The 113,886-nt window shown below is 70.2% G+C and carries 103 protein-coding genes, 2 tRNA genes and 4 pseudogenes (1 of these 109 running past the window's edge); 47 read left to right on the top strand and 62 right to left on the bottom strand.

All coding sequences use genetic code 11. The features are described from left to right. The 3 genes in view from OG344_RS20305 to OG344_RS20295 are tightly spaced (at most 23 nt apart) and all read right to left on the bottom strand, a layout consistent with a single transcriptional unit that may run on beyond the window. A protein-coding gene (locus tag OG344_RS20305; protein ID WP_405084429.1) for a SulP family inorganic anion transporter crosses the window boundary here: on the bottom strand, positions 1-459 show its 5' portion. It extends 1,236 nt beyond the left edge of the window; only the first 459 of its 1,695 coding nucleotides appear in the window; its start codon is at positions 457-459; the stop codon falls past the left edge of the window. Positions 460-482: 23 nt separating this feature from the next. Beyond that, positions 483-812 (bottom strand): metalloregulator ArsR/SmtB family transcription factor, encoded by a 330-nt coding sequence (locus OG344_RS20300; protein ID WP_327044885.1) that lies wholly within the window; start codon positions 810-812, stop codon positions 483-485. Beyond that, positions 812-1,024 carry a DUF3073 family protein gene (locus tag OG344_RS20295; RefSeq protein ID WP_405084428.1) on the bottom strand — a complete coding sequence of 71 codons (213 nt, stop codon included), beginning with the start codon at positions 1,022-1,024 and terminating at the stop codon, positions 812-814. The genes OG344_RS20300 and OG344_RS20295 overlap by 1 nt, the downstream gene beginning before the upstream one ends. A gap of 221 nt (positions 1,025-1,245) precedes the next feature. On the opposite strand from OG344_RS20295, the gene OG344_RS20290 reads away from it, so the two are divergent. Then, a complete protein-coding gene (locus OG344_RS20290) occupies positions 1,246-2,424 on the top strand; it encodes a M20 family metallopeptidase (protein WP_405084427.1) in 1,179 nt (392 codons plus the stop codon). Positions 2,425-2,517: 93 nt separating this feature from the next. On the opposite strand, the gene OG344_RS20285 is transcribed toward OG344_RS20290, so the two are convergent. From OG344_RS20285 to OG344_RS20270, 4 genes are all read right to left on the bottom strand, one after another. Further along, positions 2,518-2,934 (bottom strand): TIGR02611 family protein, encoded by a 417-nt coding sequence (locus tag OG344_RS20285; protein ID WP_327044883.1) that lies wholly within the window; start codon positions 2,932-2,934, stop codon positions 2,518-2,520. Positions 2,935-2,997: 63 nt separating this feature from the next. After that, positions 2,998-4,176 (bottom strand): acetate/propionate family kinase, encoded by a 1,179-nt coding sequence (locus OG344_RS20280; RefSeq protein ID WP_405084426.1) that lies wholly within the window; start codon positions 4,174-4,176, stop codon positions 2,998-3,000. Further along, positions 4,173-6,242 carry a phosphate acetyltransferase gene (gene pta, locus OG344_RS20275; RefSeq protein WP_405084425.1) on the bottom strand — a complete coding sequence of 690 codons (2,070 nt, stop codon included), beginning with the start codon at positions 6,240-6,242 and terminating at the stop codon, positions 4,173-4,175. The genes OG344_RS20280 and pta overlap by 4 nt, the downstream gene beginning before the upstream one ends. Before the next feature lie 215 nt (positions 6,243-6,457). Continuing rightward, complete coding sequence (locus OG344_RS20270; protein WP_405084424.1) at positions 6,458-9,232, bottom strand: cellulose binding domain-containing protein; 2,775 nt, start codon at positions 9,230-9,232, stop codon at positions 6,458-6,460. Between the two features lie 211 nt (positions 9,233-9,443). On the opposite strand from OG344_RS20270, the pseudogene OG344_RS20265 reads away from it, so the two are divergent. After that, positions 9,444-9,731 (top strand): annotated as a pseudogene (locus tag OG344_RS20265) (patatin-like phospholipase family protein); the annotation flags it as partial. Positions 9,732-9,788: 57 nt separating this feature from the next. Here the strand turns inward: OG344_RS20265 and OG344_RS20260 are convergent. Next, positions 9,789-9,986, bottom strand: a complete 198-nt coding sequence (locus tag OG344_RS20260) for a DUF2795 domain-containing protein (RefSeq protein WP_405084423.1) — start codon at positions 9,984-9,986, stop codon at positions 9,789-9,791. 187 nt (positions 9,987-10,173) lie between these two features. Here OG344_RS20260 and OG344_RS20255 point away from each other — a divergent pair, with 187 nt between their 5' ends. Together OG344_RS20255 and OG344_RS20250 are read left to right on the top strand one after the other, a co-directional pair. Beyond that, entirely contained in the window at positions 10,174-11,847 is a 1,674-nt protein-coding gene (locus tag OG344_RS20255) for a sodium:solute symporter family protein (protein ID WP_405084422.1), read from the top strand. A gap of 9 nt (positions 11,848-11,856) precedes the next feature. After that, positions 11,857-12,108, top strand: coding sequence for a hypothetical protein (locus OG344_RS20250; RefSeq protein ID WP_327044877.1), 252 nt, complete (start codon positions 11,857-11,859; stop codon positions 12,106-12,108). Positions 12,109-12,179: 71 nt separating this feature from the next. On the opposite strand, the gene OG344_RS20245 is transcribed toward OG344_RS20250, so the two are convergent. Further along, positions 12,180-13,295, bottom strand: a complete 1,116-nt coding sequence (locus OG344_RS20245; protein WP_405084421.1) for a substrate-binding domain-containing protein — start codon at positions 13,293-13,295, stop codon at positions 12,180-12,182. 222 nt (positions 13,296-13,517) lie between these two features. On the opposite strand from OG344_RS20245, the gene OG344_RS20240 reads away from it, so the two are divergent. Further along, positions 13,518-13,594: transfer RNA gene (locus OG344_RS20240), tRNA-Ile, on the top strand. Between the two features lie 14 nt (positions 13,595-13,608). On the opposite strand, the gene OG344_RS20235 is transcribed toward OG344_RS20240, so the two are convergent. Both OG344_RS20235 and OG344_RS20230 read right to left on the bottom strand, forming a co-directional pair. Continuing rightward, the gene (locus OG344_RS20235) at positions 13,609-14,007 is read right to left on the bottom strand and encodes a hypothetical protein (protein ID WP_405084420.1); all 399 of its coding nucleotides are present in this window, start codon (positions 14,005-14,007) and stop codon (positions 13,609-13,611) included. A gap of 5 nt (positions 14,008-14,012) precedes the next feature. Continuing rightward, complete coding sequence (locus tag OG344_RS20230) at positions 14,013-14,540, bottom strand: GNAT family N-acetyltransferase (RefSeq protein WP_405084419.1); 528 nt, start codon at positions 14,538-14,540, stop codon at positions 14,013-14,015. A 244-nt stretch (positions 14,541-14,784) separates the two neighbouring features. Here OG344_RS20230 and OG344_RS20225 point away from each other — a divergent pair, with 244 nt between their 5' ends. From OG344_RS20225 to aspS, 4 genes are all read left to right on the top strand, one after another. Continuing rightward, positions 14,785-16,320, top strand: a complete 1,536-nt coding sequence (locus tag OG344_RS20225) for an ATP-binding protein (protein WP_405084418.1) — start codon at positions 14,785-14,787, stop codon at positions 16,318-16,320. 137 nt (positions 16,321-16,457) lie between these two features. Further along, on the top strand, positions 16,458-16,706 hold the full coding sequence (locus OG344_RS20220; protein WP_405084417.1) for a hypothetical protein: 249 nt from the start codon (positions 16,458-16,460) through the stop codon (positions 16,704-16,706). After that, complete coding sequence (locus tag OG344_RS20215; protein WP_405084416.1) at positions 16,703-17,104, top strand: DNA-binding protein; 402 nt, start codon at positions 16,703-16,705, stop codon at positions 17,102-17,104. Before OG344_RS20220 ends, OG344_RS20215 begins: the two co-directional genes overlap by 4 nt. 649 nt (positions 17,105-17,753) lie before the next feature. After that, on the top strand, positions 17,754-19,052 hold the full coding sequence (gene aspS, locus OG344_RS20210; protein WP_405084415.1) for an aspartate--tRNA(Asn) ligase: 1,299 nt from the start codon (positions 17,754-17,756) through the stop codon (positions 19,050-19,052). A 172-nt stretch (positions 19,053-19,224) separates the two neighbouring features. Here aspS and OG344_RS20205 read toward each other — a convergent pair whose 3' ends face one another. Together OG344_RS20205 and OG344_RS20200 are read right to left on the bottom strand one after the other, a co-directional pair. Continuing rightward, positions 19,225-20,952, bottom strand: coding sequence for a cellulose binding domain-containing protein (locus OG344_RS20205; protein ID WP_405084414.1), 1,728 nt, complete (start codon positions 20,950-20,952; stop codon positions 19,225-19,227). A gap of 446 nt (positions 20,953-21,398) precedes the next feature. Further along, entirely contained in the window at positions 21,399-22,139 is a 741-nt protein-coding gene (locus OG344_RS20200; RefSeq protein WP_405084413.1) for a trypsin-like serine protease, read from the bottom strand. A gap of 630 nt (positions 22,140-22,769) precedes the next feature. Here OG344_RS20200 and OG344_RS20195 point away from each other — a divergent pair. Continuing rightward, positions 22,770-23,297 (top strand): hypothetical protein, encoded by a 528-nt coding sequence (locus OG344_RS20195; protein ID WP_405084412.1) that lies wholly within the window; start codon positions 22,770-22,772, stop codon positions 23,295-23,297. A 131-nt stretch (positions 23,298-23,428) separates the two neighbouring features. Here OG344_RS20195 and OG344_RS20190 read toward each other — a convergent pair whose 3' ends face one another. Continuing rightward, a complete protein-coding gene (locus tag OG344_RS20190; RefSeq protein WP_405084411.1) occupies positions 23,429-24,316 on the bottom strand; it encodes a hypothetical protein in 888 nt (295 codons plus the stop codon). A gap of 264 nt (positions 24,317-24,580) precedes the next feature. Between OG344_RS20190 and OG344_RS20185 the strand changes: the two genes are divergently transcribed. Both OG344_RS20185 and OG344_RS20180 read left to right on the top strand, forming a co-directional pair. Beyond that, positions 24,581-25,828, top strand: a complete 1,248-nt coding sequence (locus OG344_RS20185; RefSeq protein ID WP_405084410.1) for a hypothetical protein — start codon at positions 24,581-24,583, stop codon at positions 25,826-25,828. Positions 25,829-25,967: 139 nt separating this feature from the next. Beyond that, positions 25,968-26,681, top strand: coding sequence for an NAD(P)H-dependent oxidoreductase (locus tag OG344_RS20180; protein WP_327044864.1), 714 nt, complete (start codon positions 25,968-25,970; stop codon positions 26,679-26,681). A 411-nt stretch (positions 26,682-27,092) separates the two neighbouring features. On the opposite strand, the gene OG344_RS20175 is transcribed toward OG344_RS20180, so the two are convergent. The 10 genes from OG344_RS20175 to OG344_RS20130 form a co-directional block, all read right to left on the bottom strand. Next, complete coding sequence (locus tag OG344_RS20175) at positions 27,093-28,364, bottom strand: FAD-dependent monooxygenase (RefSeq protein WP_405084409.1); 1,272 nt, start codon at positions 28,362-28,364, stop codon at positions 27,093-27,095. A gap of 155 nt (positions 28,365-28,519) precedes the next feature. Beyond that, positions 28,520-28,846, bottom strand: a complete 327-nt coding sequence (locus tag OG344_RS20170) for an antibiotic biosynthesis monooxygenase (RefSeq protein WP_327044862.1) — start codon at positions 28,844-28,846, stop codon at positions 28,520-28,522. A gap of 204 nt (positions 28,847-29,050) precedes the next feature. After that, positions 29,051-30,721 carry a flavin-containing monooxygenase gene (locus tag OG344_RS20165; protein WP_405084408.1) on the bottom strand — a complete coding sequence of 557 codons (1,671 nt, stop codon included), beginning with the start codon at positions 30,719-30,721 and terminating at the stop codon, positions 29,051-29,053. Positions 30,722-30,762: 41 nt separating this feature from the next. Beyond that, the gene (phzG, locus tag OG344_RS20160; RefSeq protein WP_405084407.1) at positions 30,763-31,398 is read right to left on the bottom strand and encodes a phenazine biosynthesis FMN-dependent oxidase PhzG; all 636 of its coding nucleotides are present in this window, start codon (positions 31,396-31,398) and stop codon (positions 30,763-30,765) included. A 139-nt stretch (positions 31,399-31,537) separates the two neighbouring features. Next, positions 31,538-32,407: a PhzF family phenazine biosynthesis protein gene (locus OG344_RS20155; protein WP_405084406.1), complete on the bottom strand. Its 870-nt coding sequence runs from the start codon at positions 32,405-32,407 to the stop codon at positions 31,538-31,540. Further along, a complete protein-coding gene (locus OG344_RS20150) occupies positions 32,404-34,305 on the bottom strand; it encodes an anthranilate synthase family protein (RefSeq protein ID WP_405084405.1) in 1,902 nt (633 codons plus the stop codon). The genes OG344_RS20155 and OG344_RS20150 overlap by 4 nt, the downstream gene beginning before the upstream one ends. After that, positions 34,302-34,925 carry an isochorismatase family protein gene (locus tag OG344_RS20145; protein ID WP_405084404.1) on the bottom strand — a complete coding sequence of 208 codons (624 nt, stop codon included), beginning with the start codon at positions 34,923-34,925 and terminating at the stop codon, positions 34,302-34,304. The genes OG344_RS20150 and OG344_RS20145 overlap by 4 nt, the downstream gene beginning before the upstream one ends. Before the next feature lie 26 nt (positions 34,926-34,951). Continuing rightward, positions 34,952-36,112, bottom strand: a complete 1,161-nt coding sequence (locus tag OG344_RS20140; RefSeq protein ID WP_405084403.1) for a 3-deoxy-7-phosphoheptulonate synthase — start codon at positions 36,110-36,112, stop codon at positions 34,952-34,954. Between the two features lie 146 nt (positions 36,113-36,258). After that, positions 36,259-36,747 (bottom strand): PhzA/PhzB family protein, encoded by a 489-nt coding sequence (locus tag OG344_RS20135; protein ID WP_327044855.1) that lies wholly within the window; start codon positions 36,745-36,747, stop codon positions 36,259-36,261. Between the two features lie 82 nt (positions 36,748-36,829). Then, complete coding sequence (locus OG344_RS20130; protein ID WP_405084402.1) at positions 36,830-37,933, bottom strand: winged helix-turn-helix transcriptional regulator; 1,104 nt, start codon at positions 37,931-37,933, stop codon at positions 36,830-36,832. Between the two features lie 606 nt (positions 37,934-38,539). Here OG344_RS20130 and OG344_RS20125 point away from each other — a divergent pair. Then, complete coding sequence (locus tag OG344_RS20125; RefSeq protein ID WP_405084401.1) at positions 38,540-39,484, top strand: sigma-70 family RNA polymerase sigma factor; 945 nt, start codon at positions 38,540-38,542, stop codon at positions 39,482-39,484. A 25-nt stretch (positions 39,485-39,509) separates the two neighbouring features. Then, complete coding sequence (locus tag OG344_RS20120) at positions 39,510-39,905, top strand: VOC family protein (RefSeq protein ID WP_405084400.1); 396 nt, start codon at positions 39,510-39,512, stop codon at positions 39,903-39,905. A 168-nt stretch (positions 39,906-40,073) separates the two neighbouring features. Here OG344_RS20120 and OG344_RS20115 read toward each other — a convergent pair whose 3' ends face one another. After that, a complete protein-coding gene (locus OG344_RS20115) occupies positions 40,074-40,601 on the bottom strand; it encodes a sigma factor-like helix-turn-helix DNA-binding protein (protein WP_405084399.1) in 528 nt (175 codons plus the stop codon). Between the two features lie 455 nt (positions 40,602-41,056). On the opposite strand from OG344_RS20115, the gene OG344_RS20110 reads away from it, so the two are divergent. Then, positions 41,057-41,602 (top strand): hypothetical protein, encoded by a 546-nt coding sequence (locus tag OG344_RS20110; protein ID WP_405084398.1) that lies wholly within the window; start codon positions 41,057-41,059, stop codon positions 41,600-41,602. Between the two features lie 82 nt (positions 41,603-41,684). On the opposite strand, the gene OG344_RS20105 is transcribed toward OG344_RS20110, so the two are convergent. Together OG344_RS20105 and sigJ (OG344_RS20100) are read right to left on the bottom strand one after the other, a co-directional pair. Further along, the gene (locus OG344_RS20105) at positions 41,685-43,352 is read right to left on the bottom strand and encodes a cytochrome bc complex cytochrome b subunit (protein ID WP_405084397.1); all 1,668 of its coding nucleotides are present in this window, start codon (positions 43,350-43,352) and stop codon (positions 41,685-41,687) included. Continuing rightward, on the bottom strand, positions 43,345-44,403 hold the full coding sequence (gene sigJ / locus OG344_RS20100) for an RNA polymerase sigma factor SigJ (protein ID WP_405084396.1): 1,059 nt from the start codon (positions 44,401-44,403) through the stop codon (positions 43,345-43,347). The genes OG344_RS20105 and sigJ (OG344_RS20100) overlap by 8 nt, the downstream gene beginning before the upstream one ends. A 195-nt stretch (positions 44,404-44,598) precedes the next feature. On the opposite strand from sigJ (OG344_RS20100), the gene OG344_RS20095 reads away from it, so the two are divergent. The 4 genes from OG344_RS20095 to galK all read left to right on the top strand — a co-directional run bounded on the left by OG344_RS20095 (position 44,599) and on the right by galK (position 49,024). Next, the gene (locus tag OG344_RS20095; protein ID WP_405084395.1) at positions 44,599-45,564 is read left to right on the top strand and encodes a helix-turn-helix domain-containing protein; all 966 of its coding nucleotides are present in this window, start codon (positions 44,599-44,601) and stop codon (positions 45,562-45,564) included. After that, positions 45,561-45,974 (top strand): VOC family protein, encoded by a 414-nt coding sequence (locus OG344_RS20090; protein WP_405084394.1) that lies wholly within the window; start codon positions 45,561-45,563, stop codon positions 45,972-45,974. The genes OG344_RS20095 and OG344_RS20090 overlap by 4 nt, the downstream gene beginning before the upstream one ends. Before the next feature lie 147 nt (positions 45,975-46,121). Continuing rightward, positions 46,122-47,783, top strand: a complete 1,662-nt coding sequence (locus OG344_RS20085; protein ID WP_405084393.1) for a catalase — start codon at positions 46,122-46,124, stop codon at positions 47,781-47,783. Positions 47,784-47,902: 119 nt separating this feature from the next. Beyond that, positions 47,903-49,024, top strand: coding sequence for a galactokinase (galK, locus tag OG344_RS20080; RefSeq protein WP_405084392.1), 1,122 nt, complete (start codon positions 47,903-47,905; stop codon positions 49,022-49,024). 14 nt (positions 49,025-49,038) lie between these two features. Here galK and OG344_RS20075 read toward each other — a convergent pair whose 3' ends face one another. The 3 genes from OG344_RS20075 to OG344_RS20065 all read right to left on the bottom strand — a co-directional run bounded on the left by OG344_RS20075 (position 49,039) and on the right by OG344_RS20065 (position 54,657). Next, complete coding sequence (locus tag OG344_RS20075) at positions 49,039-50,595, bottom strand: protein kinase domain-containing protein (RefSeq protein ID WP_405084391.1); 1,557 nt, start codon at positions 50,593-50,595, stop codon at positions 49,039-49,041. A 67-nt stretch (positions 50,596-50,662) separates the two neighbouring features. Further along, complete coding sequence (locus OG344_RS20070) at positions 50,663-51,370, bottom strand: M48 family metallopeptidase (protein WP_405084390.1); 708 nt, start codon at positions 51,368-51,370, stop codon at positions 50,663-50,665. Positions 51,371-51,399: 29 nt separating this feature from the next. Next, positions 51,400-54,657 (bottom strand): type I restriction endonuclease subunit R, encoded by a 3,258-nt coding sequence (locus OG344_RS20065; RefSeq protein ID WP_405084389.1) that lies wholly within the window; start codon positions 54,655-54,657, stop codon positions 51,400-51,402. Positions 54,658-55,230: 573 nt separating this feature from the next. On the opposite strand from OG344_RS20065, the gene OG344_RS20060 reads away from it, so the two are divergent. Together OG344_RS20060 and OG344_RS20055 are read left to right on the top strand one after the other, a co-directional pair. Continuing rightward, positions 55,231-59,907 (top strand): Ig-like domain-containing protein, encoded by a 4,677-nt coding sequence (locus OG344_RS20060; RefSeq protein WP_405084388.1) that lies wholly within the window; start codon positions 55,231-55,233, stop codon positions 59,905-59,907. Between the two features lie 82 nt (positions 59,908-59,989). Further along, entirely contained in the window at positions 59,990-60,646 is a 657-nt protein-coding gene (locus OG344_RS20055) for a hypothetical protein (RefSeq protein WP_405084387.1), read from the top strand. 5 nt (positions 60,647-60,651) lie between these two features. Here OG344_RS20055 and OG344_RS20050 read toward each other — a convergent pair whose 3' ends face one another. The 3 genes from OG344_RS20050 to OG344_RS20040 form a co-directional block, all read right to left on the bottom strand. Beyond that, positions 60,652-61,317 (bottom strand): ISAs1 family transposase, encoded by a 666-nt coding sequence (locus OG344_RS20050; protein ID WP_405084386.1) that lies wholly within the window; start codon positions 61,315-61,317, stop codon positions 60,652-60,654. Then, the gene (locus OG344_RS20045) at positions 61,242-61,730 is read right to left on the bottom strand and encodes a transposase family protein (RefSeq protein ID WP_405084385.1); all 489 of its coding nucleotides are present in this window, start codon (positions 61,728-61,730) and stop codon (positions 61,242-61,244) included. The genes OG344_RS20050 and OG344_RS20045 overlap by 76 nt, the downstream gene beginning before the upstream one ends. A gap of 119 nt (positions 61,731-61,849) precedes the next feature. Next, positions 61,850-62,290, bottom strand: coding sequence for a hypothetical protein (locus OG344_RS20040; protein WP_405084384.1), 441 nt, complete (start codon positions 62,288-62,290; stop codon positions 61,850-61,852). Between OG344_RS20040 and OG344_RS20035 the strand changes: the two genes are divergently transcribed. Continuing rightward, positions 62,271-62,885, top strand: coding sequence for a dihydrofolate reductase family protein (locus tag OG344_RS20035; protein WP_405084383.1), 615 nt, complete (start codon positions 62,271-62,273; stop codon positions 62,883-62,885). The two genes, OG344_RS20040 and OG344_RS20035, sit on opposite strands and share 20 nt — an antisense overlap. Here the strand turns inward: OG344_RS20035 and OG344_RS20030 are convergent. From OG344_RS20030 to OG344_RS20015, 4 genes and pseudogenes are all read right to left on the bottom strand, one after another. Next, positions 62,857-63,459 carry a hypothetical protein gene (locus OG344_RS20030; protein ID WP_405089225.1) on the bottom strand — a complete coding sequence of 201 codons (603 nt, stop codon included), beginning with the start codon at positions 63,457-63,459 and terminating at the stop codon, positions 62,857-62,859. The two genes, OG344_RS20035 and OG344_RS20030, sit on opposite strands and share 29 nt — an antisense overlap. Positions 63,460-63,465: 6 nt before the next feature. Next, a pseudogene (locus OG344_RS20025) lies at positions 63,466-63,537 on the bottom strand (hypothetical protein); the annotation flags it as partial. A gap of 74 nt (positions 63,538-63,611) precedes the next feature. Further along, a pseudogene (locus OG344_RS20020) lies at positions 63,612-63,842 on the bottom strand (protein-L-isoaspartate(D-aspartate) O-methyltransferase); the annotation flags it as partial. Positions 63,843-64,072: 230 nt separating this feature from the next. Further along, entirely contained in the window at positions 64,073-64,798 is a 726-nt protein-coding gene (locus tag OG344_RS20015) for an SDR family oxidoreductase (RefSeq protein WP_405084382.1), read from the bottom strand. An 82-nt stretch (positions 64,799-64,880) separates the two neighbouring features. Here OG344_RS20015 and OG344_RS20010 point away from each other — a divergent pair, with 82 nt between their 5' ends. Continuing rightward, the gene (locus tag OG344_RS20010; RefSeq protein WP_405084381.1) at positions 64,881-65,759 is read left to right on the top strand and encodes a LysR family transcriptional regulator; all 879 of its coding nucleotides are present in this window, start codon (positions 64,881-64,883) and stop codon (positions 65,757-65,759) included. Between the two features lie 184 nt (positions 65,760-65,943). On the opposite strand, the gene OG344_RS20005 is transcribed toward OG344_RS20010, so the two are convergent. Together OG344_RS20005 and OG344_RS20000 are read right to left on the bottom strand one after the other, a co-directional pair. Next, positions 65,944-66,258, bottom strand: coding sequence for a hypothetical protein (locus OG344_RS20005; protein WP_405084380.1), 315 nt, complete (start codon positions 66,256-66,258; stop codon positions 65,944-65,946). After that, on the bottom strand, positions 66,255-66,455 hold the full coding sequence (locus tag OG344_RS20000; protein ID WP_405084379.1) for a hypothetical protein: 201 nt from the start codon (positions 66,453-66,455) through the stop codon (positions 66,255-66,257). The genes OG344_RS20005 and OG344_RS20000 overlap by 4 nt, the downstream gene beginning before the upstream one ends. A gap of 201 nt (positions 66,456-66,656) precedes the next feature. On the opposite strand from OG344_RS20000, the gene OG344_RS19995 reads away from it, so the two are divergent. After that, positions 66,657-67,436, top strand: a complete 780-nt coding sequence (locus tag OG344_RS19995) for a GntR family transcriptional regulator (RefSeq protein ID WP_405084378.1) — start codon at positions 66,657-66,659, stop codon at positions 67,434-67,436. A 629-nt stretch (positions 67,437-68,065) separates the two neighbouring features. After that, positions 68,066-69,286: a hypothetical protein gene (locus OG344_RS19990; RefSeq protein ID WP_405084377.1), complete on the top strand. Its 1,221-nt coding sequence runs from the start codon at positions 68,066-68,068 to the stop codon at positions 69,284-69,286. A 10-nt stretch (positions 69,287-69,296) separates the two neighbouring features. Here the strand turns inward: OG344_RS19990 and OG344_RS19985 are convergent, their stop codons facing one another. Together OG344_RS19985 and OG344_RS19980 are read right to left on the bottom strand one after the other, a co-directional pair. After that, positions 69,297-70,448, bottom strand: coding sequence for a restriction endonuclease subunit S (locus tag OG344_RS19985; RefSeq protein WP_405084376.1), 1,152 nt, complete (start codon positions 70,446-70,448; stop codon positions 69,297-69,299). Further along, positions 70,438-72,882 carry an N-6 DNA methylase gene (locus tag OG344_RS19980; RefSeq protein WP_405084375.1) on the bottom strand — a complete coding sequence of 815 codons (2,445 nt, stop codon included), beginning with the start codon at positions 72,880-72,882 and terminating at the stop codon, positions 70,438-70,440. Before OG344_RS19980 ends, OG344_RS19985 begins: the two co-directional genes overlap by 11 nt. Before the next feature lie 494 nt (positions 72,883-73,376). On the opposite strand from OG344_RS19980, the gene OG344_RS19975 reads away from it, so the two are divergent. The 6 genes from OG344_RS19975 to OG344_RS19950 all read left to right on the top strand — a co-directional run bounded on the left by OG344_RS19975 (position 73,377) and on the right by OG344_RS19950 (position 77,371). Beyond that, entirely contained in the window at positions 73,377-73,649 is a 273-nt protein-coding gene (locus tag OG344_RS19975; protein WP_405084374.1) for a putative ATP-grasp-modified RiPP, read from the top strand. A gap of 5 nt (positions 73,650-73,654) precedes the next feature. After that, positions 73,655-73,816 carry a hypothetical protein gene (locus OG344_RS19970; RefSeq protein WP_405084373.1) on the top strand — a complete coding sequence of 54 codons (162 nt, stop codon included), beginning with the start codon at positions 73,655-73,657 and terminating at the stop codon, positions 73,814-73,816. A 14-nt stretch (positions 73,817-73,830) separates the two neighbouring features. Continuing rightward, a complete protein-coding gene (locus OG344_RS19965; protein ID WP_405084372.1) occupies positions 73,831-74,493 on the top strand; it encodes a hypothetical protein in 663 nt (220 codons plus the stop codon). Next, positions 74,471-75,670 carry an ATP-grasp peptide maturase system methyltransferase gene (gene tgmC / locus OG344_RS19960; RefSeq protein ID WP_405084371.1) on the top strand — a complete coding sequence of 400 codons (1,200 nt, stop codon included), beginning with the start codon at positions 74,471-74,473 and terminating at the stop codon, positions 75,668-75,670. The genes OG344_RS19965 and tgmC overlap by 23 nt, the downstream gene beginning before the upstream one ends. Positions 75,671-75,767: 97 nt before the next feature. Further along, on the top strand, positions 75,768-77,024 hold the full coding sequence (locus OG344_RS19955; RefSeq protein WP_405084370.1) for a vWA domain-containing protein: 1,257 nt from the start codon (positions 75,768-75,770) through the stop codon (positions 77,022-77,024). A gap of 167 nt (positions 77,025-77,191) precedes the next feature. Beyond that, complete coding sequence (locus tag OG344_RS19950) at positions 77,192-77,371, top strand: hypothetical protein (protein WP_405084369.1); 180 nt, start codon at positions 77,192-77,194, stop codon at positions 77,369-77,371. 69 nt (positions 77,372-77,440) lie between these two features. Here OG344_RS19950 and OG344_RS19945 read toward each other — a convergent pair whose 3' ends face one another. Further along, a complete protein-coding gene (locus tag OG344_RS19945; RefSeq protein WP_405084368.1) occupies positions 77,441-78,064 on the bottom strand; it encodes a TetR/AcrR family transcriptional regulator in 624 nt (207 codons plus the stop codon). Positions 78,065-78,126: 62 nt separating this feature from the next. Between OG344_RS19945 and OG344_RS19940 the strand changes: the two genes are divergently transcribed. Then, on the top strand, positions 78,127-78,540 hold the full coding sequence (locus OG344_RS19940) for a VOC family protein (protein ID WP_405084367.1): 414 nt from the start codon (positions 78,127-78,129) through the stop codon (positions 78,538-78,540). Continuing rightward, positions 78,537-78,992: a cupin domain-containing protein gene (locus OG344_RS19935; RefSeq protein ID WP_405084366.1), complete on the top strand. Its 456-nt coding sequence runs from the start codon at positions 78,537-78,539 to the stop codon at positions 78,990-78,992. Before OG344_RS19940 ends, OG344_RS19935 begins: the two co-directional genes overlap by 4 nt. 61 nt (positions 78,993-79,053) lie before the next feature. Here the strand turns inward: OG344_RS19935 and OG344_RS19930 are convergent. Beyond that, a tRNA-Asn gene (locus OG344_RS19930) sits at positions 79,054-79,126 on the bottom strand. Positions 79,127-79,381: 255 nt separating this feature from the next. On the opposite strand from OG344_RS19930, the gene OG344_RS19925 reads away from it, so the two are divergent. Then, on the top strand, positions 79,382-79,687 hold the full coding sequence (locus tag OG344_RS19925) for a YtxH domain-containing protein (RefSeq protein WP_405084365.1): 306 nt from the start codon (positions 79,382-79,384) through the stop codon (positions 79,685-79,687). Positions 79,688-79,882: 195 nt separating this feature from the next. On the opposite strand, the gene OG344_RS19920 is transcribed toward OG344_RS19925, so the two are convergent. From OG344_RS19920 to dnaG, 3 genes are all read right to left on the bottom strand, one after another. After that, complete coding sequence (locus tag OG344_RS19920) at positions 79,883-80,386, bottom strand: hypothetical protein (protein WP_405084364.1); 504 nt, start codon at positions 80,384-80,386, stop codon at positions 79,883-79,885. A 240-nt stretch (positions 80,387-80,626) separates the two neighbouring features. Then, the gene (gene rpoD / locus OG344_RS19915; RefSeq protein ID WP_327049550.1) at positions 80,627-81,766 is read right to left on the bottom strand and encodes an RNA polymerase sigma factor RpoD; all 1,140 of its coding nucleotides are present in this window, start codon (positions 81,764-81,766) and stop codon (positions 80,627-80,629) included. A gap of 145 nt (positions 81,767-81,911) precedes the next feature. Beyond that, positions 81,912-83,942: a DNA primase gene (gene dnaG, locus OG344_RS19910; RefSeq protein WP_405084363.1), complete on the bottom strand. Its 2,031-nt coding sequence runs from the start codon at positions 83,940-83,942 to the stop codon at positions 81,912-81,914. Positions 83,943-84,026: 84 nt separating this feature from the next. On the opposite strand from dnaG, the gene OG344_RS19905 reads away from it, so the two are divergent. Next, complete coding sequence (locus OG344_RS19905) at positions 84,027-84,875, top strand: M23 family metallopeptidase (RefSeq protein ID WP_405084362.1); 849 nt, start codon at positions 84,027-84,029, stop codon at positions 84,873-84,875. Positions 84,876-84,952: 77 nt separating this feature from the next. Here OG344_RS19905 and OG344_RS19900 read toward each other — a convergent pair whose 3' ends face one another. Continuing rightward, positions 84,953-86,251 (bottom strand): deoxyguanosinetriphosphate triphosphohydrolase, encoded by a 1,299-nt coding sequence (locus OG344_RS19900; protein WP_405084361.1) that lies wholly within the window; start codon positions 86,249-86,251, stop codon positions 84,953-84,955. Between the two features lie 190 nt (positions 86,252-86,441). Further along, a complete protein-coding gene (gene ppdK / locus OG344_RS19895; protein ID WP_405084360.1) occupies positions 86,442-89,123 on the bottom strand; it encodes a pyruvate, phosphate dikinase in 2,682 nt (893 codons plus the stop codon). A gap of 439 nt (positions 89,124-89,562) precedes the next feature. On the opposite strand from ppdK, the gene OG344_RS19890 reads away from it, so the two are divergent. After that, complete coding sequence (locus OG344_RS19890) at positions 89,563-91,023, top strand: alpha/beta hydrolase (protein WP_405084359.1); 1,461 nt, start codon at positions 89,563-89,565, stop codon at positions 91,021-91,023. Positions 91,024-91,104: 81 nt separating this feature from the next. On the opposite strand, the gene OG344_RS19885 is transcribed toward OG344_RS19890, so the two are convergent. Together OG344_RS19885 and OG344_RS19880 are read right to left on the bottom strand one after the other, a co-directional pair. Further along, positions 91,105-92,490 (bottom strand): glycine--tRNA ligase, encoded by a 1,386-nt coding sequence (locus tag OG344_RS19885; RefSeq protein WP_405084358.1) that lies wholly within the window; start codon positions 92,488-92,490, stop codon positions 91,105-91,107. A 269-nt stretch (positions 92,491-92,759) separates the two neighbouring features. Further along, positions 92,760-93,104 carry an antibiotic biosynthesis monooxygenase family protein gene (locus tag OG344_RS19880; RefSeq protein WP_405084357.1) on the bottom strand — a complete coding sequence of 115 codons (345 nt, stop codon included), beginning with the start codon at positions 93,102-93,104 and terminating at the stop codon, positions 92,760-92,762. 122 nt (positions 93,105-93,226) lie between these two features. On the opposite strand from OG344_RS19880, the gene OG344_RS19875 reads away from it, so the two are divergent. From OG344_RS19875 to OG344_RS19865, 3 genes are all read left to right on the top strand, one after another. Beyond that, positions 93,227-93,679, top strand: coding sequence for a DUF6703 family protein (locus OG344_RS19875; protein WP_405084356.1), 453 nt, complete (start codon positions 93,227-93,229; stop codon positions 93,677-93,679). 128 nt (positions 93,680-93,807) lie between these two features. After that, positions 93,808-94,245, top strand: coding sequence for a Fur family transcriptional regulator (locus tag OG344_RS19870; protein WP_327044797.1), 438 nt, complete (start codon positions 93,808-93,810; stop codon positions 94,243-94,245). Positions 94,246-94,320: 75 nt separating this feature from the next. After that, entirely contained in the window at positions 94,321-94,875 is a 555-nt protein-coding gene (locus OG344_RS19865) for a CGNR zinc finger domain-containing protein (RefSeq protein ID WP_405084355.1), read from the top strand. 69 nt (positions 94,876-94,944) lie between these two features. Here OG344_RS19865 and OG344_RS19860 read toward each other — a convergent pair whose 3' ends face one another. Further along, complete coding sequence (locus tag OG344_RS19860; RefSeq protein ID WP_327044795.1) at positions 94,945-95,739, bottom strand: isoprenyl transferase; 795 nt, start codon at positions 95,737-95,739, stop codon at positions 94,945-94,947. Positions 95,740-95,910: 171 nt separating this feature from the next. Then, positions 95,911-96,633, bottom strand: a pseudogene (gene recO, locus OG344_RS19855) (DNA repair protein RecO); the annotation flags it as partial. Between the two features lie 275 nt (positions 96,634-96,908). Here recO and OG344_RS19850 point away from each other — a divergent pair. After that, positions 96,909-98,504 (top strand): CDP-alcohol phosphatidyltransferase family protein, encoded by a 1,596-nt coding sequence (locus tag OG344_RS19850; RefSeq protein ID WP_405084354.1) that lies wholly within the window; start codon positions 96,909-96,911, stop codon positions 98,502-98,504. Then, positions 98,501-99,211, top strand: a complete 711-nt coding sequence (locus tag OG344_RS19845; protein WP_405084353.1) for a DUF5941 domain-containing protein — start codon at positions 98,501-98,503, stop codon at positions 99,209-99,211. The genes OG344_RS19850 and OG344_RS19845 overlap by 4 nt, the downstream gene beginning before the upstream one ends. Positions 99,212-99,239: 28 nt before the next feature. Here OG344_RS19845 and OG344_RS19840 read toward each other — a convergent pair whose 3' ends face one another. Next, positions 99,240-99,731 carry an ATP-binding protein gene (locus OG344_RS19840; protein WP_405084352.1) on the bottom strand — a complete coding sequence of 164 codons (492 nt, stop codon included), beginning with the start codon at positions 99,729-99,731 and terminating at the stop codon, positions 99,240-99,242. Positions 99,732-99,990: 259 nt separating this feature from the next. Between OG344_RS19840 and OG344_RS19835 the strand changes: the two genes are divergently transcribed. Further along, positions 99,991-100,890 carry a helix-turn-helix transcriptional regulator gene (locus OG344_RS19835; RefSeq protein WP_327044791.1) on the top strand — a complete coding sequence of 300 codons (900 nt, stop codon included), beginning with the start codon at positions 99,991-99,993 and terminating at the stop codon, positions 100,888-100,890. 31 nt (positions 100,891-100,921) lie between these two features. Here the strand turns inward: OG344_RS19835 and OG344_RS19830 are convergent, their stop codons facing one another. The 3 genes from OG344_RS19830 to OG344_RS19820 all read right to left on the bottom strand — a co-directional run bounded on the left by OG344_RS19830 (position 100,922) and on the right by OG344_RS19820 (position 103,393). After that, positions 100,922-101,854: a LysR family transcriptional regulator gene (locus tag OG344_RS19830; protein ID WP_405084351.1), complete on the bottom strand. Its 933-nt coding sequence runs from the start codon at positions 101,852-101,854 to the stop codon at positions 100,922-100,924. 70 nt (positions 101,855-101,924) lie between these two features. Further along, the gene (locus OG344_RS19825; RefSeq protein ID WP_405084350.1) at positions 101,925-102,653 is read right to left on the bottom strand and encodes an ABC transporter permease; all 729 of its coding nucleotides are present in this window, start codon (positions 102,651-102,653) and stop codon (positions 101,925-101,927) included. Next, positions 102,650-103,393, bottom strand: a complete 744-nt coding sequence (locus OG344_RS19820) for an ABC transporter ATP-binding protein (RefSeq protein WP_405084349.1) — start codon at positions 103,391-103,393, stop codon at positions 102,650-102,652. The genes OG344_RS19825 and OG344_RS19820 overlap by 4 nt, the downstream gene beginning before the upstream one ends. A gap of 64 nt (positions 103,394-103,457) precedes the next feature. Here OG344_RS19820 and OG344_RS19815 point away from each other — a divergent pair, with 64 nt between their 5' ends. From OG344_RS19815 to rocD, 4 genes are all read left to right on the top strand, one after another. Then, positions 103,458-104,129: a TetR/AcrR family transcriptional regulator gene (locus tag OG344_RS19815; RefSeq protein ID WP_405084348.1), complete on the top strand. Its 672-nt coding sequence runs from the start codon at positions 103,458-103,460 to the stop codon at positions 104,127-104,129. Between the two features lie 59 nt (positions 104,130-104,188). Further along, the gene (locus tag OG344_RS19810; protein WP_405084347.1) at positions 104,189-104,638 is read left to right on the top strand and encodes an Lrp/AsnC family transcriptional regulator; all 450 of its coding nucleotides are present in this window, start codon (positions 104,189-104,191) and stop codon (positions 104,636-104,638) included. Between the two features lie 106 nt (positions 104,639-104,744). Beyond that, positions 104,745-105,614 carry a dimethylargininase gene (ddaH, locus tag OG344_RS19805; protein WP_405084346.1) on the top strand — a complete coding sequence of 290 codons (870 nt, stop codon included), beginning with the start codon at positions 104,745-104,747 and terminating at the stop codon, positions 105,612-105,614. Further along, the gene (rocD, locus tag OG344_RS19800) at positions 105,611-106,816 is read left to right on the top strand and encodes an ornithine--oxo-acid transaminase (RefSeq protein ID WP_405084345.1); all 1,206 of its coding nucleotides are present in this window, start codon (positions 105,611-105,613) and stop codon (positions 106,814-106,816) included. Before ddaH ends, rocD begins: the two co-directional genes overlap by 4 nt. On the opposite strand, the gene OG344_RS19795 is transcribed toward rocD, so the two are convergent. Genes OG344_RS19795 through OG344_RS19780 form a run of 4 tightly spaced genes read right to left on the bottom strand, consistent with a single transcriptional unit; the run spans position 106,785 to position 110,641 of the window. Next, the gene (locus OG344_RS19795; protein ID WP_405084344.1) at positions 106,785-108,371 is read right to left on the bottom strand and encodes an alkaline phosphatase D family protein; all 1,587 of its coding nucleotides are present in this window, start codon (positions 108,369-108,371) and stop codon (positions 106,785-106,787) included. The two genes, rocD and OG344_RS19795, sit on opposite strands and share 32 nt — an antisense overlap. Before the next feature lie 10 nt (positions 108,372-108,381). Continuing rightward, on the bottom strand, positions 108,382-109,302 hold the full coding sequence (locus tag OG344_RS19790; protein WP_405084343.1) for a Gfo/Idh/MocA family protein: 921 nt from the start codon (positions 109,300-109,302) through the stop codon (positions 108,382-108,384). A gap of 33 nt (positions 109,303-109,335) precedes the next feature. Further along, on the bottom strand, positions 109,336-110,265 hold the full coding sequence (locus OG344_RS19785; protein WP_405084342.1) for an NAD-dependent epimerase/dehydratase family protein: 930 nt from the start codon (positions 110,263-110,265) through the stop codon (positions 109,336-109,338). 31 nt (positions 110,266-110,296) lie between these two features. Then, a complete protein-coding gene (locus OG344_RS19780) occupies positions 110,297-110,641 on the bottom strand; it encodes a YrdB family protein (protein WP_405084341.1) in 345 nt (114 codons plus the stop codon). A 107-nt stretch (positions 110,642-110,748) separates the two neighbouring features. On the opposite strand from OG344_RS19780, the gene OG344_RS19775 reads away from it, so the two are divergent. Continuing rightward, positions 110,749-111,447, top strand: a complete 699-nt coding sequence (locus tag OG344_RS19775; RefSeq protein WP_405084340.1) for a TetR/AcrR family transcriptional regulator — start codon at positions 110,749-110,751, stop codon at positions 111,445-111,447. A gap of 58 nt (positions 111,448-111,505) precedes the next feature. Here the strand turns inward: OG344_RS19775 and OG344_RS19770 are convergent, their stop codons facing one another. Both OG344_RS19770 and sigJ (OG344_RS19765) read right to left on the bottom strand, forming a co-directional pair. Further along, positions 111,506-112,276, bottom strand: a complete 771-nt coding sequence (locus OG344_RS19770; protein WP_405084339.1) for a hypothetical protein — start codon at positions 112,274-112,276, stop codon at positions 111,506-111,508. A 506-nt stretch (positions 112,277-112,782) separates the two neighbouring features. Continuing rightward, complete coding sequence (gene sigJ, locus OG344_RS19765) at positions 112,783-113,751, bottom strand: RNA polymerase sigma factor SigJ (RefSeq protein WP_405084338.1); 969 nt, start codon at positions 113,749-113,751, stop codon at positions 112,783-112,785. Positions 113,752-113,886: the final 135 nt, after the last annotated feature.

The following is a 113,886-nucleotide window of genomic DNA, read 5'->3' as shown; positions in this document are numbered from 1 at the left end:
CTCGCCGTCTCCGGCTGTCACGCCGAGCGCGGCGGGCACCTGCTGCAGCGCGATGACCACCGCGATCCCGGCGGTGAAGCCCTCGATGACCGAGGTCGGCAGGAACTGGGCGAACCGTCCCGCCCGCAGCGCGGCCAGGGCCAGGAGAACCAGCCCGGCCATCAGGCCGACCATCAGCACTCCGCCGGAGCCGTAGGAGTGCACGATGGGGACGAGGACGACGGTCATGGCGCCGGTCGGGCCGGACACCTGCAGGTTGCTGCCGCCGAACACGGCCGCGAGCGCTCCGGCGACGATGGCGGTCACCAAGCCGGCTTGGGCGCCGAGCCCGGAGGAGACGCCGAACGCCAGCGCCAGCGGCAGGGCCACCACCGCGACGATCAGCCCGGCCACCAGGTCCCGGCCCGGTGAGCGGCGTGCGGCGGTCCAGTCCGACCGTCCGGGCAGCAGATCCGCCAACCCGCGCGATACTTCCCGGAGGCTCACGTCGTCTGTTCCAGCTCGGCGAGGAGCTCGTACTGGCCGGCCAGCACCTCCGTGAGGATGCGACGCGCCGCGCGCATCATCTCCGACACGTCCGCCCCGGCCAGCTCGTAGACGACGGTCGTCCCGTCCCGTCGTGCGGTGACCAGCCCCGCGCGGCGCAGCACCGCCAGCTGCTGCGACAGATTCGGCGCCTCCACCTCGATCGCGGCCAGCAGCTCCCGGACCTGCTTGGGCCCCTCACACAGCAGTTCCAGCACCCGGATGCGCAGTGGATGGCCGAGCGTCTTGAACAGCTCGGCCTTGGCCTGGTAAAGCGGGACCGGCATCACTCGGCCCCGCCCTCGACAGGAGGCCCGTCCGCCGGTTCGGGTGTGACGACGGCCTCCGTGCGTGCGGCAGGCGTCGCGTCGACGCCCAGCTCCCGCCGCAGGGACTCCAGGTCACCACCACCGCTGTATTTCAAAGCGCGAGCGACCTTCACCTGCTTGGCCTTGGCCCGGCCACGCCCCACAGCCATCGCCTCCTCATCCGCGGACATCGTTGCCATTATAGGCAATTAAGAAACTCTGCAACCATGAGGACGGCCAGATGTACCCGCACTGCCGCGACGGCGGGCCGGCCCGGCGCCGGCCTCTATCTCTGAGCTCCGCCCATCCTCCCGGGACGCTCCGCCGGACCTGTCGGAGAGGACGAATCCGGAGTAAGCGGCCACTAGTGTGAGATGAGCGACATCGACCCTTCTCGCGCGACGGGCGGCCCATGACCCTTCAGGATGACCTCGTCGAGCTTCGCCGCGCCCTGCACCGGGAGCCCGAGATCGGGCTCGACCTGCCCCGGACCCAGGAGAAGGTGCTCGCGGCGCTCGACGGCCTTCCGCTGGAGATCACGACCGGCGAGCGGCTCACGTCGGTGACCGCCGTGCTGCGGGGTGCCCGGCCGGGGCCGGCCGTGCTGCTGCGCGCCGACATGGACGCGCTGCCGGTGCACGAGAGGACGGACCTGCCGTACCGCTCGCGCGTCGACGGCCGCATGCACGCCTGCGGCCACGACCTGCACACGGCGATGCTCGTGGGGGCGGCCCGCCTGCTCTCCGGCCGTCGCTCCGACGTCGAAGGGGACGTGGTGCTCATGTTCCAGCCCGGCGAGGAGGGCCAGGAGGGCGCCAAGCTCATGATCGAGGAGGGGGTGCTCGACGCGGCGGGCGACCGGCCCGTCGCGGCGTACGGCATGCACGTCTTCTCCACCACGATCCCCCGCGGCCTGTTCCTGACCAAGGGCGGGCCCGTGCTCGCCGCGGCCGACACGCTGACCGTGACCGTGCGCGGCAGGGGCGGGCACGGCTCCGCCCCGCACCGCGCCCTCGACCCGATCCCCGCGGCCTGTGAGATCGTGACCGCCCTGCAGACCCACGTGACCCGGACGTACGACGTGTTCGATCCGGTCGTGGTGACGGTGGGGAGCTTCCACGCCGGCACGACCGACAACGTGATCCCGGACGAGGCGCGGCTCGAGGTCACGGTGCGGACGTTCTCGGCCGCCACGCGGGACCGGGTCAGGGAGGGCCTCGTACGGCTGGCCCGCGGCATCGGCGAGGCGCACGGCCTCACCGTCGACTGCGCCTTCGGCATCGGCTATCCGGTCACGGTCAACGACGACGCCGAGGCCGAGTTCGCCGCGCGGACGGTGCGGGAGGCGCTCGGCGAGGACCGGTACTTCCCGCTTCCCACCCCCGCGACCGGCTCGGAGGACTTCTCGTACGTGCTGGAGCAGGTGCCGGGGGCCTTCCTCGTGGTCGGCGCCTGCCCGCCCGGACGCGACCCCGCCACCGCCCCGTCGAACCACTCGGCGGAGGCGGAGTTCGACGACGCCATCCTGGGCGACGGCGCCGCGCTGCTGGCCGAACTGGCGATCCGGCGGCTGGCCCGCCCCGCCGCCTGAGAAGCCGCCCGGCCCCCGCCCGCGAGGGGTCGGGCAGCGGTCGGGCAGCGGTCGGGCACGGGTCGGGCGGCCACGGCGCACGCCCGGCGAAGATCAGCTCAGCAGCTCGCGGGCCTTCTGGATCAGGTCGACGCCCAGAGTCAGCCGTATCGACACCCAGACGATGACGGCCGCGCAGGCGAACGTCAGCGCGGCCGCCACGATGCGGACGAACCAGTTCTGCCGCGTGAGCCAGTCCGTCGCCCGCCTGACCCAGTGCTTGGCGAACTCCAGCACCCGGCTCGCCCAGGCGAACTCGGTGGCCAGCACGGCGAGGCCGGTGAAGACCACCAGCCAGCCCGGCCCCGGGAACGGCACCATGATCAGCCCGCCGACGACGAGGGCGGTCCCGATCACCCCGATGACGATCCGCAGCGTCAGCCGGCCCGCCGGAGTGGCGCGCACCCGGTCCAGCAGCCCCCGCCGCTCCGCCTCTTCCCCACCTGTCCGACTGTTCTCAGCCGTAGACACACGGCTCACCCCCATCCCCCTGCCCACGATAGTCAGCCGGGGCCGCGGCCACGGTCACCGACGTCATCCCTCTTCGAGGCAGGCGGCGGTCTGCTCGGCGATCTCCAGTTCCTCGTTCGTCGGCACCACCAGCACCGTCACCTCGGCGCCCTCGGGGGAGACCACCCTGGCCTCCGCCGACTCGGCGGCGTTGCGGGCGGGATCGACCTCGATGCCGAGCCGGGTGAGACCGGTCGTCGCCAGCGCGCGGACCCGCGCGCTGTTCTCCCCCACACCGCCGGTGAACACGATCGCGTCGACGTGGCCGAGCGCCGCGTAGTAGGCGCCGACGTAGGCGCGCACGCGGTAGCCGTACACGTCCAGCGCGAGCCGGGCGTCCTCGTCGCCGGCGTCGGCCAGCCGCCAGACCTCCCGCATGTCGTTGGCGCCGCACATGCCGAGCAGGCCGCTCTCCTTGTTCAGCGCCGTGTCGACGTCGGCGAGCCCCATCCCGGCGACCCGGGCGAGGTAGGCGGGCAGCGCCGGGTCGACGTCCCCGGAGCGGGTGCCCATCACCAGGCCGGCGAGGGGGGTGATGCCCATCGACGTGTCCACGCTCCGCCCGCCCCGCACGGCCGTCGCGCTCGCGCCGTTGCCGAGGTGCAGCACGATCGAGTTCACCTCGCCGTACGGCCGGCCGAGCAGCGCCGCCGCCCGGCGCGAGACGTACGCCGTGGACGTGCCGTGGAAGCCGTAACGGCGCACGCCGAGCTTGCGGGTCCACTCGCGGGGGACGGCGTAGGTGTGGGCGTGCGGCGGGATCGTCCCGTGGAAGGCCGTGTCGAACACGGCGACGTGCGGCAGCCCGGGGAAGGCCCGCCGGGCGACCCGGATGCCCTCCAGGTTGGCCGGGTTGTGCAGCGGCGCCAGCGGCGCGATCTCCTCGATGGCCCGCTCGACCGCGTCGTCGATCAGGACGGGCGTGACGAACCGGCTGCCGCCGTGGACGACCCGGTGCCCGAGCGCGGTGACCCCGTCGAGCGACGGCCCGTGCTCGGCGAACGCCGCGAGCACGGCCTTGAGGCCCTCCTCGTGGTCGGCCACTCTGCGCTCGACCCGTACGCCGTCGTGGACGAGCGCGCTCTCGTCCTCGCCGATGCGCTCGACGAGCCCGCCGGCCAGACCGGTGCGGGTCGCCATGTCGATCAGGCGGTACTTGATGGACGACGACCCCGTGTTGAGGACCAGGACCTGCGCGCTCACAGCGCCTCCACCCGGGTCTCCTCCCGCGCCTGGGCCTGGATGGCCGTGATCGCGACGGTGTTGACGATGTCGCCGACCGTCGCCCCGCGCGACAGGTCGTTGACCGGCTTGCGCAGGCCCTGCAGCACCGGGCCGATCGCGACCGCGCCGGCGCTGCGCTGCACGGCCTTGTAGAGGTTGTTGCCCGTGTTGAGGTCGGGCACCACGAACACCGTCGCCCGCCCGGCCACCGGGCTGCCCGGCATCTTCGTGCGCGCCACGCTGGGCTCGGCCGCCGCGTCGTACTGGATCGGCCCCTCCACCGGCAGGTCCGGCCGCAGCGCGCGGACCCGCTCCGTCGCCTCCCGCACCTTGTCGACCTCGGGCCCGGCGCCGGACTCGCCGGTCGAGTACGACAGCATGGCCACGCGCGGATCGACCCCGAACCGGGCGGCGGTGGCGGCCGAGGAGATCGCGATGTCGGCGAGCTGGGCGGCCGTCGGGTCGGGCACGACGGCGCAGTCGCCGTACACGAGCACCCGGTCGGCCAGGCACATGAAGAAGACGCTGGAGACGACGCCGACGCCCGGCGACGTCTTGATGATCTCGAAGGACGGCCGGATCGTGTGCGCCGTGGTGTGGGCGGCGCCGGAGACCATGCCGTCGGCCAGCCCGAGGTGGACCATCATCGTGCCGAAGTAGGACACGTCGGTCACGATGTCGCGGGCCTGCCCGAGGGTGACGCCCTTGAGCGCGCGCAGCCGGGCGTACTCCTCGGCGAACAGCTCGCGCAGCTCGGGGTCGAACGGGCTCACCACCCGGGCGCCGTCGACGGCCAGGCCCATCGTGTTCGCCGCCAGCCGGATCTCCCGCTCGTCGCCCAGCAGGGTCAGCTCGGCGACGCCCCGGCGCAACAGGCTGTCGGCCGCGCGCAGGATGCGCGGCTCGGCGCCCTCGGGCAGCACGATGTGCCTGCGGTCGGCGCGGGCCCGGTCGAGCAGGTCGTACTCGAACATCAGCGGGGTGATCGCGGCCGCCCTGGTGACCCGCAGGCTGCGCAGCAGCGCCGCGGCGTCCACGTGCTCGGCGAACACCCCGAGCGCCGTGTCGATCTTGCCGGGGGCGTCGGGGCTGAACCGGCCCTCGGCCTTCGACAGCTTCGTCGCGGTCTCGAACGTGCCGCCCGGTGTCGTGAGGATCGGCAACCGGATGTCCATGCCCTTGAGCAGGCGGACGACCGCGTCGGGCAGTTCGAGCCCGCCGTTCAGGATGATCGCCGACAGGGCGGGAAACGTGCGCGCCTTGTGCGCGGCCAGCAGGCCCGGCACCAGCGCGGCGGCCCGGTCCGCCGGCACGACCACCGCGAGGCCCTCGGTGAGGCGCTCCAGGATGTTCGGCAGCGACATCGCGCCGATCATCAGCCCGCCCGTCTCCCGGCCCAGCTGGGCGGCGTCGCCCATGTAGAGCTCGCCGTCGCAGGCGGCCATCAGGTCGCTGACCGTCGGCGCGGACAGCCGCCGCACCTCCGGCAGCACGTACGCGGGGACGCGGGCGGCCACCTCGTCCACCAGGGCGGGCGCCACCCTCGTGACGACCGTGGCCAGCTCGGTGGCGTGCCGCTCGGCGAGCTCCTTGCGCGACATCTCGACCGCTGTGGCGATCTCGTCGGGCGTGCGGTCGAGACCGGTGACCACGTTCATCACCGGCGTGCCGAGGTTCGCGGCGAGCTGGGCGTTGAACGTGAACTCGGTGGGCGCGCCCACGTCCGTGTAGTCCGTGCCGATCACCACGACCGCGTCGCACCGACCGGCCAGCGCCCGGTAGCGGGCCAGGATCTCCCCGGCCGCGCGGTCCTCGTCGGCGTGCACGTCCTCGTAGGTGACGCCCGTGCACATCTCGTAGGGCAGGCCGATCGCGAAGCGGCTCCGCGCGGTGTTGACCAGGCTGTCCTCGCGGCCCGCCCGGACGACCGGCCGGAACACGCCCACCGTGCCCACCTGGCGGGTGAGGAGCTCGATCATGCCGAGGGCGATCGTGCCCTTGTTGCTCCTCGCGTCGCCGGCCGCGACGTACACCCCGATCGCCATCCGCGCAGTCACCCCTGTGTCCCGGCCACCCTGCCTCTGGGCGGCCCGACGGCCCGCCCAGGCAAATCTACGCGACCGCCCCCACAGGCGTGTTAGCCGTACGTCACATCCGTACCCCCTTTCCCATCGGCCGCAGGTCCTTGGCCGGGGCCACCACGGACGAAGAACGGCCGTACGGGCGTGGGAGTCGCCCGTACGGCCGTCTTGGTGTTATCTCAGGAGGCGGTGCAGGTCAGCGTGGCCGGAACCGCGTTGGTGTTGTTCCAGGTGGCCTGGAAGCCGAACGTGGTGGACGCCCCGGGGCTGAGCGAGCCGTTGTAGCTCACGTTGGCGACCGTGACGTTCGCCCCGGACTGGCTCACCGTGCCGTTCCAGGACTGGGTGATCGTCTGGCCGTTCGCGAAGGCCCACTTGACGGTCCAGCCGCTGATCGCCACGGTGCCGGTGTTCTTCACCGTGACGTCGCCCTGGAAGCCGCCCGGCCACTGGTTGGCCACCGCGTAAGTCGCCGAGCACGACTTGCCGCCCGACGGGGTCGCCGAGGGCGACGGGCTGGGCGAGCGGGACGGGGACGCACTCGGGGACGGGCTCGGGGACGGGCTCGGCGAGGGCGACCTGGTCGGGGACGCCGACGGAGACGGCGAGGGAGACGCCGAGGGCGACGGCGACGCGGACGGGGAGGCCGAGGGAGACGGCGACGGGGACTGCGGGGTGCCGCCCGTGCGGTCGCCGTAGATGACGCCCCGGCCGTTGGTGCCGAGGTAGACCCGGCCGTAGATCCGGGGATCGCCGGTCAGGGCCTCGCCCATGTTGCCGTACTGGTGCTGGTCGTCGTTGATGCGCACCCAGCTCACGCCGGTGTCGTCGGACCGGAACAGGCCGTCGACGCCGTCGACGGTGCCGGCCAGATAGAGCGCCTGGTACGACTTGCCGGGCGCCGCCTTGCCGAAACCGACGTTGATCGAGTCGCTGACGTTCGACAGCTTGGTGAACGAGGCGCCCGAGTTGGTGGAGTGCCACAGGCCGCCGTCCCCGGCCAGCCAGATGTCGCCCTCCTTGCCGGGCAGCGCCTTGAAGTGGACGTCGGTGGTCGGCAGGCCGGTGGCCGCGGTGGCGCTGAAGCTCGCGCCGCCGTTGGTGCTCACGTAGAACTTGCCGCCCGAGTAGGCGTAGAACTTCTGCGCGTTCACCCGGTCGGACTCGACGATCGCGCCCGCCGGGACGCCGGTGGAGGCGCTCCAGCTGTTGCCGAAGCCGACGGAGTAGACGACCTGGATGCCGGGGTCGGCCGGCGACCACACGAAGCGGCTGCCGTCGGCCGCCGCGGCGACCGTGCCGCCCTTGTTCACCCCACCCGGCTCGGTGCCCTGGAACCAGTTGGCCCCGCCGTCGGTGGAGAAGGCGACGTGGCTGTCGTTCGGCCGGTCGGAGTCGGTGAAGTCACCGGCCCGCACCATCACGCTCGGGTTCGTCTCGGCGTAGTCGAGCGAGGTGGTGGAGGTGAAGACGGGCTGGGCGAACATCGTGGACGGCACGGCGTCGAGGTTGGTGTGCCGGAAGCCGCCGATGTCGCCCAGCGCGCTGATCAGCGGGGCGCCGGTCGGCGGGCTGATCAGGTCGAGTACGGCGGTCTCCTCCAGGCCCCTCACCATCGGCTTGATCGTGAACTGGCCGCCGGAGTCCCACTTCGTGAGGTCGGTGGTGCCGTAGATCGTGGCGCCGGTGCCGTACATCATCCGGTCGGAGTTGAACGGGTCGATCTCGACCGACTCGTTCATCCAGCCGAGCTTGGGGGTGACCTCCGGAGGCTGCGGGTTGGTCCCGAAAGTCAGCCACGGCGCGGACGAGATGTCCATCTTGTAGCGGAAGCTGCGGTTGGGGTACGACGTCCAGTCCCAGATGCGGGTCCAGGTCGCGCCGCTGTCGGTGCTCCGGAAGAAGATGGCGTCGGGCCACCAGGAGACCTGCGTGGCGACCATGATCGTCTTCGGGTTCTGCCGGTCGATGGTCAGGCCGCTGTAGCCGAAGTAGTCGTCGCCGCTGCTGGACGGGATCGGGCTGATCTGGGTCCAGGCGCCGGTCGCGGTGGCGTAGCGCCACACGTCGCCCTTGCCTCCGTCGTACGGGCCGCCGGTGTCGCTGGTGGCGATGTAGAGGTAGCCGTTGGCGGTGTCGAGCACGCCCTTGTGGGCGATGTAGCCGGTCGGCTGCCCGGCGACGCGCTCCCACGAGGTGCCGCCGTTGGTGGTCCGGTAGACCGTGTTGCTCTTGTCCGCCACGCCGACGTAGACGGTCTGGGTGGCGTTGCCCGAGGTGCCGGTCCGCTTGTCGAAGGTCACCCAGACGACGCCCTGGTTGTCACCGTTGTAGGCGTCTCCGGGGCTGGCGACGTAGTTGCCGACGTTGGGGAAGTTGGTCACCTTGGCCCAGGTAGCGCCGGAGTCGGTGCTCCGCCACAGGCCGTTGCCGCTGGGCGCGCCGAAGTACAGGACGCTGTTCTTGTTCGGGTCCACCGCGAGGCGCTCGCCCATGCCGCGTCCGGGCATGTTGCCGCCCAGCTTGAACGGCAGCGGGCCGACCTGCCACGAGGCGCCCTTGTTCGACGAGCGGATGATCGCGCCGTTGTTGGGGTCCCAGCTGTTGGTGTACATGCCGACGGCGGCGTACACCTTGTTGGCGTCCACCGGGTCGGGGGTGATGCTGACGACCCCGTTGTAGCCCCAGTTCGACTGGCCGACCCAGTCGAGCAGCGGCGTCCAGGTCTGGCTGGACTGCTCCCACCGGTACGCGCCGCCGATGTCGGTGCGGGCGTAGATGAGGTCCTTCTGGACCGGGCTGAACACGATGCCGGGAACGAAGCCGCCCCCGGCGATCTGCACGTTCTTGAACGTGTACGGATCGGCGGCGACGGCCGACACCGGCGCCATCCTGATCACGGCCGTGGTCAGCGCCACCGCGGCGACCACGAGCAGGGTTGCGAGTCTTCGCATGGACGGTTTCCCCTTCGGGCATGGACAACCGGCCATGCACGATCAGGCGGGGACCCTGACCGTCCTTCTCCTCCGTGCATGGGAATCTGAACGAGAGATTCACACATCGGCCGAAGCGCCGTCAATAGTTTGGCGTCCAGACAAAATCTAAACCGGTTTCACCTAGGGGTCGCGTCCCGTTCGCGCGCAGGCGTGGAACACAATTCCGGACATGACCACAGCTCTCGTGCTGGGCGGCGGAGGTGTCGCCGGGATCGCCTTGGAGGTGGGGATCGTGACCGGCCTGCGCCGTCTCGGCGTGGACCTGGGGACGGCGGACCGCGTCGTCGGCACCTCGGCGGGGTCGGTCGTCGGCACCCTCGTGGCCACCGAGGCCGACCTGGAGCAGACCATCTCCCGCCAGGCCGAGGTGGACACCGGGGCTCGACCAGACCGCGGCCGTCGCCGCCCCGCTCGCCGACGTCTGGGCCTGACACGGCTGACGGCGGCGGCGGAGCCCCTCCGCGCGCCGCCCGCCCGGCCTCGGGTCACCCCGCCTCGGTCACCCTGCCTCGGGTCACCCCGCCTCGCTGACCGCCTTGCTGACCGCGTTGGGGCCGTCGTATTCCCGGTCCGGGATGCGCTCCAGCGCGTTCAGGACGGCGTCGTCGGCGCCCTGGTCCCTGGCCGTACGGATCAGGTCGGGCTTGGCGGCCGGGTAGTCCACGCCCTTCAGGTGCTTCTGCAGCTGGATCGGGTTCGGGGCGTCGGCCATGACCTGTCTCCCTTCGTCCGAGTTGTCCTCACCTGCTCGCCTACCCGCTCGTTCACTCGGCCACGCGGGACCCCGCGGCGGACGGCCGAAACCGGCTTTACCGCGCGCTCACCTGGGCTTTTGTCACGATTGGGTATACGCGAGCCCACTTTGTGAAACGGGGAGGCGTGAGGGTAGCTGGCGTTGCGTGCCTGATGCCCAATTGCTGGCCGCACAGGATCTGCGGCTCGACGTCAACCTCCTGGACTACGTGATCCTCGCCCTGTACTTCCTCGTGGTACTGGGGATCGGCTTCGCCGCGAGGCGGGCCGTACGGACGAGCCTGGACTTCTTCCTCTCGGGCCGCGCGCTTCCCGCCTGGATCACCGGCCTCGCCTTCATGTCCGCCAACCTCGGCGCCACCGAGATCCTCGGCATGGCCGCCAACGGCGCGCAGTACGGCCTGATGACCGTGCATTACTACTGGATCGGCGCGGTTCCCGCGATGGTGTTCCTCGGCGTCGTGATGATGCCGTTCTACTACCGGTCGAAGGTGCACAGCGTCCCCGAGTTCATGCGCCGCCGCTTCAACGGCGCGACCCAGTTGCTGAACGCCTCGACGTTCGCCCTCGCGCAGATCCTCATCGCCGGGATCAACCTGTACGCGCTGGGGCTCGTCATGGACGCCCTGCTCGGCTGGCCGCTGTGGGTGTCCATCATCGTGGCGGCGGCGATCGTGCTCGCGTACATCACGCTCGGCGGCCTGTCCTCGGCGATCTACAACGAGGTCATGCAGTTCTTCGTGATCGTCGCGGCGCTCGTGCCGATCGTGGTGATCGGCCTGACCCGGGTCGGCGGCTTCTCCGGCCTCGGCGAGAAGGTCAGGCAGGGCGTGCTCGGCGAGGGCGGCCTGCACACCTGGGCACAGACCGGCGGCACCGGCAACCCGATGAGCGCCAACTGGATCGGCCTGGTCCTCGGCCTCGGGTTCGTGCTCTCCTTCGGCTACTGGACCACCAACTTCGCCGAGGTCCAGCGCGCGCTGTCGGCACGCAACACCAACGCGGCCCGGCTGACCCCCATCGTCGCGGCGTACCCGAAGCTCGTGATCCCGATCGTGACCGTGATCCCGGGCCTCGTCGCGGTGGTGCTGTTCGGCAACCTCGGCAAGGACGGCGGGCCGACGTACAACGAGGCGATCCCGCTGCTGATGAACGAGTTCCTGCCGAACGGCGTGCTCGGCATCGCGGTGACCGGACTGCTCGCGTCGTTCATGGCCGGAGTGGCCGCCAACATCAGCGGCTTCAACACGGTCTTCACGTACGACATCTGGAAGTCGCACGTCAACGGCGACCACTCCGACGAGTGGTACGTACGGCTCGGCCGGATCGCCACCACCGGCGGCATCGTCGCGGGAATCGGCGCGGCGTTCATCGCGGCGGGGTTCAGCAACATCATGAATTACCTTCAGTCGCTGTTCTCGTTCTTCAACGCCCCGCTGTTCGCGACGTTCATCATCGGCCTGTTCTGGCGGCGGATGACCGCGTGGGCGGGTTTCTGGGGCCTGCTGAGCGGCACCGTCTGCGCCTTCACGTCGTACATCCTCTACAAGACGGGCGTGCTCGACTTCGGTACCGAACTCAACGCGAGCTTCTATGGCGCGGGCATCGCCTTCGTGGTCGACGCGATCGTCTCGGTCGTGGTCACGCTCGTCACCACCCCCAAGCCGCAGAGCGAGCTGCGCGGGCTCGTCTACGGTCTGAGCGACGCGTCCCTCTCGGACGACGCGCTGGCGGGAGACGCCGCCTGGTACCGCTCCCCCGTGATCCTCGGCGCCGGCGCGGTCGTCCTCGCCGCGGCGTTCTACCTGCCCTTCCTGTAGGAGGTTCTGATGGCCGCCCCGCAACGACTCTTCGACATCCGCCGCGTGATCGGTGGTCTGTTCCTGCTGTACGGACTGATCCTCACCGTCACCGGCCTGTTCGACGGCGCCCAGGAGCTCCAGAAGGCGGAGGGCATCCGCATCAACCTGTGGACGGGCATCGCCATGCTCGTGGTCGGCGGCGCCTTCCTGCTGTGGGAGCGCCTGCGCCCGTCCGACGCCCCCGCGCCCTCCGACGCCTCCTCCGGCGACGAGGAGTGAGCGGGATTCCCTTCGGGACGCGAGGGCCGCGGTCGTCTCGACCGCGGCCCTCGTCATATCCGATGACGCGGTCAGCGCGGACGGACCACCACTCCGGCAGCGCCCTCGGGAACGGCGGCACCCTCGGGAACGGCGGCACCGGCGGCTTCGGGACCGGCGGCTTCGGGACCGGCGCCCCGGGGCTGCGCGGCGGCGGAGTCCTTCGTGACGACGACGGGAGGCACCAGCACGGCCGGGATCGCGGCCGTGGTGCCGTTGGACACGGTGGCCGTGCCGTACACGGTTCTGCCGCCCGCGACCTCGACGGCGAGTGCCGCCGCGGCGGCGGCCTCGGCGGCGACGTCGGCGCGCACGGTCGCGGTCACGGTGGCGGGAGGCGCGCCCGTGCTCACCCGCCGCAGGACGCCCGTCCGCCCGCCCTGTCCGACCAGCGGAACCCCGGCCGCGCCCGCTCGCGCCAGAGCGGCCGCGACCGCCTCCGCCGCGTCGCCCGGGCAGCAGACGCCGGCCACCTTCGCGGGCCCGCCGGGCGCCGCGAGGGCCGCCGCCACCTCGCGCGCCGCGTCACCGGGCCGGGCCAGGTCCCGTTCCCAGCCGATCGTCACGCGGCCGTCCAGCACCGCGTGCAGGCTGCGTTTCACGGCCGCCGCGTACGGATCGCCCGGCGGGCCGTTGAGAAGCAACACGGGCCCGGGGCGCTTCCCGGGGCCTTTCTCGGGGCGCTTCATGGCGCCGAGCAGGGCCAGGGCCTGCGACCGGCCGGCCCGCGCCGGGTCGGTCGAGACGTAGGCGTCCACCGGCCCGTCGGCCAGCCGGTCGTACGCGACGACCTTCGCCCCGGCCAGCTTCGCCCGGGCCACCCAGGGAGCGGCGGACCCGGGGTCCACCGCGCCGAGGACCAGCACCCGGACGCCGTCCGCCAGCATCCGCCCGAGCTGCCGTCCCTGCCGGGCCCGGTCGCCGGCGGCGTTCGCGTACTCGACCCGGCAGCGCGGGCAGCGGACCGTTAAGGCGCGGGTGAACAGGGCGCGCTCGGGGCCCTCGGCGGGAAGCAGCAGGCCGACGGTGAAGCCCTCGCGGACGGCCCCGACGGCGCCGAGGCCCGCTCCCCGCTCCTCCCCCCGCTGTCCGCACGCCGCGACCGACGCCAGGAGAAGCACGCAGACGCCCGCCAGCCGTCTCCCCACGGGACACCCCCGATCCGTTGCTGAGCCACGTTTCGCAGAGCCGTCGTGTGTGGAGCCTCCCTTACCCCATACCCGGACAATTGCCCCACAACTCCCGCGACACCCATCGGCACCAGCACCAGACGATCACCAGAGGGGGGGATTACGCCGTGGGCCGAAGGGTGTGGCTCCCCTCCGCGCGCATCCCCTCCTGCTCTAATTTGTGAGAGACTCCACCATTGCGGGGCGGTAGCTCAGCCGGTCAGAGCATCGGACTCATAATCCGTGGGTCGTGGGTTCAAGTCCCACCCGCCCTACCACGTACGACCAGCGATCAGCGGTCCGACCTGCGCGTTCTCCGTTGCGCCCGTACGCCGAAGGACCCCGAGAGGTCTCCCGCGGTCCTGATCAGGCTGTGATCATGGGTGTTGACGCGGTGCTGATGAGGATCGAGCAGCACGGGACCAGCCCGAAACGCAGGAAGCTCGCTCCCGTCGCCGTCGCACCAGACCCCAAGGATCTCTTCGTGCGTCTCGTCGACCAGGTGCTCCGAAGACTCGAAGATCTCGCCCGACAGCGCGCCGCCGAGCCAGCGACAGAGCTGCACCTCGACGGCGACTGAGGCCCTCAATCCCGCGAGGGCCTCCGGGAAGCGGCGGTTGGCCATCTCGCGTTGCTCCTCGATGCACTTGGCGTCGGCCCTGAGCATCACGTCGACGCCGTGCGCCGGCACGTCGACTATCCGGTGAGGGCCGTGCGGTAGCGCAACTTCCTGATCGGGCGGACGTCACTGCGGTCAAGAACGACCGCGCCGTCGTGGTGCCAGCCATCCCGCTCGTAGAAGGAGCGCGCTCGCGTATTCCCTTCCAGGACCCACAGGGTGGCCTCGGCGTATCCAGCCGGCGCCATCTCGCCGAGAACGGCGGTGATCAGCGCCTTACCCACGCCAGTGCCCCAGACTTCGGGAAGAGTGTAGATCGCGCCGATCATGCCCACCCGTACGGAGTTGTCATCCTCGTCGTCGGTGGGATAGAAGCGCGAGTACCCGACGCCACGGCCCGCCTGCTCGGCGATCAACGTGCCTGCCCGAGCGCCTCCGGAGCGGCTCAGCAAGCCTTCCCACGTCTTCGTCAGCGCCTCGTGGTCAAGAGCATCCAGATAATCGTCCGAGAGAAGCCTGCGAAAAGCCGCACGCTGTGATGCCCTCTGGACCCTGGCCAGAACTGATGCATCCTGCTGGGTGGCGAATCTGATTCGCTGCGTCACGTGATCTTCTCCGGTCACGTCGTCTATCTGCTGCTCGCGGACGCTAACCGGGACTGCGAGGCAGGCGCAAAGGGATTTCCATCTCGCTCGGCGGGAGGGGCAGGCCGCCGAGGTATACGAAGGCGAGCATCGCGGCCGGCATCGGCCCGAGCACGGGACAAGACGGTGGCAGAATGTGACCATGCGGCCACCCCGAGCAAAGTACTTCAACACCACGGGTCCGTGCGACCCGCGGCGTCACTACATGCTGCCCCCTACGCCGCGGCTCCCGCAGGCACGGGCGCTCATCGAGATGGACCGCTACTTCGTGCTGCACGCGCCCCGGCAGACCGGCAAGACGACCACACTGAACGCCCTGGCGTCCGAGCTGAACGCCGAAGGCGACATCGCCGCCCTGATGTTCTCCTGCGAGCGCGCCAAGGCAGCCGGCGACGACTACGCCGCCGCGGAGTCACTTCTGCTGGATTCCCTCCGCCAGGCCGCCGAGTGGGCGGCCTGGCCGGAGGAACTACTCCCGCCGGACCCGTGGCCACGGGCCACCCCTGGCAGCCGATTCGGTTCGGCGCTGACGGAGTGGTGCCGCCGCTGCCCGCGCCGGGTGGTGCTGTTCCTCGACGAGATCGACGCCCTGCAGGGCAACAGCATGGTCAGCATCCTCAGCCAGCTCCGCGACGGCCACAACGCACGGCCGGGAGGCCGACCGTTCCCCGCATCCGTGGTGCTGTGCGGGTTGCGCGACGTACGTGACTACAAGGTCGCCTCGGGCGGCGAACCCGGACGGTCGAACCCGGCCAGCCCGTTCAACATCGTCACCGAGTCGCTGCGCCTGGACGACTTCAGCGCCGACCAGATCGCCGAGCTCTACGGCCGGCACACAAAGGAGACCGGCCAGGAGTTTACCGAGGGCGCGGTGGACCGGGTCTTCGAGCTGACACAGGGACAGCCGTGGCTGGTCAACGCCCTCGCCTACGAGATCACCGTACGGATGGGGGTGGCTGACGCCATCACCGCCAGCCAGGTGGAAGAGGCTAAGGAGCGGTTGATCAGGGCGCGCGCCACCCATCTGGACTCTCTGACGGCCCGGCTGCACGAACCGCGCGTCAAGCGGGTGATGGAACCGGTCGTGGCCGGGGTCTTCCCCCACGTCGAGCCAACCTTCTCCGACGACCTGTCCTACGTCCGCGATTTGGGGCTGATCAAGCAGAAACCCCCACTGGAAGTGGCGAACCCGATCTATCGGGAGGTCGTCCTGCGGGCGCTGGGCGACCCGTCGGAACAGTACGTGATGGCCGATCCGCACAGCTTCGTGCTGCCGGACGGCAGATTCGACCTATCTCGCCTGTTGGAGGAGTTCGTCGTCTTCTGGCGCGAGCACGGCGAGGTCCTCATCCGGCAGGAGGGCTACCACGAGGCCGCCTGCCAGATCATCCTCATGGCCTTCCTGCACCGCCTGGTCAACGGCGGAGGTTATCTCGATCGTGAATACGCCGCCGGCACCAAACGACTGGACGTGCTCATCCGCTGGCCCTACACCGGCCCCGGCGGCGAAAGGCTTATGCAACGGGAGGCCATGGAGCTGAAGGTCTGGCGAGCAAGCGAAACGGACCCGCTGCCCGACGGATTCGCCCAGCTCGACCGGTACCTGGACCGGCTCACCCTCTCCACCGGCGTCCTGGTCATCTTCGACCGCCGCCCCGAGGCCCCGCCTTGGAAGGAACGCGGCGGCTTCGAGCGGACGACCACCCCCTCCGGCCGCCAGGTCACCGTCCTGCGCGTGTGACGGGGTTGATCAAGCTCTGCGGGGCCGCGCCCGCTACAGCCGGCCGCGCGCCCCGGGCGAACACCGGCCCCGCCCTCCAGAGGTCCGGCCTCGAGTCCGACTCCCGCCGGGTACGCATACCGCAGTATGATTGTCTTATGGCCGATACGACGCGCATCACGGTGACGTTGCCGAACGAGCAGGTCGCCGAACTCAGGAAGATCACCGACAATGTCTCCGGTTATGTCGCCGAAGCGGTGGCACGCCAGCTGCGGCACCAACTCCTAGGTGCTGACTTGCTGCGTCACCAGGAGGAGCACGGGGAGTTCACCGAAGAGGAACTGGCCCAGGCCCTCGTCAGCATCTTCGGGACGGCCGATTCCGGCGGTTCGGCGAGCGTGGCGTGATCGATCACGTCGAAACCGTCGTCCTCGACTCTCAAGGGCTCTCTGCCTGGATCGCGCAGGACCGCAAGATTCTCGCTATGTTCCAGGTGTTACATTCCATGGGCGCCGATTTCGTTATCGGTGCCAACACCATCGTGGAAGTCAGCCACGCACGACTGGACATGCCGCGCCTGCAGTGGGTGCTCTCCCGGGTGAAGGTCGAGCCGGTGACCGAGAGTGCGGCGAAGAGGTCTGCTGAACTGCTCAAGGCCGCAGGGCTGCACGGCCACAAGTACGCGATCGATGCGACGATCGCCGAGATAGCATTGCGTCAGCCAGGTCCGGTGACAATGCTGACCTCCGATATCGACGACATGACCCGGTTGTGCGGCGGCCGCGTCCGGCTCATCGGAATCTGAACGCGATACCGGAGCGCTCCATAGCGGCCGCTCACCGGAGAGCCGGCGGGCATCGGCGGCACCGTCAAGATCGAGGGCACCGTCCGTTCCCCGGCAAACCTTGAGATCTCGCTCAGCAGCACGCTCGTTCCCACGATGAAGGAGACGGGGAGCAGGCCGGCGAGCAGATTGAGCACGGTCGCGACGCTCAGCGAGGCCGTCCTGGCGTAGGGAAGCAGCCGGGCGAACGCATGCCTGCGCTTCGCGGCGGCGGACCTGCCGGCGGACCCGGTGGCAGACACGGTGGCGGCAGACGGGACGCGTGTTTCCGTGGTCATGCGTTCCTTCCGCTCCCGGAACCGGCCTCGATTATGATCGGAAGCAAAGCTGTGACGAAGCCGAGTAGGCCGGGATCGCGCGAGTCACGAGAGAGCCGCCGTCGCTGGAAACGCGGCCTCGCCCCCCGGTCGAAGACCCTTCTGAGCTGCGGGGAGGAACGGCGGCGCCGCCGTGGCGGCCGCCCAATGCCCCGCCGGTGGGCCCTCGTTACCGGGCCGCGACGAGGTCTCGCCCGCGCGGCGGGGCGAAGGTGTGGTGGCACCGCGAGCGACAGATCCCTGCTCGCCCACACCGGACAGGGATACCTATGGTTCTCGTCTGTGGAGTTGTCATGCGAATTCTGTCCTCCCAGGTCTCCGAGCATGTCGGGGAAGAGGTGACCGTCGCCGGCTGGCTACACCGCGTCCGCGCGCTGAAGTCGGTGACCTTCGCCGTCGTACGTGACCGCGATGGTCTGGTGCAGGTCGTCGCCGCCGAGCCGGAACTGGTGAAGCGCCTCGCGGTTCTCACCGAGGAGACCGTCGTCGAGGTGACCGGGACCGTCACCGCCAACCAGCAGGCGCCGGGCGGAGTGGAGATCACCTCGCCGACCGTCCGTGAGCTGTCCGAGCCGGCCGTCGCGCCGCCGTTCGACCTCTACCGGCCGGTGGTCTCGGCCGCGCTGCCGACCGTGCTCGACAACGCGGCGGTGGCCCTGCGCCACCCCAGGCTGCGCGCGCCGTTCGAGATCTCCGCGGCGTCCGTGGCGGGGTACCGCCGCGCGCTCGACCGGCTGGGGTTCACCGAGGTGCACACTCCCAAGGTGGTCTCGTCGGCCACCGAGTCCGGAGCGAACGTCTTCGCGCTGGACTGGTTCGGCCGCAAGGCCTACCTGGCGCAGTCGCCGCAGTTCTACAAGCAGACCATGGTCGGGGTCTTCGAGCGCGTCTACGAGGTCGGCCCCGTCTTCCGGGCCGAACCGCACGACACGGCGCGGCACCTGGCCCAGTACACCAGCCTCGACGCCGAGCTGGGCTTCGTGACCGACCACCGCGACGTCATGGCCGTGGTCCGCGAGGCGGTGGCCGCAATGGTCGCCACCATCGCGGAGCGTGCCCCGGGCGCGGTGGAGTCGCTCGGAGTGAAGTTGCCGGACGTGCCGGAGGAGATCCCGTCGATCCACTTCGCGGACGCGCAGGAACTGCTGGCGCGGGAGACCGACGAGGACCCGCGCGGTGAGCCGGACCTGGCCCCCGCGCACGAGCGGTGGCTGTGCGACTGGGCCATGCGCGAGCACGGCTCGCAGTTCCTCTTCGTCACCGGCTACCCGATGCGCAAGCGGCCGTTCTACACGCACCCCGACCCGCGGCGGCCGGAGTTCTCCAACAGCTTCGACCTGCTCTTCCGCGGCCTGGAACTGGTGACCGGCGGGCAGCGGCTGCACCGCCACTCCGACTACCTGGCCGCCCTGGAGGCCCGCGGGGAGAGCCCGGAACCCTACGCCGGCTACCTGGCGGCGTTCGCCCACGGCATGCCGCCGCACGGCGGGTTCGCGCTCGGGCTGGAGCGGTTCGTGGCCCGGCTGACCGAGGCGGACAACATCCGCTGGACCACGCTCTTCCCGCGTGACCTGCACCGCCTGGCGCCCTGACCCGCGGCCCGGATTCCGGTTCCCGCGCACGGGTACCGTACCCGGCGGGTGCGGCCGCTCTCGCAGGAGAGGAGCCGCACCCGTCCCTTCACCGGTCGGGCGCCGAGGGGTGTCTCGGCGGTCAGACCACGGTGCCGGCCAGGCGAGGGTGCCGGCCAGGCGAGGGTGCCGGTCAGACCACGGTGCAGGGCACGCCGTTGAGGGTGAAGGAGGTCGGCTTGGACGTGTTGCCGCTGTGGTTCGCCTGAAAGCCGATGTCGACGGTGGCACCGGGGGCGATCGTGGCGTTGTAGTCGACGTTGCGGGCGCTCACCTGGCCGCTGGAGGGCGAGAAGGTGGCGTTCCAGCCCGAGGTGATGGTCTGTCCGGAGGGCAGGGTGAACGCCAGCGTCCAGCCGTTGATCGTCGACGACCCGGTGTTGGTGATGCTGATGCTGGCGGTGAAGCCGGTGCTCCAGCTGTTCATCGTGTAGGCGACCCGGGCCGCGCCGGTGCCGCCGGTGGGCGACTGGCTGGGTGATTGGCTGGGCGACTGACTCGGCGACTGGGTGGGCGTCACGGTCGGTGTGACCGTGGGCGTCGCGGAGGGCGAGGAGCCGCTCAGGCTGGTCACGTAGGTCGTCATGCTGCGAGCGGGAAGCGTGACGGTGAGGGAGCCGTTCGACATGGTGGTCGCCGCCTGGGGCGCGACGTTCCTGCTCCCGTCCGTCACCCAGGACGACACGCCGGCCGAGCCGGCGCCCGCCACGGTGAACTGCTGGCTCGCCGCGGAGGTGCCCTTGTTGATGGCGACGATGACGACGGTGTCGCCACTCCGGTACGCCGAGACGTAGACGTTCGTCGCCGGATTCGCCGTCGCGTCGATCCGCACGTACCCGGGGCGGACGAACCTGGCGAACTGCGCCATGATGGCGCCGCGCTTGCTGAGCTGGCCGTCCTCCCGCATGGGGCCGTAGCTGCGCCGGATGTACCACCAGACGTACGCCTGGAACTCGGCCTCCACCATGGCGCGGTGCATGTGCTCGCCCACGTCGAGCGCCTGGGGCCAGGTGTCCGCCGAGTCGGTGCTGTTGGGGTAGTACACCTCCGTCATCCAGAGTTCCTTGCCCGCGCCCTTCTGCTTGAAGAGGGGGTAGGGGAAGTTCGAGTACGCCGTGCCGTAGAGGTGCGCCCCGATGATGTCCGTGTTGGCGAGCGCGGTGGAGTCGTTGAGGATCGGGTCCGACATGCTCTTCACGTACTGGAAGGACTCGGGCGCCATGACCCTGGTGTTGATCGAGCCGGCGTTCTCCCGCAGGAACTTCACCATCTCGGTGGGAGTCCACCACGTCCAGTCGTGCGCGTAGTCGGGCTCGTTCTGCACGGAGATCGCGTACAGGTTCACCCCGTTGTTCTTCATGTACGTGCTGAAGGAGTTCAGATGCGTCGCGTACGCGGCGTACTGGTCGGCCCTGAGGCGTTTGGCGTTGGTCTGACCGCTGCGGTTGAAGGTCTCGATCATGCTCGCCGGAGGATTCCACGGCGACGCGAACACGGTCACCCCGAGCTGGGCCGCGCGCTGCGCCGTCGCCAGGTCACGGCCGAAGTCCGACTGGCTCTCGCCGACGGGGATCCGCAGGATGGAGAACCCCAGCTTGCCCTCGCCGGTCTGGAACGCCGTGTCCCGCTGGGCGGCCGTCAGGTCGCCGATCCAGGCCGCGTGGGCCATGCCGCCGAAGCCCTTGATCGTCTGCCGCTGCGCCGACGGAGTGACGGTCGCGGTGGCCGCCGAGGCCTCGGTGGCGCCGAGGACCGCCGACGTGGCCGTGACGACCGGCACGGCCCCCAGCGTCGTCAGGACGGACCGCCGGCTGAGCACCCTTCGCTCACCGCTCGTCGGCCCATTCTGGTCGTGCGTCATGTCTCCTCCTCGTGGTCTCCGGTGCCGATCCGCGCCTTCACGCTCCGGTTCGGATCGACCCCGAATGTTGGCGTTAACATTCCCTCGCATGGACCGGCACGGGAGGCGCCGGGGATGCGGACCGCTCAAGGTGGTGCGCGGAGGGGGTAACACTCCAGCGGAGTGTGGTTCCGCCCCCGGCGAGGGTCAAGCACGAGGCGGAGGCCTTACGCGGTGGAGGGGCTCGTACGCGGCTGAACTGTGCGGACATCGCACCGGACCGTGAAACTTACAGGTCGGGAATCCGCCGTCCTGCACCGGTTCAGCGGAGGTCGGGCTGGGGCGCCGCCGCGCGGGACGTGCCGGTCGAGGCACCGGCGGCACCGTGAGCGCCACCCGTGCCGAGCGGGCCTCTACTGGACGGCCCTCCACTGGACGGCCCTCTACTGGGCGGCCTCCGGCACTCGTCAGGGAAGGGTGACGAACCACCTCAGGAACTCCCGGGCGGAGGAGGTGTCGAGACGGTAGTCGATGTTCGTCGACCTGCAGGCGTCGTCCGCTCCGCTGATCGTCGTGGCCACGAGCAGATCGGAGTCGGCGGCGCCGAGGAAGTTCGGGCCGCCGGAGTCGCCGAAGCAGGTCCCGCCGTCCCCGCGCTCCGAGTCCGGCGTCAGCTTGAGCCAGTCGGCGCCGAGGCGCTCGAACGAGATGGACGTCCGGTTACGGGTGTCGGTGTAGGTGAACCGCCATCCCTGCTTCTTCTTGGTGGGAGTCAGCGCACCGTAGCCGACCGGGGTGAACCGCGTCGACTGCAGCGTGCCGTCGTCCCGCATCCGGTCGAGCAGGCCCGGGGCGGGCAGTCTGGCCGGCCTGATCGCGGGGACCGCGGAGGGGAACACGACGACCGCCATGTCATGGAGATGGTGCCCGCGCGCGTACCTCGGGTCGCGTACGAAGCGGCCGCTGAAGACCTTGGCCCCGGGCTCGTAGCGGTCGGCGAAGGAGACCCGCGCCGTCCGCTGCCCCGAACCGCCGCAGTGGGCGGCGGTGAGCAAGACGGTCGGGGAGATCAGCGTGCCGGTGCAGTACGCCCACGTGCCGTCGCTCTCCGGCGCGTCGCCGATGAGGGCTCCCACCTGCGGATGATCATCGCCGTCCACCGAGCCGTTGGTGATGGCCGACGCCGGGAAGGCGACTCCTATGATCATTCCAACAAGAATCATGACAAATGGGACGAAACGCATAGGCAAATGTACCCCGGTTATGCGGTTTACCGGGAAACATGGACAAAAGATCTACTGGCCCCGGATCCGGATAGACGTGTACGCGAAGACCGGGGAAAGCCCGCTCGGCCGTCCCCGCCGGCAGGCCGCCCGGATGCGCCTCGTGGACGCGGCGGCGATGTCCGCACCGATGACGCCCACGTCGCCGCACCTGGCAGCTGGTCGTGTGCGCCCAGGTAGGCGGCGGTGACGACGGTCACGGCAACCTCCGGAATCGGCGCGGCTTCGGACGGCGATCCGCGGTAACGGCCGGGACGGGAAGGAGCACGCGGTGGTTGCGGCAGGTGTGATCACCGCCAATTCCGCGCAATTCCCCGGAACCGTTTCGCCCGTCACGCAAAGCGGCCGTGAGCCCCGGGGAACGGCACGGCCACACACCAGAGGTAGGTGCGTTTTCTGATGCGAAAAGGCATTGTTTGCGGCTTGATGGGTGACTGTGCCGTTTGTTACCCCTAGCGTGAGAACCAGGGTCTGGATCCAGGGTTCGATGGATCGAATCGCGCTCCATGTGGCCGGGGTTCCCGGTGACATCACGGAGTCGACGGAGTGATACCTATGCTCAGAGAAGCACTGGCCGCCGGCACGCTCGCCGTGTCGGCTCTCGCCGCCCCGGTGGCGCTGCAGGCGCAGTCCGCCCACGCCGCCGGCATCACCGCCCAGGCCGCCGTGCAGGCTCCGGCACAGCCCTGCCCCGGAGGCAGGTGCCGTGGACGGGAGCGTCACCGGTACGGCCAGTACGGCCGCACCGGGCAGGTCCGGGAGCGGGAACGCATGCGGCAGGAGATTCGTGGCCGCGAACGGATCCCGGTCCGGGAAGAGCGCGGACGCGAACGCATCCGGGAGGAGACGCGAGGACGCGAACGGATCCCGGTCCGGGAAGAGCGCGGACGCGAACGCATCCGGGAGGAGACGCGAGGACGCGAACGGATCCCGGTCCGGGAAGAGCGCGGACGCGAGCGCATGCGGCAGGAGATCCGCGGAGGCGAACGCATGCGCGAGGAACGCGGACGCGAGCGCTTCCGGGAGGAGACGCGTAGCCGCGGCGCCGAGCGCGAGCGGGGCCGGGAGGAGTTCGGACGGTGACAACGGCTCGCGGTAACAGCGACAAGAGCAGGGAGAGACAGGAAGCGACACCCGCAAGGACCGGATAGCCCACGCCCGTCGAACCCGCCGGACCCATGGCCCCGCGAGGCAGCCGCCTCGCGGGGCTCCGCTCAGCTCCCGACCGGCTTCAGGAAGCCCTCCAGAGCCACCGTGCCCTTCCCGTAGCGGTCGTCGAGTTCCCGTCTCAGCTCCGGCGTGGCGACGTACACCCTGGCACTGACCCGGTTGCCGATGGTGTCCACGGACAGGGTCAGGAACCGCCGGCTCTCCATCTCTCCCTCCAGCTCACGCTGGATCGCGCGGAGGTCCGACTCGGTCCGCTCGGCGCCGCTCACGCACAGCGCGCCGCCCCAGACCTCGCGGATCCAGCGCTCACGCCCCGCGAGATCCCCCGTGAACATGAGGTTCAGCACGTACCGCGTGGGGTCGTTGCCGATCTTCTCGATGGTCCGGACGTCATGGAAGTCGACCCCGTCCATGTAGTGCTGGTCGAGCCATCCGCCGGCGAACTCGCCGGCGGACGCCGCGCGGTCCATCGCCGCCCGCATGGCCTCCTCGGTCGCCTTCGCCCGGTCCACCGGACGCCAGCCGCCCGCGGGTTCCGGACACGGACTGGTCATATCGGTCCCCGATCCGCCGCCTCCCGGCGTACGGGCCTCGCGGGGTGGCTCGGTGAGCGTGAGCCGGGAGCCGTCCCAGGTGCCGACGACCCGGTACTCCCCCCAGGTGACGCCACCGAACGACTCGGCTCTGACGGCCTTCCAGTCCCAGCCCACGATGTCCGGTCCGCCGCACTGCGGAGGGTACGACGCCTGGACCAAGCCGCACAGCTGCGGCCCGTGTTTCCCGTTCTGCAGCACGGTCCCCGTCGCCGTGTAGCGGGTGTCACCGGCGGGAGCCGCGACGTCCGGCGGCGGCCCGCAGCCGGAGGCGGCGAGCGGGACGACGAGGAGGACGGCCAGGAGGACACGCGCGGCGCCTGGCGGGAAGCGACTCATGCCGGATAGACGAAACGGCGCCTCCCCCGGTTCACCCCCGATTCGCCGGGCGCTCCCCCAGCCGGCCCGCGGGGCGAAACGGCTGGTAGGACGGGTGACGGAGACAGACACCTGGGGATGATCTCAGGCACCCCTCACCTATCAACCGGCACATGACCGTAATTCACCCCCTTGACACCACAAATCGGACGGAAAAAACTCGGAGACCGTGCCACACCCCTCACAGCGGCGCGTGGATCGCCACGACGCCGCGAAGGAGCCTGTATGAGGCGTCTGTTCGCCGTCGTCGCGTTGCTCGCCGGCTTCCTGCTGGTGCCCACGCGTTCGGACGCCGCCCTCGGCAACGTGGCGCCCTGGGCCACCGCGACCGCCTCCTACACCTCCCCCTGGGAAAGCGTCGCCGCGATCAACGACGGCATCGACCCGTCGCGCTCGAACGACCTCCGGAACCGCCGCTGGGGCACCTGGCCGCAGGCGGGCGAACAGTGGGCCCTGCTGACCTGGCCCTCCGCCCAGACGATCTCCTCGGCGCAGGTCTACTTCTTCGACGACGGAGGCGGCGTACGGGAGCCGGTCTCCTGGAGGCTGCAGAGCTGGGACGGCGCCGCCTACGCCGACGTCCCCGCCGCCTACCCCGTCGCCGTGGACGGCTACGTCACCGCCTCCTTCCCGGCCGTCACCACCACCCGGCTGCGGATCGTGCTGGAGAGCGGAACGGCCGCGGTCGGGCTCCTGGAGGTCAAGGCGTTCGCCGACACCGCCGCCGCGCGGAGCGGCTGGAACCCGCCCGCCGCCCTGGTCACCCCGCTCGACGAGGTCTGGCGGCACACCGAGTCCGGCGACCGCGACCCGTACGGCTTCCGCAACTTCGGCTGGGACCAGATCATGGCCAACGGCGGATCGATCAACTACTGCGTCCGCTGGGACTCCCCCGCCCCCGTGTCGGCGGAGTTGCGCGACCGCGTCCACGCCGCGCTGGCCAGGTCGTTCGGGAAGTGGATGAACGTGATGGCCGGTCACGACGGCTGGCCGTACGCCGAGGTGCCGGTCAAGGTGGTCGGCTGGGCGGTCCGCGACCGCGCGACCCTGCAGTGGGACGACGACTCGGTCGACGTGTACGTCGGCGACCTGCGGGAGAACGCGCCGCAGTGCGCGGAGCCGTGCGGCCGCTTCTTCAACCAGTCGGGCGCCTATCCCGGCTGTCCCGGCGGCGCCTCCCACCACTACGACATGTCCCTGTGGCTCACGGCGGGCATGGACGGCGGCGCGGGAGGCGACTGGGGCCAGCGCGTCGGCAGCGAGTATCTCGTGGACAACCTCGGCAGCGACGACATCCACATCCTGCTCCACGAGATCGGGCACGGGTTCGGCCTCGACGACTTCTACGACTGGACGCCGGCCGGCCAGTGCTGCTTCCTCATGAAGGCGGGCTCCGCCACCTCCGTCACCGAGTTCGACGCGTGGATGCTGCGTGACCTCTGGCGCCACCTGAAGAGCCGCTACGGCTACTGACTCCCGGCGTCCTCACCGCCTCCAGTCCCGCTCCGGTACGACCCTGTCACCTCTCGCGACTACCGAACGTCATAGGTGTGTGACGGAAAGTATCGGGAAAGGACTGCGCGATGCCCGCGCAGCGACAGGAGGTGGGCCTGTGACGTCCCTGCTGCACCTGGACTCCAGCGCCAGCGACCACGGCGACTCGGTCACCAGGCAGTTGACGGCGCTCTACGCCGACACCTGGCGGTGTCTGCACGGGAGCGCGGGATACCGGTACCGCGACCTCGCCGCCGAACCGGTCCCGCTGGTGTCCCCGGCCTTCGTCTCCCTCGGCATCCGGGTGGAGAGACGGGGCACGGTCGCGCTGCCGGAGGTGGCGGAGCTGACCGAGGGCCCCGCCGAGGAGCGCGAGTGGGCGCTGACCCTGCCGCTGATCGCGGAGCTGCGCGCCGCGGAGACGGTGCTGGTCGGCGTCCCGATGTACAACTACTCCGTGCCCGCGTCCCTCAAGGCCTGGATCGACCGGGTGACCTTCCCGGGGGCGTTCCTCGACGCCGGCACGGGAGAGCACCTCCTCCGGAGGACGAACGTGGTGGTGGTCACCGCCCGCGGCGGGAGCTACGCCCCGGGCACGCCACGGGAGGACTTCGACTTCCAGACGCCCTACCTGAGGGCGTACTTCACCGATCTGGGGGTGGCCCCGGAGAACCTGTGCTTCGTCGGCGCGGAGATGACCCGGGCCGCCGACGTGCCCGCCCTGGCCCGCTTCACGCCCCTGGCGGCCGACTCGCTGGCCGCGGCGCGGAGCGCCGTGTCCGGCCTGGCGGGCCGGTCGGCCCGCGGCGGCGCGGCGGCCCGCACGCGGTGAGGCGCCGGCCGCGCGGCGGCCTGTCGTGAAGGGCGGTGCCCGCCCACCGGCGGACACCGCCGCACAGCCGCGGCGTGTCACCTTTCCGCGGCGCGATTCGTCTTAAGGACGAGGAGTGCGACCACGACCCGGCAGGAGGCCCTTCCACCATTGCCGTCCGGCATTCGCCGTCGGCCGAGCCCGTGCTGGAGAAGAGTTATCCGGCATCCTGTAAACATATTGTCAGGATGTTCTGCTTTTCCTGCCCGGCTAACGGAGAATTACGCCGCCGGGACATGCGTTTCCATTGTCATGCCCGGCGTCGCGCGGTCCGCGGACATGAGCCGGCGATTCGTCTCCCGCGTTTCAAGCGGTGATTCAGGATGGACCGCCCGGCGATAAGTGCGGCTACCGGCCGGGCGGTCCATCCGCTCAGGTGAGCGGCTGCCGCCGCTCCACCGCCACCCGGTAACGGTGCGTGATGGTCGCGAGTTCGGCGGTCTTGTCGTGGCCGGGACGACCGGCGATGCCGCGCTCCGCGCCGTCCATGTTCCGGTTGGCGAGGATGATGGCGGTCGTGGCGGGGCGCCTGGCGGCCTCGTACCGCAGCAGGGCGCCGGCCACGTCGTCGCCCTGTGCGAGCTCGGTGGCGAGCTCGGCGGCGAGCGTCGCGGCGTCGATGACGGCCTGCGAGGCGCCGTTGGCGCCGATCGGGTACATCAGGTGGGCGGCGTCGCCGAGCAGCGTCACCCGGCCCTCTCCCCAGTGTGGCAGGGGGTCGCGGTCGACCATCGGGTAGCGCAGGATGCGGGGGCTGCGGGCGAGCATCGCGGGCAGGTGCAGCCAGTCGAAGTCCCAGTCGGCGAGGTGGGGCAGCACCTCCTCGATCCGGCCCGGGCGGTTCCAGCCCGCGTCGCCGGACAGGCTCTTCGAGGGGGCCGCGACCAGGCAGACCCAGTTCACCAGCGCCTTGCCGCGCTCCGCGTGGCGCCGGGAGACCGGATAGGCGATCAGCCGGGTGGCCCGCTCGTCGTTGGCCAGGATCATCGTCCGCCCGTCGAGGAACTCGTCCATCTCGGACAGGCCACGCCACATGTCGACCCCCGCGGGGGACAGCGGGACGCGGTCGGGGTGAAGCTGGGCCCGCACCGCGGAGCGCAGCCCGTCGGCGCCGACCAGCGCGGCGGCCTCGATCTCGACCGCTTCCCCGCTCTCGTCGTGCGCGAGGACGCGGACTCCCGAGGGGGTCTGGTGGAAGCAGATGACGCGGAGCCCGGTGCGCACCGCGCCGGGGCCGAGCCGGTCCCGTACGGCCGCGAGCAGCAGCATCTGCAGCTCGCCGCGGTGGACGGAGTACTGGGGGTGCTCGTGGCCGGCGTCGACGCCCCGGGGCTCGGTCCACAGGGTGGCGCCCTTGTGGTCGAGGTAGCGGTGCTCCCGGGTGCGGATGCCGGTGGCCGCCAGCGTCTCGCCGAGCCCGAGCTCGGTCAGTATGCCGATCGCGGCCGGCTGGATGTTGATTCCCACTCCGAGCGGCGCGAGTTCGGGCGCGGCCTCCAGAACGACCGCGTCGATCCCCTTGGCGTGCAGGGCGAGCGCGGCGGCCAGCCCTCCTATCCCCGCGCCCGCGATCACGATGTCGGCGGTGTTGGCGGTCGTCATGGCGTCGCGCTCCCTGGGCCGGGGGTGGCTACTCTTCGTCACCTTCGGGTGGGTGGTGCGGTCTGGGCCGGGCCCCGGACACGGCCCGCTCTGGGGGATGCGCGGGCGACGTCCGTCCGCCGATGCCGAGAGGCGGACGGAGTGTGTCGCATCGGGGCCCGGACCCGCTTGTGGGTGCCGCGAAGTGGCCGGCCAGGTCAGGCGTGGTAGACGGAGACGACCTTGTAGGGCTGGGGCGCCGCCTTGGCGATCTCCGCCGCCCGCTTCGCGAACACCTGCGCCTCGGGGTCGCCCGCGGTCGCCCTGAGGTCGTCCGGGGTGCGCCACTGGGCGAGGTTCACGACACGGGTGCCGTCCGCGCCGGCGAGAACGTTCACCGAGATGAAGCCGGGCCGGTGCCGCATGACCTTCTCGGCGCCCTCGTTCAGAATGGCGATTAGTTCCTGCTGCTTCGAGGGGTCGACGTCGAAGACGTTGATGAAGGTTACGACTTGGTCGTCGACACGAATCACGGTCTCAGTCATGACTTCATCGTATCCGACAAAGAACCATTAGAGTCAAGCGTCTTTGTTAAACAATCGCGGGCGTCGAACCCGAGAACGCCTCACCGAATATCTCGTGCGCGGAGCAGGAAATTCCGCTTATCTCAAGCGGACGCGAAGGGTCCGGACGGCCCTCCCGGCCGTCCGGACCCTCGTTCGCCGTGCGGGGCGCGCCCCCGCGCGGCCTCAGGCCGGCATCAGCGAGGGGCTGGCCTGCAGGTCGAATCCCTCGTACCCCGCCTCCGCCACCTCGCTCAGCTTGGCCCGGTACGACCCGAGGCCCGCGAAGTAGAACATGACCGTGTTCTTCTTTCCGGGGATGTTGGCCCCGAAGATCCACGAGGCGACCTTGGGGAAGAGCGTGTACGCCGCGAGCTCCCGGCAGGTCTCGGTCCACGCGTCCTCGGCGCTCGCGGTGGCCTCGACCACGGTCGTGCCGTTCTCCTCCGCCGTGCGGATCAGGCCGGCGATCCACTCGACCTGGGTCTCGATGCCCGGCGGGAGGTTGCTGAAGGCGCTGTTCGGCCCGAGGACCATGAACAGGTTGGGGAAGCCGTGGGTGGCGACGCCGAGGTAGCCGGTGGGGCCGTCCTCCCAGTGCTCCCGGATCGTCACGCCGCCCCGGCCGCGGATGTCCATCCGCTTGTAGCTGCCGTCCACGGCGTCGAAGCCCGTCGCGAAGACCAGGACATCGAGCTCGTGCTCCACGCCGTCCTCGGTGCGGACACCCCTGGGGGTGATCGCCCTGATCGGGTTCTCCTTGACGCTGACCAGCGTGACGTTGTCGCGGTTGAAGTTCTCGTAGTAGTCGGGGTTGCAGATGGGGCGCTTGGCGTAGAGGTCGGACGGCGTCAGCTTGCGCGCCGTCTCCGGGTCCTTCACGATCTCCCGGATCTTCGACCGGATGAACTCCGCGGCGGCCTCGTTGGCCGCCGGGTCGGTCGCGATGTCGGAGAAGGTGCCGAACATGAAGCGGAAGCCGTTCCCCTTGTCCCAGTACTTCTGGAACACGCGCCGGCGCTCCTCCTCGGAGACGCTCATCGCGGGGACGTCGCTCTCCTCGAAACCGCAGGCGACGCGGGAGCCGCGCACCTGGTCCCAGATGCGGTCGTAGCCGGCCCGCACCTCCGCGACGTACTCCTCGGTGACCGGGCCGTGGCCGGACGGGACGCAGTACTGCGCCGAACGCTGGAACACCGTCAGATGCCCGGCCACCTTGGCGGCGGCGCAGACGAACTGGGTGCCGGTGGAGCCCGTGCCGACGACGCCGACGCGCTTGCCGTCGATGGTCAGGTCGTCGGGCCAGGCGCCGGTGTGGACGATCCTGCCCCGGAAGCGCTCGCGGCCCTCGATGCCGGGGATGTTCGCCGTCGACAGCGGCCCGAGCGCGGTGACGACGTACCGCGTGGTGAAGGTCTCGCCGGTGTCGGTGCCGATGGTCCAGACGCCACGGGACTCGTCGAACACCGCGCTCTCGACGCCCGTGTTCAGCTGGATGTCCTTCCCCAGCCCGTGCTTGGCGACGACCGCCTCCAGGTAGGCGAGGAGCTCACGCTGCGGGGTGTACTTGGTGGTCCAGTTCCACTCCTGGAGCATCTCCTTGTCGAAGGAGTAGCGGTAGACGAAGCCCTCGACGTCCGACATGGCGCCGGGGTAGCGGTTCCAGTACCACGTGCCGCCCACGCCGCCGGCGCGGTCGAAGGCCCGCACCCGCAGGCCGAGCTCGTCGCGGAGCTTGTGCAGCGTGTAGATGCCGGCGAAGCCGGCGCCGACGACGATCGCGTCGAAGTCGGTCGTGCTCGGATCGGTCGTACTCGCACCGGTCGCCAGAGGGCCGGTCGTTATCGAGTCGGTCAAGGTCGCACTCCTTCGTGTTTCCTGTCCCTGTGGGGAGGGGGTCACGGCTGCAGCCGTGAGATGTGCCAACCGGAGGAATCCCGGTCGTAACGCAGCCGCCGGTGCAGCCGGTCGGCGTCCGCCGACCAGAACTCCACGGCGGCGGGCTCCAGGCGGTATCCGGCGAACCGCGCCGGGCGGGGCAGGGGGGTCGCGTACGACGCCAGGCGCTCGGCCTCCGCCCTGAGCCCGGCGACGTCCTCCAGGGGTTCGCTCTGCCGCGAGACCGCCGACATCGCGTGCAGGGGCACCGGCCGCGCGTTCCACAACCGTTCCGCCTCGGGCTCGGGCAACATGACCACGGGGCCGGAGAAGATCAGCTGCTGCGCGGTCTCGCGCCAGTAGAGCAGGCCCGAGCCCCAGCCGGTCTCGGCGATCTCCCGGCCCTTCCGGCTGGTGCTGTGGCTGGTGAAGACCAGGCCCCGGTCGCCGACGTCGATGACGGCGACCATGCGGGAGGAGGCCCGGCCGCCGCGGCCGGCGGTCGCGAGGGCGAGGGCGAGCGGCTCGCGCAACCCCTCCTCCACCGCCGACGCGATCCACCGCCGCGCCAGGACCATCGGCTCGGCCGGCGGCATGTCGTACTCGGGGAACGCCGGGTCGATGGCGCCGGTCAGACTCTCGAACCTGCTGCTCACTGTCGCCTCCGGGCGGTGTGGGGGGACGGGCGGCCCTGGCCGCGTGCGATGACGGGTGCGATGACGGGTGCGATGACGGGTGCGATGACGGGGTGCGGACCGGCCGGCGAGGGCCGGTCCGCCGGTGGGTCCGCGCCGTTCAGGCGTAGATCACGCCGCGGGCGACGGTCACGGCCGAACCGCCGACCCGTACGGACGTGACGGCATCGGGGACGCCGTCGGCGCGGGCCCGCATCAGCGAGGGACGGCCCATCTCGACGCCCTGGTGGATGTCGATCCACCGCCCGAACCCGATCCGCCCGTGCCGGGCGAGGTGGACGGCCAGCGGGCCGGCCGCCGACCCCGTGGCGGCGTCCTCGGCCACGCCGTAGGCCGGCGAGAACATCCGGCTCCGCCAGGTCGGGCCGGAACCGGCGAAGCAGTTGGTCGCCATGTCGGGGAAGGCGGCCAGCGCGCGCTGGTCGGGGTCGACCCGGGACAGCGCGGCGATGCTCTCCAGCCCGACGAAGACGTGCCGGGGACCGTTGTGGTAGATCACGACGGGCAGCGTGGAGGAGGTCAGGCCGAGCGCGGCGAGGAGTTCTCCGGCCCGGTCGAACTCCATCCAGGTCGGGACGGGCTGCCCCATCTCGGCGGCGACGACCCTCCCGTCCACGCGTTTCAGGTCGAAGGCGATGACTCCCATCGCCGTCTCCAGCCGGAGCCGGTCCTCCCGGCGCCCCTCGCCCAGCGCGATGGCGGTGCCGAGGAGCGGATGCCCGGCGAAGGGCAGCTCGTTCACCGGCGTGAAGATGCGGATGCGGGCGTCGCCCCCCTGCCGGGCCGGGAGGACGAAGGTGACCTCCGACAGGTTCATCTCCCTGGCGATGCGCTGCATGCGCTCCCCGGAGAGGTCCTCGGCCTCGAAGAAGACCGCGACCGGGTTGCCCTGCAGCGGCGTGTCGGTGAACGCGTCGACGACCACGTACGGACGCGCGCCGTCCAGCACGGACCGGCCGGTCGTCGTCATGACAGCAGGCCTTCCATCAGAGAGCCCAGGATGCGGGGGCCGTTCTCGGTGAGCACCGACTCGGCGTGGAACTGGATCGAGGCGAAACGGGGGCCGCGCAGCGCGTGCACCTCGCCGGTCACCGGATCACGGCAGATCTCCACCATGCCGAGGCCGTCGATCTCGGCCTGGTCCGTCTCGGCGCGCGCGGCGAACGTGTTGTAGAACCCGACGCGCTCCCGCGCGCCGAAGAGGCCGATCTCCTTCTGCAGCCCCTGGTTGGGCACGTCGCGGCGCTGCACCGGGAACCCGAGCCGGGTGGAGAGGACCTGGTGGCTCAGGCAGACGGCGAGGAAGGGCCGCCGCCCGGACAGGAGGGCGTCCGCGGCGGCCCCCAGGTAAGCGATCTTGGGGTGGGCGGCGTCGCGGGGGTCGCCGGGGCCGGGCCCCAGCACCACGAGGTCGTACCCGTCCGGCGACGGCGTCTCGTCGTGGCGGCGTACGGTCACCGCCATGCCCAGGCTGCGCATCTGGTGGTCCAGCATCGAGGTGAAGGTGTCCTCGGCGTCGATCACCAGTGCCCGCACACCGGCCAGCCGCGGCAGGGCGGGCGTGCCGCCGCCGCGCCCGCCCAGCCAGAAGCCGGCGATGTTCGCGTTGCGCCGTTCCAGCGCCTCGCGGACCTCCGGGCGGGTCCTGAGCCGGCCGCTGTCGCCGGTGTCGAGCGCCGCGAGCAGCCCGGCGGTCTTCGCCCGGGTCTCCGCCACCTCCGACATCGGGTCCGAATGGCGGACGAGCGTGGCGCCGACGCCGATGCGCGCCCGGCCGGTGTGGTCGATGTCGGCGGTCCGGATGAGGATGGAGGAGTCGAGGGTCTGCCGGCCGGCCTCGTCGCGCCCGATCAGGGCGACGACTCCGCTGTAGTAGCCCCGGCCGTGCGGCTCGTGCCGGTCGATCACCCGGCAGGCGTTCTCCACCGGGCTGCCGGTCACGGTCGGGGCGAACATGGTCTCGCGGAGGATGTCGCGCACGTCCCAGCCGGTGTCGCCCTCGATGAAGTACTCGGTGTGCGCGAGCCGCGCCATCTCCTTGAGCCGCGGGCCCGTCACGCGGACGCCCGGCTCGCAGATCCGCGTCATCATCTTGAGTTCCTCGTCGAGGACCATGTAGAGCTCGTCGGACTCCTTGCGGTCGGCGAGGAAGTCCATCACCCCGTCCAGGGAGGGGCCGGACGCCGGATACCGGTACGTGCCGCTGATCGGGTTCATGGTCGCGACGCCGTCCCGCAGCGTCACGTGCCGTTCCGGAGTGGCGCCCACGAACGTCCGCTCGCCGGTGTGGACCACGAAGGTCCAGTACGCGCCCGACTCGACCTCCAGCAGGCGCCGGAAGAACGCGAGGGCCGAGCGGGGCGTGTAGTTCCCGATGTCGGCGACGAAGGACCGCTTGATGACGAAGTTCGCCCCCTCGCCCTCGCCGATCGCCTCCTTGACGACCCTGCGGACGATCTCGGCGTAGTCGTCGTCGTCCACGTCGAAGTGCCCGCCGGAGACCGCGAAGGGCAGGTCGGGGATCTGTTCCAGGGCCGCGCCGACCGGCAGGACGCCCTGCCGGGTCACCGTCATCGCGATGAGCGGGGCGCCGTCGTCGGCGCAGGCGAAGCCCCGCTCGCGGACCTGCCGGTAGGGGACGACGACCAGCGCGTGGTGCCGGCTTCCCGCCTCCGGCTCCTCCTGCCCGGGCAGCGGGATGTCCCCGAGCTCGCGCAGGTGCGCGACCTCGCCGACGAGGACGTCCAGCAGGCCCGGCCCGTTCGCCTCGGGCCGGTGCAGCAGCGCGAAGGCCGGCGCCCGGAGATCCAGCACGGCGTCGAGCAGGCCGCCTCCCCCGGTGCCCGGGTCACTCCGCGGGCCGCTCACGAGAAGACCTCTTTGGCCGTCAGGACGACCGCGCACCTCTCGGCCGCGTACTCGACGGCCATGCGGTGGTAGGCGGCGGTGAAGTCGGCGACGGCGTCGGCGACCAGGAAGGTCTGCAGGTCGTTGGTGAAGGCGTCGACCGCCGTCATCAACACCCCGACGTGGGCGTACACCCCGCAGACCACGAGCTGGTCGCGGCCGGCCCGCCGCATGCGCTCCAGCAGGTCGGACCGGAAGAACGCGCTGTAGCGCAGCTTGGTGAACGTCCAGTCACCGGGGGCGGGGGCGAGCTCGTCGACGACGAGCCGGTCCTCGGGGGCGCGGCGCATGCCGGGCCCCCAGAAGTCCTTGAGCAGTCCGCGCTGCTCCTCGCTCATGTCGCCGGGCTGCGCCGTGTAGCCGACGGGGACGCCGAGCGCCGCGCTCCGGTCCCGCAGCAGCGCGACGTTCCGTACGAGTTCGTGCCGGGTCGGGTCGGCGAACGGCCGGACGAAGTACCGCTGCATGTCGTGGATCAGGAGCACGGCACGAGCGGGATCGGGCGTCCATCCGGCGGCGTTGGGAGGCAGGTCGCCCGCCGCCGGAAAGGGGTAGGGCTGGATTGCGGGTATGCCGGACATGGAAGTCCTTCCTGGTAGCTCTCGCGTCAACCGCCCCAGGCGGAGATGACCGAGACCGCCTGCCAGAGGGTCAGCCGGGGGTCACAGAAGCTGGTGTAGCGGTCGCCCACCTGGGCGAAGCCGCTCTCGTCGGCGACGCATTCGGTCACGTCGTCGGGTGTGGTCTCCAGATGGAGGCCGCCGGGGACGCCGTCCGCGCTCTCGACCGCGGTGACGAACTCGCGGACCTCCTGTCGCAGGGCCGGGACGAGACGGGTCTTGTGACCCGACGGGGTGACCCGGGTGTTGCCGTGCATGGGGTCGCAGAGCCAGATGACGGGGTGCCCGGCGGACCTCACGGTCTCGACGAGCGGCGGCAGGGCGTAGGCCACCTGGTCGGCGCCCATCCGGGCGATGAGGGTGAGCCTCCCGGGCTCGCGTTCGGGGTCGAGCCGCTCGCACAGGCCGAGCAGTTCGTCCTTGCTCGTCTTGGGGCCCACCTTGCAGGCGACCGGGTTGGCGACCTCCGCCAGCAGGGCGACGTGCGCGCCGTCCACCTGCCGCGTCCGCTCGCCGATCCAGGGCCAGTGCGTGGAGCCGAGGATCAGCCGCCCCGACGCGTCCCTGCGGAGCATGGGAACCTCGTAGTCGAGCAGGAGCGCCTCGTGGCTGGTCCACACGGGCGGGTCGATCGGGGACCGGGCGGACGGTCCGCGCCAGCCGAGATGCTCCATGATGTCGCTGGCCGCCATGTATCCGGTGAGGATCCGCAGCGGATCGGGCTGCCTGCTCTCGGCGGTCGGCTCGGGGCCGTTGACCATGTGTCCCCGGTACGCCGGGAGGGTGAGGTCGCCGATCTTCTCGGTGGAGCTCGATCGCGGCTTGGAGAACTGGCCGCCGATGCGGCCCGCCCTCAGCACGGGCTTGTGGGTGATCATCTTGAGCGCGCCGGCCAGCACGTCGAGGGCCGCGGACTTGCGGCTCACGTGCTCGGGCGTGCACTCCTCGGGGTTCTCCGCGCAGTCCCCGGACTGCATGACCAGGGAGTTTCCTGCGGCGACCTCCGCCAGGAGGGCACGCAGGGCGCGCACGTCCGCCGGCCTGACGAGCGAGGGGCGGGAGGCGAGCACTTCCTTGACGCGCTGGACCTGCGAGACATCGCTCCACTCCGGCTGCTGCAGCGCGGCGCTCAGCCGGATGGTGGGCATCACGTCATCCACGGTTCTCCATGGGGGGTCGAGATGAGGGGGTCGAGATGAGGGGTCGAGGCGCTCTCGGCGCCGTCGTCGTCGCCCGGCCGGGGACGGCTGGGGGATCGCCTGGCAGCCGCTGACGCTCACGCGGCGAATGTGACCTAGGTGGGGATTCCCGCACGCCTGATCTCGGGCACGGGGATGTCCAGCGCGCGCAGCTGCTCGAACGGGTTCATGAACTCGCGCTGCAGCTTGATCTTCCCGTTCTCCAGCTGGAAGGAGTGCAGGAAGTGGTTCCGGTAGTGGCCTTCGGGGTAACCGGCGAAGCGGATGGCGCCCTCACCGTCGCACTCCACCCAGAAGAAGCCGGGGTCGTCCGTCTCGAAGATCCGGATGTTGTACCAGACCCAGTCGGGGAAGCACTTCAGCGACCAGACGGCGTGCTCGCCGAGGCGGTCGCGCCCGCGGATCGCGATCGGCTGCCCGGTGTCGTTGGTCCACAGGCCGCCGACGCCGTCCTCGGTGAACAGCAGGTGCCGCCGCAGCCGGTCCTCGCCTCTGGTGTTCATGTACTGCTCGACCGTCGCCCGGTTGATTTTCCGGAGTTCGGTCTCCGCGTCGCTTCCCGGAAAGTGAGTCGTCTCTGACACGATGAACCCTCCAACGAATGACGATTAATGGCGATATTTCACCCTGTGCATTCTTCGCAGAAGCACCTCCGTCGATTTCCGGTCATCCTGGGAAACGGTCTCGCACCAGGTTCGCCAGACGTTCCCATTCCTCCGATCTCCTGAGCACGACGGCGCGGACGAGCGGCATGCAATGGGTCGGGACCGCCTCGGCGATCTCCTTCCACTGGGCCGGGCCCATCTCCGTGGCCAGGAGCATCCGCAGCAGCAGCCGCCCGGACTCGGTCGCCCGCAAAGACGGGTCACGCGCGAGCTTGCGCAGCACGGACGCCGTTTCTACCGCCTCCTCCGCCGGGCATCCCGGCGGCCTCGGCTCGCCGCTGCGCCGGCTCTCCAGGTGGGGGCGACGGGACTGCGCCGCCCGCCGGACGACCCCGGTGCGCGGCGGCGGCCCGTCCTGGGCTCGCGCCGTCTCGTCTCGCGGCCCACCGCCGGTGTCCTCCCTCGCGCGGAGCCGGTCCGGGATCGGATCCTGCCCGCGGTCGAGTCGCTCGCGCACGTCCCGGACGGTCCCCAGCGAGAGCCCGGTCTTCCTGGACAGCTCGCGCAGGGAGATCTCCGAGTTGGCCGCCAGCAGGGCGGCGGCGCTGCGACGCCCCTCGACGCTGCTGACCGGCCGGGACTTCCCGTCCCGGCCGACGCGGCTGAACTGGACCTGCCCGCCGAGCCGCCGGCGCAGACCGCCGACGGTCTTGGCGCTGAGTCCCGCGTTCTCGGCCACCATCCGGTCGGACCAGTGCGGATGGGAGGCGATGATCCGCCCGGCCGCCTCCTTCCTTTCGTCTAGCGTGAGCGGCAGTCCGTGGCCGACGTTGAGCCGGACCGACAGGACGAACGCGTCGGCCTCGCTTCCGTCGAAGAACCGGACCGCGATCTCGTTCCTGCCCTTCAGCACGGCGGCGCGCAGCCGGTGCATGCCGTCGATGACCCGCATCGTCGGCCGGTGCACGAGGAGCGGATCGAGCGCGCGGTCCATCTCCGCGAGCGTCCGGACGTGCGCCGGGTCCTCACGTTGCTTCCGCGGCGACAGCGAGGACGTGAGATCGCGAACGGACACGATCTCCCACGGCAGGTGGCGCAGGTCCGCCACGTCGGGGAGGCGAGTGCCGAGTTCGCGATCGGTGTCGGCTGCGGTGTGAAGTGTCACTGCGGGGCCTTCCTATGAAGGAACAGGGGCAGGGGCGAATTCTTCACAGGAGCTCAACTGCGCTCAGCTTATGGTCAGGACGATTGCCATACCAGAGCAGAACAGGCACATTCATGACAAGTCATCCATAATTTGGATATCGGTCTTCCCGTCCACGGCGGCGGGACCATGAATATTCGTCGAGGTATCACAATCGCGACATATAGCGAAATGCACAGCACGGCATGACCAGCGTCACGGAGCCGTACCCGCCTTAAGGGGCGACCGTTTCGTCAGGCGCCCGGAGATCCGCAAGGCCCCGGACGACCCGGCAGGCCCCTGGTACATATCCTTCAGCGGCTCACCGGCCATCGATTTCGGACATCGTTCTCGATTTTCGGCACATCGCGAAAGTGTGAGCAGCCGATGCGAGGATAGTATGCACCTCGGGCGGCAACCGGCCGGTGCGCTTCACGGCCGGAGAGGTCACCCTTGGTGCCCCTCTCCGTCACGTCGGTTCAGGCGAACCGGCAACAATAATCAGTACGGGCACTGACGTCTCCTTGTCAAACGTGCGTTCTCCATCTCCCCACCTGTACGACGAACCGCGACGGTGAAAGGTGACCGATGAACGACCAGGCCCAATTGGCCGAACACTTCGACCGATCCCGCGGACATCTGCGCGGAGTCGCGTTCCGCATGCTGGGCAGCGCGGACGAGGCCGACGACGCGGTGCAGGAGACCTGGCTGCGCGCCTGCCGCGCCGACTCCGGCTCCGTCGAGAACCTGACCGCCTGGCTCACGACGATCACCGGGCGAGTCTGTCTCGACATGCTGCGCTCGCGCAGCCGCCGGCGTGAGGACTTCGCCGACCTGACCGAGCTCGACCTGCTGGCCCCCCACGAGGAGACCGCCGACCCGGCGGACGAGGCGGTGCTGGCCGACTCCGTCGGTCTCGCGCTGCTCGTGATCCTCGACACGCTCGGCCCGGCCGAGCGCGCCGCCTTCGTGCTGCACGATCTGTTCGCCGTGCCGTTCGACGAGATCGCCGTGATCGTGGAACGCACGCCGGCGGCGGCGAAGAAGCTGGCCAGCCGGGCCCGCCGCCGGGTGCACGACACGGCCGACGTCCCCTCCTCCGACCTGGTCAGGCAGCGTGCGGTGGTGGACGCCTTCCTGGCCGCCTCCCGGGCCGGCGACATCGGCGCACTGCTCGCGGTGCTGGCCCCCGACGTCGTACGCCGGGCCGACGCCGTCGCCCTGCGCGGGCAGGTCAGGGCGCAGGCGGAGATGCGGGGCGCGCGTGCGGTCGCCGAGGAGACGCGCACCAACGTCCGCAGGGCGCGCTTCGCCTGGCCCGCTCTCGTCAACGGCGCCGTGGGCGCGGTGGTCGCTCCGCACGGACGCCTCCAGCTCGTCCTCGAGTTCGCCTTCGCCGGTGACCGCATCGCGTCCATCGACGTCATCGGCGACCCCGTCCGCCTGAAGGAGGTCCGGCTCGGGCTCGCCGACGGCGCCCCGGCGGTGGCCGCACCGTCCGTACGGCGCCGGTTCCCGGTGCGGAGCGCGTGACGCCCGACGACCGCCTGGAGGCATCGTGATCGTGAATCCACGGCTCGCCGTGCTCTACGTCAGCGACCAGAGCAGGACCCTGGAGTTCCTCACCGGGACGCTGGGCTTCGAGCTCGCGGCGGACGTCCCCCAGGGGGAGGGACTCCGCTGGGTGGAGGTGCGCCCGCCGGGCGCGCAGACCTGTGTGGCGCTCGCCGCCGTCGAGCCCGAGATCCTGGAGGCGCTGGAGGCCCGGGCCGGACGGATGACCCACGGCTGGTTCGACTGCGACGACGTCGACGCCACCTGCCGGGACCTGCGGGCGCGGGGCGTGGAGATCGTCGTGACGCCGCAGGCCACCCCGTGGCGGGAGGGGGGCCGGTGGGCGCAGATCCGCGGCCACGACGGCAACCTGTACGGGCTGACGGAGCGAGGCCGCTGACCGCGGGCGGTGCCGGATGCGGCGTGGTAGGCGGCGTGGTACGCGGCGTGGAGCGATACCAGGTGCGGAGTGGTACCAGGTGGTGACACCAGGTGCGGAGCGGTGCGGGCGCGGGTGGTAACTGCGGGTTTTCCTCAGTTGCACACCCCGCTCCCTCCGCTGTGCGGCTCAGCCGCCGTCGTGCCGCCGGACGGGGCGCACCTCGCAGCGCACCCGCGCTCTGGCCCTGGCGTCGATCACGTCCACCGCCTCCTCCGTGAGCCCGGTCACCGCGGCGATGTCGGCCTGCGCGAGCCCGAAGCCGTGGTGCAGCAGGAACACCGTCCGCTCGTCCTGGTCCAGCATGCCGAGGACGGCCGACAGGGCCGCCGAGACCGACTCGGCCAGTTGCAGATCGGGCTCGCCCCGCAGCGGCTCCGGCAGCCAGGGGCCGATGTGCTCCTCGCCGTTGGCCTGAGCGACGCGCAGGCGCGTCAGCGCCAGCACGGTGACCAGCCCGATGAGCGCGTTCGGGAATCCCGCCGAGCGGTCGCCCTGACCGGCCAGCCAGCGGGCCCGGGTCTCCTCGACCACGCGTGCGGCCTCCCCGCCGTCGCCGAGCACGCTGCGCGCCACCGCGTGGAGCAGAGCGGCGTGCTCCTCGAACGCCTGGAACGCGTGGTCCGCTCCGGCCGGCCCATCCGGATTACGCTCCATGCGCTCTCCTCGAAGTCGTGGTCCGATCTCCGGACGCCGCCCACCGGGCCGGCAGCCGTACGTCGCCGCCCGTCGCCGGCCCTGCCGGACACCTGTAACCGCGGCGCCGCAACCCCCGCGCCGCCCGATTCGACGATTTTCTCGTCGCCCGCAATTTACACCGGCGGAACCGCCACGCCCAGAATTCCTCCCTCTCCCTTGCTGAATTCCCTTGGCCGGTGTCTCTTTGCCGACGGCCCCCGGCGGTGCCCGCGGGCGCGCCGGATCGCCTCTTTCTCATTAAGACGAACGCGGCCCGCGGAATGTGACACGCGAACGCGCGGCGAATTGCCCCCGCAATGCGGATGTCACGTTCCGGCCCCCGGGATACGTCATTCTTCTGGCGGCTCGAATCGGCGGAACCCCTCCGCTCGCCACCGTGCCGCCTCCCTGCCGCACAGCGAGGTGAACAACTGATGGTCTTCGTCCCGGACGCGTCCCACGCCGATCCGAGCGCGTGGCGGATCGCCATGGACGCCAGCGAGGGAACGCTGTCGATGTCGACGTCGAAGGGGCCCCGGCTCCTGCACGAACTGCCATGTTTCCACGGCTCCTTCTATCTGAGCCCTCCCGGGCTGCTGGCGGGCTTCACGCTGCAACTGCCGTTGCCGGTCTATCCGGCGTGGCTGCAGGAGGACGAGGCCCCCGTGCTCTTCTGGGAGTCGGTGGACCTTGAGACCGGACACGCCCCCAACGAGGTCATGGGGAACGCCCGGCTGCGGCTCGGCAGGCGGGAGACCTCGGCGGCCGTGTCCGCCCTGTGCACGGAGGTCCCGGTCGCCTGCACCGGCCGCTCCTACCTGAAGATCGTGCTGGAGACCGTGTTCCCCTCGGTGAGCCTGCGCTGGCCGGCCGAGGCGTGGCAGCGGCTGCGGCCGGTGACGCTCAAGCTGTTCACCGAGATCCGCCCGGCCGACCCGCCGGAGTCGCGGTGGGCGATGCCGGAGCAGCGGGATCGCTGAACAGGACCGCTGAGCAGGACCGCTGAGCAGCCGAACGTGGTCCGGGCCATCCGGCCCGGACCACATCGGCGCCCAGAACGGGTCAGCGCGTCAGCGCGCGGTCCTGCCCGTCCGGAAGGGCGTTCGGGGACGCGCCCGCCGGGAGTGCGGCCTGCCCGTTCTCGCCGTGCGGGCCGCCGTTCGCGATCGGGATCCTCTCCCCGCCGTACGCCCTGGACATCCGCAGGCGCAGCCTGCCGATCGGCCCGCGCATGCCCTTGGGGGGCACGGTCTCGTCGTACGGCAGCACCGGCACCGGCTCCCGGCCGCGCAGATGCGCCTCGATGTCCTCCGCCGGTCGCGAGTGGACCTCGACGTACCTGCCGTCCGGCAGCCGTCTGATCACCCCCGACTCCACGCCGTGCGTGAGCACCGCGAGGTCGGAGCGCTGCAGCCCCAGGCAGATGCGGTAGGTGATCATGTAGGCCAGGGCGGGCGCGACGAACACGAGGATCCGTCCGGCCCAGGTCGTCGTGTAGAGGCTGACGCGGAAGTTCGCGGAGATGATGTCGTTGCCGCCGAACAGCCACAGCACGCCGTAGAACGCGATGGCCGCCATGCCGATCGAGGTGCGGTGCGGGTTGTCGCGCGGCCGGTCCGCGAGGTGGTGCTCGCGGTGGTCACCGGTGATCCACCGTTCCAGGAACGGGTAGAGCGCCATTCCGACGACGATGATCCCCAGCGGCACCAGCGCGGGGATGACGACGCTGAGCGGGACCGTGCCGGCCTGTGCGGTGCCGAAGAGGTTGGTCTCCCAGGCGGGCATGATGCGCAGCGCCCCTTCGAGGAAGGCCAGGTAGAAGTCGGGCTGCGAGCCGGCCGAGATGTCGGCGGGGCTGTACGGCCCGTACAGCCAGACGGGGTTGATCTGCGCGAACGTGCCGAGACCGGCGATCACGGCGAACGTGAACAGGAAGAACGCCCCCGACTTCGCCATGAAGGCCGGGTAGAAGGGCGCGCCGACCACGTTGCGGTTGGTGCGTCCCCTGCCGGGGAACTGCGTGTGCTTCTGCACCCACATCAGGATCAGGTGCGCGGTGACCAGCGCCAGGATCAGGCCGGGCAGGAGCAGGATGTGGATCGAGTAGAAGCGGGAGATGACGTCCTCGCCCGGATACTCGCTCCCGAACAGGAAGAAGTTGACGTAGGTGCCGACCACCGGCAGGCCGATGACCACCCCCTGGGTGACCCGGAGGCCGGCGCCCGACAGCAGGTCGTCGGGCAGGGAGTAACCGGTCAGGCCCTCGAACAGCGCGACGGAGAGGATCACCACGCCGATGATCCAGTTGAGCTCGCGCGGCTTGCGGTAGGCGCCGGTGAAGAAGACCCGCAGCGCGTGCGCCATCATGCCGCCGATGAAGATCAGGGCGGCCCAGTGATGGATCTGCCGGATGAGCAGGCCGCCCCGGACCTCGAAGCTGATCTTCAAGGTGGACGCGTACGCCTCGGACATCGCCACCCCCTTGAGCGGGGCGTACGTGCCGTCGTAGACGATCTCTCCCATGCTCGGCCTGAACCAGAACGTCAGGAAGGTGCCCGTGAGCAGCAGGATGACGAACGAGTACAGCGCGATCTCGCCGAGAAGAAACGACCAGTGATCGGGGAAGATCTTTCGCAGGTTGCGTCTCGCGAAGCCGCCCGCGCCCAGGCGGTCGTCCAGGAATGCGGCCGGCCCGGCGATGCGTTCGGGCACGGTTCTCAGTTCACTCAAAGGTGGTCTCCGTTCTGCCTGGCCCGAGCCTCCGCGTCGCTTCTCTCGCGGCCCGTCGGCCCGCGGCGCGGACGGGCCTGGGTCGTCCGGGGCGCCGGCCCCCGACGCCCCCGAGCTTGTCCTGGTTGGCGATGATCCAGATGCGCGTGACCCGATCGGCGGCGAGGTCGACGTCGACCACGATCACCGCGATCGGCTCGCCCCCCGCGGTGATGAGCGCCGCGGGCCCGCCGTTGACGTCCACGACGGATCCGCTCCCGGTGTCGCGCCTGGCGTCGTCCCCGGTGTCGCCCCTGGTGTCGCCGGTCTCCGCGACCGCGGCGCCGTCAGGGCGCAGGACCCTGCGCAGGCCCCGGACGAGGAGGCGGCCGACCTTCTCCGCACCCTCGACCCGGTTCCTGGCCACGCCGCGGCGGCCGTTCCCGTCGATGCACAGGGTGACCTCGGGGGCGAGCAGGTCGAGCAGCGCCCGCAGGTCGCCGCCCAGGCAGGCGGCCAGGAAGCGCTCCGTCACCCGCCTGCGGACGTCGCGGTCCTGCCGGAACCGGGGCCGCCGCTCCCGCACGTGCGAGCGGGCGCGGCGGGCGAGCTGCCGGACCGCGGCCTCGGACCGGCCGACCATCACCGCGATGTCGGCGAAGGAGAACTCGAACGCCTCGCGGAGCACGAACACGACCCGTTCCAGCGGGGAGAGGGTCTCCATCACCACGAGCATGGCCACGGAGACCGAGTCGGCGATCTCCGCGCCGTCCTCGATCGCGGGTCCGGTCGGCAGCGGCTCGGGCAGCCACTGCCCGACGTACGCCTCCCTGCGGGCCTTCGCCCACCGCAGCCGGTCGAGGGCGAGCCTCGTCGCGACCTGGACGAGGAAGGACCGGGGGTCGGCGATCCTGGCGTGGTCGACGCGGTCCCACCGCAGCCACGCCTCCTGGACGACGTCCTCGGCGTCGGTCACGCTGCCCAGCACCCGGTACGCCACCCCGAAGAGCAGCTCACGGCTGCTCTCGAAACTGGCGACCGGCGCGGGCTGCCCCTCGGTCACCGCGGGCATCTGGCCTCCTTGTCTCCGCCTCCCCTATAGAGACGCGCCGGAGGCACGAGACGTGACACGGGCGGCACGGGGCGCGAGACCACCGGCCGCCGCGCTCACCCACGGCCCGGTCATCCCGTACGGCGGCAGCGAGGGGCGCCGGTGACTGACGCGTTGCCCTTCGGGGAGACTGGGGACGCGGAGGGAGGAGCGCGGATGGCGGCATCGGCACGGCGGACAGCGGACCCCTGCAAGGACCCCGGCAAGGACCCCGGCGAGAAGCCCGGCGAGGACACGGGCGAGAAGCCCGGTGAGCGGGAGGAGGCCCGGTACGTCCGGCGGCGGCCCGCTCCCCCGCTGCGTCCGCTGGTCGCGTGGTACAGCGGCTACCGCGACGCCGGCGTCCCGCCCGGGACGCACCGCGGCCTGCCCTCGCCGTACCTGACCATGATCGTCACGCTGGACGATCCGCTCGTCGTCGCGGCGCATCCCGATCCCCGCACCCCGGCGGGGTCGTACGACACGCTGGTGGGCGGGTTGCACACCGCTCCGGCGATCGTCACCCACGACGGGCGGCAGTCGGGGGTCCAGCTCGCGCTCACGCCGCTCGGCGCGCGGGCCCTGCTCGGGGTGCCGGCCGGGGAGCTGTCCGGGCTCGACCTGGACGGCGCCGACGTTCTCGGCGCCCTGGCGGGCGAACTGCGCGAGCGCCTGCTGGGGGCGCCCGGCTGGAACGAGCGCTTCACGGCCCTCGACGCGGTCCTGGCCCGGCACACCCGCCCCATCCGGGAGCGGCCGCCGGAGGTGACCCTGGCGTGGCGGCGGATGCTGGCCGCCGGCGGCCGGGTCACCGTGTCCGGCCTCGCCCGCGAGGCGGGCTGGAGTGCCCGGCACCTCAACAGCCGGTTCCGGGAGGAGATCGGCCTGTCCCCCAAGGAGGCGGCGCGGGTCGTCCGGTTCGACCGGGTCCGCCGCCTGCTGCAGAACGCGGCGGCGTCCGGACGGCGGCTCGCGCTGGCCGACGCCGCGGCCGAGTGCGGGTTCTACGACCAGGCGCACCTCGCCCGCGAGTTCCGGAGCCTCGCCGGATGCTCCCCGAGCCGGTGGCTGGCCGAAGAGGGGGCGCCGTTCCGATACGTCCAAGCCCCGCCCGAGGACGGACGGCCAGACTCGGCGGCATGAACGACACCACACCAGCACCTCAGGTATGGCCCTCGCTGCGGGCCAGGGACGCCCGGGCGTTGATCGCCTTCCTCGTCGAGGCCTTCGGCTTCGAGGAGACCGCCGTCTTCGGCGAGGGCGACCACGTCGGCCACGCCCAGCTCTCCTGGCCGCCCGGCGGCGGGATCATGCTGGGCAGCGTCCGCGAGACGCCGGACGACAAGTGGAACCTCGCCCCCGGCACGTTCGGCGCGTACGTCGTGACCGGCGACCCCGACGGGCTGTACGCGCGGGCGACCGCCGCGGGGGCGCGCGTCGTCCAGGAGCCGTACGACACCGACTACGGGTCCCGCGAGTTCGCGGTGCGCGACCCGGAGGACAACCTGTGGTCGTTCGGCACCTACCGCGGCGAGCCGCGCGTGCGGGGCTGATCACGCTGACCACCCTCCGCCGCCCCGCCGGGCAATGCCCGGCGGGGCCGGACCGATCTCCGTCTCCGTGAATACCCCGCCGAAAACCGGATATGGAGGCATTGACAAGGACTAACAGTTCAAACGTGATCTGAGAGGAGCCGTCCCATGACGGACGTGTCGAGCAGGGGACCGGAGCCCGGTGACGAGCGCCCGGTGCTGACCAACCGTCAAGGGCACCCGGTCTACGACAACCAGAACCAGCGGACGGTCGGCGCACGCGGTCCGGCCACCCTCGAGAACTACCAGTTCCTGGAGAAGATCAGCCACTTCGACCGGGAGCGCATCCCGGAGCGGGTGGTGCACGCGCGCGGCACCACGTCGTACGGCTTCTTCGAGGCGTACGGCACGTGGGGCGGCGAGCCGATCGCCCGGTTCACGAGGGCGAAGCTGTTCCAGGAGGCCGGCAGGCGCACCGACGTGGCCGTGCGGTTCTCGACGGTGATCGGGGGGCGGGACTCGTCGGAGGCCGCCCGCGACCCGCGCGGGTTCGCGGTGAAGTTCTACACCGAGGACGGCAACTGGGACCTCGTCGGCAACGACCTCGCGGTGTTCTTCATCCGCGACGCCATCAAGTTCCCCGACGTGATCCACGCGCTCAAGCCGGACCCGGTGACGTTCCGGCAGGAGCCGAACCGCATCTTCGACTTCATGTCGCAGAGCCCCGAGAGCATGCACATGCTCGTCAACCTGTTCAGCCCGCGGGGCATCCCGGCTGACTACCGGCACATGCAGGGCTTCGGGGTCAACACGTACAAGTGGGTGAACGCCGAGGGCGAGACCCACCTCGTGAAGTATCACTGGATGCCCAAGCAGGGGGTCCGGAGCATGACGGCCGAGGACGCCGCCCGGGTCCAGGCCCACGAGCTGGGACACGCGACCAAGGACCTCCGCGAGGCGATCGACCGGGGCGACCACCCGGAGTGGGAGCTGCTCGTCCAGATGATGAGCGACGAGGAGCACCCCGAGCTGGACTTCGACCCGCTCGACGACACCAAGGTCTGGCCGGAGGAGATCTTCCCGGCCAAGCCGGTCGGCCGGATGGTCCTGGACCGGACCGTGGACAACGTCTTCGCCGAGAACGAGCAGATCTCCTTCGGCACCGGCGTCCTGGTCGACGGGCTGGACTTCTCCGACGACAAGATGCTGGTGGGCCGCACGTTCTCCTACAGCGACACCCAGCGCTACCGCGTCGGGCCGAACTACCTGCAGCTGCCGGTCAACCAGGCCAAGAACGCCGACGTGCGGACCAACCAGCGCGACGGCTTCATGACCTACCGGCAGGACCAGGCGGGCGAGAACCCGCACGTCAACTACGAGCCCTCGATCACCGGCGGGCTGCGCGAGGGGCAGTTCCCGACGCACGACGAGCAGGGCCCGGAGATCGCCGGCAGGCTCACCCGCAAGCGCATCCCGCGGACCAACGACTACAAGCAGGCGGGCGAGCGCTACCTGCTCATGGAGCAGTGGGAGCGCGACGACCTGGTGGAGAACTTCGTCGGGCAGCTGTCGCAGTGCGTGCGACCCATCCAGGAGCGCATGGTCTGGCACTTCCTGCTGGTCGAGGACGACCTCGGGCTGCGCGTCGGCGAGGGCCTCGGCATCACGCCGGACGACGTCAAGCACCTGGAGCCGCTGGCGAGCCAGGACCTGACCGACGAGGACAGGCAGCGCCTGTCCGCCCTCGGCAAGAACGGCCCGCGCGACGTCTCAGGCCTGAAGATGACGCACTGCGTCCCGGACGAGCGGGCCGAGGTGCCCGCGATGTGACACCCGCACAACGGGGCGAAGGGGCCCGGCTCGGCATCCCGAGCCGGGCCCCGGCACGTCGGCGACCTTGAAGGTCGCTAATCTACGGGGAGGCCGAGGATGTCGAGGAGTGTGCGACTGTGGGCGTTGCTGGTGCTTTTTTCCAGGCGTACGGCGAGCAACCCGCCGGAATCTGGCACGCGCCCGGCCGGGTGAACCTGATCGGCGAGCACACCGACTACAACGACGGCTTCGTGCTGCCGTTCGCGGTGCCGTGGGGCGTCACCGCGGCCGTGCGTCCCCGCGAGGACCTCACGGTGCGGATCGCCTCCCTCCAGATGCCCGGCGAGGAGCAGGCGCTGGACGACCTCGACCGGGCCGAGGGCTGGGCGCGTTACCCGGCCGGGGTGATCCGGGTGATGCGCGGCGCCGGCCTGCCGGTCCGCGGTGCGGACATCATGATCGACGGCGACGTCCCCACGGGCGCCGGGCTGTCGTCCAGCGCCGCGCTGGAGGTGTCGGTCGGGCTCGCCCTGAGCGATCTTCACGGCCTGGGCCTGGAGCCGATGGAGCTGGCCAGACTGTGCCAGAAGGCCGAGAACGAGTTCGTCGGCATGCCCTGCGGGATCATGGACCAGGCGGCCTCCGCACTCGGCCGGGAAGGGCACGCGCTGTTCCTCGACTGCCGCTCGCTGGCGAGCCGCGCCGTTCCGTTCGACCTGTCGGCGTACGGCCTGCAGATCCTCGTCATCGACACCGGCGTCCACCACGAACTGGCCGACGGGCAGTACGCGAGGCGGCGCCAGGACTGCGAGAACGCGGCCAAGCACCTCGGCGTCGCGTCGCTGCGGGAGGTGACCGACCTCGCCGGGGCGCTGTCCCGGCTGAGCGGCGACGAACGGGCCCGCACCCAGCACGTCGTCACCGAGAACCACCGGGTGGAGGCCGTCATCGGGCTGCTCCGCGCGGGAGCCGTACAGGAGATCGGCGCCCTGCTGAACGCCTCGCACCTGTCGCTGCGCGACCAGTACCAGGTCTCCTGCCCGGAGCTGGACGTCGCGGTCGAGAGCGCGGTCCGGGGCGGCGCGCGGGGTGCCCGGATGACCGGCGGCGGCTTCGGCGGCTCGGCCATCGCGCTCGTCGCCGACGACCGGGTGGACCGGGTGCGCACGACGGTCGAGCGCGCCTACGCCGAACGCGGCTGGGCCCCGCCCACGTTCCTGCCCGCCACTCCCTCCCCCGGCGCCCGCCGCGTCCACTGAGCCCACCGGCCGCCTCAGACCTCCAGGGCCGCGAGCCCGTCACGCACCCGCACGGTCGCCGGGTGGTCGTTCCCGTAGCGGCGGCACAGGTCGTCGTACAACTCGGCGAACGTGTGGCGGGCGGCGGCGAGGTCGCCGATCTTCTTCTGCAGTTCGCCTATCTGCCTGCGCAACTCCAGCGTCCGCTGGTCGTCGGCCGGATGAACGCGCCGTTGGTCCGCGAGGAGGTCGTGCAGAAGGCGGAGCGCCAGGTCGCCGTCGTCGCTCCGCTCGTGGCAGGCGGCCTCTTGCAGGCGGCACTGGAACGTCCGCTCGTCGTCCGGCCCATGACGGCGGGCCAGGTCGAGGGCGAGCCCGTTGAAGGCGGCGGCGGCCCGCCGGTGATCGCCGCCTTCGAAGAGGGCGTTCGCCAGCTGGGTGCGCAGATCCAGCACCTCGGGGTCGTCGGTGCCGTACGCACGGCCCGCCGGATCAGCCACCGACGCCAGCATGGTGGCCGCTTCCTCGTACCGCGAATGGCGAAGCAGGGACATCGCCTCACGGCGGACCCGCTCCAGTGCCTCCCGGCTCGGCTCGCCGTTGTTCGCGCGGACGTTCGGGACCACCTCCGGTGCGGCGGCCACACCGGGAGAAAGGCCGGGAGACAGGAGGACCCGGCTGACGGCGTGAGCGTACATGCGCGTGGCGCTCGGCCCGGCGGTCGTGATCCCGGGCAGGTGGCCCACCCCCGTCACGTACGCCATCAGCCGGTCGTGCACCACCGCGGCGCTCTCCGGCCGGTCTTCGGCGCGTTTCGCCACCAGTGACGCGATGATCTCGTCGAGTTCCCGGGGCACGTCCGGGCGGGAAGACCGCACGGCGGGAGGCGCGACGTGGACGTGCTGCTCCTGCACCTCGAATTCGGTGAGCCCCGCGAACAGCGGCTCACCGGTGAGGAGCTCGTACAGCACGCATCCGAGCGCGTAGAGGTCGCTCCGCGGAGTCACCGTGCCCGCGCGGATCTGCTCCGGCGGGCTGTACGACACGGTGCCGAGCACCTGGCCGGTCCGCGTGAGCTTCGACGCGCCGGGATCGTGCAGCATGGCGAGGCCGAAGTCGAGGACCTTCACCGTGCCGTCGGGGCGGACCATCAGGTTGGCCGGCTTCAGATCCCGATGCAGGATCCCCTGTTCGTGGGCCGCGCCGAGCACCGCGGCGATCTGGGCGCCGACCGCGGCGGCCCACCCGACGGGCAGCGGCCCGTGCTCCGCGACGACGTCGTCCAGCGTGACGCCCTCGACGAACTCCATGACGAGAAAGAGCCGGCGCCCGGCCACCGGGTCCTCGAACGCCCCGAGGTCGTGGACGGCGGGTGCGCCCGGGTGGTTCAGCCGGGCCATGACCTGGGCCTCGCGGCCGAACCGGCGCTCCATCTCGGGGTCGGGCCGGTCGTCGGGGAAGCGAATCAGCTTGATCGCCACACGCCGGTCCAGGACCTTGTCCTGGCCGCCCCACACCGTGCCCATGGCGCCCCTGCCGAGATGCACGGCGTCCAGCTCGTACCGGCCGAGAATCACCGTACGGTCGGGCACGACGCCTCCGGGTGCGACGGAAAGATCGACGCCAGGAATCTACCCCGCCCGCCGGCCACTCGTGTCGTCAGCGGCCTTCCGGGGGCAGCCACAGGTCGGGGCCGAGCCGGTGCAGGCGCTCACGGCAGCCCTCGTAGCCGGGCAGCACCCGCTCGACCAGCCGCCAGAACTCCGCGCCGTGGTCCTGCCGCTCCAGGTGGGCCAGCTCGTGGACGAGCACGTAGTCGATGAGCGTCGGCGGCAGTTGCATCGTCGCCCAGTGGATGTTGACCCTGCCGTCCGGTGAGCAGGACCCCCACCGGTAGCCCAGCGGCAGCACCCGCAACCCGGTCACCTCGACGCCCGTCCGCTCGGCCCAGGGCCGGACGCGCCGCCTGAGCCACGGCTCGCCGGCCCGCCGATACCAGCGGACCAGCTCCCGGGCTCCCCCGCCCCGGCCCAGCTCCAGCCGCCCGCGGATCAGCCGCACCTCCCGGCCCGGCTCGACGAGCCGCAGCCGGAACGACCGCCCGAGGTACGGGAATCCCTCCCCGTCGACGTACTGCCGGGCCGGGCGGGCCTCGCCCAGCTCGCGCCGCTCGGCGAGCTTGCCGTACAGCCAGGACCGTTTGGCCTCGACCACCCTGACCAGCTCGGCCCTGGACACCTGCGGGGAGATGACCGCGGTGACCGAGGCGTCCCGCTCGACGGTGAGCCGCACGGTCGTGCGTCGCGGGCTCACCGACACGGCGATGTCGAGGTCGCCGACCCGCAGGACGCCGGGGAAGTCACTCACGGGCATCAGCATGCCAGGTCAGGGCCTGCTCAGGGCTTGGGGATCCGCCGCTGGTTGTGCCTGATCACGTCGAGCAGCTGGGAGGAGATCTTCTTGAGGTCGTCCTCGTCGCAGACATCGGCCTCGAACAACAGCCCCGAGATGCGCCGCCGGAACTTCTCCTGGTCGGTGCGCTTGGCCTGCTTCCAGAAGTCGGTGCGGTGGACGGTCTCGACGGCCAGCGCGTACACCTTCCTGGTCACGTCCACCAGGGCGGTGTCCTGCGCGTCGTCGGCGGAAGTGGCGGTCTCGCCGAGCAGCACGCCATAGAGGGCGGTCTCCACGTCGCCGAGCCCGTGCGGGTTCTCCGGCCGCTCCTCGACGATCTCGGTGAGCAACCCCTGCAACGCACGCACCTGCGCCTCGATGTCGTCGGCCAGCTCCTCCAGGATCTTCTTCAGCCGCTCGCTGAGCAGTTGGTAGCGGTGCGGGTCCTCACCGGCGTGCACGGAGATGTGGTGGCGGATGGCGTGCTCCATCTCCGACGCCTTCGCGCGCGGGCCGGGCAGCTTGTCGACCTTCTCCGCGAAATCGGGCGCGGTGAGCGCGACCGGAGGCAGCGTCAGCTCGATGCCGAGCGACACCACGTGATCGTCGATCAGCTCGCGGATCTTCTCGCCGTACACCGAGGGGTTGAACTCGCCTCCGTCCACCCGGTAGCGGCGTACGGCGGTCACCTTGACCACCGTGAAGTGCTTGGCGTCCGGCAGGAACCGCTTGGCGTGGGGGTCGGGCAGCACCGCGTTGACGGTCTTGAGGAACCGGGCCAGCTCGACGTTGAACTTGTCGCGCAGCTCGTCGTCGGCGAGCAGCTGGACGCAGCTCTCGACGTCGTCGGCGTCCACGCCCCGCTCGGAGAACAGCATGCGCAGCCGGGTCCGCCGCGGCTCCAGCTTGTGGATCTCGTCCTGCGGGTCGCGCATGGCGTTCTCGACGTCGGCCGCGTCGTCGCTGTCGTAGTCCTCCCGGGCGTAGAGGCGCAACGCCTGCAGCAGGTTCTCCGCGACGCCGTGATAGTCGACGACGTAGCCGAAGTCCTTGCCGTCGGAGGTCCGGTTCACCCGGGCGATCGCCTGCAGGAGCTCGGCCTCCTTCAGCCCCCGGTCCAGATACATCACCTGCTCGATCGGCGCGTCGAACCCCGTCAGCAGCATCGCCTGCACGATGACGAACCCGATCTCCGACTCCTCGTAGGGCTGGGTGAAGCCGGCGATGCGGGCTTTCCGCTTCACCGGGTCCGTCCACTCGGCCAGCTGCTGCTCACGCTCGGAGTTTCCCTCCGAGATGACGGGCACGAAGTCGATCCGCTTGAGCAGCTCGAGCTGGCGCGAGGCTCTGACCAGGTAGGCCTCGCGCCTGCGTAACCCGTCCACCTCGTCGAGCGGTGTCGCCAGCACCTTCGGCGGCAGCCGCTCGATCTCCCCCACCAGCTCGTCACGCGCGGCGAGCAACGCCTCCCGGTAGCGCACGGTCGCCTCCCGGTCCTCGGCGACGACCTGAGCCTTGAAACGCTCGGGCAGGATCTTCTCGACATAGTGCCGCAGGATGTTCTTGGCCTTGGCCGCGATCATCTGCTCGGCGGCCGAGACCTTCCCCTTGGTGGCGTAACGCCGCTGGAGCTGCTCGCGCTCCTCCTCGGTCAGACCTTCGAAGTCCTCTTCGACGATGTCGTCGAGCTCCCGGCCGTCGCGGACGGCGCCGCGAACCGTCCGCACCTCGTAGACGATCGGCACGATCACGCCGTCGTCCTCGGCGTCCTTGAGCCGATACTTGTCGATGAAAGGGCCGAACAGATCCACGCTGGTCTTGCGCCGGCTGTTCCTGGTCATGATGGGGGTTCCGGTGAACCCGATGCGGGCGGCGTTGGGCAGCGCCTCCCGCAGGTTCGCGCCCAGCGTGGCGCTGTGAGAGCGGTGCGCCTCGTCGATCAGGACGACGATGGACTCGTCGGTGTTCAGTTCGCCGAGCGGGGTGCCCGCGGCCATGCCGGTGCCGCCATTGCCGGTGTCCTGGTTCTTCTGGATCATCACGAAGACCACGCCGGGGCCGTGCTTGCGCAGGGCCGCCTGCGCCTTGGCGCCGCTCGTCGCCACGTCCAGGTGCTCACCGGCGAGCTCCATGGTCTCGCTGAGCTGCCCCTGGAGCTGGGTGCGGTCGGTGACCACCACCACCTTGGCGTCCGCGAGGGCCGGAGTCGCACGCAGTCTGCGTACGAGAAAGGTCATGGTGAGGCTCTTGCCGGAGCCCTGGGTGTGCCAGATGATCCCGCCGCGCTGGTCCTGCCGGCCGTGCCGCAGCCGCGTCTTGCCGGTCAGCAGCCGCTCGACGGTCTTGGCGACCGCGCGGTACTGCTGGTAGCGCGGCGCCGCCTTGATCTTCGCGCCCCGCTCCGTGGTCATGAAGGTGACGAAGTTGTGCACGATGTCGAGCAGCCTGGCCTTGTCGAGCACCGCTCCGGCCAGGATCTCCTGGCGGCTCAGCGTGTCCTCCGGCTTGCCCAGACCCGCCGCGAGCTGCCTGGCCGTGAGCGGGTAAGGATCACGCCACGGCACGTAGTGCTTCTCCGTCGCGGTGAACGTGCCGAGCTTCGCCTCCTCGCCGCTGGTGACGACGGTGAGCTGCACGGTGTGGAACAGCCTCTGGTTCCCCGTACGGATATCGGTGCGGCGCTGCTCGGCGTAGTCGCGGATCTGGTTCACCGCGCTGGTCAGGTCGATGACCTTGGGCTGCTTGCACTCGACGACGACCAGCGGAATGCCGTTCACGAACAGCACCAGGTCGGGCACGACCGAGTTGCCCTGCGATCCGGGGATGTCGACCCGGAACTGGTTGACGACCGTGAAGTCGTTGTTCTCGGGGTGCTCCCAGTCGATGTAGTGCACCCGGCGGCCCTTGCCGCCCTCCCAGCCGGGCACGCCCTCCACGATGTGCCCGTTGATCAGCAGCTCGGTCGCCTTCTCGTTGGCTTCCAGCAGGCTGCTCGCCGGGAGGCGGGTGAGCTGGTTGACCGCGCTGGAGATCCGGGCCTCGTCGAGCCACGGCTGCCCCTCGGCATCGAGGTTGATCTCTGCGATGGCGGTCCGGAGCACGTCTTCGAGGATCACCTCGCTGAAGGAGGCGCGGCCCGACCTGTACGGGAGGATCGGAACGACCGCCTCCGGCGGGGCGCCTTCGAGGTGCCGCCACCCCATCCCCTTGAGCTGCTCGATCAGCGGTCGCTCGACTAACGCGTACTCCAGATCAGCCACACGAACCCCTCGCCGCCCGCTCGTTGCGCGAATCTTCGACGCCGAGGCTAACCGATCCACCTAACCACGACAATATCCGACGTGACTTGAGTTCACAGCGTTAGGCAAGTGAGACCTGGCGGCGCAAGCCGTCCTCTCCCCCCGCAAGGGCCTGCTCGGCCTCACCCAGTACCAGGTCCGTAAGTGGACGCCGTGACATCGCCATGTCACCACCGTGATGCTCGCGCTGGCCTTCCTCGCCGTCACCGGCGCCCACCTGACCGGCGCCGACACACCAGCCGCCAACCAGGACAAGCAGGGAAAAAGGACAGCAGCCCAGGTGCCTTCGGGTTAGCCCCTCACTCCCGTCTCATCCGCCCGACCCCGGCCGAGATCCGTGGGTCCTGGCCCGGCTGTTCCTCCCCGCAGCGTGTCTGGTCGAGCACGTCCTGACCTGGTCGAACTTCCGCAGGCGGCACCAGACGCGAGCACTGATCAGCCACTACCGGAGAAGAGGAGACCCACCCCCTATAGGTCTACGAATGTAGTACCTGGTACAAATCTACCGAATTCCACTTCTAGGTTAGGGAATGCGTGAACATTCCACGAAGGGCGATCTGGCCCTATCGGCGTCGATCAGCGGCGTTCGCGGCGTTGGTACTCACCACGTCGATGCTGTCGACGTTGCCCAGTTTCCCAGCGAATGCAAATCCTGCCGGAGGCGAGTCGCTGACCGCGGCCGCCAAGGCAGCCAAAGACGGCACGCTGGTGGTGGACAAGGAACTGGAGAGCGCACAGGTCGAAGCCGTCAAGACCGGCAAGCGGGTACCGGCGCCTTCGCAGTACACCGAGTCCATGAAGGTGTGGGCCAACCCCGACGGTAAGACGCTGCATGCCGAAGTGAGCACCGGACCGGTCCAGCTCCAGGTCGCTGGCAAGGACGGGACGAAGACCTGGCAGCCGATCGACACGACCATCGTAAAGAAGGGCGACAACACTTACACCGCCAAGCTGGTCAAGACCCCGCTCACAATTGGTGGCGAGGGCTCGCAGAAGCTCGTCATCGCACAGGGCGCGAATGGCACCTCCTCCATCGGTTGGGGCAACAAGTTGCCGAAGCCGACGCTCGACGGCAACAAGATTGTTTATCGAGACGCGGTCGCACTTGGTGCGGACCTGGTCCTCACGGCCCTGCCTGACGGGTTCACTCAGGATGTCGTGCTTCGGAGGCGGCCAAAGAGGCCGCTGACGGTCAAGCTCCCTGTCACGCTCCCGAAGGGTATGTCCTACGCTGCGGGTGCCGGCAGCGCCAGCCCGAAGCTCATGTCCGCCCAGGGCGTCGTCGCGAGCACGCCTCTGTCGGCGCAGGCGGTCGACGCGGTCGCGGCCGAGTCACCCGAGGCAGGCAAGACCGCAAATGTCACGGTCGCCACCGAGACGACCAAGAACAGCACCAGCCTGGTCATCAAGCCCGACACTGCGTTCCTGTCCAGCGCCGACGTCACCTACCCGGTGACAATCTCGGTGCCCAGCCAGTACGTCGGAGCCGGCCTTACGGGCGACACGTTCGTCAGCAAGAACAACCCGACGACGAACTATTCCAACGGGTACTTGCGCGCGGGCACTACCTCGACTAGCGCTGACATCGCCCGGGTATACCTTCGCTTCGCGGTCACGCACACCGTGCTGGCTGGAGCGACGATCCACAACGCCGACTTCATGGTAATCAACTACCGCTCCGGCGGTGCTGGCACGTACTACACCAACTGTGGGGAAATCGGATCCGGGATCGTCACCCGCAAGCTGACCTCCGCGTTCACCCCCAACACTCTGACGTGGAACAGCGGCCTGCCGAGCTACACCACGACCGGCCAGGTTGGCGTCAAGTACGGCTACAGCGACACCGCAGGTTGCACCGGACCTGGCGAATTGGTCTATTCCATCGAAAGCATCGTCCAAGCATGGGCGGATGGCGAGCCGGATTACGGGCTAGTCATGATGGCTCCGTCTGAGAGCGCGGTTCTCAACTGGCGACAGTACAGATCTCAGGAGACCGGAACCCACGACCGGGGCCCGTCGCACGAGCCGGTCCTGTTCGTCGAGTACACGCCCGCCCCGCATGCTCAGGTCGTTTTCTCCAGCTTTAAACGACAGTCGCCGAACCTGACCTACGACCAGGCGGTCGCGCTTGCCGACTATCAGGCGGCGACCACGGAAACCGACCCGGTCTCCGAAGAGGACGCGTCGCTCCTGGAAGCCGGCCGCGGCGCCAACGACGCGTACGACGCCTACCCCGTTACCACCGACATGCTGGATATCACCGATGACGACACCGCAACCGAGGGCGCAGACGGTGCGGACACCATCGCGCCGAGCGTGGTCGCGATCGCCCCGTCGTCGGGTGCGGGTGACGTTCCGCTGGATACGCTGGTGTCGGCGTCCTTCTCCGAACCAGTTACCGACGCGATGCTCGACCTCAAATCCCCCGACGGAGCTTTGATCACGGGCAGCCTCGCCGAGGACAACACAGGCACAGCGGTGACATTCACCCCGTCGCAGCCACTGACCCCAGCGACGACTTACACGGTCACCGTGTCTGGCGCGCACGACGCGTGGGACAACGTGATGGAGGACTTCACCTCCACGTTCACCACCGCCGGTGGGGAGCCCACCCCGTCCCCGTCCCCATCTAGTGATCCGGACACCACGGCACCAACTGTGGTGGCAACACTCCCGACGGCCGACGCGACGGACGTCGCCGTGGACGCGGTCGTCTCAGCCACCTTCAGCGAACCGGTGACCGCGCAGGTAATCGTCCTCAAAGACAACGTGGGTACCGCAATAGACGGTGCCACTGCGATGGACGCTACGTCGAGGGTTCTGAGTTTCACGCCGAGCACACCACTGTCAGCCGGTGTCACCTACACGGCGCTGATCAGCGACGCGAAAGACACCGCCGGTAACGTCATGAGCCCCTACTCGTGGACGTTCACCACAGCAGCCGCACCCGAGGCCAGCCAGTCGCCGACCCCGGAACCGTCCACCTCGCCATCGGCGACCCCGCCGGCTGACACGACCGCCCCCGTGATCATCGAGGTCTCTCCGCAGGCGAACGCGACCGGCGTCACGACGCACTCGACGCTGACCGCGACGTTCAGCGAACCAGTGACCGGTGCCGACGTCACTCTCACACCCACAGCCGGGGGATCCGCGGTCACCGGAACGGTGAACATGGATGCCACGTCCACGGTCGCCACCTTCACCCCCAGCCAAGCCCTATCCTCGGGCGTCACCTACACCGCCACGATCAGCGCGGCCAAGGACACAGCGGGCAACACGATGTCGGCCTACTCGTGGTCCTTCACCACGATCGCGGCATCGCCTTCCCCGAGTCCCACGCCCACACCCTCCCCTTCCCCGACACCCACTCAGGATGTGACCCCTCCTACAATCACGACGACGAACCCTGCCTCGGGAGCGTCTGCGCCGTTCGGGGCAGACATCGTGGGGGTGTTTAGCGAGCCCGTCCGAAACGCGAAGATCTCCGTTTCAAACGGGACGAAGATCCTCACTGGCACGATGAGCATGGACACTGCCAGGCGAGTCCTCACATGGAAGTGGGACGGAGATTCCTTTTGGCCCTTCGGGGCCATGACCGCGACTATCAGCGGAGCGAAGGACGACGCGGGCAACGTGATGTCGGCCTACTCCTGGTCGTTCATTTGGAACTTCGGCACCGCTGCGGCTCAGAAAGATGGCAACGCGAAAGCCGGGCCCACGTCCACATCGGCGAAGGCCGATACCGAGGTTAAGACCGCGTACACTGGCTTTGACTATCAGCACATCACGCTGGAAGACTGCGTCGCGGCGCACGACGCCACCGCGATGAAGCCCGACGACGGCTACGGCCACCGGGCGAGCATCATCACCCGGCCGTACAGCATGTGCTGGAGCAGCTGGTACTACGTAAAGGACTATGTCTGGTACGCCAAGCTGGGTCAGTGGGTGGGCACCATCCGGGAATACGCTGATGTCGACACGCTGGAGTTTCGCGCTACCTGGGTGATGCACACTTACCTGGGAACGGCGACGGGAACCAGTGTGATCGGCGGTGGTTATACACCGCAGCAGATCTCCATGTGGACGCGGATCAGCAACATGACCGCTTATCGGGACGGCGTGGCCACCACAGCTAATGACTACGTCCCGCTGTCCCTTCAAGTGATCCCGACCGGGTCTGCCGGTTCCACCTGCACGGCCCTAACTGCGTCGTATCGCAGTGACACCATCCAGGGCTGGAAGGCCGACGGCGATGATTACTTCAAGTTCCGAATGGGCGACACCGACGGAGACAGGGTCGACGTATGCACGCTGCGGCCGGTGCTGACCGACACGAATAAGTGGTGGACCGCCAAGCCGATCCGGCTGTGGAGCCAGGTCGTCTACGATCAGGGCGGTTCTCTTCATGGAAAGAGGGCCGTCGGAGGCGGCGACCCGTCGGGCAACGACCCGCAGGAGAAGCCCTACGTCCCGCACGTCCGCTGCGACTGGATGACGTTCGGACAGCAGGAGACCGTCCAGAGCGCCAAGATCGTGGCAGCGGGAATCGATAATCCGACCGGTTATACAGGTGCCTGTGTGATCTCCCTCGCCAAAGATGTCTTCACGATGTCGAAGTCCAGGAATGCGAACTTCATTCAGGTGATCAACCACATCGAGGCAGCTCTGGACCAGGACAATTATCCGGCCATGGTCAACCGGGCAGGTAATAACTCCACCACCTACCCGCCCAAGCGTAACAACGAATCCCAGAATCCTCCGCTCCGGGCACTGACCGGCAACGAGAAGATCAAGATTATTCCTGGGGACTGGTCCGCACCCGCCGGGACGCCTGCGAGCGAACCGCTCACCAGAACCACTGATCCTGCCAAGAAACGCGCGAACCGGGAAGTCCACGGTGCAGGCCTATACGATTTCGAATTCTGGGCCGAGGGCAAAAAGTACACGAAAAGCAATTACTGCAAGTACTATCAAGAACCCCTATACTCTGACTGGAATCAGCGCAGACAGCTTGACCCGAAGGCAAGCCTCCATTGCGACGAATATCCGTTCGGATCGACCATCGAAGGGGCGGCGAATACTACCTACGATTACTCGCTGCGAGCCTTAGGTGGAGCGCAGAATACAGCGCAGGGGAATGCGCTCAGCGCTTTCTATAGCACATATCGAATTGGCGACGGAAATCACTTCTGGGTGCAGATCGTCCCCTAGTTGATCCGCAGGGCGGGCGGCATGGCAAAGCAGCCCTGTCGCCTGCCCTGGCAGGATAATCGCCACCCATCAGGGAGAGACCATGTACGACAATCCGGTGGAGTCCCAATGGGATCTCCTCGCTCCATACGGTTTCCACGACTCGCTTCAGATTGATTGGATCGAAGGAGAAGACCCGGAGGAGATAGCGGTTCGGATGGGCCTCGACCCCGCGCCGAGAGCAAGTTGCGACCTTGGCGATGCCGTCGCAATCGCCCGTAATTTCCCACTCCAGGACAATATCTGGATCGGCCGTCATTCAACGGGATGGGTCTGTGCTCTTGGCATGTTCGGAACCGTCCCATACGTCGACCTCGGCCAAGGTGGCCGACGATTTACGCTCAGCCATCACACGGAGTACGGGTTCGGGGGATTCATGCTCTGGAAGGGCAGCGAAGTCGCAGGAGAATTCGGTTCGGACGCGGTATTCGATGGAGAATTGCCTGCTCTGTTTGAGCGGTATGGGAGTGGTCTTGGGGTTCCGTTATCCGAACCATCTCGCGGTTTTGAGATTCCAGGATTTCCGCTTGGCATGGAAACAAATGACGGATCTCCTGGCGGCCGAGGGCTCTGGCCACGCGATGAAGGAGAGAGTCTAGAAGTCCTCCTATCCATCGTCGGCCGCATAGTCGGAAGATTCATCGATCGTGCCATGCTGTCCGAGACGCGTACACTGTACTTCAATCAGGAGGTCATCTAGTCAGTTCAATATAGTGCGCGCCTTCGGGTCTGCGGATCTGCTTGAAGGCGTCGCGTAGGTCGGCGGCATATCTTCATGATGCCGTGCAGGGCGAGTGCGCTCAGGGCGAGGTTACGCAGCGCCGCCATGTTCCGGGGGCCGTGCCCGAGGTAGGCCTGCTGGGCGTCCTCGTACCAGACCGTGCCGCGGGCCCGGTGTTCAAGATTTTCAATGCCCCAGTGGCCTCGGACGTACCTGCTGAACCCTTCGCCGGTCAGGTCCTTGCGGCTGGTGACGCACAGGACGACCTCCTTGCTGACGGGCCGTCCGATCGGGTCGGCGACCACGCGGCGCAGCACGGCCAGCCGAGCGGCGTGCGGCAGGTCCAGCTCGCCGTCCAGATCCGTGCTCCACGTGGTCCATGTGGTGATCCTTCCGTGGTCGTGTTTTGTGAGCGTGTGCGGCGCCTGCCCGGAGTTCAGCAGCACGCGGCCGACCTCAACCGCGGCGGCGTGCAGGGCCTCGCGGTTGCCCTTCACGCACATCAGGTAGTCGGCCTTCGTGTCCTCCACCAGGTGGCGGGCCGTCTTGGCGCAGGTGTGCGCGGCGTCCGCCGTCACCAGCGCCCGGGCGGTGTCGACGCCCTCCAGCAAGGCCTTGACCCGGGTGACCTCGGTGGTGTCGGCGGGCACCTGGACGTGGGCGAGCGTGACCGCGCCCCGTGCAGGTCCTTGCCGTCCAGCGCGATCGCCCAGCCGTCGCCGTCGCAGGCGGCATGCGCTCTCAGCCACTGCCCGATCACGTGGTTCAGGGCGTCGGCGTCCACCGCGAGCAAGACGCGGCGCAGCGTGCCGGCGCCGGGCGGGGAGTGCCGTCTGCGCAGTGAATGCCACCGCGCTCCCAGCAGTTCGAGTAGCCGGGGGGAGAAATCGCGGGCATGCGAGCCCAGCTCCCGGTAGTTGCACGCTCCTCCCAAGGTCGCCACCACCGCCACCGCGAGCACCGAGCCCAGCGTGTGCCGTACCCCGCGCCGCTTGCGCGGATCGGTCAGGCCCGCCAGGGCCTCTAGCAGCGACGGCAGAGCGGAGACATGGGAGACTGGCACCGATGACCTTCTTGTTCAGATCTTGGAAGCGTAGAGAACTCCCATGATCTCGAACGGAAGGTCATCCTCGTTTCAGCATCACGCTACGTGACCAAGTCGATCCGGACACTAAGACACACTCACCCCAAAGCAGCGACCTTGCAATCGCCCTGGTCAAGATCGGTGACACGATCTACTTCCTGAACAGAAAGACCGGCGAGTACACCCATATGGGAATAGTCACCGACGTGAAAGGACGCCCTCCGATCAACATCAAGCAAGTGTACTTCGCGCAGCACGGCGGACGTCGGGGGATAGGTACCGGCCCCTTCATGGATCTCGGGGAGCGGTTCGACGTCACGGAATTCAGCGGGCTGGTGTTCGGCCGTGTTGCGTGGTAGCGGAATTCGCCCGGCACTGTTGGTGCTCGTCCTGATTCCGGTGCTGGCCGGCTGCTGGTGCGTTGGTCGAGCCAGACGTCTTGTCGGTCGCGGTCGATAGGTTTGGGATGCTGCGCCGGCCCTACCCACCGGCACCACCTGACCTGAAGGGATCGTCATTATGGCGAAGATCATTTCCACGCTGTTCATCTCGGCCGACGGGGTGGCAGAGATCGACCCCGCTTGGCACTTCCCGTACTTCGACGAGAACATGGGCCGCGCCGTCGGCGAGGACTACGACACCGCTGACGTGCTGCTCATCGGGCGCGAGACCTATGACAGCTTCGCCGGGGCGTGGCCCGGCCGCGAGGCCGCGGGCGGGGACGACGCGACGTTCGCCAAGCAGCTCGGGGACATGCGCAAGGTGGTCGTCTCGCGCCAGCCGCTGGAGTTCTCCTGGCGCAACTCCGAGCTGGTCAAGGGCGATCTCCTCGACGCGGCCTCCTCGCTCAAGGCCGATGCCGGGATCAGAGGCATCCTCATCCCCGGGTCGATCTCCGTCGTGCAGCAACTGCTCGCCGCGGGCCTGGTCGACGAGCTGCGCCTGCTGGTGCATCCGGTGGCGGCGCGTAAGGGCCGCAGGCTGTTCGACGACGGCGACGCGCCGTACCACCTGAAGGTGACGGCGACGGAGGTGTTTCCGACGGGCGTGATCCGCGTGATCTACTCGCCGACCGCGACACCCGCCAAGGTCGGCTACGACGAGGTCAAGGACCAGGTGCCCGAAGGAAAATAGCGGCCTTCGCGGGTAGGCACGGGGATCGTCTAACGGCCGCTGCTCGGCGGATGACGTTGTCCGGCCGGTCGAGCCAGACACGTTGGCCTTCCGTGGTGACGGTCAGCCCGAACCGGGTCCGGTCGGGGCTGCCCCACTCGATCCACCTGAAGAAGACGTCCTCCAGCTCATCCCAGAGGCTTCGATCACCGTACTGCGTCACCTCCGCACCGGAAACGTGCGCCGCCGACTCGCCGGACCACAGGGTGACCTCGAACGGGTCACCCTGCTTGGCGGTCGCCGAGACACCGGGCATCAGTCCGGCGATCGCCACGTCCAGCCCGGCACCGGCTTCGAGGATCCGGCGCGGCTCCGCCGTCGCCCTGCTCTCGCGGTGGCCGCCTCCGTACTCCCCGCCGGGTGGGCGTTGGTCCCGAAGCATCATGTAGCTCGCCCCGCGCCGGGAGAACCGTCCGATCGCGATGCCGTCACGGCCCACGGTGAGCACCGCCTTGTGGCCGGGCTCCAGCCCGGGCATCCAGGGGAAGACGATGATGCCGCCCGGACGCGTCTGCTCCACCCACGCGTACGGCACCTGGGAAACGCCACAGGTGACGTGGACACGGTCGAAGGGCGCCCGATCGGGAAAGCCCGCTCCCCCGTCGCCGAGCACAAGCCGGGGGCGAACCCCGTCCGCGCGAGATTGTCCGTCGCGACGTCGAGGACCGACGTGTCGATCTCGACGCTGACAACGTTGCCCTCTCCCGCTCTGTGCGACAGAAGAGCGGCCGTCCACCCGGTTCCCGTACCGATTTCCAGGACGCGGTTTCCCTCATACACCCGGAGAAGTTCCAGGAAATCGACGACGACGCCGGGAGCGGAAAGCGACGAGGTGTAATAACCATCGTCCGTCGCGACATCCGTGACGCCGTCGTCCAGTTGCGTGATGGCCGGGTGATCGGCGTAGGCCGCGTCCATCCACGCCTCGGCGTCCTGCTCACGATCGATCAGATAGCCGTCGGCGTCGTACGGAGCGGCCCAGGCCCGGTCAGGGACGAACAGATGCCGAGGGACGGCGTGGAGGGCGGCCCGCCACGCCGGCTCTGTCAGATCCCCGTTCGATTCGAGCTCGCGGCACAGAGCGTCGATCCGTTGCCGGACGCTCATATGCCGTGCCGCCCGGCGCGGTTTCCGCGTCCGTCCGGGGGTCACCAGGGGACGACGCCCTCGTCGTCGAAGAAGCCGCCGCGCGGCCCGTCGTCCGGCAGGGTGGCGAGCCGGATCGCGATCGCGGCGCCCTGCTCGGGCGTCCGCGGCGCGTTGAAGCCGGTGAAGTCGGTCGCCACGTAGCCGGGGCAGCAGGCGTTCACGATGACCTTCGTGTCGGCGAGCCGGCGGGCGTACTGGGTCGTGATGCCGTTGAGCATCGTCTTCGACGGCGCGTACGCGGCCAGGATCGGGCCGGTCTGCAGCGTCAGTGAGCCCATGTTGCTCGACATGTTGACGATGCGCGGTGAGTCCGCGCGGTGGAGCAGCGGGAGCATCGCGTTCGTCACCCGGACGACCCCGAACACGTTCGTGTCGAGGACGGTGCGGACGACGTCGAGGTCGAGCGTCGTCGGATCCTGCGCGCCACCGTCCATCCGGCCGGAGATGCCTGCGTTGTTGACGAGCACGTCGAGCCGCCCCGCCGTCCGCTCGATCGTCTCCGCCGCCGCGGCGACGCTGTCGTCGGAGGTGACGTCGAGCGCCACACCGAACGCGTCGGCGCCTGCGGCACGCAGCCGCTCGACGGCCTCCTTGCACCTGACATCGTCACGCGCGCCCACCGCGACCGTGAAGCCGATCGCCCCGAGACCCTGGGCGATGGCGAAGCCGATTCCCTTGTTCGCGCCGGTCACCAGCGCGGTCTTCCTGTCGTTCACACGATCCATGCTCGCGAGCCGCGTCCTTGCCGTCCAACACCGTCTGAGTGGGCTGTGATACCCGGCGGGTATCAGCCGGTAGGCTCCGCCCGTGGACGACCTCGAGACCCGCGAGCTCCGGTATTTCGTCGCCGTCGCCGAGGAACTGCACTTCGGGCGCGCCGCCGAACGGCTCGGGATCGCACAACCGCCGCTCTCGCGCGCGATCGGCCAGTTGGAGCGGCGGCTCGGTGTCCGGCTTCTCGATCGGAACCGTCGAGGAGTGGCGCTCACCGACGCCGGCCGAGTGCTGCTTCGGGAGGCCGGAACGGCCCTCGACGCGGTGGCGGCCGCCGCGCGCCGGACGCGGCGTGCCGGTGATCCGAAGCGGCCGCTGGTGCTCGCGTCGAAGGCCGGGGCATCCCATGAGCTGCTGCAACGGCTCCTCGACGCGTTCGCGAGAGAGCCCGGCGCGGCACCAGTCGAGGTCCTCCTGTGCGAGGTCGGCGAGCAGGCGGGCCTGCTCCGCGACGGACGCGCCGACGTGGCCCTCGTGCACCGGCCGTACGACGACCTCGCCGGGTTCGACACCGAGGACCTCCACATCGAGGGCCAGGTCGCGATTCTCCCCGCGGCGCATCTGCTCGCGTCCCGCGATCGGCTCACCCTGGCGGACGTACGCGACGTGCCGGACCTGCCGATCGCCCGATGGCCCCGGCTCGACGGCTCCTACCCGGAGGGGCCGGGACCGGAGGTGCACACCCAGTCGCAGCTCGCCCAGCTCGTGGCGCTCGGCAGGACGCTGCTCGTCATCCCGGCCTCCAGCCGGGCCTGGCAGTGGCCCGAACACGTCGCCGTGCCCGTCGTGGACGCGCCGGACGTCACCACGGTGATCGCATGGCCGCCGAGCAGTCGCTCACCGGCGGTCGCGTCACTCGTCCGCTGCGCGGCCGGGCTCCGCGACACCGCGCTGGCTGGGAGGTCCGCCTAAGTCCGACTCCGGGGCCAGCCCGATGGTCGCGGGTGTCCCTCGGCCACGCCTGACCCGCCTGCCGCCACGGGGGAAGTGCGGCAGGCGGGCCGATTGGACGGGCGGCCTCCCCCTTGAAGCCCCCTCAGGCTGGGGAGGCCGCCCAGCCCCGCCGGTCGTAGTCACCCACACCCGGCAGGGCCGCTCAGCGGGCGGACCCGAGCAGCAGCGCCTGCCACATCCCCTGGACACGGCAGGCGATCAACCGCTCGGTCTCGCGCACCTTCGGCGTGCCCTTCGTGCGGTCGGTCCGGCGGATGAACATCAACCCCCCGGCCGCGCACAGCTCATAGGACACGTCTCGGCAGTCGTCGCACGTGTGCCGGACGACCCGCACGCTCGCGGTGCGGCGGGCCTCCGGCATCCACCGCAGCCGTACGCAGTCAGGCTGCTCCGGCGGCAGATGCAGACCCGGACACCGCAGCAGAAGCTCATCCAGGTCCGATCGCCGACCGCTCACGGACGCGCCGGCTGTGCCGTCCCATCCCTCGCAGGCGGGTTCTCCGCCTGCTCGGCGATCGCCTCCTGCTCCGCGATGGCCCGGCACAGCCCAGGCAGGTCATCGCCGTCGACCGTACGGCACGCCCCCGCCTCCTCAGCGGCACCGGGAAACGGCCGCTCCCGGCTGGCCCACAGCCGCCCAACGTCGCTGTGCATGATCCTCCACCCGGCGAACGCCGCCGGGCCGGAGGGGCTTGTTGCTCCACCATCTGCCATCTCTGGACCTACTCACGCTCGGGGGTCCGTCCAGAAGGGGGGTTGGACAGGGCCGCAAAGTGTCCTACGACACTGGACTCTACAAAAGTTCTCACCTGGAGGTCAGAAAATGGCCTACGACACTTCGCTAGGGTGGTCCGCATGCACGCAGACCCGCGGTCACCGGTCCGCCACATAGTGGCCGACCTGAGAGATGACATCGCCACTGGCCGGCTGCCCCCTGCGGCGAAGCTGCCCTCGGTCCGGGAGCTGGCCGACCGTTACGGCGTATCCCGCAGCACGGCGAGCAAGGCGCTGGTCCTGCTCAAGACCGAGGGACTGGTGGACACCCGGCACGGCTCAGGTGCGTACGTGCGCGAGCCGTACCCGATCCGACGCTTGGGACCGGACCGGTACGCGCGCAGTCGCTGGCAGGACACCACGGTCGAGGCGTACAAGAACGAGCACGATGGCTCGGCAGGCACCCGCCAGCAGGGCCACCAGACGCAAGAGGTGAGCCTTGTCGAGGCCGACGAACATGTCGCGGCCGCGCTCGGACTCCAACCCGGCACCATGGTCTATGAGCGGGCGCGCGTCATGACCCGCGACGGCGTCCCCACCCACACTATGACCAGCTACTACCGCATGGAGGACGTGGAGGGATCGCCCCTGATCGACCCCTCCCCCGGGATCGCCAGCCCGGGCGGCGGCTTCCGCGTGCTGACCGACAGGGGTCTTGCTCCGCACGAGATCACCGAAGACCTCAACGCCAGGATGCCCACCGCCGACGAGACCCTGCTCCTCGAACTGCCGCCGGGCGAACCCGTCGTCGAGGTGCGACGCACCACCCGCACCGCCGAGGGCCGGGTGGTCGAGCACGCCAGGGGCGTGCATGCCGCGAGCCGGTTCGTGTGGTCCTACACCTTCGCCATCCCGGACTGAGAGCCCACGCGCCCGGGCGTGCCCGGCCATCGTCTCCTCCTGCTCAATGCGGGAGACCACCCTCACCGGAGCCGACCCGACCGCCCTCGCCTGCCCCTGAGCCGCCTGCTCGGCGATCGCCACCTGCTCCGCGATCGCCCGGCACGGCTCAGGCAGGTCGTCGCCGTCGACCGTACGCCACGCCCCCGCCTCCTCGACGGCACTGGGAAACGGCCGCTCCCGGCTGGCCCACAGCCGACCGACGTCGCTGTGCATGATCCTCCACCCGGCGAACGCCGCCGGGCCGGAGGAAACCGCTCCATGGTTGCTCATCAGGTCAGGCCCAACCCTCCTGATCCAGGACCCGCCCGGTGCACAACCACCGCGACGGGTCCGCCTGTCCACGCTGCGATTTCATTCCAGCTCCTTAGGTAGCGACCCTGATAGGGGACGATGGCGGACGGAAGCGGACTTCCTCTGCGTCCGCCCGTCTCCCGGCGAGGTGGTCAACTGCGCTGTGCGCTCACGAGCCGGTCCGGCTTCTCACGGAGCGGACCCGTGAAAGCGCTGTACGTAGTCACGCTGGTGGACGACGATGAAGGACGGAAGGCGACTCCCCCGACTTCCCCCGGATTGCCGACGAGGTACGCGTGACAGACATCCCGCCCTGGGCCGTACGGCTTCGCGAGGAACGGCGTGAACGATGCTGGTCGTCCAAGGAGATGGTGCGGCGACTGGTCGACGCGGCGGACGAGCACGTGCAGGCCCACCTACCGGCCCGTGAGTCACTGCTGAGGATGCTCCGCATGTGGGAAAGCGGGAAGCGCCGACCTCGTGACCCCTATCCCATGCTGCTCGCGCGTGTTCTCGGCATCGATGCCGCAGAGCTGTTCGGCGACGGCGTCCGCGACGGCGCGGCCGATGGCGACGACGAGTTGGACGCGCTGGAGCTGGCCCGCCGGGCCGCCGCAAGCGATATCGGGAGCGCGACGCTCGAACAGCTGGAGTTGGCCGTCGACGATCTCGCCATGGCCTACCCCGGCACGCCGCCACACGAGCTGCTGGTGCGCGTGCGTCGGCATCTTGCCTACGTCGGGCAGCTCATGGACGCCAAGAAGACCCTCGCCGAGCATCGGCGGCTCCTCGTGGCCGGCGGCTGGTTGTCACTCCTGGCCGCGACCTGTCTCATCGACCTACGTCGGTTCCCGGCGGCAGCAGCGCGACTTCGGACGGCCGCCCAGTTCGCCAAGGACACCGAGCACCGGGAGATCGCGGCGTGGTGCCTGGAGACGGAGGCATGGCAGGTCCTCACAACTGGTGACTACCGGCGAGCGCTGGACCTTTCCCAGGCTGCACAACGGGTGGCGCCACGGAGTAGCTCTGCCTACATTCAGGCGACCGCCCAGGAGGGCCGGGCGTGGGCACGTCTGGGCGCCGCCAAGGAGACCCACGCGACGCTGAGCCGGGTCGCGCATCTGGTTGAGCCGCTGCCGGTTCCCGACCGGCCGGAACACCACTACCGGTACGACCCCGCCAAGTCAGACGCCTTCACCGCAACGACCCTGTCATGGCTGGGAGACCCGGCAGCCGAGCCGTATGCTCGTGGCGTGCTCGCCCGGCTGCAGTCCACGACCGACGGTCCGCCACGACCACGCAGAGCCGCATCGGCCCGGCTCGACCTGGCGCTCGCGCTCCTCGCCGCCGACCAACCCGAAGAGGCCGGACACGCGACGCTCACCGCGATCACGAGCGGACTCCTGGTCCCCTCGAACTACTGGCGCGCAGCCGAGGTGATCAGCGCCCTGGAGACGCGACACCTACCCAAGGCGGCCGAATTGCGCGAGGCATATCAAGAACTCTGCACCCCCTGAACAGCGGATCTCATAGCCCTTCTACTACAGCTTCCGCCTCCGACACCCGCACCCGCCCGCTCAGTAGGTCCTCCATCAGCCCCTGCTTGAGGAGCCGCAACTGATCCCGCCTCGCAGTCTCTGCTGTAATCCTTAACTTGTGAGACTCCAAAACTGCAACCAAAGCTTGCTGCACCGCCAAAGAAGGCACCGGCAACGGCATGGCCTTGAGCTGAGTTGAATTGATCGTGGCCAGATTAGTCGTCTGCTTGGCAATGCTAAGGAAGTAGCGCTTTCCAGCAGCCGACGCCGCATAGGCAGCCAAGTAGCCCGGGATTACCTGAGACTGATCACAGCGCACCCGGAAAACGTGGTTTTGACAAATACACGGGTTGATTCGACCATCCCAGACGGCGCCCCGACCGAGCTTGTCGAAGTCCCCACCTTCAGTGAGGAGGACATCACCCGCCTGAAGCAGATACCTCCTCACGTCGGCTCGGCCGACTCGGACCGTCTTCATCTCGGTCGTGTCAATGAATCCGTCCTGGACATTGGCCACTCGGAGGTAGGGAATTGCAATCGCGCCGCCAGTCTCAGTACCCAAAGTCACGCCACTATTGACGCTGGCCACGCTTGACAGTCGCACAGTTGGAGCCGACCCCTTGCCAATCCGGTGGAACTCTGACGCGGTAAGCCCCTCCGCAATCTTATCAAGCTTCTCAGTAACAATCCCAGCATTCGAGATCCAGCGATCGAGGGTGTCGAGGATCTGTGCGATCCGCCGCTGTTCTCCAATCGGAGGCTTGCGCACTCGAAGCTTTCCGAGTTCCCCCTGGATAACCAGCGGCTGGCCGGTCCGGCTTCGGAATCGCCCAAGGTCATACCATTGCAAGTAATGCACAAGATACCCTAGATCCCAGCCAGGGGAGATCGACCTGGCCCAAAGTGCATTATCCGTAACCCACGCGGGCTCTTGGACCATATGCACCGATCCGCAGTATTCGCCCACGCGTCCGACAACGAACGTAGGTTTTTGTGTAAGCGGACGCGAGGCCAGTCCAGAAAGGCCATTTCCCCCGAAGACCGGGAACCGCCCAGCTGCCTCTTCATGGCGGCCCAATGCTAGACCACTTGAAAGGGTAAACTCTGATGCGAATTTGACTTCTTTCCACTTAGCGGGCATAGCCGAGCTCCTTCAGATACGCCTCCAGGCGGGCGGCGGCGGCTTCGCGTTGGGATTCGAGATCTCGGAGGGTTACCGCGTACTTGTCGGCCCAGGTGCGGAAGGCGGTCTCGAACAGCCGGCGGGCGGCGGACGTACGGGAATTGAGGCGCGAGGCCAGGGCGGCGCGGAGGACGCCGAGGACGAGGGCGCGGCGCTGGTCCTCGTCCAGCGCGGCGGCGGCCATCCGGAGGCGGGGCATGAAGTCGTCCTCCAGGGCGCCGACCTTCCGGCGGGCGGCGGTGACGTCGGCCTTGAGCTTCTTCAGCTCGTCATCCGAGAGCTTGTTCTCCGGCTCCTCGGCCTCGTCCTCCTCTTCGTCCTCCGGCTTGGCGGTGGCCGCCTTGTACTGCGCGTTCAACTCCGCGTAGCGCGCCTCGGCCTCCTCCAGCTCGACCAGGTAGTCGGGGATCAGCTCGGGGACGACCCGATGGTCGCGGGCCTTGCGCTTCTCGGCGGCGATCTTCTGCTTGTCCCAGTACTCCGCCGTCTCCTCGTCCTTGTCGAACGCGTCCTCGATCGTGGTGATCCAGCCCTCCACCACGCCGTCGAAGCCGTTCAGCGACAGCGTCTTGATGTCGTACTGCGTCTCTCCCCACCAGGCGGCCACCACGCCGGCCAGCTCGAACCGGTCGAGCATCCCGAGCGGCCGCAACTCGGCCACGAAGGAGTTCAGCAGCTCTCTGCGGATCTCCATCACTTCGCGCGACTCGGGCAGCTCGACCAGGCGCTTGCTGTGCCGCGTCCACCAGTCGGCGAACGCCTCGCGCAGCCGCGTCTCGGCCGGGGCGGCCAGCTCGGGCAGGCGCTCCGCCGTACGCTGCCAGCCCTCGGGGAGGAAGTCGTAGTAGTCGGCGTCGCGCTCGGCGAACAGCTCGGCCGCATCGATGCCGAACGCCCGGAACACGTGCTCCTTGTCCCGTACCTCACCCTTCGGCACGCCGCCGTGCAGGTGGGCGCGTACGTCCTGTGGCTCGGGCGGCGGGGTGTTGTCGACGTAGCGGCGGATGTTGAGGTTGAAGTCGTTCTCCCGCAGTTCCTTGATATCGACGACCCGGGCGAAGCCGGGGATGTCGCCGTACTCCTCGTACGCGGCCGCAATCTTCTCGGCGTGCTGGGGGTCGAGGAAGTTCTGCGCCCGGCCGGGGGTGAACTCGCGGTCGGCGTTGATGAACAGCACGGTGCCCTGCCGCTCCTTCGGCCGCGGATCCGTGCCGCGCAGGACGAGGATGCAGGCGGGGATGCCGGTGCCGTAGAACAGGTTCGGCGCGAGGCCGATGACCGCCTCCAGGCGGTCCGCGCGGATGATGCCCTCGCGGATGTCCTTCTCCTTGCCGCCCCGGAACAGCACGCCGTGCGGCATGACAGTGGCGCCGACGCCGTCGGGGGTCAGCACCTCCAGCACGTGCTGGGCGAACATCAGGTCGGCCTTCTTGCCCGTCTCGGGTGCGAAGCCGTACCGGAACCGCTGGGGCTGCTCCATGCCGGCGCGCGTGTAGTTCTGCGAGAACGGCGGGTTGGTGAGCACCCGCTCGAAGCGCATCAGCTCGCCGTCCTCCATGTGCATGGGGTTGGCGAGGGTGTCGTCGTTCTCCAGACCGGCGTTGTTGATGCCGTGCAGGAGCATGTTCATCTTCGAGATGGCCCAGGTGCCGCCGTTGTACTCCTGGCCGTAGAGGCTCAGGTCGCGGTGGTCCTGGCCGTGCTCCTCGACGTACTCCTTCGCGTGGATGAGCATGCCCCCCGAGCCGGAGCACGGGTCGTAGACGCGCATGCCGGGGCCGGGCCTGACCAGGCGGACCATCATGCGGACGACCTCACGCGGGGTGTAGAACTCCCCGCCCTTCTTGCCGGCCGAGTCGGCGAACTGCCCGATCAGATACTCGTACGCGGCGCCGAGCAGGTCGGGAAACTCGAAGTCCTCGTTGCGCAGCTTGTAACGGCCGAAGTGGTCGACGAGCTGCTGCAGCCGCTTGTCCGGGATGATTGACTGGCCGACCTTCCGGGTGAAGTCGATGTGCTCCAGCACACCTTCGAGCGAGTCGGAGTTGGCGAGCTCCAGCGCGTGCAGCGCCTTGTTGAGCAGGTCGCCGACACCCTTGGTGCGCGAGTAGGCCCGGATGTAGTCCCAGCGTGCCTCCTCGGGGACGAAGAAGTCGTCCTCGTAGAGGTCCGAGTTCTCCGCGCTGCGCTCCGCCTCTTCACGGCTGCGGCCCTTGGCTTCCAGCCGCTTGACGAGCTGATCCCGCACCGCCTCGAACTGGTCGGAGCAGCGCTTCAGGAACAGCATCCCGAAGATGTACTCCTTGAACTCCGAAGCGTCCATTTTGCCGCGGAGAATGTCCGCCGCTCCGAACAGATGCCGTTCGAGCTGCGGCAACGTCAGCTTCGCCACGCGGTGGCCTCTCTCGCTCCATGGTCGAGACGGATGCGCCTCTCCCCCGGGCCCATTCTGGCGGGCCCGCGAAGGGCGGGCATACACATCCCCAGGACAGTCTCAAAGATCGCAAAGCGGGAGACTAACGCGACTCACGCTGTTACGTCCACACCCGAGCCTCCACCTGTGAGCCCGGCAAACAGACAGCATTGACTCAGCTCGCCTTGGGGAGCGGCCGAAACTGCGCCGAGCTCGAAGCGGAGACGTGCGGCCTCGTAGGCGGCTCCCGCGCCAGGGCGGCTCATGATCTCGCCGCGTTTGTCCGACCACGTCTTGCGCTCACCCACGCCCATCAGTCCTCCTCCGTTGACTGCGATCGGCTATCTAGAGTGACGATACGGATACTCTCTGCTATACCTAAAGCTGTGGCCCCAGGTGAGCGGAGGGCCTGCTCACCTTCAGGTGGGAGCTGACCTGCTCTCATCAGGCTGCGACAAACGGGGAGGCAACACATGGCGACGCACGCGCAGGTCGCACCATGGGCGATGCGGCTGGTCACCGACCGGCTGGCATCAGGTGCGCCGACGTACGCGAGGGTGGCTCTGGACGCGGCGACGCAGACGGCACGCTACTTCGACTCCGCCGGCCAGCCGATCGAGATGGGCAAGCACGGCACCAACAAGACCAAGAACACGGCCTCGAAGTCAGGCGGGGGCGACGGCGACGGGAACGGCCCCCGACCGCAGACGGAGGACGACACGAACACCGACTACGAGTCGGACTGAACACGGTGACTTCCCTGGTCCTGGTGGTGACGTCCCTGGAGGACGTCACCGCCGACATGGTCATCGCGGCGCTGAACGAGCGCGGTGTGCCGCTCGCCCGGGTCGACCCGGGCGACAGCGCGACTTCGCCACGGCCGAGGCCCGGCACGGGCTCGGCGGCGTTCTGAATCATCTGCACGGAGTGAGATACGTGAACCACCCGGCGGCGGTGGCCCGCGCGGAGTTCAAGCCCGCGCAACTCCAGGCCGCCAGGAGACTGGGGCTCACCGTCCCCGCGACGCTGGTCACCAATGACGTCGACGCCGCGCGCGAGTTCGCCACCGGCCACGGCCCTGTCGTCTGCAAGACCTTCCGGGGTCTGCCACGGGCCGAGGACGGTCGTGCCGGGGCGATCTGGGCACAGCGGGTGGATCCTGGCGGCTTCGACGATTCGCTGGCGGTGACCGCCCATCTGTTACAGGTCGAGGTGCCGAAGACCGGCGACGCCCGGGTGACCGTCGTCGGCCGTCGCGTCTTCGCCCAGCGGATCACCACCCCCGATCGCCTGCTGGACTGGCGACGCGGAGACTGGGACGAACTCCAGCACACGCCCGTCCCGGTCCCACCCGCGATCGAGGCCGCGTTGCACCGATATCTGGCCTGGTTCGGCCTGACATTCGGCTGCTTCGACTTCGCGCTGACCGGGGACGGAGACGACCCGCGGCACTGGGTCTGGATCGAGTGCAACCCGAACGGACAATGGGGCTGGCTGCCGGACGCCGACCGGATCGCCGAGGCGTTCGCCGCCGCCCTCACCGACGAACAGGAGGGATGCGGCTTTCATGGCCGAGAGGTACGACTGTGAAACGGCGGCGGCCGACCGGCGCGAGGCGATGACCGCGTCACTCGTCGCGGAGGGCGTGCTCGACGATCCGGGCTGGCACGACGCCGTCGCCACAGTGCCGCGTCATCGCTTCGTGCCCGGCTTCTACCTGCCCGCCGAGGACCGGGACGATCTGGGACTGCCGGTGTGGGAGCCGGTCACCGCTGAGCTCGACCAGGAGCGCTGGCTGGAAGCGGCCTACTCCGACACGACACTGATCACTCAGTTCGACGGCGACGAACCCGACTGGAAGGACCCCGTGGAACGGCACGGCGGGGCGCCGACCTCCTCTTCCACGCTGCCGTCGCTGGTGCTTCGGATGTGGGCCGACGCGGACCTCCACGAGGGGCACAGTGTGCTGGAGATCGGCACGGGCACCGGCTACTCCACCGCGCTGGCCTGCGAACGCCTCGGCTCCATCGGCCTCACTTCCATCGAGGCCGACAGCCGCAGGCTCGACCAGGCGGCGACCGCGATCCACGGGTGCGGCTACAGCCCCACTCTCGCCACCGCCGACGGCCTCTATGGTTACTGGCCCAAAGCGCCCTTCGACCGGATCGTGGCCGCCTGCTCCTTCCGTTCCGTCCCGCCCGCGCTCGTGGCGCAGACCCGGCCCGGCGGAAAGATCCTGCTCCCTCTCAGCGGCTGGCTGTACGGCTACGCCCGCGTCCTGCTGACCGTGTCCGACGACGGCACGGCCGAGGGGCCGCTGCTGGACGGCACCATCTCCTTCATGCCGGCCCGCGCCCATGCGGCTCCCGCCTTCGGCAACCCTGACCACTGGGCCGCCGGGCCGCCGCAGACCCCACGACCTGCCCGGCACGGCCCGCAGCGGATCAACGCGGCCACCGACGAGGCCTTTCACCTTCGGTTCCTCGCCCAGTGCGCCGTGCCGGACGCGCAGATGACCGGCGTCGGAGACGTCGTGCAACTGGTCGACGTCGTCAGCGGCTCGGTCGCGACCATCACCCCTCGCGACGGCGACTGGGAGGTACGCGAGCGCGGCCCCGTGAAACTCTGGGAGCGGATCGAGGCCGTCATCAGCGCCTACGACGTGTCAGACGACGCCGGTCCCGGCTCCTTCCGGCTGCACGTGACCCCCAGCGGGCAACACCTGCGGCACCCGCAGATCCCCGAGCTGACACTACCGGTGCCCTGAGTATATAGGTTGTGTATCAGATTCACGGACGCTATGTTGTGATCGGCGTACTGCACCGCTGAACGCGGCTCCCTCTTCTCCCCTCGCAGAGGTCCTGATGCATATCGACGCACACCTCGGTTTCTCCGTCGTGCCCCTGGAGACCGAGGACGAGATCGACGTCCTGGTGGAGCTCACCGCTCCGCCGCCGGACGACAGGGGCGATCGCCCGCCCGCCACCCTGGAGGTCGTCCTCGACCGCAGCGGCTCCATGTCCGGACCGCCGCTGGAGGGCGCCAAGGGTGCCCTGCTCGGGCTGGTCGACCGGCTCGACCCCGCCGACAACTTCGGCCTGGTCAGCTTCGACGACACCGCCCGGGTGGAGATCCCCGCCGGGCCGCTCACCGACAAGGCCGCGGCCAGGCGGGCGATCGCCGCCCTCAAGCCGGGTGGGTCGACCGACCTGTCCAGTGGGCTGCTCCGGGGCGTCCAGGAGGCCCGGCGGGTGGTCGGCGAGTCGGGCGCCACCCTGCTCCTGATCTCCGACGGCCACGCCAACCTCGGGATCGTCGACCATGCCGCGCTGGCCGGCATCGCCTCCGACGCCCTGCACCACCACGTCTCCACGACCGCGCTCGGCTACGGGCTCGGGTACGACGAGAAGCTGATGGCCGCCGTCGCGGACGGCGGCGCGGGCAGCGCGCTGCACGCCGAGGACCCCGACACGGCCGGCCGGCTCATCTCCACCGAGGTCGAGCACCTGCTGGCCAAGGTCGTGCAGGCCGCCTCACTCACCATCGTCCCGCGTCCGCCGGTGACCTCCGTCTCCCTGTACGGCGGGCTGCCCGCGTCCGCGCTGCCGGACGGATCGGTGCTCGTGGAGCTCGGCGACTTCTACGGCGGCGAGTGCCGGAAGCTGCTGCTGAGCCTCGCCGTACCGGGAATCGCCACGCTCGGCCTCGCCACGATCGCCGACATCCGGCTGACCTGCTTCGCCACGCAGACCCTGACCACGTACACCGCGGACGTGCCCGTCACGGTGAACGTGGTCCCGGGAGACGAGGCGGCGGGACGGGTTCCCGACCCGGTGGTCCGCGCCGAACGGCTCTTCCAGGACATCCAGGACGCGAAGCGGCAGGCGTCCGACGCCCTGATCGAGGGCGATGTCGAGCGGGCGATCGAACTGCTCGACTCGACAGCGAGCAGCGTCAAGGAAGCCTTGTCATGGGCGCCGAACCGGGACGAACTGGCCCGGGAGGCCCTGGAGCTCGACAGCTACAAGAGCCGTGCCGGGAAGGACGCCAACCGGATCTCCAAGACGATGCGTTCGAGCTCGCATCTCCGCAACCGCAAGCGCGGCCGCCCCGGCGAGTGACCGTCCGCCGTAGAGCACCTGCGGACTCGTCCAGGAGCAGCGCCCTCTTCCCTTGCTACTCGACCAGAGGCCGTTCGACCGACGACTGATCCAAATCGATTACAGAATCTCCAACGTGACTCATCGTGACCTTCTATAATCACAGCGCGATTTCATACACTGACAGTATGACCAAGGACGCCGAGGCAGCCGGCGAGGAGCCGATCGACTATCCGACGATTCGTCAGCGCTTCCCCTGGGTCGGTCGTGGCGCCACCGAAGAACACGACTTCTCGAAAACCTATCGCGATGTCATGGCCGGGGCTCTCTCCAAGATCAAGCCGATGTCCTGGCTCATCCCAGAGTGACCACCCCGGGCGACGCGCTCTCCTCGACAGCAGTTGAACGGAACGGCGGCCGACGTCGAGACGCGGTCGTCAGGGCTGGGGCAGAAGGTTGTGGGCGACCTGGTCGGCGGCCCAGGTCTTCCATTGCCCGGTGTTCCAGCCGCACTCCCGGGTCAGTACGAGGAACAGCTCGGGCGACAGGAGCCCGACGGTGATGTCGGTGGCCGTCTCCGGCGTCAAGCCCGGCCGCAGAGCGCGCAGCTCGGCCAGGATGCCGACGAAGGTCCCGTGAGCGGTGCGCCGCTGCTCGCTGTTGCTCGCCCACTGCGCCTTCATCTCGGTGTCTCCCCTGGCGGCGTTGACCACGGCGAGGACGGGGGCGACCCGTTCGAGGATCGCCGCGCTCGCGCCGACCCAGCCGCGGACGACCTCCATCGGGTCGCCGGCTTCCCTCAGCCGGGTGAACCAGTCCCGGTCGAGCAGGGCGACCGGCTCGTCGTCTCCGGCGGAGGCGACGTCGATGACGTGCTTGAGGAGCCCGCTCTTGCTGCCGTAGTGGAAGTAGACGCTCTGCACGGACACCCCGGCGGCGTCGGCGACCTCCTGGAAGGTCGTCCCGGCGTATCCCCTGGCGACGAACAGCGCGTGGGCCGCCTCGACGATCCGCCTCCTGGTCTCCGCCGATCTGCGGTTCCTGCTCTTGACCTCCGGCACGGATTTAGAGTAACACTCTAAAGTGTGACTACAAATTCTCGGACGGGTGCCGGGGGCGGCCGATGGTCGCGTTAGGCGGCTTCCACCACGTCAAGCTGCCCGTGTCCGACGTACGCGAGAGCATCGAGTGGTACGGGCGGGTGCTCCGCCTCGACGTGGCCATCGAGTTCGCCGAAGCCGGGGTGCTGCGCGGCGTGGCGCTGCGCGACCCGGCCGGGAGCCTCATGCTCGCGCTGCGGGAGGAGCCGAAGCGGGCCGCCCAACTGGCGGGGTTCGATCCGGTGGCGCTGGCGGTGCCGACCCTCGACGCGCTGCGGGAGTGGGCCGCCCACCTGGACGCGGAGGGCCAGGCCCACTCGGGCATCGCCGAAGGCAGCATCGGCTGGCTGATCGCCGGCCTCACCGACCCCGACGGCATCGAGATCCGCCTCTACACCATCGAGAAGACGCCCTCTTCGTCAGGAGCACCGGCGTGACCGCTCTCCACCTGCCCCCCGGCGCGGGCACCACCCACCTCTTCCTCGGATCGACGATGACGGTCAAGGCAGGCGAGCCGCAGACCGGCACCACCGCCCTCAGCCTCATCGAGCAGGTGTGCCCGCCCGGATTCGCGACCCCCCGCCATGTGCACCACAAGGACGACGAGGCGTTCTACGTGCTGTCCGGCAGCATCGAGGTGCACTGCGGGGACGAGGTGTGGCACGACGGACCCGGGGGCTTCGTCCTGCTGCCGCGCGCGCTGCCACACGCCTTCGTCAACCGCGGAGACGAGCCGCTGCGCCTGCTCCAGCTCACCTGGCCGGGCGGGTTCGAGCACTTCGCCGCCGACGTCGCCGCGGCCTTCCCCTCCGGCTCTCCCAACCCGGCGGTGCTGACCGAGATCGCGGCCGGCCACGGCTACGAGATCGTCGGCCCCCCACCCCATTAGAGCGCCACACGCGAAAAACCCCGGGGCGGTGGTGGTTGACCACCGGCCCGGGGTTGGGATGCTCCCGCGATAGGACTCGAACCTATAACCTGCCGGTTAACAGCCGGCTGCTCTGCCGATTGAGCTACACGGGATCGAAACTCTGCGCCGCTCGTTCCGGCCTTGCGGCTTTCCTTGCGGCGCGGAACTAGATTAGCGCACTCTGGGGGGTGCGTGTCACATCGAATACGCCCACGAGTCCCCCGCTTCTGATCTCCGTACGGCAAAGAGCGCGGCGCCCGGCCACAGGGGGGCCGCAGGGCCGCCGGGGCGGGGCCGGGAGCTCTGCTGTTGGATAGAGACAGGCCCTCGGGGTAGAGGGGCGTGGAACACGAGCGCGGAGGTGGAAGATGCGATACAAGGCGATGTTCGCCACCGGGCTGGCCGTCGGCTACGTCCTTGGCACGCGGGCCGGGCGCGAACGCTACGAGCAGATCAAGCGTTTCACGCAGCGGTTCGCGGACAGCCCCACGGTGCAGGAGGCGGCGGGACTGGTCGGCGCGCAGGCCTCGAAGGTCGCGGGCAAGGCCAAGGATCTGGCGGGTGACAAGGTGCCGTTCCTGAAGAGGACGGACACCTGGGAGTCCGACAGGACCGACACCAGGGTGGGCGCGGCCACCGGCTGGCCGGGGCCCGGCACCGACCAGGTCCACTGAGGATTCCCCTGGGCGATCCCCAACCGGTCTCCGGGCCACCGGCCCGGCGGTATCGGACGCGAGCGGCGGCCTCCAAGCAGATGCCCGGGAGGCCGCCGCTTTCTCGTCCCGCGAGGGCCCCAGACAAGGGGATCAGAAAGGGCCTCAGAAAGGACCCCAGACAAGGGCCACAAACAAGGGCCCCGGACAAGGGCCTCAGACGCCGAGGCTGCGCCGCATCTCTTCGAGCGCCTGCTCGGCGTGGGCGCGCAGGCCCGGGTCCGTCGCGTCGAGCCCGGGATCGAAGATGAACTCCCAGCGCGGGGTGTCGTAGCCGGGCACACGGCGGGCGACGAGGCGCACTCCCCCGCGCCCGTCGATGGTCACGTGACGGCTCGCGACGACGGTCGAGGTGACCCGCTCGCGGACCGCCTCCGGCAGCCGCCCGGGCTCGGGCAGGACGACCCGGTGGACGGCTCCGTCGGTCATCGTGACCGTCACGCCCTCCTCGTCCCACACGGCCTTGTCCATCAGGTGCCAGGGCAGGCGCGGTCCGCCGGGCAGGTGCAGCGCCCGGGTGGTGGCGACCACGTGCCCGCCCTCCGCCGTACGCGCGTGGCTGATCGGGCGCTCGCCGCCTTCGAGCGCGAGTCCCGTACGGACCTCACGGGGCAGGCGGGAGCCGAACAGGCGGCTCAGGGAGGGCCTGGATGCAGTCAAGGAACACCGCCAGCGGACGACGACCGTTACCACCCGCAGGCTATCCGGCGGCCGGACCCGTCCCGGTCGCAGGGCCCGGACCAGCCCTATCCGGCGGCCCGATCCGTCCGGTCGCAGGGCCGGGAGCAGGGCCAGGGAGCGGGGGCCGGAGCGCTTCACACCGGGGCCCTGACGCGGACGAGCGCCCTCCCGGCCCCAAGCCGCCGGGACCGGAGGGCGCTCGTCCGCGTGACGACGGCGTCAGTCGAGGTAGTCCTTGAGCATCTGCGCCCGGGTGGGGTGACGCAGCTTGGCCAGCGTCTTCGACTCGATCTGGCGGATGCGCTCACGGGTCACGCCGAACTCGCGGCCGACCTCCTCCAGCGTGCGGGGGTGGCCGTCGGCGAGGCCGAACCGGAGCTGAATGATCCGCTGCTCGCGCTCCGACAGCGTGGCCAGGATGTCGTCGAGCTGGTCCTGCAGCATGATGAAGGCGGCGGCCTCCATCGGCACCACGGCGTCGGCGTCCTCGATGAAGTCGCCGAGGTCGGAGTCCTCCTCGCCGATGGGCGCCTGGAGCGAGACCGGCTCCTGCGCGATGCGCTGGATCTCCACCACCCGGTCGATGGGCAGGTCCATCTCGGCGGCGATCTCCTCGGGGGCCGGCTCCCGGCCGAGGTCCTGGTGGAGCTGACGCTGCACGCGGACCAGTTTGTTGATCGTCTCCACCATGTGGACGGGAATGCGGATCGTTCTCGCCTGGTCCGCGATCGCCCGGGTGATCGCCTGGCGAATCCACCATGTCGCGTACGTGGAGAACTTGTAGCCCTTCGTGTAATCGAATTTCTCCACGGCGCGGATCAATCCGAGATTGCCTTCCTGGATGAGATCCAGGAACAGCATTCCGCGGCCCACGTAACGCTTGGCGATCGAGACCACGAGCCTGAGGTTGGCCTCGATGAGCCGCTGCTTGGCGCGCACGCCCTCCCAGACGAGGTCTTCGAGCTCCGGCCGGGCGAATCTCGCGGCGAGGCTTTCACAGAGCTTGTCCTCGGCGAACAGCCCGGCCTCGATGGCCTTGGCCAGTTCCACCTCCTCCTCGGCGGTGAGCAGGGGAACCCTGCCGATCTCCCGCAGGTAGATCCTGACCAGGTCACTCGTCGGAGCCCGTTTGCCGACGTCCTCCTCGTCCGGCTTGCTGGGTTCCTCGTCCCCCTGTGGTTCGAGGACCTCAACCCCGTTCTCGGCGAGCATCCGCACGACGCGCTCCAGCGCGTCGGCCGGCAACTCGGATCGGTCGAGCGCGGCGGCCACGTCGTCAACCGTGACGCTCCCGCGTTCCCTTCCCTTCGCGACGAGGTCCGCCACCTGATCTGCCGATGGCGGCCTGCTTGGCAGCACCGATGCACCCACGCAACACAGTGTGCAGGAAAGGCGCCACTAAACGGCAGGCCTATTTTTGTCACCCAAGGTAAGGCCAAAGTCAATACCGAATCGAGATCAAAGTATATGTTTGGCGACTGTGCGGTCTGGAAAGGGAGGTTATTCAGGCTCCGCTCGCGCGTTCCCGCAACACCCGTCGCTGCTGTTCCAGCGCCACCAGTTCGCCGAACAGCCGGTTGTACTCCTGCTGCTCGTCGACCGGGTTGAGCCGCTGCAACCGCGACTTCAGCCGCGCGACCGCCCGGGCGACCGCGGTCTCCTGGATCTTGGCCAGGACGGCCGCGCCGTACCGATCCTCGACGTTCACGTCCGCGCGCACGGCCTCGACCGCGAACCGCGTGACGAGCGACCTCAGGTCCACGCCGGGCACCGCGCCCGCGGCCCCGGGTTCCGTCTGCTCCAGGAGCCGGTCCACCCACTCGCGCCCGCCCGGGCCACCGGCGGCGGTCCCGCCGGCCGCGGCGACGACGCCGAACAACGCGGCGTGCTCGGGCAGCGTGAACGTCTCGGGCCCCAGCGCGTCGAACTCGGGGCCGAGCAGGGCGGGCCGCTGCACGGCGAGCTTGAGCGCCTCGGCCTCCAACCGTACGGCGGGGTCCGCCGGGTCGGGCCCCGCCGGGTCCGGTCGCGCGGCCGGTCCGCGGCCCCCCTGCCGCCCGGCCGCGACACGCCCGCCCGGCCCTCCCTGGGCGCGTCCCCCCGGGCCACGGCCGCTCTCCTGGGCCCGGCCGGCCGTCTGCTGCACGCGCCGGATGACGAAGCCCTCGTCCATGAAGCCGATCCAGCGGTCGAGGTCGACCGTGTACGCCTTGCGCAGCCCGGGGTCCTTGATGGAGGCCACGATGGGCGCGGCGGCGTCGAGCGCGGCCAGGCGGCCCTCGTTGGTGTCGAGGTCGTAGCGGGCGAGGACGCTGCGCACCGCGAAGGCGAACAGCGGCTCACGGCCGGCGATCAGGTCGCGCACGGCGGCGTCGCCCTGCTTGACCCGCAGGTCGCAGGGGTCGAGGCCGTCGGGCTGCACCGCGACGAAGGTCTGCGTGACGAACTTCTGCTCGTCCTGGAAGGCGCGCAGGGCGGCCTTCTGCCCGGCGGAGTCGCCGTCGAAGGTGAAGACGACCTCGCCGCGGAACTCGGCCTGGTCGAGCAGCAGGCGGCGCAGGACCTTGATGTGTTCCTCGCCGAAGGAGGTGCCGCAGGTGGCCACCGCGGTCGGCACGCCGGCCAGGTGGCAGGCCATGACGTCGGTGTATCCCTCCACGATCACGGCCTGGGACCGCCGGGCGATCTCCCGCTTGGCCAGGTCGACGCCGTACAGCACCGAGCTCTTGTGGTAGATCGGGCTCTCGGGGGTGTTCAGGTATTTGGGGCCGTCGTCGGAGTCGAGCAGCTTGCGCGCCCCGAAGCCGATGACGTCGCCGGTGATGTCGCGGATCGGCCAGACGAGGCGGCCGCGGAACCGGTCGACCGGCCCGCGCCTGCCCTCGCGGGCGAGCCCGCCCTTGATCAGCTCCTGGGACGTGAACCCGCGGCTCATCAGGTGCCGCGACAGCGCCTCCCACTCGTTCGGCGCGTAGCCGACCCCGAAATGCTCGGCGTCGGCCCGTTCGAAGCCGCGCTCGGACAGGAAGCGCCGCCCGGGGCCCGCGTCCGGGCCGGACAGCCGCTCGGCGTAGAACTCGGCGGCGGCGCGGTGCGCCTCGATCAGCCGCACCCGTTCGCCCTGCTCGCGGCCCGGCACGTAGCCGCCCTGCTCGTAGCGCAGCTGGATGCCGGCGCGCTGCGCGAGCCGCTCGACGGCCTCGGAGAACGTGAGATTGTCGATCTTGCGGATGAACGTGATGACGTCGCCGCCCTCGGCGCAGCCGAAGCAGTAGTAGTAGCCCCGGGCCGGAGTCACGTTGAAGGAGGGCGACTTCTCGTCGTGGAACGGGCACAGCCCCTTCAGGTTGCCCCCGCCCGCGTTGCGGAGCTGGATGTGCTCGCCGACGACGTCGGCGATCGGTGAGCGCTCCCGTACGAGCGCGATGTCGTCGTCACTGATCCGCCCGCTTCGCCCTGCCACGCTGGCGAGTCTAGTGCCGGCCTCCGACAGGCCGGGCGGCCGTACGGACAGGAGGGCGCACCATGCGGACATGTCACGACTTTCCGGAACCGGTCGTGATATTCGGCTTGGTCCGTTAGAAAGGAAAGGTTCGGTAACGTCGACCAGGTGGAGATCATGCGATCGGGGAGACTGGCCGCCCTCACCGGCACCGCGTTCCTCGCGGCGTCCTGCGGCGCGCCCGGGGGTGTCGCCGGTGTGAGCACGCTGCCGCCGGCGACGGCGACGGCGCCGGCGAACGGGATCACGGCCGCGACCGCTCCCGCCGACCCCGGGCAGGCCGTTCCCCCGCCGGGCGACGAGCCCGTGCGGATGCCGCCGCCGAAGGTGTCCCCCTATACGTACGCCTTCCCGGTCAAGGGATGCAGGGTGTCGTACTCTCGCAAGCTGCTCGTGCTCCCCAAGACCACCATCTGGGCGGGGAAGGGGTGCGCATTCGTCTCACCGGTCGACGGGGAGGTCGAGGAGGTCAACGTCAGGAACCAGTGGGCCCCCTCGACCGACCGCGGCGCCGACCGGGAGGGCCGGTACGTCACCGTCAAGGGCGCGGACGGCGTGCTCTACCTCGGCGGCCACCTCGACTCGGTCGTGGAGGACCTCAAGCCGGGCGCCAAGGTCAAGGCCGGGCAGCTCCTCGGCCGGGTGGGCAACTCCGGCAACGCCCGCGACACCGCGAGCAACCTCTACTTCGCCATCTCCTGGCCGACCGCGCCGCAGAACTGGTGGATTCGCCGGGGCATCGTGCCGCCGTGGCCCTTCCTCGACGCCTGGGACGACGGCAACCGCACGGTCTCCCCGCGCAAGGCCATGCTGACGCTGCGCAAGAGGCTGGGCGCGACACCGCCCTGCACCCAGCTGTGCGCCGCGACGCCGCAGCAGCAGTCCTCGCCGCCCCCGTCGGAGGAGTCCCGGCCGCCCAAGAAGAGGGACCACGACGAGGACACCCGGGTGGTCGTCCCCCTCTGAGCCCCTCGTCCGCCGGACGTACTCCGGACGTACTCCGGCCGGGCTCCGGCCGGGCTTCGGCCGGGCTTCGGCCGGGCTCAGCCGACGAGAGGGCGGGAGGCCGACAGGCGGCGGTGCCAGCCCATCGCCGACGCGTCGGTGAGCGAGGCGATCTGGTCGACCACCGCGCGCAGCCGCCCCGCGTCGTCGGCCGCCTGCTCGAACTGCGGGCGCAGGGCCGGCTCCAGCGTCGCGGGGGCGCCCCGCATGACGAGGTCGCCCAGCTCGGCGATCAGCTCGCGCTGCCGGGCCTGCACGGCGTGGTGCGACTCCCGCGACATGACGTAGCGGGCCGTCACGCCCTTGAGCAGCGCGCACTCCAGCCGGGTGGTCCTCGGCACCTCCAGGTTCGCGTCGTGGCGCCGGCCCGCCGCTCTCCCGCCGGGTTCAGGGCGGCAGCCGTACGCCTCGCGGGTGGCGTCCTGGGCCGAGCGGCACAGGCGGCCGATGAGCGTGCTGGTGAGCCGTTTGAGCGCGGCGAGGTCGGCGAGCCCGGCGTCGAAGTCGGCCGGCCACAGCGGCTCGGCGAGCAGCCGCGCGAAGATCTCGGCCAGCTCGTCCACGCCCGCGTCGGGGGCGTACCACTCCCGGGTCAGGCGGCACACCTCCAGCCGCTCCTCCGGGTCGCGCAGCTCCGTCGTCGTGACGTGGCCGCAGGCGAGGGCGTCCTCCAGGTCGTGCACCGAGTAGGCCACGTCGTCGGCCCAGTCCATGACCTGCGCCTCGAAGCGGACCGCGTAGTCGGGCGCCCCCTCGCGCACCCACCCGAAGACCGCGAGGTCGTCGGGATAGACGCAGTACGGCCCACCCTCGCCGGCGAGCGGGACGCCGGGGACGCGGCAGGCCGACCCGGCCCAGGGATACTTGCAGACCGAGTCGAGCGCGGCCCGGGTGAGGTTGAGCCCGGCGCTGCGGCCGTCCTCGGTGATGACCTTGGCCTCCAGCCGCGTCAGCAGGCGCAGGTTCTGGGCGTTGCCCTGGAACCCCCCGCACGGCGCGGCCAGCTCGTCGAGCGCGGCCTCCCCGTTGTGGCCGAAGGGGGGATGCCCGAGGTCGTGGGCGAGGCAGGCGGTCTCCACCAGGTCGGGGTCGCAGCCGAGGACCCTGCCCATCTCCCGGCCGATCTGCGCGCACTCCAGCGAGTGGGTCAGGCGCGTACGGGGACTGTGCAGGCCGCTGTAGTCGGCGGGGGCCACCACCTGCGTCTTCGCGGCGAGCCTGCGCAGCGAGGCGCTGTGGAGCACGCGTGCCCGGTCGCGCTCGAACGGGCTCCGCTCGGGGTTCCCCGGCGGCTCAGGCACCCATCGTGCCTGGTCGTGCTCGTCGTAGCGGGCCATGCGTCCTCCTTCCCCGGCGCCCTCGCCTGACCGCCGCGTCCCGGTCGTGTCCCGGCCGCGTCCGGCCCCCATCCGGCGGGAGATGGAGCGTACCCCCGAAGGTCGGGTTTCACGACAGTTCCGGTAGTACGAAGGAAGATTGCCGCTCTTGCCCCGCTTTGACAGTCTGGATGTTCTGTGGAATTTCACCTCATCGGCTGTCGGAGCCCGTGCGGGCCAGCGCGGCGCGGCCCGCCTCCAGCCGGGCCACCGGGACGCGGAACGGCGAGCAGGAGACGTAGTCGAGCCCGATTTCGTGGCAGAAGTGGACCGAGTCGGGGTCGCCGCCGTGCTCGCCGCAGATGCCGAGCTTAAGGCCGGGCCGGGCCCGCCTGCCCTCCTCGGCCGCGATCCGCATCAGCCGGCCGACGCCGTCCCGGTCGATCGACTCGAACGGCGAGACGCCGAAGACGCCGAGGTCGAGGTATCTGCCGAAGAAGGCGCTCTCCACGTCGTCGCGGGAGAACCCCCAGGTCATCTGGGTGAGGTCGTTGGTGCCGAACGAGAAGAAGTCGGCGGCCCCGGCGATCTGCCCGGACGTCAGCGCCGCCCGGGGCACCTCGATCATCGTGCCGATCGCCGCCTCCACACCCGCCTCGGCGAGGATGCCCGCCGCCTCCTCCCGTACGATCTCCAGCTCCTGCACCGCGCCGACCAGCGGGATCATGATCTCCGCCCGCGCGCCCTCGACCTGCCGCGCCGCGGCGGCGATGGCCCGCACCTGCATGGCGAACAGGCCCGGGATCGCCAGGCCGAGCCGGACGCCGCGCAGGCCCAGCATCGGGTTCTGCTCGTGCAGGCGCCGGACCGCCTCCAGCAGCCTGCGGTCGCGGTCGCCGGCCCGCTCGCCCGCCACGGCGACCCGTACGGCGAGGTCGGTGAGGTCGGGCAGGAACTCGTGCAGCGGCGGGTCGATCAGCCGGATCGTCACCGGAAGGCCGCGCATGGCCCCGAAGATGCCGGCGAAGTCGGCCGTCTGGAGGGGTTCGAGCGCGTCCAGCGCGACCTGCCGCTCCTCGCCGCCCGGCGCCAGGATCAGGTCCTCCACGAGCCGCCGCCGCTCCCCCAGGAACATGTGCTCCGTACGGCAGAGCCCGACGCCGAGCGCGCCGAAGCGGCGGGCGCGGGCCGCGTCCTCGGGGGTGTCGGCGTTCGCCCGCACCTCCAGGCGGCGTACGGCGTCGGCGCGGGTCATGACGCGGTCGACGGCCCGGACCAGTTCGTCCTCGACCGGCCCGCTTTCGACCGACCTGTCCTCGATCGGCCCGCTCTCGGCCGGCCCGCCCTCGAAGTAGCGCGCCACCGGCGAGGCCGTCACCGGCACCTCACCCAGGTAGACCGCGCCGGTGCTCCCGTCGATCGAGATCAGGTCGCCCTCGTTGACGACGACTCCGCCGGGCGCGGTGAAACGGCGGGCGTGCGGATCGACCTCCAGCTCCTCGGCCCCGCACACGCAGGTCCTGCCCATGCCGCGGGCGACCACGGCGGCGTGCGAGGTCTTGCCGCCCCGGGAGGTGAGCACGCCGTGCGCCGCGATCATCCCGGCCAGGTCGTCGGGGGTGGTCTCGCGCCGCACGAGGATGACCGCCTCGCCCCGCCCGGCCAGCTCGACGGCCCGCTCGGAGCTGAAGACGGCCCGGCCCGCGGCGGCGCCGGGCGAGGCGTTCATGCCGGTGGTCAGCCGGTGGCCGCCTCCCGTGGCGGAGAACCGGGGGAACATCAGATGGGCGAGCTGGTCTCCGGTGACCCGGGTGACCGCCTCGTCCATGTCGATCAGGCCCTCGTCGACGAGCTGGGTGGCGATGCGGAACGCGGCCTCGGCCGTGCGCTTGCCGACCCGGGTCTGCAACATCCACAGCCTGCCGCGCTCGATCGTGAACTCGATGTCGCACAGGTCGCGGTAGTGCCGCTCCAGCGTCGCCATGATGCCGAGAAGCTCGTGGTACGCCTCCGGGTTGATCGTCTCCAGCTCCTGCAGGGGAACGGTGTTTCGGATGCCGGCGACGACGTCCTCGCCCTGGGCGTCGCGCAGGTAGTCTCCGTAGACCCCCTGACGTCCCGAACCCGGGTCGCGGGTGAAGGCGACCCCGGTGCCCGAGTCGGGACCCATGTTGCCGAACACCATCGCGACGACGTTGACGGCGGTGCCGAGGCCGGCGGGGATGCGCTCCTGACGGCGGTAGAGAATCGCGCGGGGCGCGTTCCACGATTCGAAGACCGCCCGTACGGCGAGGTCCAGCTGCTCGCGGGGGTCGGCGGGGAAGTCCCGGCCGACCCGGGCGCGGACGATGCCCTTGAAGGTCTCGACCAGTCGTTGCAGGTCGGCGGTCTCCAGGCCGGTGTCGTCCCGGTCGCCCTTGAGGGCGTCCATCGCGTCCTCGAACAGCTCGCCGTCGATGCCCAGCACGGTCCTGCCGAACATCTGGATCAGCCGGCGGTAGGAGTCCCAGGCGAAGCGGTCGTTGCCCGACTGCTTGGCCAGCCCGAGGACCGAGTCGTCGTTCAGGCCGACGTTGAGGACCGTCTCCATCATGCCGGGCATCGAGAACTTCGCCCCCGACCTGACGCTGACGAGCAGCGGGTCGTCCGCCTGGCCGAGACGCTTGCCCATGCGCGCCTCCAGGGCGGCGAGGTGCTCCCCGGCCTCCTCCTCCAGCCCGCCGGGCATGGCGCCGTGCCGCAGATAGTGGCGGCACGCCTCGGTGGTGATCGTGAAACCGGGAGGCACGGGCAGGCCGATGTTGGTCATTTCCGCCAGATTGGCGCCCTTGCCGCCGAGCAGATCCTTGAGGTCCTTGTTGCCCTCGGTGAAGCCGTAAACGTACTTCGGCATCCGACGCTCCCTTCTGGACTTCCACATAAACCGGCGGCCTGCGACCAGACTGTACCGGGGAAAATCATCCTCAAGCGTCACCCTCTGCCTCATACACTGTTTACCCAGCTAGACCGGGCCACATAGGTCTATTCCAATTGATTTTCACGAGACCGCCGAAGTGGTCCATACCAATTCGCCAATCGGCTGGCCGGACCGAGCGTTCGAAACCACGGAAATGGTTCAGACCATCGGCCGGTAAGGCCGCGTACCGGTGAGTCGGCCGTACGGCGCCGTCCGCGTGCGATATAAACGAGCCACCCTCCGACCACAGTCAAGGGGAGGGTTTTCTGTGTCGCGAGCGGTGTCGCGAACGGTGCCGGCGCGCGGGATACCGGCGCGGCAGGTCTCGGCACGGCAGGCGCCGGGACGGGCGGTGCCGGCGCGGAGGCTCTGGCCGGTGACGGCGGCGGTGGTCACCGGGCTGGCCGTGCTGGCGGCGGCCACCGGTTGCGAGAGCGCGCGGGTCACCCCGGATCAGACCGTGTCGGGCACGCCGGGCCTGGCCTGGAAGCCGTGCGCGGAGACCGCGTCGTCGTCCGGCTTCGAGTGCGCGACGCTGCGGGTGCCGCTCGACTACGCCGCGCCGGACGGCAGGAAGATCGGCATCGCCCTGGTCCGGCTGCGCGCCACCGAGCCCGGCCGGCGGATCGGCTCGCTCGTCTTCAACTTCGGCGGCCCCGGCGGTTCCGGCGTCACCACGCTCACGCAGGCGGCGCACGCGTTCTCCACCCTGGGCGGCCGTTACGACCTCGTCAGCTTCGACCCGCGCGGCGTCGAGCGGAGCAGCGGCATCCGGTGCCTCAGCGGCCCGCAGATGGACTACTTCCTCGCCCACGAGCCCAGCGACGACACCCGGATGGAGAAGAGCCTCGTCAAGGAGTTCACCGACGGGTGCGAGCGCGAAGCGGGCTGGATCCTGCCGTACGTCGGCACGGTCAACGCGGCGCGCGACATGGAGGCGCTGCGGGCGGCGCTCGGCGACTCCCGTCTCAACTACCTCGGGTTCTCCTACGGCACCCACCTCGGCGCGGTCTACGCCACCCAGTTCCCCGGGAAGGTGGGCCGGATGGTGCTCGACTCGGCCGTCGATCCGTCGGTCACCCTGCTCGACACGGCCAAGACCCAGTCCCTGGGCTTCCAGAAGGCCTACGACGACTACGTGGCCGACTGCGCCAAGACGCGGACGAGCTGCCCGCTCGGCGCCGACCCCGCCGCCGTGCAGGCCGGCGTGCTGAAGCTGCTCGACTCCCTGAACCGCCGGCCGCAGAAGCAGGGCGACCGCGAGATCACCGAGAATGTCGCCAGGGCCGGCATCACGCAGGCCCTCTACAGCAAGCTCACCTGGCCGCTGCTCACCGAGGCGCTGAAGGAGGGTGAGAAGGGCGACTACAGCGGCCTGCTCGCGCTGGCCGACCAGTACGCCGGGCGGCGCCCCGACGGCAGTTACACGACCCTGCAGTTCTCGCTGCCCGCGATCCTGTGCGCCGACACCACCGACCGGCCGTCGGTCGAGGAGGCCGAGAAGCTGGCCCGGAGGCTCAGGGCGCGGACGCCGGTCTTCGCGCCGACCGCGGCCAGCGCCGGGTCCTGCAGCGTGTGGCCGGTGCCGGGAGACGACGGCGCCCGGCGGATCGACGCGAGCGGCTCGGCGCCCATCCTGGTGGTCGGCGTGACCAACGACCCCGCCACGCCGTACCAGTGGGCGCCGCGGCTCGCCGGCCAGCTCCGCACCGGGGTGCTGCTGACCCTGGCCGGCGAGGGCCACGGCGCGTACGGCCAGAGCCAGTGCATAGACGACCGCGTCAACGCCTACCTGCTGGAGGGACGGGTGCCCGCGAAGGACACGCGCTGCGCCTGATCCCCCGCGTAGCCCTCTCGGCCGTCGACGCGGGAAGGCCCCGCCCGGAGGATGTCCCGGGCGGGGCCTTCGGCGCGCCGATCAATCGTTCAGGTGCTGGCGCAGGTAGGGCTCGACCTGGTCGAGCGCGACCCGCTGCTGGGCCATCGTGTCGCGCTCGCGGATCGTCACAGCCTGGTCCTCCAGGGTGTCGAAGTCGACCGTGATCGCGAACGGCGTGCCGATCTCGTCCTGACGGCGGTAGCGGCGGCCGATCGCGCCCGCGTCGTCGAAGTCCACGTTCCACCGGCGGCGCAGCTGCGCGGCCAGGTCGCGGGCCTTCGGCGACAGGTCGGCGTTGCGCGAGAGCGGCAGCACCGCGACCTTGACCGGGGCCAGGCGGTGGTCGAGGCGCATCACGGTCCGCTCCTCCATCACGCCCTTGGCGTTGGGCGCCTCGTCGACCGTGTAGGCGTCGAGGAGGAAGGTCAGCGTCGCGCGGTCCACCCCGGCCGCCGGCTCGATGACGTACGGCACGTACCGATCGCCCGACTCCTGCTCGAAGAACGACAGGTCGGTGCCCGACGCCTTCCCGTGCGCGGTGAGGTCGAAGTCGGTGCGGTTGGCGATGCCCTCCAGCTCACCCCACTCGCCGCCGGCGAAGTTGAAGCGATACTCGATGTCCACCGTCCGCTTGGAGTAGTGGGACAGCTTCTCCTTCGGGTGCTCGTAGAGCCGCAGGTTGTCCTTGTTGATGCCGAGGTCGACGTACCAGCGCAGGCGCTCGTCGATCCAGTACTGGTGCCACTCCTCGTCGGTGCCGGGCTTGACGAAGAACTCCATCTCCATCTGCTCGAACTCGCGGGTGCGGAAGATGAAGTTGCCCGGGGTGATCTCGTTGCGGAACGACTTGCCGACCTGGCCGATGCCGAACGGGATCTTCCTGCGGGCCGACTGCTGCACGTTCAGGTAGTTGATGAAGATGCCCTGGGCGGTCTCCGGCCGCAGGTACGCCAGGCCCGACTCGTCCTCGACCGGGCCGAGGAACGTCTTCAGCAGGCCGCTGAACTGCCTGGGGTGGGTGAAGGCGCCCTTGTTGCCGCAGTTGGGGCAGGTCACGTCGGCCAGGCCGCCCGCGGGCTCGCCGCCGTGCTTGGCCTCGTACGCCTCGAGCAGATGGTCGGCGCGGTACCGCTTGTGGCACGACTGGCACTCGGTGAGCGGATCGGTGAACGTCTCGACGTGACCGCTGGCCTGCCAGACCTCGCGGGCGAGGATGACGCAGGAGTCGAGGCCGACGACGTCGTCGCGGCCCTGCACCACGGCCTTCCACCACTCGCGCTTGACGTTGTTCTTCAGCTCGACACCCAGGGGTCCGTAGTCCCAGGACGCCCGCAGGCCTCCGTAGATCTCGCTCGACGGGAAGACGAGCCCGCGGCGCTTGGCGAGGCTGACGATCGTTTCCAGGACGTCGGTGCGACGTGCCATCAGTGGAACTCCATCCGGCTGGGTGTCGGCGTTGAGATCGGGTCGGTTCAGATCAAGGGCAGATCGAGGGCAGATCGAGGTCAGCGGTGCGCCGGCCGTGCCCGAAGCGGGCGGGCCGGGCCGATCGCCTGCCTGCGGCGGCGGTGACGTCTGGCCACCTGCCCGGATCCGTGCCCAAGCTTAGGGGAATCCGGCGGCCCCGCGCTCACGCCTTGCCCGTGGTCCCCCTGCTCGCGCTCACGCCTTGCCCATGGTCCCCTTGCCCGCGCTCACGCCTTGCCCGTGGTCCCCTTGCCCGTGGTCCCCGCGTTCACGCCGGCGCCCGGAGGCGCGTACACGTCCTCGAAGGCCCCCGGCTCGTTGATCATGAGGGTCATCAGCGGATACATCTCCATCCGCGCCGCCGACAGGGCACGCCGGTAGTGGCCCGCCCCCTCCCACTCGCTGACCAGCGCCCACAGGGCGGGCTCGTCCACCGCCCGGCCGAGCCGTCCGCGCAGGTAGCCCGGCTGGGCGGCCAGCAGGTCCAGGATGGCGCGGGCCTGGGTGGCGAACTCCTCGGTGCGGGCGCCCGGCACCGAGTAGCGGATCACGGCGAGCATGCCGCCCAGCATGCCACCCTCTCCGGAACGGCCCGCCGCGAGGGGCGGGCGAAGCGTACGGAGGGCCGGCCACAGAGGCACGGAGGGCCGGGCACAGGGGCACGGGGGGCGGGGACGGCGTTAGGCTCTCAGGCGTGGGAAGCGAAACGGAACCGCCGCGCCGCCAGGTCCCCGCGCATCCCCTGGCGCGCAGGCCCGCCGGGGAGACGCAGGGGCGGGGAGCAGGGGCGGGAGGAGCGCAGGGGCGGTCGCCGCGCCCGGTGCGTCCGCTGCCCACCGGCGAGCACTTCTTCACGCCGGGCGCCACCGGGGCGCGCCGGACGGTCGAGACGAAGAGCGCGCCGCTGCTGGTCTTCCTGTTCCAGGTGCCCCGCTGGCTGGCCCCGGTGGTCCTGGTGGCGCTGCTCATCGCCGGCCTGGTCGTGCCGGACTGGCGCGGCGGCGTGGCCGTGCTCCCCGTGCTGGCGTTCATCGCCTGGCTGGCCTACCTGTCGTGGCCGTCGCTGCGGCCGGTGGGCCGGTTGCTCCGCGTGGCGGTCGGGACGTTCCTGGTCCTCCTCGTCGCGACCCGCTTCGGGCTCTTCTGACGCGGACCGTCCGGGGGTCTTCGCACCCGCCACCGGTTGGACGGCACCGCTCGACCTGCCGGACACGACCTAATCTGTACTTCTTAGGGCGCAAGTGCGTAGGGCGCCGCCGTACCCGGGAGTCCTTCATGACCAAGAGCCGCGACGCCGTTCACGAGATCCTCCGCCAGAGCGGCGGGTTCCGCAGCGCGCAGGACGTGTTCGCCGAGATGCGCGCGGACGGCTCGAAGATCGGCCTCACGACCGTCTACCGGGCGCTCCAGTCGCTGTCGGACGCGGGCCGGGTCGACGTGCTGCGCACCGACGAGGGCGAGTCGGTCTACCGGGCCTGCCAGAGCGACACGCACCACCACCACCTCGTGTGCCGGGCGTGCGGGCGCACGGTCGAGGTGGCCGGGCCGGACGTGGAGCGGTGGGCGGAGGTCGTCGGGGCCGAGCACGGCTTCATCGACGTCACCCACACCGTCGAGGTCTTCGGCACCTGCTCCTCGTGCGCCGCGTCACGCGGTGAGACCCCTTCGGCGACGCCCCCCGGCCCGGTGGGAAAGGCCGCCGGAAAGGGCTGACCCCCCTCGCGCGGGCCTCGCGGGGGGTACGCTTCCCTGCGCCGCGCCAAGCCCGCCGCGACAGAAGGAGATGGCGTGCCGTTCAGCCATGACATGGTCCACTCGCTGGCGACGGTGGTGGACCTCGTCAACACCGGCGCCGGTGAGCGCGACGGACTGGCCGAGGTCGCCGACCTGACGGAGTTCGTCGGCAGGCGGGAGGTCAGCGGGGTGCGGACGCTGACCCGGCGGGACCTCGCCGAGGTGCGGGCCCTGCGCGAGGCGTTCCACGCCGTGTTCACCGCGCCCGACCAGACGACGGCGGTCAGGGTGCTCAACACGCTGCTGGGCGGCACCCGCATCACGCCGAGCCTCACCGAGCACGACGGCCACCCGCTCCACGTCCACTACTTCGCGCCCGACGCGTCGTTGGCCGAGCACCTGGCCGCCGACTGCGGTGTCGCGCTCGCCCACGTGCTCGTGGAGAACGAGCGGGAGCGCCTGCGCACGTGCGCCGCGCCCGACTGCTCGCACGTCTTCGTGGACGAGTCGCGGAACCGTTCCCGGGTCTACTGCGACAGCCGCACCTGCGGCAACCGCATGCACGTGGCCGCCTACCGGGCCCGCGCCCGCCGCCGCGACGCCTCCTGACGCCCCGTGACGCCCCGTGACGCCCCGTGACGCCTCCCGTACGGCTTCGGCCCGTGCCGGCGGGTCCCGCTACCGCGGCGCGTGGGCGGCGGGGACGACCTCGTTCGGGAGCGCGCCGCCGTACCTGCGGTCGCGCTTGGCGTAGATCTCGCACGCCTGCCACAGGTCACGGCGGTCGAAGTCGGGCCACAACTGGTTGAGGAACACCATCTCGGCGTAGGCGGACTGCCAGAGCAGGAAGTTGGAGGTGCGCTGCTCGCCCGAGGACCGCAGGAACAGGTCGACGTCCGGGATCTCCGGCTCGTCGAGGTAGCGCGCGAAGACCTTCTCCGAGACCTTGCCGGGCTTGACCCGGCCGTCGGCGATGTCGCGGGCGAGCCGCACGGCCGCGTCCACGATCTCCGCGCGGCCGCCGTAGTTCACGCAGAACTGCAGGGTCAGCGTGCTGTTGCCGACCGTTTTGCGCTCGGCGTCCTCCAGTTCCTTGATCACACTTTGCCAGAGCCGGCCGGGACGCCCGGCCCAGCGGACCCGTACGCCCATCGCGTCGAGCTCGTCGCGCCTGCGCCGGATGACGTCGCGGTTGAAGCCCATGAGGAAGCGCACCTCGTCGGGTGAGCGCTTCCAGTTCTCGGTCGAGAAGGCGTACGCGGAGAGGTAGGGAATGCCGATCTCGATGGCGCCCTCGATGACGTCGAACAGCGACGCCTCGCCCATCTTGTGTCCTTCGGTCCTCGGCAGCCCGCGGGCCTTGGCCCAGCGGCCGTTGCCGTCCATGACGATCGCCACGTGACGCGGCAGCAGGTCGCGCGGAATGTCGGGCGGGGTGACCCCGGACGGGTGGGGAGTGGGAGGACGAACCATGCATCGAGCGTATTGCGTCCGGACCGGTCCTCAGGTGCGGAAGACGTGCGGATCCGGTGCAGGTTCGGCATCTCCGGGGCGGCCGGCGGCCGTCCCCGGCCGGGCGTCACGGGAACGGCCGCTCCAGGGGAACGCCCCCGCCGCCCGGGCCTCCCCGGTGCCGGGCCACTCCCGCTCGACGTGGCGCAGCGAGCGGATGCCGTGCTCCAGGTGCCACTGCAGGTAGGCCGCCACCAGGCCGCTGCACTCGGTGCGGTGCCGCGCCTCGGAGGCGTCCGCGGCGGCCCAGTCGCCCCGCAGCAGCGCGATCATCAGTGCGATCGTCTCGGCCGCCGGGACCGCCGCGCCGGGTGGGCGGCACGCGCCGCAGACCACCCCGCCCGCCACGATCGCGAAGGCGCGGGCCGCCTCGGCGCCGCACCGCGCGCACTCCGCCAGCGCGGGAGCGTAGCCCGCCACCGCCAGTGAGCGCAGGAAGAACGCGTCGAGCACCAGGCGGGCCTCGTGGCCGCCCTCGGCGAGCGTGCGCAGACCCCCGACCAGCAGCAGGAACTGGCGCAGCGCCGGCTCCTTCTCCCCCATGGTCAGCCGGTCGGCCGTCTCCAGCATCGCCGAGCCCGCCGTGTATCTCGGGTAGTCGGCGACGATCGCCCCGCCGTACGGGTGCAGGGTCTCGACCTGGGTGATCACGTCGAGCGATCTGCCGCCGTGAAGCTGCAGGTCCACGTGTGAGAACGGCTCCAGCCGGGCGCCGAACCGCGACTTGGTCCTGCGCACTCCCTTGGCCACTCCCCGGACCTTGCCGGTGCGGCGGGTGAGGAGGGTGATGATGCGGTCGGCCTCGCCCAGCTTCTGGGTGCGCAGCACGACGCCCTCGTCGCGGTAGAGGCTCACTCCGTCATCGTAGGGTCCGTCCGGCGGCCGGCGCCCCCTCGGGCCCAATTCGAGGGCTTTCGCCCCACTCCATCGCATGAATGGTGAAAATTCGGTAATGATCCGGCGACGATGCCGGGCGGCATACTCGGGCAAAGCTGTACATACAGCGGCCGTACGGTAAACCTGGGGTGCCACGTCCGAGCGGAAAGGTCACTAAGCTTTGGCCTCCGGCGGACTTCCCCGCGCCGGTCAAGCCCCGAGGGCCTGACTCCCCCGTTGCGTGAAAGGTTGCCATGACCCGCGTGGTCCTGCTGGGCGCGCCGCCCGGCCCGATCGCTTTCCCGCCGCCCGGCGGCCGGCCCGCCCTGCCCGCGGCCATCACGCTGACCTCGCTTCCCGGAACACCCACCGCGTACGACCGGCTGCTCGCGCAGGCCGCCGCGCTGGACTCCGAGCCGACGACGATCGCCCGGCCCGGCGACGCGGCGGCCTACCACCGGCCGTACGGCCGGGTGGTGGAGAGCCGGGACGTCGCGGGCGACCTGCGCGCGCTCGCCGACGTGGCCGAGGCCACCGAGGCCGCCGGGGACAACCTGCTGATCCTGCCGGCCGACTCGCTGGTGCACGACGAGCTGATCTACCAGATCGTCAAGGCCAAGCGGGCCGCCCTCGCGCTGATCGTCCGGCCGGAGCTGGACGAGGACGAGCCGGTCGAGGAGGTGCCGATCGAGGAGGCCGTGCCCGAGATCGGCTCGGAGTTCCTCGAGGGGCTGCCCATGCGCACCCGCGCGGGCCGCGGCCGGATCGTCTCGGTCGGCACCGCCTACCACGCGGTGACCCGGCCGAACGCGGCGCTGCTCGGACCGCTCCACCTGCACCAGCGGCACCTGGCGACCCTCGCCGAGGCCGCCCGCGACCTGGCGGAGATGGCCCACCTGTTCGGCCCCGAGGACGACGTGACCGAGCTTCTCGTGCTCGGCCTGGTCCGGCGTGGCGTGTCGGTCGGCCGGCGGAGCCGCCGCGACCTGTTCTTCCGCCGCGTCCGCAGCCAGGCCGAGGCCAACGGAGCGCTGGCGGAGATGGCCGACTTCGACGAGGACCGCGCGCGGCTGGACAACGCGGTGAAGGGCGCCGACGGCTTCTTCACCACGTTCTTCGTCAGCACCTACTCGCGTTTCATCGCCCGCTGGGCGGCCCGCCGGGGCCTCACCCCCAACCAGGTGACGCTGATCTCGATCGCCCTCGGCCTGCTGGCGGCCGGCGCGTTCGCCACCGGCACCCGCTGGGGCGCCGTCGCCGGCGGAGTGCTCATCTACTTCGCGTTCGTCTTCGACTGCGTCGACGGCCAGGTCGCGCGGTACGCCCGCAAGTTCGGCGTGCTCGGCGCGTGGCTGGACGCCACCTTCGACCGGTTCAAGGAGTACGCCGTCTTCGTCGGCCTGGCGGTCGGCGCGACGGTGTCCGGACGGTTCGGCGACGGCGAGGGCGTCTGGACGCTGGCGCTGGTCGCGCTGGCCCTCCAGTCGGTCAAACACCTGCTCGACTTCTCGTTCGGCGCGGCGAACCGGCGCAAGGCGCCGATCCCGCTGCCCACGCTCGACCTCACGGTCGCCGACGACCGCCCGCTGCGGGAGGCGCTGGAGGAGCGCAGGGCGAGCCGGAGCACCGGCGTGCGCGGGCTGCTGCGGATCTGGACGCAGGCCGGCCGGTTCCGCCCGGTCCACTGGGCCCGCAAGATGATCGTGTTCCCCATCGGTGAGCGCTTCGCCGCCATCGCGATCACCGCCGCGTTCTTCGACCCCCGGGTCACGTTCCTCACGCTGATCATCTGGGGCGGCGTCGCGGCCACCTACACCCTCACCGGACGTCTCCTGAGGTCACTCGCATGATCACCCAGCCGCAGGCCATCACCCCGCTCCCCGACCCGGACGAGGAGCGCCGCCGCGTCCAGACCGCGCGCCTGCTCGCCTACCGCGACGACGGCCCGCTCGCCACCGCGCTGAAGGGCGCCCTGGGCCGGCTGCTGCCGCCGGTGCCCGCGGCGGCGGTGGCGCTGCTCGCCATCGTGGCGGCGGCCGTCGCCGGGATCCTCACCGACGGCCCGGTCCTGCTCCTCCCGGTGGCCGTGCTGCTCGTGCTGGTGCTGCCGACCGCCGGCCGCGACCACCTGGGCCGCTTCGACTGGCTCACTCCCCCGCTGCTGCGGGCGGCCGAGTTCCTGACGATCATCCTGCTCGGGCTGGCGGAGAGCACGCCCAAGTGGCTGCTGTTCGTGCTCATCTACGTGATCGGCTACCACACGTACGACACGGTCTACCGCACCCGGCAGGGCATCTGGCCGCCGGCGTGGCTCTACCGGGCGGGGCTCGGCTGGGAGGTCCGCCTGCTGATCCTGGGGGCGGGCGCCGCGGCCGGGTGGCTGACCCCCGTCGCCGCCGTCCTCACGGCGTACCTGCTCGTGCTGTTCGCGGTCGAGAGCATCACCAGCTGGGTGCGGCTGGACAAGGCGTCCGCGCTGGCCCAGGCCGACCAGGACCTGGAGCAGTCGCCCGAGGACGCCGCCGAGCAGGCCACCGGCGACGCCGATCAGGCCTGAAGCACGCGGTGCGGCGGGTGGCGGGTGGTCAGTAGTAGCAGGAACGCGCGTCGAACAGCGCCCAGACCACCTTCCCGCCGCCCCGGGTGAGGATCCACCCCCAGGCCGCGCACAGCGCGTCGACCAGGTGCAGCCCGCGGCCGGACTCCGATAGATCGCTCCAGGGAGACAGCGCGGGCACCCGCGCGCTGGCGTCGCTCACGCCGCAGCCGATATGAAAACGGTGCCTCACCAGCCTCAACCGGATCGGCGGGGCACCGGCGGGCTCGGCGGGCGCATGGCGGAGCGCGTTGGTCACCAGTTCCGACACGACGATCTGCGCGTCGGGCACCAAATCGTCGGCATCCCAGCCGCTCAGAGTCCGGGCGGTGAAATCCCTGGCGACGGCGGGCGAGGTGGTTCGCCCGTGGATGGCACACGTCGCGGGCAGGGACAGCCCGTTGCCGTCGTCCCCTTCGAACATCGCGGTCAGCCACGAAGGCGCGGTCGCGGCTCCCGGGCCTGCCAGGTCTGCTGTCATCGCGGGTCCCTCAGGTCTCACCATTACATATGTGAATTTCCCTGCCGTCGTGTATCTTGCCCTGTGCCTTGCGGGTGCAAGCGCGCGTGCACGTGCAAATGTCGGATGCCCGCGACTTTTCGTGGAAGTCCCCAGAAAACCCCGCCTCTGAACCCATCCGGTAGGATGATCAACCGAATAGTCCTCCGTCCGACCTGTTTCGCCCCTCGGACACCCGGTTCACGAGGCAATCACCCGGAGCGCCACCAATGGAGACCACGTGAACGCGCAGGCGGACAATGCCGCCTCGTTACCGTTCGGGCTCGCCCGCAGCGGCCCGACGGCCCTGCGGCTGGTGCTCGGCGCTCAGCTCAGGCGGCTGCGCCGGGAGAGTGGCATCACTCCGGAGACGGCCGCGCACACCATCCGCGCGTCACACGCGAAGATCAGCCGGCTGGAGCTCGGCCGGGTCGGCTTCAAGGAGCGGGACGTCGCCGACCTGCTCACGTTGTACGGCCTCACCGACCCGGACGAACGGACCGTGCTGCTGGACCTGGCCCGGCAGGCCAACGTCCCCGGCTGGTGGCACAAGTACAGCGACGTGCTGCCGGGCTGGTTCGAGTTCTACGTCGGGCTGGAAGAGGCGGCGTGCATCATCCGCTGCTACGAGCTTCAGTTCGTCCCCAGCCTGCTGCAGACCCCCGAGTACGCGCGTGCCACCGTACAGGTGGCCAACGCGGGACGGCCCGCCGACGAGATCGACCGGCACGTGGACCTGCGGCTGCGCCGGCAGAAGCGGCTGACCGGGCCGGACTCGGCGACACTGTGGGCCGTGGTGGACGAGGGGGTGCTGCGCCGCCCGGTCGGCGGCCCGGCGGTGATGCGGGCCCAGCTGGAGCATCTGCTCGACGTGACCAGGCGGTCGAAGGTGACGTTGCAGGTCGTGCCGTTCGACCGCGGCGGGAAGTTCACCCTGGGCGGGCCGTTCACGATCCTGCGCTTCGACGCGCCCGAACTGCCCGACGTCGTCTATCTGGAGCAGCTCACCAGCGCCCTCTACCTGGACAAGCCGGAGGACACTGAGGCGTACACGCAGATGCTGAACGCGGTCTGCGTGGAGGCGTACTCGGCCGAGCGGACGACCGCGCTCCTGCGGGAACTGCTGGCCGCCTACCGGTGACCCGCCGGACGGCGCCCGGGACGGCCGGGGCTCACCCGCCGGAGGCCTGACCGGGGCGCCGGCCGGAGAAGAACGCCTGGCAGGTCTCGGCGAAGGCGACCGCCCGCGCGGTGGGCCGCACGCCGCGCACCGAGGCGAGCACGACGTCGAGCGCCGGGACGTCGTCGCTGATCGGCACGCAGGCCACCCGCCCGCCGTCGTAGGTCTGGTCGCTGTCGGCCCGCTGGTTCAGTATCGAGTAGCCGTGCCCGCCGGCCACGAGCGAGCGGGCGGTCTCGTAGCTCGACGTCCGGAAGCGCACGCGCGGCTCCGTCGGATAGATCGCCCGAAAGTAGTCGCGGCTGCGCGGCAGGTCGAGCAGGATCATCGGCTCGGTGGCCAGGTCCGCGAGCGACACCGCCTCCGCCGCCGCCAGCCGATGCCCCAGGGGAAGCAGGGCGTACGGCCTGGCCTGGGTGAGCGGCCGTATGTCGAGATCGAGGGCGAGGTCGATGGCGTACACCAGGGCGACCTCGCATCTGCCGTCCAGCAGCGCCGCCTCCATCGCGGACAGCTCGCCCTCGGCGACGCCGACCCGCACCCCCGGGTAACGCCCGGCGAAATCACGCAGCAGGCGCGAGAGGTAGAACGGCGCGAGGGTGGTCAGGCAACCCACCGCGAGCTCACCGGTGAGCGAGCCCGCCAGGCCGCGCGCCGACTGGGCGAGGGCCGCCGCGTGGGCGAGGAACTCCCGCGCCTCGACGAGGAAGCGCTCGCCCGCGCGGGTCAGCGACAGGCCGCGGGCGTGGTGGCGGATCAGGAGCTGGACCCCGAGCTCCCGCTCGACCTGCGCGATCGCGGCCGAGATCGCCGACTGCGCGACCATGAGCTCTCTGCTGGCCGCGGTCATACTGCCGAGCTCGGCCGCGGTTACGAAGTAACGCAGCTGGACGAGGGTGAAGTTGGCGTCCGCCACGCCCACCATTGTGACCGTCTCCGGCCCCGCTGGCGCCCGCGATCCGGTATCAACTTCGAATGCCTTTTCCGGCCCCTGATCAGGCCTTTTCCCACCGGAAACGATTCGCGCCCAGGGCAAGCCCTCCAATCGCGAGGGCCAGGGACACCACCATCCCCCACAAAACGGCCGACGAGCCGTAGGAACCGGAGAAAAGCGCCCGCAGCCCTTCGACCGCGTACCGGAACGGCGTGAGCCGCGAGACCACGTCGAGCCAGGCGGGGGCGAGCGACATCGGCAGCAGCGCGCCCGACAGCAGCATCAGCGGGACCACCACGGTGGACATCACGGGCGCGAACAGTTCCTGCCGCATCGTGAGCGCCGCCGCGTACGACAGCGACGCCATGCCGACCGACAGCACGGTCATCAGGAGCAGGGCCGCCAGCACCCCCGCCAGCGGCGCCCGCAGCCCGAGCGCGCAGCCCGCCACGATGATCCTGGCCGCCTGGACCAGCAGCACCAGGCTGTCTCTGAGCACCCGGCCGAGCAGCAGCGTGACCGGGCTCACCGGGGCGACCCGGAGCCGTTCGAGCACGCCGAACCGCTGGTCGAAGACGATGCCGAAGCCGGCCATCCCGGCGCTGGTGAGCGCGAGCTGCACCAGCAGGCCGGGCACGAGGAGGGCCCACGACCCGACGCCGCTGCGGGCGAACAGCGGGCCGAACAGCACGAGGAAGAGGAACGGCTGCACGGCGCCGAAGGCGAGGCTGACCTTGCTGCCGAAGGAGGCGCGCAGATAGTGGCCGGTCAGGACGGCGAGGGCGGTCACGCGGCGGCTCCCTCGCGCAGCTCGCGGCCGGTGACCGCGAGGAAGACCTCGTCGAGCGTGCGCGCGCCGTGCTCGGCCTTCAGCCGGTCCGGGGGGCCCTCGGCGACGATCCGGCCGTGATCGATGATCAGGACCCGGTCGCAGAGCGCGTCGGCCTCCTCCAGGTAGTGGGTGGTGAGGAAGACCGTCACGCCGTCCCGTTCGCGCAGCCGCCGGATGTGGTCCCACAGGTTGGCGCGGCTCTGCGGGTCGAGCCCGGTGGTGGGCTCGTCGAGGAAGAGCAGCGTGGGCCGGTGGAGCAGGCCCATCGCGATGTCGAGCCTGCGCTTCTGGCCGCCCGAAAGGGTGACCGTCGTCCGCTCCTCGACCCCGGCGAGGTCCAGGGCGGTGAGCAGGGAGGTCACCCGGGCACGGGCCTCGGCCCGGCTCAGACCGTACAGGCGGGCCTGGAGCACGAGTTCGTTCCCGACCGGGGTGAACGGCCCGAACGCGCCGCCCTGGGCGACGTAGCCGATGCGCCGGCGTACGGCCACCGGGTCGGCGAACAGGTCGGCGCCCGCGACCGTGGCGGCGCCGGACGCGGGGCGCAGCAGCGTGGTCAGCATGCGCAGCGTGGTGGTCTTGCCCGCGCCGTTCGGCCCGAGGAAGCCGACGATCTCTCCCGCGGAGACGTCGACGTCGATCCCCCGGACGGCCTCGACCATCCCGAACGTCTTGGTGAGTCCTCTGACGTGAATCATGGTCGGTAGAGTAACACCAAACTTGGAGTCACTTAAATTTTGTGCCCGCCCTTAGAATCGGCACATGGAAGAGGGCCTGCGGGAGCGGAAGAAGCGGGAGACCCGGCAGCGGATCTCCGACATCGCGACGGGGCTGTTCCTGGTGCGGGGGTTCGACAACGTCACGGTGGCCGAGGTCGCGCGGGCGGCCGACGTGTCGGTCAACACGGTGTTCAACTACTTCCGCACGAAGGAGGACCTGTTCCTCGACCGCGGCGAGGAGAGCATGGACGTGCTGGCGCGCGTGGTCCGTGAGCGCCGGCCCGGCGAGACGGCGGTCGAGGCGGTGCGGCGCGACTTCCTCGCGGCCCTGGACTCGGGCGACTGGCGCTACGGGATCAACGAGGGCGCGGAGGTCTTCGTCCAGCGGATCCGGGAGAGCCCGGCGCTGCAGGCCCGGGTGGAGATGATGAGCCGGCACCGCGAGGAGTGGCTCGCCGCCGCGCTCGCCGACGAGACCGAGGCCGATCCGGACGACATGACCCCGTCCCTCGTGGCGGCCCAGATCTGCGCGGTGGTCAGTGCTCTCACCCGGCACTTCGCGATGCGCCGGCTCGCCGGCGAGGAGGGCCCGGGCATCGTCGCGGACCTCCGCGGGCACGCCGAACGCGCCTTCGACCTGCTGGAGCGCGGGGTCGGCGACTACTGCCCGCGGCCCGGGCCCGGCGCCGGCGCCCTCCCACCGGCCTCCGGCTGACCCCGTGGGCGCCGCGGCGCGGGACGTCGCCACCGGGCGGCGGCTGTATACAGGTCCACGTGAGGTTGGACGAGCTCGATCGCGCCATCATCCGGGCCCTCATGGAGGATGCCCGGGCGACATACGCCGAAATAGGCACTCAAGTGGGGTTGTCGGCTCCGGCCGTGAAGCGGCGGGTCGACCGGCTGGTCGCCACCGGCGCGATCACCGGTTTCAGCGCCCGGGTCGAGCCGTCGGCCCTGGGATGGACGACCGAGGCGTACGTCGAGCTCTACTGCCGGGGCAAGACCTCCCCCACCGAGATCGGGCTGGCCGTCTCCCGGCACCCGGAGGTCGTCTCGGCCTGCACGGTGACCGGCGAGGCCGACGCCCTGCTGCACATCCGCGCGACCGACGTGCGGCACGTCGAGCGGGTGATCGAACGCCTGGCGGCCGAGCCGTTCGTGGTGCGCACCAAGAGTTCGATCGTGCTGTCGCGGCTGATTAACGGATCGCCGCAAACGGGCTGAAGGACGCAACCGATCCCCGGGTGATCGCAACGTGGGCGGATTGGATTGCCGACCGCCGATTCCTACGCTGAAGTCCCGTTCACCGGTTTCCCGCTTGGAGTCGTCGATGACAATCGCGCCAGAGTCCGCGGCCACGGAAAGTGGCCGCACGGGCATGGCCAGGCACTTCCTGATGTGCCGGCCCGAGTTCTTCACGGTCTCGTATTCCATCAACCCCTGGATGCGGCCCGAGGAGGGCGCCGACACGGCCACGGCGCTGCGGCAGTGGGAGAGCCTGCGGCGGGCGTACGAGAGCCTGGGCCACCGGGTCAGCCTGATCGACCCGGTGGAGGGCCTGCCGGACATGGTGTTCGCCGCCAACGGCGCCCTCGTCGTGGACGGGCGGGTCTACGGCGCGCGATTCGCCCACCCACAGCGGGCCGCCGAGGGCCCCGCCTACCTGCGGTGGTTCGTCGAACAGGGATACGAGACACTGGAGGCGTCCTTCACCAACGAGGGTGAGGGCGACTACCTGACGCTCGACGAGATGATCCTGGCCGGGACGGGCTTCCGCACCGACGTCGCGGCGCACATGGAGGCCCAGGAGTTCCTCGGCCGCCCGGTCGTCACGCTGCGCCTGGTCGACCCGAGGTACTACCACCTCGACACCGCCCTGTTCCCGCTGGACGGCCACAACGTGGCGTACTATCCGGAGGCGTTCAGCGAGGGCAGCAGGAGGGTGCTGCGGCGGCTGTTCCCCGACGCCGTGGTCGCGACGTCCGCGGACGCGGAGGTGCTGGGCCTCAACGCGGTGAGCGACGGCCGCAACGTCGTCGTCAACGCCGAGGCGGCCGGGCTGGTGCTGGAGCTCAAGCGCCGCGGTTTCGAGGTCGTCCCGGTCGACCTGAGCGAGCTGCGCAAGGCCGGCGGCGGCCCCAAGTGCTGCACATTGGAAATCAGAACGGGAGAGATCAGGGTGGGCGGGGAGATCCGATGAGAAGCGAGGACCACATCAGGCTCGGCGAGAGCCACAGCGCGCACAACTACCACCCGCTGCCCGTGGTCATCCGGGCGGCGGAGGGCGCGTGGGTCACCGACGTCGAGGGCAGGCGATATCTCGACTGCCTGGCGGGCTACTCCTCGCTGAACTTCGGCCACGGCAACCCGGTCGTCCTCGCGGCCGCCCGCGAGCAGCTCGACCGGCTGACGCTGACCAGCCGCGCGTTCTTCCACGACCGGTTCGCCGGTTTCGTCACCGGCCTGGCCGAGCTGTGCGGCAAGGACATGGTCCTGCCGATGAACACCGGCGCCGAGGCCGTCGAGACCGCGATCAAGGTGGCCCGCAAGTGGGGCTACGAGGTCAAGGGTGTCGCCCCCGGCCAGGCCAACATCGTCGTGATGGAGGACAACTTCCACGGTCGCACCACGACCATCGTGGGCTTCTCCACCGACCCCGACGCCCGCGGCGGCTTCGGCCCGTTCGCGCCCGGCTTCCGGATCGTGAAGTACGGCTCGGCGGAGGCGGTCAGGGAGGCGATCGACGAGAACACGGTGGCGGTGCTGCTGGAGCCGATCCAGGGCGAGGCCGGCGTGCTGGTCCCGCCGGACGGCTATCTGGCCGCCGTCAGGGAGATCTGCGACGACGCGAACGTGCTGTTCGTCGCCGACGAGATCCAGTCGGGCCTCGGCCGCACCGGCGAGACGTTCGCCTGCGACCACGAGGGCGTCGTGCCCGACCTGTACGTCCTGGGCAAGGCGCTCGGCGGCGGGGTGGTCCCGGTGAGCGCGGTCGTCGGGAACGAGGACGTGCTGGGCGTGATCCGGCCGGGCCAGCACGGCTCCACGTTCGGCGGCAACCCGCTGGCCTGCGCCGTCGGCGACGCGGTCGTCGGGCTGCTGCGCACCGGCGAGTACCAGGCCAGGGCGCGCGACCTCGGCGCGTTCCTGCACGAGCGCCTCGCGGACCTCGGCCCGGGGGTGGTCGCCGTACGCGGGCGCGGGCTGTGGGCGGGCGTCGACATCGACCCGTCGCTCGGCACCGGACGGGAGATCAGCGAGGCGCTCATGCGCCGCGGTGTGCTCGCCAAGGACACCCACGGCTCGACGATCCGCCTCGCGCCGCCGCTCGTCGTCTCGCGGGACGAGCTGGCCTGGGCGGCGGACCAGCTCAGCGCGGTGCTGCGGGAGGCTCGGGCCTGACCGTCACCGTGTCGAGGTCGCCGGTGTCGGTGAACCACGTGACCACGGCCTCCCCGGGCGCGAAGTCGACGGCGGTCATCATGTTGGGGAACCAGGGTCCCTTGCTGATGCGCCAGCGCAGCGACGGCCGGGGCAGGCCGCCGGCCCGGGCCAGCACCCCGCCGAGCAGGCCCGCCAGCCCGAACGACGCCACGATGTTGGCGAAGCGCAGCGAGCGGCTCAGCGGGTTGCGGATCGGCGAGCAGACGATCTGGTGGATGCGTCCCCCGCCCTTCCGCCGTACGGAGGCCATGTAGGAGTAGTGGACGTCGCCCGACAGCAGCAGGACGGTCGCGGGCGGCCGTCCCCGCTGCCCCGAGGCGACCTCGACCAGCACCCGCGCGAGGTCCTCGAACGAGCGGCGGAAGGCCCCCCAGTGCTCCAGGTCGAGGAACTGCCGGACCCGCTCGCCCCACCGCGCCGCCCGGCGGCCCCAGATGCCGTCGCAGACCGCCTCGTTCCAGCCCTCCACGTGGTGGATCCCGGAGGGCAGCAGGACCGGCAGCGAGGACCCGATGACGAGGTGGCCGAGGTCGCCGGTCGCCTGCTTCTCGAACCAGCTCCACTCCTCCTCGTCGATCATCCGCCGGTGTCCCGGTTCGAGCGTCCGGGCGCTGCGGCTGTCCAGCATGACGAGGCGGGTGTCGCCGAGGTCCCGGTGGTAGCTCCAGCGGACCGAGTCGGGTTCCTCGTCGGCCCGCCGGGCGAACTCGTCGAGCGTCTCCTCGCCGGCGCCCGCCCGCAGCGCGGCGAGCACGGGATCGGCCTCCCGCTCGGCCGGCGGGATGTTGCCCAGGTGCTGGTAGACGTAGTACGACCCCAAGGCGGAGACGATGCGCCGGTGCCACCACGGCACCTGCGCCATCTGCTCGCGCCAGGCCGACGAGGTGTTCCAGTCGTCCCTGACGTCGTGGTCATCGAAGATCATCAGGGTCGGGACCGTGGACAGCAGCCAGCGGACCGCCGGATCGGACCACGCCTGGCGGTACAGCTCGGCGTACTCCTCGAAGTCGACGACCTCCTGCGGGCCGTCGTCCCTGCGCCCGGCGATGAAGTCCTTCATGTCCGGGGTGAGCTCGTCGGCGTACACCTGGTCGCCGACGAGCAGGATGAGGTCGGGCCGGTCGTCCGGCGACTCCATCAGGCGCAGGCCGTACGCCCGCAGGACGTCCGGGCCGTGGGTGCGCACGTACGGCTCCTCGTGCGGCACGCTCGTCCGGCAGGAGCCGAAGATCAGCCGGTTGAGGCCGGTCACAGGGTGGATCACGCTCGGCGGCATGCCGTCATCCCCGGGCCACACCCGGCGGTCGTCGAGGTCCACCTCGTAGGCCACCGGCCCGTCGACGGCGACGTCCACCAGGGCGTAGTGGTGGCCGTGCACGGTGAAGGTCGGCTCCTCGGAGGAGGCGTCTCCGGCCCGCACACGGACCGTGCAGGGCTCGGAGGTCTCCACCCACACGGTCGCGGCGGACCCGTCCACGTGGCGCAGCAGCGGGCCCAGCACGAGTTCTGACACGAGTACCTTCCTACTGCAAAAAGGTGGTAAAGCGCGACTCGTGCTCGTTCGTCCGCCGTACGATCTCCTCGCACAACTCGTGCGTGACCTGGGCGTCGTCGGCCGTGAGGATCCGTCCGCCGCCGACCGCGCCCAGGAACTCCCCGACGGCCTGCTCGATCCCCCGCTGCCGGGCCACCGGGACCCAGTCCGCCCGCCTCGCGAGGGTCTCGCCGCCGTCGAGGTCCACCATGTCGCCGAGGTTCACGACCCGCCGCTTCCCGCCGCCGCCCATCACCTCACAGGTCTCCTCGGCCGCCCCGCTGGTGCGGCTCATCACGCCGATCGCGGTGAAGCCGTCGCCGCCGAGGGTCAGCACCACGTGTTCCAGCAGGCCGTCCCGCACGCGGGTCCGGACCGCGGTGTCGGTGATCTCTCCCGGCGCCAGGAAGCGGAGCGTGTCGGCCACGTGGACGAAGTCGTCGAAGATCACCGTACGGGGGTCGCCGGCCAGGCCGCGGCGGTTCTTCTGCATCACGATCACGTCGCGCGGCAGCTCGCGGAGGGCGGCGTAGCCGGGGGCGAATCTGCGGTTGAACCCCACCATCAGCGACCTGCCCCGCTCGCGGGCCAGCCGGACGAGCCCGGCGCTCGCCGCGGCGTCGTACGCGAGCGGCTTGTCGACGTAGACGTGCACGCCGGCCTTCAGCAGGGCCGTCACGACGGGGACGTGGGCCCCGGTCGCCGCGTGCACGAACGCCGCGTCGATCCCCGCCTCGATCAGCCCGTCCAGCGAGGCGAAGCGGGCCGCGATCCGGTACGCGTCGCCGAGCCGGTCGAGGACCTCCCGGTCGCGGGTGCAGAGCAGCGGCTCGATCCCCGGTGTGGCCGCCAGCACCGGCAGGTAGGCCTTCCGCGCGATGTCTCCCAGGCCGATGATCCCGACTCTCATGCCGGGGAGACTACCGCCGCCCCTCCGTGGCTCTCAGCGCGCCCGCCACCACGCGACCGTCTCCTTCACCCCGTCCTCGACCGGCGTCGGCGCGAAGCCGAGGACCTCCTGCGAGGCCGACGAGTCGAGCACGTACGGCCGGTCGAACTGGTAGCGGGTCTCCCCCAGTTCGCGCAGGAACGGCACGGCGAGGCCGCCCGCCTTCAGCATCCACCCCGGCAGCCGCCGCAGGCGCGGCGCCGGGACGCCCCCGGCCTCACACACCATCTCGGCGTACTGCCGCATCGTGACGGGCGGCGCGGTCGGGACGTGCCACGGCCTGCCCCACGCGCGCTCCTCCCCGGCCGCGGCGGCCAGCGCCCGCACGACGTCGGGCAGGTACGTCCAGCTGTGCGGGATGTCCGGGTCGCTAACGACGGTGGCGGGCCTGCCGCCGAGCAGCGGTCCCAGGAGCCGCGGCCCCAGGTAGGACTGGTCGGACGAGCCCGGGCCGTAGTAGTCCGAGCCGCGCACCTCGGTCACCCGGACCCTGCCCGCCTCATGGGCAGCCAGCATCTCCTCCCACATCCGCGCCCGGACCCTGCCCTTGACGCCCGTCGCCGCGAGCGGCAGGTCCTCGGTCATCGGGCCGTCCACCGGGCCGTACCCGTAGAGGTTGCCCAGCGTGACCAGCACGGCCCCGGACGACTCGGCGGCGGCCAGGAGCGAGGCCGCGACCGGCGGCCAGTCCTCCTGCCAGCGGTGGTAGGGCGGGTTGACGCAGTTGTAGATCGCGTCGGCCCCTTCCGCGAGCCGCCGCGTCACGGCGGCGTCGCCCGCGTCGGCCGCGACCGGCGACACCCCCGCCCGCCTCGGGCCGGAGCCCGAGCGGGTGACGACGGTCACCTCGTGCCCCCGCTCGGCCAGCGCCACGGCGAGCCCGCCGCCGACCTGTCCCGCTCCCACCACGACATGCCTGCCCATGATCTCTCCTTGTCGATGCTTCGTCGATGCGTCACTGATGCGTCAGCAGCCGCAGCGCGGCGTCGGCCACGTACACCACCGCGAACACCACACCCGCGGTCACCAGCCCGGAGGCCGCCAGGGCGGCCGCTCCCGCGCCGAACCACGCGACCTCGAACGCTCCCCGGGCGATCCCGTGCAGCTGGTACGGCGCCTTGCCGCCGGCCATGAACAGTCCCCAGAGCGTCGCGAACACGGCCGGTGTGCCGAGCCCCAGCAGGATCCTGACCACGATGTTCGCCTCCCGGGTGAAACCCCAGCGCGCCAGCGCGATCAGCACACCGAGCTCCAGGAAGAACATGACGGCGGCGGCCGCCCACTTGGTCATGGTCAGCATCGGGACTCCTCGTGTTCTTCGCTCCGTTATGAGAGCAATGCTCTCTCATGTGAACGCCAGTCGTCAAGAGCAGTGCTCTCGATTCGGTGCTCTGATAACATCGAGGCATGAACGCGAGTCGTACCGCGCGGGAGCGGGTCAGGGCGGAACTCATCAGAGAGATCACCGACATCGCGCGGCGTCATCTCGCCACCGACGGCGCCCCGGGCCTGTCCCTGCGCGCGGTGGCCCGGGAGATGGGGATGGTCTCCTCCGCCATCTACCGCTACTTCCCCAGCCGCGACGACCTGCTCACCGTGCTGATCGTCGACGCGTACAACGCGATCGGCGAGTCCGTCGAACGCGCCGACGCCGCCCGCCCACGGGAGGATTTCACCGGGCGCTGGCTCGCCGCCTGCCGCGCCGTCCGCGAATGGGCCCTGGCCCATCCGCACGAGTACGCCCTGCTGTACGGCTCGCCGGTGCCGGGCTACCGCGCCCCGGAGGACACGATCGGCCCGGCGTCACGGGGCACTATCGTGTACGGCCGCATCCTGGCGGACGCCCAGCGGGCCGGCCGCCTCGCCCCTCCCCCGATTTGCCCGCCGCCGCCCGCGGTCCTGTCCCAGGACGCGGAGGCCGTACGAGCGGTGATGCCGGGCGTGTCCGACGACGTGGTCACACGGGCGATGATCGCCTGGACCGGGCTGTTCGGAATGGTCAGCTTCGAACTGTTCGGCCAGTTCAACGGCGTGATCGAGCACCGGGCCGAGTTGTTCGACCACAACATGACCTGCATGGCCCATCTGCTCGGCTTCGCCGAGTAGCGCTTCTCCGTGCGAAAAGGCGGCCGAGAGGTGTCCCGGCCGCCTTTCCTCTGTTCTGTTACAGCCCTGCCTGCCTGACCGCGGTGCGCCAGTCCTTCGCGATGGCCTTCTGCGCGCGGGCCAGTGGCACGTCACCGGCGCAGACGGCCTTCCACAGACGACGCTCCACGGCGTTCTTGTCCGCCGCGCTCCTGCCCTTGACCTTCCACATGGGCTCCGGCCAGAGGTTCTTCACGCTCTTGGGCGAGCCGCCGAGGAGCAGCGGAATGAGATGGTCCTCCTGATAGCGGGCCGGCCTGCGGTCGGTGTAGCCGTACTCGGCGATCTGCCTGACCTTCAGCGCGCTCAGGTAGCTCGCCACGGGCCGCACCTTCGCGTCGAAGCCGGGGCCGCAGATCGTCGTACGGATGGTCGCCTGGGTGACGGCGGGGTTGCGCGTCCCGGGCGTGCAGCGGGGATCGGGCAGGGGCAGGTAGGCCCGTGAACACTTCGCCGCGGCCGGCTTCCCGCCAGGCGAGGCCGTGGGCTTGGGGCTCGGCTTGGAACTGGGCTTGGGAGTCGGCTTGGGAGTCGGCGTAGGGCTCGGCTTGGGAGTCGGTGTCGCCTTAGGAGTCGACGTCGGGGTCGGTTCGGGGTTCGAGCCCGACGAGGAACCGGCGGGCTTCCATCTCCAGTACGAGCCGTCCTGGACGCACTGGTATTTGGCGCCGCTCTCGGAATATCCGTACAAGCCGTGGGCGGCGGCAGGGCAGAAGGCGCCGGGGGTGACGCATTCCCAGTGGTCCCCGGCCTGGCGGTAACAAGTTGCGGCGGACGCGGACGAAGCCACGGCCGATTGAGTTTGAATCGGGACAAACAGGCCGATAGCCACAGCCACGGCCAAAAGCAGAGAACGGACGCGCAAAACCACTCCTCGACTCGGGTGGGGACAACCGAAGAGAGGACGTCTGAATGAGGCACAGGTTTACTTCTGATACTTATATGACACATAAGCAGGTTGCCCGTTTCATCCTTCGTTTCTGGCCAACCCGGCGCTTCTGGCCGGCGCCGCGGGGATCATGGCGCAGCTCGCCATGCGACAGACCATGGACGAGATCACCGACTATCTCGCCGCGATCGACGAGAAGGTCGACGACGTGCTCCGCGCCCAGAAGGACGCCGTGCTGGCGGACGAGACCCTCGACCGGGCCAGATCGGTGACGGGCAATCTCTCCAGCGGTATCGCCGATCGAGCGCTCCGCCGGCGCGGGGACACTGAGCTGAGTCAGCACCGGCCGTCGGCCACGTGGGCGACGTGGCGAAACGAGTCAGCACGACCGCGGGGGTCCACGACCGTCAGGGCTGTGTCTCCTCCCTCCACGGGTGGAGTTTCTCGGGGTTGCGAACCGCCCAGATATGCCGGATCCGATCGTCCACGACGTCGAACGCCATGACGACCTCGGTGACGCCCTCCCACTGTCCTATCAGGCCCGGCTGGCCGTTGACCGTACGCTCCAGGAGCGTCAGGCCGCCCGCCTTGGCGATGAGGACGGCGGCATAGCGCGCGACCTCCTCGGCGCCTTCGAGCGGGAGCAGCAGGGCGTCGACCAGCCCGCCGCCGTCGGCGGTCATGGTGACGCCGGGGTCGAGGATGCCGATGAGTGCGTCGATGTCCTTGGCCTCCCACGCCTGTTTGAAGTCCCTGACGACACCGGCCTGCCGGGCCGTCGGAGCCACGGCGGGCCGCGACGCGCGGACGCGGCGGCGGGCCGAGGAGGCCAGCTGACGGCACGCCCCCGGCGTACGGCCGACGATCTCGGCCACCTCGGCGAAGGAGTGGCAGAAGACGTCGTGCAGGACGAACGCGACGCGCTCGGCCGGGGTCATCGATTCGAGCACGATGAGGAAGGCCATGGTGACCGACTCGTCGAGAGTGACCCGGTCAGCCGGGTCGGCCGCCTGCCCGGTGACCCACTCCGCGCGGTCCGGCAGCGGCTCGGGGATCCACTCGCCGACGTAGCGCTCGCGCCGGGCCCGCGCCGAGCCCAGCAGATCGAGGCAGATGCGGCCGGCCACCTTCGTCAGCCAGGCTCCCGGGGACTCGACGGCCTCCCGCCGTAAGGGCGACATCGCGTACCAGCGGGCGTACGTCTCCTGGACGACGTCCTCCGCCTCGGCCAGGGAGCCGAGGAGCCGGTAGGCGAGATTGATCAGCTGGCGCCGCTCGCTCACGATCGCGCTCAGACCCGGATCGATCGGGCCGTCCGCCGGCTCGGACTGGATGGTCATGGTCTCGCGGGCTCCCTCGGTCTCGCCTGCCTTCATCAGTACGACGAGACGACCGCCCGGAATGTGAGGCCGGCGCGTCACCTCACATTCCCGGCGGCCGCGTCGTCGGACAACCGGAACGGCGTACGGCCCCGCACAGGGCCAGCGTCATCCATGTCCCGCAGGACCGCT

Source organism: Microbispora sp. NBC_01389 (genome assembly GCF_045040095.1).
Classification (GTDB): Bacteria; Actinomycetota; Actinomycetes; order Streptosporangiales; family Streptosporangiaceae; genus Microbispora.
Note: the sequence above shows the minus strand (reverse complement) of the source record. Positions and strands in the feature narration are given on the sequence as shown.

Excerpts from the sequence above, each read along its gene's own strand:
- OG344_RS20300 (WP_327044885.1), bottom strand. The coding sequence starts at position 812 with ATGCCGGTCCCGCTTTACCAGGCCAAGGCCGAGCTGTTCAAGACGCTC.
- OG344_RS20295 (WP_405084428.1), bottom strand. The coding sequence starts at position 1,024 with ATGTCCGCGGATGAGGAGGCGATGGCTGTGGGGCGTGGCCGGGCCAAG.
- OG344_RS20290 (WP_405084427.1), top strand. The coding sequence starts at position 1,246 with ATGACCCTTCAGGATGACCTCGTCGAGCTTCGCCGCGCCCTGCACCGG.
- pta (WP_405084425.1), bottom strand. The coding sequence starts at position 6,242 with ATGGCGATCGGGGTGTACGTCGCGGCCGGCGACGCGAGGAGCAACAAG.
- OG344_RS20270 (WP_405084424.1), bottom strand. The coding sequence starts at position 9,232 with ATGCGAAGACTCGCAACCCTGCTCGTGGTCGCCGCGGTGGCGCTGACC.
- OG344_RS20260 (WP_405084423.1), bottom strand. The coding sequence starts at position 9,986 with ATGGCCGACGCCCCGAACCCGATCCAGCTGCAGAAGCACCTGAAGGGC.
- OG344_RS20250 (WP_327044877.1), top strand. The coding sequence starts at position 11,857 with ATGGCCGCCCCGCAACGACTCTTCGACATCCGCCGCGTGATCGGTGGT.
- OG344_RS20225 (WP_405084418.1), top strand. The coding sequence starts at position 14,785 with ATGCTGCCCCCTACGCCGCGGCTCCCGCAGGCACGGGCGCTCATCGAG.
- OG344_RS20220 (WP_405084417.1), top strand. The coding sequence starts at position 16,458 with ATGGCCGATACGACGCGCATCACGGTGACGTTGCCGAACGAGCAGGTC.
- aspS (WP_405084415.1), top strand. The coding sequence starts at position 17,754 with ATGCGAATTCTGTCCTCCCAGGTCTCCGAGCATGTCGGGGAAGAGGTG.
- OG344_RS20205 (WP_405084414.1), bottom strand. The coding sequence starts at position 20,952 with ATGACGCACGACCAGAATGGGCCGACGAGCGGTGAGCGAAGGGTGCTC.
- OG344_RS20200 (WP_405084413.1), bottom strand. The coding sequence starts at position 22,139 with ATGATCATAGGAGTCGCCTTCCCGGCGTCGGCCATCACCAACGGCTCG.
- OG344_RS20195 (WP_405084412.1), top strand. The coding sequence starts at position 22,770 with ATGCTCAGAGAAGCACTGGCCGCCGGCACGCTCGCCGTGTCGGCTCTC.
- OG344_RS20190 (WP_405084411.1), bottom strand. The coding sequence starts at position 24,316 with ATGAGTCGCTTCCCGCCAGGCGCCGCGCGTGTCCTCCTGGCCGTCCTC.
- OG344_RS20185 (WP_405084410.1), top strand. The coding sequence starts at position 24,581 with ATGAGGCGTCTGTTCGCCGTCGTCGCGTTGCTCGCCGGCTTCCTGCTG.
- OG344_RS20170 (WP_327044862.1), bottom strand. The coding sequence starts at position 28,846 with ATGACTGAGACCGTGATTCGTGTCGACGACCAAGTCGTAACCTTCATC.
- OG344_RS20155 (WP_405084406.1), bottom strand. The coding sequence starts at position 32,407 with ATGACGACGACCGGCCGGTCCGTGCTGGACGGCGCGCGTCCGTACGTG.
- OG344_RS20145 (WP_405084404.1), bottom strand. The coding sequence starts at position 34,925 with ATGTCCGGCATACCCGCAATCCAGCCCTACCCCTTTCCGGCGGCGGGC.
- OG344_RS20140 (WP_405084403.1), bottom strand. The coding sequence starts at position 36,112 with ATGCCCACCATCCGGCTGAGCGCCGCGCTGCAGCAGCCGGAGTGGAGC.
- OG344_RS20125 (WP_405084401.1), top strand. The coding sequence starts at position 38,540 with ATGAACGACCAGGCCCAATTGGCCGAACACTTCGACCGATCCCGCGGA.
- OG344_RS20115 (WP_405084399.1), bottom strand. The coding sequence starts at position 40,601 with ATGGAGCGTAATCCGGATGGGCCGGCCGGAGCGGACCACGCGTTCCAG.
- OG344_RS20110 (WP_405084398.1), top strand. The coding sequence starts at position 41,057 with ATGGTCTTCGTCCCGGACGCGTCCCACGCCGATCCGAGCGCGTGGCGG.
- sigJ (WP_405084396.1), bottom strand. The coding sequence starts at position 44,403 with ATGCCCGCGGTGACCGAGGGGCAGCCCGCGCCGGTCGCCAGTTTCGAG.
- OG344_RS20095 (WP_405084395.1), top strand. The coding sequence starts at position 44,599 with ATGGCGGCATCGGCACGGCGGACAGCGGACCCCTGCAAGGACCCCGGC.
- OG344_RS20090 (WP_405084394.1), top strand. The coding sequence starts at position 45,561 with ATGAACGACACCACACCAGCACCTCAGGTATGGCCCTCGCTGCGGGCC.
- OG344_RS20085 (WP_405084393.1), top strand. The coding sequence starts at position 46,122 with ATGACGGACGTGTCGAGCAGGGGACCGGAGCCCGGTGACGAGCGCCCG.
- OG344_RS20055 (WP_405084387.1), top strand. The coding sequence starts at position 59,990 with ATGTACGACAATCCGGTGGAGTCCCAATGGGATCTCCTCGCTCCATAC.
- OG344_RS20035 (WP_405084383.1), top strand. The coding sequence starts at position 62,271 with ATGGCGAAGATCATTTCCACGCTGTTCATCTCGGCCGACGGGGTGGCA.
- OG344_RS20015 (WP_405084382.1), bottom strand. The coding sequence starts at position 64,798 with ATGGATCGTGTGAACGACAGGAAGACCGCGCTGGTGACCGGCGCGAAC.
- OG344_RS20000 (WP_405084379.1), bottom strand. The coding sequence starts at position 66,455 with ATGCACAGCGACGTTGGGCGGCTGTGGGCCAGCCGGGAGCGGCCGTTT.
- OG344_RS19995 (WP_405084378.1), top strand. The coding sequence starts at position 66,657 with ATGCACGCAGACCCGCGGTCACCGGTCCGCCACATAGTGGCCGACCTG.
- OG344_RS19985 (WP_405084376.1), bottom strand. The coding sequence starts at position 70,448 with ATGCCCGCTAAGTGGAAAGAAGTCAAATTCGCATCAGAGTTTACCCTT.
- OG344_RS19975 (WP_405084374.1), top strand. The coding sequence starts at position 73,377 with ATGGCGACGCACGCGCAGGTCGCACCATGGGCGATGCGGCTGGTCACC.
- tgmC (WP_405084371.1), top strand. The coding sequence starts at position 74,471 with ATGGCCGAGAGGTACGACTGTGAAACGGCGGCGGCCGACCGGCGCGAG.
- OG344_RS19955 (WP_405084370.1), top strand. The coding sequence starts at position 75,768 with ATGCATATCGACGCACACCTCGGTTTCTCCGTCGTGCCCCTGGAGACC.
- OG344_RS19950 (WP_405084369.1), top strand. The coding sequence starts at position 77,192 with ATGACCAAGGACGCCGAGGCAGCCGGCGAGGAGCCGATCGACTATCCG.
- OG344_RS19940 (WP_405084367.1), top strand. The coding sequence starts at position 78,127 with ATGGTCGCGTTAGGCGGCTTCCACCACGTCAAGCTGCCCGTGTCCGAC.
- OG344_RS19925 (WP_405084365.1), top strand. The coding sequence starts at position 79,382 with ATGCGATACAAGGCGATGTTCGCCACCGGGCTGGCCGTCGGCTACGTC.
- dnaG (WP_405084363.1), bottom strand. The coding sequence starts at position 83,942 with ATGTCCGCATGGTGCGCCCTCCTGTCCGTACGGCCGCCCGGCCTGTCG.
- OG344_RS19905 (WP_405084362.1), top strand. The coding sequence starts at position 84,027 with ATGCGATCGGGGAGACTGGCCGCCCTCACCGGCACCGCGTTCCTCGCG.
- OG344_RS19900 (WP_405084361.1), bottom strand. The coding sequence starts at position 86,251 with ATGGCCCGCTACGACGAGCACGACCAGGCACGATGGGTGCCTGAGCCG.
- ppdK (WP_405084360.1), bottom strand. The coding sequence starts at position 89,123 with ATGCCGAAGTACGTTTACGGCTTCACCGAGGGCAACAAGGACCTCAAG.
- OG344_RS19885 (WP_405084358.1), bottom strand. The coding sequence starts at position 92,490 with ATGGCACGTCGCACCGACGTCCTGGAAACGATCGTCAGCCTCGCCAAG.
- OG344_RS19880 (WP_405084357.1), bottom strand. The coding sequence starts at position 93,104 with ATGCTGGGCGGCATGCTCGCCGTGATCCGCTACTCGGTGCCGGGCGCC.
- OG344_RS19870 (WP_327044797.1), top strand. The coding sequence starts at position 93,808 with ATGACCAAGAGCCGCGACGCCGTTCACGAGATCCTCCGCCAGAGCGGC.
- OG344_RS19860 (WP_327044795.1), bottom strand. The coding sequence starts at position 95,739 with ATGGTTCGTCCTCCCACTCCCCACCCGTCCGGGGTCACCCCGCCCGAC.
- OG344_RS19850 (WP_405084354.1), top strand. The coding sequence starts at position 96,909 with ATGACCCGCGTGGTCCTGCTGGGCGCGCCGCCCGGCCCGATCGCTTTC.
- OG344_RS19845 (WP_405084353.1), top strand. The coding sequence starts at position 98,501 with ATGATCACCCAGCCGCAGGCCATCACCCCGCTCCCCGACCCGGACGAG.
- OG344_RS19840 (WP_405084352.1), bottom strand. The coding sequence starts at position 99,731 with ATGACAGCAGACCTGGCAGGCCCGGGAGCCGCGACCGCGCCTTCGTGG.
- OG344_RS19830 (WP_405084351.1), bottom strand. The coding sequence starts at position 101,854 with ATGGTGGGCGTGGCGGACGCCAACTTCACCCTCGTCCAGCTGCGTTAC.
- OG344_RS19820 (WP_405084349.1), bottom strand. The coding sequence starts at position 103,393 with ATGATTCACGTCAGAGGACTCACCAAGACGTTCGGGATGGTCGAGGCC.
- OG344_RS19815 (WP_405084348.1), top strand. The coding sequence starts at position 103,458 with ATGGAAGAGGGCCTGCGGGAGCGGAAGAAGCGGGAGACCCGGCAGCGG.
- ddaH (WP_405084346.1), top strand. The coding sequence starts at position 104,745 with ATGACAATCGCGCCAGAGTCCGCGGCCACGGAAAGTGGCCGCACGGGC.
- rocD (WP_405084345.1), top strand. The coding sequence starts at position 105,611 with ATGAGAAGCGAGGACCACATCAGGCTCGGCGAGAGCCACAGCGCGCAC.
- OG344_RS19790 (WP_405084343.1), bottom strand. The coding sequence starts at position 109,302 with ATGAGAGTCGGGATCATCGGCCTGGGAGACATCGCGCGGAAGGCCTAC.
- OG344_RS19785 (WP_405084342.1), bottom strand. The coding sequence starts at position 110,265 with ATGGGCAGGCATGTCGTGGTGGGAGCGGGACAGGTCGGCGGCGGGCTC.
- OG344_RS19780 (WP_405084341.1), bottom strand. The coding sequence starts at position 110,641 with ATGCTGACCATGACCAAGTGGGCGGCCGCCGCCGTCATGTTCTTCCTG.
- OG344_RS19775 (WP_405084340.1), top strand. The coding sequence starts at position 110,749 with ATGAACGCGAGTCGTACCGCGCGGGAGCGGGTCAGGGCGGAACTCATC.
- sigJ (WP_405084338.1), bottom strand. The coding sequence starts at position 113,751 with ATGAAGGCAGGCGAGACCGAGGGAGCCCGCGAGACCATGACCATCCAG.